The following is a 115,343-nucleotide window of genomic DNA, read 5'->3' as shown; positions in this document are numbered from 1 at the left end:
TTCGACTGTCGGATACTGCTAAGAAGTGCCCCCTGGAAGGGAAGCATCTTGCTAAGGGACGGGCCGGTCCGTTCGGGGACCAGGTGGGGACCACACGTCGCGCGCGTTGGTGAGCGATGGGCGCATAACGGGTTCCCCCGCGATTGAGTTCGGGGCGTGTTGGCTTGGCGGTTCGGCTGGTGGGTGATCAGTGAGCGGCGTCGCGGGCGAGGATGAGTTCGGTGCTGTACTCGCGGCGGGTGGGGCGTTTGGCGGCCCGGTCGGAGATCAGGGCGGCGATGGCCCGCTGGGTCTCGCAGAAGGTCTCGCGGGGTCGGGTGAACCGTCGCAGCGGGGCCCATTGCCGGAGCTCGGCGTTGGTGTGTTCGACGCAGATCCGGGCCGAGGACTGCCGCCTGCGGGCTTCGCGCCAGGCGTACTTGTCGCCGTTACAGGCGTCATCCTTCGGATTCTTCGGTGGGGTGCTGACCTGGTCGGGGAACTCCTTGGCCAGGCCCTGGTAGCCGGAGTCGGCCTTCGCCTTCACGCCGGGACGGGTCCTGAACTGCTCGGCGATGCGCTCGGTGCGGACTGCGGTCTGGTCGTGCATCCGGCCGGGCCGTTCCACTCCGGAATAGAGCAGGCGGCCCTGTCCGTCGCTGAACCTGGTGGTCTTGATGGTGTTCTGCCTGCGCTTTCCCGAGACGAACGCCCGGCGCCCGGGGCGGCCGGCCTTCGGGCGGCGGACCTGGGTCTCCGCACCGTCGAGCCGCAGCTCGACGCCCTCCGCCTCCGCGTAGGCGAACACGTCCTCCAGGGTGCACAGGCGCAGGCCGGGCCGGTCGGGAACAGCGAAACCGCGGGCCGCGAGCAGGGGCCTCACCTCGCCGATCGCCCGCCCGACGGTCGAGGAGCCGACGTCGTAGACCACTGCGAGGGCGTCCTGGGGCAGGCCGGTGCGCAGGTGGACCAGCGTGATCACCAACCGGTCACGGAAGGCGAGTTCGTACTTCGGGCCCGCCCCGGCCCGGCGGCGTCGGCCGTGCCCGCGCCGGTCGTGACGCCCACCCTCGCACCGCGCTTCCCACACCGGTTCGAGTTCGTCGGGCAACTCGCCGAAGTGTTGGCGGCTCACGCCGCAGAAGGCAGGATGAGACAAGGCCGCGCGGGCCCACTTCTTGATCACACTCGAAGAACCCGCGCGGCCATCCTCATGTCACGGCCCCACCCCGATCAATCGCGGGTGAGCTCGTAACTGAACGATTTGCGCGGGGAGTTCGTCCCGACTGCCGGGGAAATGGGGTTCCCCTTCGCGACTGGGGGTCAGGGGGTCGCAGGTTCAAATCCTGTCGTCCCGACGGTGCATGAAGGGCCCGCTGGACTGGCATTTGGCCAGGTCGGCGGGCCCTTCGACATTGTTGGCAACGTTTTCCATGTGATGGGCCGTCAAGGGCCCGGGGACCAACTGGGGACCACGGCCACGGAAAATCCGCAGGTCCGCGACCCCGGCCGCAAGACCCTGTCGGGGATGAGGCGGTCCGCGATGTGGTGGGTGATGCCGGAGACGGCGAGCGCGTGCGCGGCGAAGCCGGCGACCCGACCTGCGGGGGCGGGTGGCAGTCCGGGCAGCGGTGGGGGAGGGCCGGGCGCCTGCGTCCCAGACCGCGCAGGGCGAGGGGGAGGCGATCGTTCAGGCGAACACGGCCAGGGCGACGGCGACTTCACGGCCGGTGGAAGGGGGCGCGGTGCGCACCAACGGCGTGGTGGCCACGCCGTACGCCATCCACATGAGGCAGGCGCCATGGGCCCGGGCGACGGACGCGCGATCGTGAGCCGGTCGTCCGGTCGAAGGTGCGCAGATGTTGTCGCGATGAACGCCGGCCCGGTTTCTGGGGGAGCGATTCTCCGGGAGCCGAGAACCCCTTGCCGGAGGATCTGTCGGAGACCGACAACGCTGATGAGCGGCCCCCTGACTCTGCTGGTGGCCAGCCGGTGGCCGGACGCCTTTGGACGACATGGCGCGGTACGGCGGGCGCCGTCGGGCGAAACGTCCCGCGGTCGCGGTCCGTGGCGGGCGAACCGGCCCGGTGGCACGGGACAACGCCGGCGACGGCGCTCACCGGGGCCCGCGTACGGTTCACGTCACCGCGCCCGCGGCCACCGCCGTCGGGTCGTAGGCCCCCGTCGTCGAGATCTCGCGCAGGCAGGTCACCGCACTGAGGATCTCCGCGTGCGAGGTGTACAGGGCGTTGACGCCGAAGCGCAGGAGATCGGGGGCGCGCATGTCGCCGATGACGCCCCGGGACTCCAGGGCACGGGCCAGCCCGTAGGCGTGCGCGTGCCGAAGGGACACCTGGCTGCCGCGACGCTCCGGGACGGCCGGGGTGACCGGCTCGAAGCCCAGGCCGTCCAGCAACTGGGCGGCGCAGTCCAGGAAGAAGCCGGTCAGGGACAGGCTCTTGGCGCGGACCTGTGCCATGTCGACGTCGTCGAAGACGGTCAGCGCCGCCTCCAGGGCGAGCAGCGACAGGATCGGCGGGGTGCCGATCCGGGCTTTGCCGATCCCCGGCGCCGGCTCGTACGCGTCGTGCAGTCCGAAGGGGTCGGCGTGGCCGTTCCAGCCGGTGACCGGGGGCCGCCAGTCGGCGTGGTGGCGTCGGGCCGCATACAGGAAGGCCGGTGCGCCGGGGCCGCCGGAGAGGAACTTGTAGCCACAGCCGACCGCGAAGTCCACGTCCAGGGAGTCGAGTTGGACGGGCATGGCCCCGGCCGCGTGGCACAGGTCCCAGAGCACCAGCGCGCCCGCCTCGTGCGCCGCCCGCGTGGGCGCGGCCATGTGGTGGAGCTCGCCCGTGCGGTAGTCGACGGGGGAGTGGCACACCACGGCCACCCGGTCGCCTTCCTTATCGAGGAAGTCTTCGAGGTCGGCCGGGCTCACCCGCCGTGCCTCCAGGCCCAGTTGGGCCGCCACCGCGTCGGTGAGGTAACGATCGGTGGGGAAGTCACCGGGATCGGTGACGAGATACGGGCGGTCGGGGCGCAGCGCGGCGGCGGCGCTGAGGGCGTTGTAGAGCTGCACGCTCGTGGAGTCGCCCGCCACGGTCTGGCCCGGCGCCGCGCCGATGAGCCGCCCCACCCGGTCGCCGATCCTTGTCGGCGCCTCCCACCAGCCGTTGCTGTTCCACGAACGGATCAGGTCGGTGCCCCACTGGCGGTGGACGAGATCGTGGAGGGCCGACGGAACGGCGGCCGGGAGCGGACCGAGCGAGTTGCCGTCCAGGTAGACGATTCCCGCGGGGAGCAGGAAACGCTCGCGGACGTGCGCGAGCGGCGCCTCGGCGTCGAGGGCGGCGGCGTGTGCGACGAGGGCGGTGGTCACTGGCGGACCCCTTCGGTTGCGGGCACCAGTGAGGTGCTCCTGGTCGGATGCGGTGAAAGCCGGGGCGACGGCCCCAGGCCGTCGCCCGTTCGGGGTCCGCGCGTCCCCCGACTCCTCCGGAGCTGCCGGGCGGCGACGGACGAACGCCCCGGGGAGCGCCGGCCGGCCACCGCCCGTGCACCCGTTCCTGGACCGGCCGGTCGCCGACGGGCACGAGGAGAGTGGTGACACCGCCCGGGAGCGCTTACCGTCCCGGCACCGACCGGGGACCGGTCGGACACGCGGTGGGCGCCCCGGCCGAAGCCGGCCGCGTGAGTGCCGGGTGCGCTGTCACCCGCACCGCTGCCGGGTTCGACGACCCGGTCCGTGTCCTCGGCGGAGCCCCGAGTCGGCGCACCCGCCGCGGCCGGACCGCCCGCGAGCCCCGTCGGCGCGGCCGGCCCGGCCGGCCCGGCCGGCCCGACCGGCGCGATCGGCGCGGCGGACCGCGAGGCCGCACCTGCCCGCAGCCGCTCGCGCAAGCGCTGCGAAGCCGCCACCAGGAGGCGCGTCATGGGCGCTGGGGCTCCGCGACGGCGACGGCCGCGACCTTCGCCGACTCCGACTCCGACTCCGACTCCGAAGCCTGCGCCGCCTCCGCGACCCCCGCCGCCTCCGCGGCCAAGCGGCGCATGACGTCGGCGACCGCGATCGCACCGGGCGCGTCGGGCTCGATCAGCGTGTAGTGGCCGATGCCGGGCAGGACGACCGTGTCCAGGTCGTCGTCCACCGCCGCGTAGTCCGCGAACTGCGACAGCGGGACCTCCTCGTCGACCGCGCCGTGCAGCAGCACGGTGCGTACGCCTGTCCGCCCCTGCCCCTTCAGCAGCGTCAGTGGATCGACGTACGGCATCCGCTCCTCGAACAGAGCCGGCCCGCCGAGGAGTTGCAGTGCCGCGTCGTCGCTGAGCCGGTCCCGGCGGGTGGCGTCGAGGTCGGTCAGCGGGGCGAGAGCGAGCACGGCGGTCGGCAGCGAGGTGGTGTGCCAGGGCGAGTCGGTGGGCAGCAGCGCGCGGGCGGCGCACCACAGCGCGAGGTGACCGCCGGAGCAGTGGCCGGCCAGGACGTACGGCCGGCCCGCCGGCAGTGTGTCGACGATCCGGGCGATGTCGTCGAAGGTCTCCGGATAGCCGCCGGCGCCCCCGGACCGGCGAAAGCCGGGCAGCAGCACGGAGAAGCCCTGCTTCGCCAGCCAGGACGCGAACGGCGTCAGGTGCATACGGTCGTAGCGCCAGTACCCGCCGTGCAGCAGCAGTACCAGTGGCGCCCCGGGGTCCTCGGCGGGCCAGGAGTCGTAGACCTGGTGCGGGTGGTCCCCGTACCTCCCGTGCGCCGGCGCCAGGACCGGCTTCAGGCTCAGGACGCGCCGCTCCTCCTCGGCCGCGAAGGCCGAGATCTCCCTAGACGTCACCGCGTACCGCCCACAGCTCCGGGAAGACCGGCCGTTTCGCGCGGGCCTCCAGCCAGGCGACGCCGGACGAACCGGCGCTGCCCGTCTTGGTGCCCATGGCCCGCCGTACCACCAGGACGTGGTCGAAGCGCCAGCGCAGCATCCGTTCGGCGATGTCGGTGAGCAACTCGCCGAGTGCGAGCAGCGGATGGTGCTGCGGACCCGCGTAGACGAGCCGCCACGCCGCGACGACACCGGGGTCCGACTCGTAGGGCGCGGTCACGTCGCGCTCCCGCACCGGTTCCGGCACCGGCAGTCCTCGCCGGTGCAGGAAGCGCAGCACCTCGTCGTAGAGCGACGGCTCGTGGTACGCCACGCGCAGCGCCTCGTGGACCGACGGGTCGCCCTGATGGGACCGGAGCAGCGCGGGGGACTTGTCGCCGAGCAGGAATTCCATGTGCCGGTACATCGCCGACTGGAAGCCGGACGCCCTGCCGAACGCCGCCCGGAACCCGTTGAACTGGTGCGGCGTCAGCGCGGCGACCGGTGTCCACGACGCCACCAGCGCCTCGACCGCCCGGCGGCTGCGCACCAGCGCGTCCGTCGCGGCGTCCAGGTCGTCCTTGGCGAAGGCGTCCCGGGCCGCCCGCCACTCGTGCGCGATCAGGGTGAACCACAGCTCCATCACCTGGGTGGTGACGAGGAAGCCCATTTCGTCGGCGGCCTCGGTCAGCGGCTGCTGGAGGGAGTTGAGGACGGAGGCGCGCACGTACTCGTCGTAGGGGCTCGCGCCGTGGAACGGCTGGGTGAGCGGGTCGTCCGGGGACAGATCCGCGAGCGCGGACGGGCTGTCGTTCATCGAGTGCTCCTCGGGACTGCCGTACTCGTGAAGTGGACTGGGGTGTCGCGCGAACGGGCCGGCCTACAGGCCGAGGTGGACGCCGCCGGTCGCGTCGAGCCGCTGGCCCGTCACCCAGCGGGCGTCGTCGCTCGCGACGAAGGCGATCACGTCGGCGATGTCGGCCGGCACGCCGAGCCGGTTGAACACCGAGGCCGCGGAGAGCGCCTGCCGGATCTGCGGGTTCCGCAGGGTCGGGTTGATCTCGGTCTCGGTGAAGCCGGGCGCGACCGTGTTGACCGTGATGTTCCGCGGGGCGAGCTGGAGGGCGAGCGAGAGCGTCAGGTGCTCCAGGGCCGCTTTGGTCATGGAGTACGCGACGATCGCCGGGTACGCGACGCGGGTGGCCGCCGACGAGACGCTGATGATCCGGCCGCCGTCCCGCAGCCGGCCGATGCCCTGCTGGAGGATGAAGAACGGGGCCTTGGTGTTGACGGCGAAGACGTGGTCGTAGTCCTCCTCGGTGACCTGCTCGATCGGCCGGGGCAGGGTGATCCCCGCGTTGTTGACCAGGATGTCCAGGCCCGGTCCGGCGCCCGCGTCGTACGCGGCCAGCTCGCGGTCGAACGCGGCCCAGAGCGTGGCCGCGTCACCGGGGACACCCAGTTCCGCGCGCACCGCGAACGCCCGGCCGCCGTCCGTCTCGATCTCCTTGACCGTGCGTTCCGCCGCCGCGGCGTCGTGCCCGTAGTGGACGGCGACCAGCGCGCCCTCGCGCGCCAGCCGCCGGCTGACGGCCCGCCCGATACCGCGGCTGCCTCCCGTGACCAGCGCGGTCCTGCCCTGCTGTCGCCCGGTGGTGGTCAAGGTCGTCCTCCCCTGCTGAAGGTCCTGCGGGTCTCGCCGGTCGGGTGATCGGTCAGAGGTCGAAGTCGAGAGTGAGGTCGTCGGCGCGTGGCCGGGCCCGGCAGGCGAGGGTGTAGCCCGCCGCGAGATCGCGGGCGTCGAGGGCGTGCTGCCGGCCGAGCGTCACCGAACCCGCCACGACCTTGGCGCGGCAGCTTCCGCACACGCCTTCCCGGCAGGCGTACGGCACCTCCGGCCGGGCCCGCAGCACGGCGTCCAGCACCACACGGTCGCCCGCCGCCATGGTCACGACCGTCGAACGGCCGCCGATCACCGCACGGATGTGCCGCTCGTCGCCGGACGCGGCCACCTCGGTCTCGGGACCGGGCTCGGTACCGGGCTCAACCTCGGGCGGCGTGCCGTCGGCCGAGAACAGCTCCCAGCCCACCAGCTCCGGCCGCGCGCCCCAGGCCGCCAGCGTCGTCCGCGCGGTCTCCACCAGCGCGGCGGGTCCGCACAGGCTGAACGAGGTCGTCCCGTCGGGCCGCGCGTCCAGCAGGGACAGCAGCCGCGTCAGCTTCTCCGCGTCGATCCGCCCGCTGAACAGCCCGCTCTCGCGCCGCTCACGCGACAGGACGTGCAGCACGGTGAAGCGGTCGACGAACTCGTCCTTCAGCTCGGCGAGTTCGTCCGCCAGCAGCGCCGTGCCCGCGGAACGGACCGCGTGGACCAGCGACACCCGGCAGTCCGGCGAACCGCGCAGGGCCGTCGCCGCCATCGCGGCCAGGGGTGTGACCCCGGTACCCCCGGCGAGCAGCACATGGTGTCCGCCCGTGAGGTCCGGCAGTCCGAACCGGCCTGTCGGCGGTGACAGGCCGAGCACGTCGCCGGAGGACAGGGAGTCCACCGCGTAGGCGCCGAACCCGTCGGACGAGTTGCGCTTGATCACCAGGCGCAGGGCACCGGGGTCGCCGGGCGGCGGGCACACCGAGTAGGCGCGGCGCAGTTCCCGCCCGCCGGGGCGCCGGTGGCGCACGACCACATGCTGCCCGGCCCGGGCCGCGAAGGTGCCGGCCAGGTCCGGCGGCACCCGCAGGGTGACGGCCACGGTGTCGTCGGCCAGCGCTTCGAGCCCGGCGACCGTGAGCGGGAACCAGCCGCGGCGCGCGGCGGGCGCCGGGCCGGGAGCGGGCCGCGTCGTGTTCATCGGGGGCCTCACACCGTGGCCAGATACGGGAACGTCTCGTGGCAGGCCGCGCACACCAGGATCGACTGGCAGCGGGTCGGGCCGAAGGAGCTGTGCGGCCGGGTGGCCAGGGAGCCGCAGTGCGGGCAGGGGACGCCGAAGCCGAGCCGCACGGGCCGCGGCGCGGTCGTGGCTCCGGGCGGGGCGATACCGTGCTCCGCGAGCTTGCGGCGGCCGGCCCGCGTGATCCGGTCCGTGCTCCAGGCGGGGGCCGTGACCTGGCGGACGCGGCCGTCGGCGTGACCGCACCGGGTGAGGGTCTCGGCGATGGCCGAGGCGATCGCGGACAGGGCGGGGCAGCCGAGGAAGGTGGGGGTGAAGTCCACCTCCAGTCGGCCGTCGGCCGCCGTGCGCACCTCGCGGATCACACCGAGTTCGCCCAGCGTCACGACCGGCAGCTCGGGGTCCGGGAGGTCGTGCACGCGGGCCCGCACCTCGTCGAGGGGAACGCGCGTCCGGCCGGTCACCAGTTACCTCCGGGGAACTGCCGGTGCACCGACTGCAGTTCGGCGACGAGTGGGCCGAACTCCTCGGAGTGCAGACCGCTCCGGCCGCCGGCCGCCTGCCAGTCGGGCGTGGGAAGGGCCAGCCCGGCTTGCCGTACGACGGCGCCCACGCGCTCCCGCCACTCCCCTTGCGACGCGGCGGGCGGCGCGGCGGTCCCGGCGGCGGCGAGCCGGGCCACCACGTCGTCCGCCGCGAACAACTCCCCGGTGTACGGCCACACACGGTCCAGCCCGGCCTGCATACGGCGGGCGCTCTCCGCGGTCCCCAGGCCCAGTCGCACCGTCCAGCCGTCGGCGTGCCTGCGGTGGTAGTCGACCTCCTTGGCCGCCCGCGCGGCGAAGCCGGCCAGCTCCGCCTCGGCGGCCGTGGCGAGCGCCTCGTAGTACAGGACGGCGTAGTGGCTGTAGACGAGCTGCCGCGCGATCGTCACCGCGAAGTCGCCGCCCGGCAGCTCGGTGAGCAGGCAGTTGCCGAACTCGCGGTCCGAGCGGCCGAAGGCGAAGTCGTCCTCCGAGCGACCGGTGCCGTCCAGGCGCCCGGTGAGGGTCAGCAGGGCGCGCGCGTGCCCGATGAGGTCGAGGGCGATGTTCGACAGCGCGAGGTCCTCCTCGATCGTCGGCGCGCGGGTGATCCACTGGCACAGGCGCTGGCCGAGGACGAGGGCGTCGTCGCCGAGCCGGGAGGCGAGGACGGCCAGGTCGCCCGCGGCGGGTGCCGCGGGCGACCCGGCCGCGGCGCCGGGTCCCTCAGTCGTCACGCTGGTCACCTCCTTCGGCGAGCGGTGCGAAGTGCTCGGGGTAGCGGTACGGCTTGTGGCGGGCGTTCGCGAAGAACGGGTCGCGTTCGGTGGGGGAGGCCGTGTGAACGGCCTCGGAGCGGACCACCCACAGGGACAGGGGGTCACCGCGACGGGTGTACAGGTCGCGGGCGTGCTCCAGCGCCATGTCCGGATCGACCGCCCGGACCGAACCGACGTGCTGGTGGGCGAGCCCCCGGCGCGGCCGCAGAAAGACCTCCCAGGACGCCATCGCTCCCTCGGCCTCCCGGCTCACAGCGCCGCCCTCCCGCCGTCGTCCACGCGTGCCGCGTACGCGGCCGCCGCCTCCCGCACCCACGCCCCGTCCTCGTGCGCGGCGACCCGGTGCGCGACGCGCTGCCGGGCGCAGTGCGTGTCGTCACCGAGCGCCCCCCGGTACAGCTCCCAGTCGATCGGCCCGAAGTCGTAGTGGCCGCGCTCCTCGTTCCAGCGGATCCCCGGGTCCGGCAGGCTCAGCCCGAGGCGTTCGGCCTGCGGGACGCAGTGGTCGACGAAGCGCTGGCGCAGTTCGTCGTTGGTGTGCCGCTTGATGCCCCAGGCGATGGCCTGCCGCGACACGGCCGCGCCCAGCGCCACCGTCCGCTCGTCCGCGCCCGCGGCGACCGTGTCGGGCGGGCCGAACATCAGCGCCACGGCCGGCAGCCACCAGCGGTTCACCGCGTCCTGCGCCATCTCCCGCTGCCCGGGCGTGCCGTCGCACAGGGCACGTATCAGGTCGTACCCCTGGCGGACGTGGAAGGCCTCCTCCTGGCAGACGCGGCGCATGGCCCGGGCGTACGGACCGTACGAGGTGTGGCAGAGCGGTGCCTGGTTGATGACCGCCGCGCCGTCCGTCAGCCAGGCGATCGCCCCGGTGTCGGCCCAGGTGAGCGCCGGGTGGTTGAAGGTGGCGGCATAGCGCTGACGGCCCTGGTGGAGGGCGTCGAGCAGCGCGGCGCGGTCGACACCGAGCGTCTCGGCGGCGGCGTACAGATAGAGGCCGTGGCCGGCCTCGTCCTGGACCTTGGCGATGAGCACCGACTTGCGGTGCAGCGAAGGGGACCGGGTCAGCCAGGCGCCCTCCGGCTGCATGCCGATGATCTCGGAGTGGGCGTGCTGGGCGATCTGGCGTAGCAGCATCCGTCGGTAGCCGTCGGGTATCCAGTCGCGCGGCTCGATGGTCTCGCCGGCGCTCAGCAGCGCCTCGAAGTGTGCGAGGAGCTCCTCCTGCGTGGTCGGCCCGCCGGAGCGGGAGGTCCGCTCCGGCGGGACGTCGGCGCCCCGCGCCGCGGACACCGTCGCGGACGCCGGGCCGGCTGTCCGCGCGCTGTGGTCGAGCACCCGCATCACTTCCTCGCCTGTGACCGCCCGGGGCCTCGACGGCGGCCCGGGGGACGGACTCTCACTAGACACAAGAGGCGGTCGCCGGGGCCCGCTATCCCCGGCCGCTCCCGGTTGCCCGCGTGACACATGTCACTCACGGCGCGGGGATAGCTCCGCCCCCCGCGTGCCTCTTCTCCCGGTGAGATCCGGACGCGTGCGCCTGTCTCATCCGGGCTGCCCACGGGCGCCGGCCGCGGCAGGACGAAAGGGGAAGCCATGAGCACCATCAGGCAGTTGCTGGTCGAACTCACCGGCACGATCGAGTACGCCGAGGCCATCGGCGACGACGAAGCGCTGGCCGGCAGCGGCATCGACTCGGGTGACCTGGTGCGGCTGGTGCTGCTGGTGGAGCAGCGCACCGGGGTGGAGATCACGGCTGCCGACATGGAGCACCTGAACACCATCGACGACTACGAGCGGTTCATCGCCGAGCGTTCCGTCGCCGGTTCCGCGGGCGGCGCGTGATGTGGCTGACCCAACTGCTGGAGCGCAATCGCCAGTGCTTCCCCGACCGGGTCGCCCTCGTCGACGAGCACCGCAGCGTCACCTGGGCGCAATTCCACGACCGGACGGCCGAACTCGCCGGGGGGCTGGCCGATCTCGGCATCGAACGCGGTGACCGGGTGGCCGTCCTCTCCCTGGACCGGATCGAGGTCCTGGAGAGCTACTTCGCGCTGGCCCGCCTGGGCGCCCTGTTCGTGCCGCTGAACCACAGCCTCGCCGCGCCGGAGGTGACGGGGATCATCGAGCGGGTCGGCGCGGTCGCGGTGCTGGGCGAGTCGGAGCTGCTCGACCGGCACACCTCACTGCCGGACCACGTACGTCTGCGCCTGGCGCTCGACAAGCCGGTGTTCACCGCCCTCGGCACGGTCACCGGACCGGTCCCGCAGCCGGAGGTCGCCGACACCGACCCGGTCGCCGTCCTGCACACCTCGGCGACCACCGGCCAGGCCAAGGGCGTCACCGTCGACCCGGCGTCGTTCCGCGCCATCGGTCTGGGCTGGCTGGCCGTCGCCCGCCCCACCGACGACATCGTCATGGTCAACTGCGCCCCCCTCTACCACGGCAGCATGGTCGTCTCCCTCACCTACATGGCCGCCGGGGCCACGATCGTGCTGATGCCCGGCTTCACACCGCAGCGCGCCCTGGCCGCCGTCGAACAGCACCGGGCCACCCACCTGTGGCTCGTCCCGCAGATGCTGCGCTTCATGCTCCAGGCGAAGGCCTCGCACAGCACCGACCTGTCCTCCCTGCGCGAGATCCTCTACGGCGCCGCCCCGATGCCCCTCGACGTCTACGCCGATGCCGTGACCCGGCTCGGCTGCGGTTTCCGCCAGGTGTACGGCATGACCGAGGTCGGCGGTCCGTTCGTGACCCTCGGCCCCGAGGAACACCCCGCGCCCGGTGAGGTCACGGTCCGTATCCCGTGCGGCCGGGTGATCCCGGGCATGTCCGCGCGTGCCGTCGGCGCCGGGGGCGGGGAGCTGCCCAGGGGCGGGATCGGCGAGATCGTCGTGCGGGGGCCCGGGGTCATGCAGGGCTACTGGAACGACCCCGGGGCCACCGAGGAAGTGCTCCTGAACGGCTGGGTCCGCACCGGGGACCTCGGATTCGTCGACGAGGGCGGCCGTATCCACCTCGTGGACCGGACCAAGGACCTGATCATCCGGGCCGGCCAGAACGTGTACCCGTCCGAGATCGAGCGCGTCCTCATGACCCACCCGGCGGTCAGGGACGCGGCCGTCGTCGGCATCCCGGACGAGGACTACGGCGAGATACCTCTGGCGTACGTCGTCGCCGAGGAGGCCACGGACGCCCGGACCCTGCTCGCGCACCTCGCCGGGAACCTCGCCCCCTACAAGCGGCCCCGCCGCGTCGAGTTCATCGAGCAGGTGCCGCGGAACCCCGCCGGGAAGATCATCAAGAAGCAGCTGCGCGGGCGGGTCTGAGGCAGCCCTCCCGCGCGGTGCACGGGCGAGCGGGCTCGCCCCGACGGCGCGCCGACGCCCGCTCTGCGCCCCCGTTCCGGGACCTCTCCCCGCGGAGAGGTCCCGGAACGGCCGGAAGCCGCCGGGCCCCGCCGCCGCGCCGCTACTCGCTCGCGTTCACCAGCACCGCCATGTTCCCGGCCGGGTGCCGATTCTCGTGCAGCAGCTGATGCGCGAGGCCGATCTCCTCGAAGCCGAACGTCCGTGACAGGCACGGGTCGACGGCTCCCTGGTCGATCAGCCGGGTCACCTCGCGCGCCTCGCGCAGCGACGCCACGTGCGAGCCCTGCAACCGCTTCTGCCGCATCCACAGGAACCGCAGGTCGACATCGCCGTTGTAGCCGGTCGTACCGCCGCAGATGACCACCATGCCGGCGTTGTCGCAGAGGTACAGCGACGTCGGAATGGTGTCGGCGCCGGAGTGCTCCAGCACGATCCGCGGCGCCCGCCGCTCGCCGAGCACCTCCCAGAAACGGCGGCCGAACGCCCGCGCCCCGGACAGCCACTTGGCCATGGCCGCCTCGTCCGAGGCGTCCGGCAGGCGGCCCCAGTGGTCGAAGTCCCGCCGGTCGATCCAGCCCTCGGCGCCGAGCCCCACGCAGAACTCGCCGCGCTCCTGGCTGGAGACGACGGCCACGGGTATGCCGCCGACATGCCGGACGAGCTGGATGGCGATGCTGCCGAGGCCGCCCGCGCCGCCCCAGACCAGGACCGGGTCGCCGGGGCGGACGGTGTGCGGCTGCCAGCCGAACAGCTGACGGTAGGCGGTCGCCGCCGTCGCCATGTAGCAGGCCGACGCCGCCCAGGACAGCCGGGCCGGCTTGGGGTGGCACATGTAGTCGTCGACGACCGCGAACTGCGCGAAGGAGCCGTAGTTCTCCTCGTAGCCCCAGACCCGCTGCGAGGTGGAGGTGATCGGCTCGGCGCCGAGCCGGACGTCCTCGGCGGACTCGTCCCAGCGCGCGGCCAGCACGACCACCTCGTCGCCCGGCTTCACCCCGCGCACGTTCTCACCGACGGCCCAGACGACGCCGGAGAGGTCGGAGCCGCCGATGTGGAAGTCCTCCGCGGCGCCCTGCTTCTGCCGGGCGGTGATGACGTCCAGCGGCGAACCCAGCGCGGCCCACACGTTGTTGTAGTTCACGCCGGCCGCCATCACCTTCACCAGGACCTGGCCCGGCCGTACCGGTGGAACGTCCACCACCTCGGTGCGGAAGGCGTCGACGGGCTCGCCGTAGCGCTCGCGGCGGATCACGGAGGCGTACATCCGCTTGGGCACCGCGCCGAGTTCGGGCGCGTCGCCGAGGTCGTAGAGGTCCTTGATCACAGAGTACTCCTGAGCGTTCGGTGGAGGAGGGCCCGATGAGCCGGGGAGCGGGCCGGGTTCAGCCGGAGACGGCGCGCAGGGCCTTGGCCACCACCGCGCCGATCTCGGCCATCGGCCCGGGTTCGGTCATTTCGTAGTGGCCGCAGGGCACGGCGTGATCGGTCAGCGATCCGTCGACGTACGGCCGCCAGGAGTCCGCCTTGCCCGGCGCGAGGGAGAGGTCGGCGCCGTCGGCGCCCGCGTCCTCGGTCGCGCTGAAGAACAGCACGTCGCCGCGGAACACACCGGGGCTGAACTGTGGTGCGATCCGCAGGTTGTTGCGCATCACTTCGGCGATCGCCGCGGCCTCGGCGCGCGTCACCGGAGCCGCGGCGGCGCCGTCCGCCGGGTCCTCGCCGATCCGCGCCAGCACGCCCTCGACGTCCGGGACCGCGCCGTCCGCGGCGGCCGGCAGGCCCGCCACCCGCGTCAGCAGCGCGGCCACCTGCCGTTCGGCCTGTTCCGGGTCGTGGAGCGTACCGTGCGTCTGCGGGGCGTCCAGCAGAGCCAGCAACTCGACCCGCTCACCGCGCTCCTGGAGCGCGCAGGCCATGGCGTGCGCGACGAACCCGCCGTAGGACCAGCCCAGCAGCCGGTAGGGGCCCACGGGCTGTGCCTCGCGGATGAGGTCCACGTACGACGCCACCATGGACGCGGCGTCCGGTGCGGGCGGACGGGTGCCGTCGAGGCCGTACGCCTGGATGCCGAAGACCGGCTGGTCCGGGCCGAGATGCGGCAGCAGACCGGTGTACCGCCAGGAGACGCCCGCTCCGGGATGGAGGCAGAACAGCGGCGTCCCCGCGCCCTCCCGGCGCAGCGGCAGCAGCGGGCGCAGCGTGTCGGAGGACGGGCCCCGGCGGTCTTCGGCCGAGGCCAGCAGCCCGGCCACCGTCGGTTCGGCCAGCAGCGTCGCGGCCGGTACGTCGAGCACGCCCGTCGCGCGCAGCCGGCCCACGAGGAGCACGGCCCGCATCGAGTCGCCGCCGAGGTCGAAGAAGTTGTCGTGGACGCCGATGCCCTCGATGCCCAACTGCTCCTGCCACAGCTCGGTCACCGCCTGCTCCCGGTCCGTGCGCGGCGCCACGTGCTCGGTCGTCAGCAGCGGACGGGACATCCGTCCGCCCCCGGGAGCGACGGCCCGCTCCCGCTCCGCCGCCCCGGAGACGGCGCGCGCGCCCGGGGCGTCGATCCAGTGCCGCCGCCGGTCGAAGGCGTAACCGGGCAGCCGCACCCGGCGCGCGGGCGCGGCGGGGTCCGTGCCGTCGGGCAGCGCCCCCTCGACCCCGGCGGCCCACAGCCGTCCCAGCGCACCGGCGAGGACGAAGCCGTCCGGCCCGCTCGCCTTGGCGTGCCGCATGGTCGCCACGGTCACCGGCTCCTCGCCCGTCAGGCGGGCGCGGGCCAGTTTGGTCATGCTGTCACCGGGCCCGATCTCCACGAGCACCGGTCGAGCGTCCGCCCACAACGCGCCGACCCCGTCGGCGAACCGTACGGTCCGCCGCGTGTGGTCGACCCAGTGCCGTACGTCCGTCGCCTGCGCGTCGGTGATCCAGGTGCCGGTGACATTGGTGACGTACGGGATCCGGGGCGGTCGCAGCCGCAGGGTACGCAACTGCCCGGCGAAGGTGTCCAGGATCGGGTCGAGGACGTGGGAGTGGGCGGCGGCGGGCATGCGCAGCCGGCGGAACGGCACGTCCCGGCGGGTGAGTTCGGCCTCGAACCGGGCCACCGCCTCTGTCTGCCCGGCGACCGTGCAGGCCGCGGGGCCGTTCACGGCGGCGAGCGACAGCTGCGGGCCGAGCAGCGGGGCGACGGCGTCCGCGGAGGCGGCCACGCCGACGGTCGCCCCGCCGCGGGAGGAGATGAGCCGGATCCGCTCGGCGACCACCGGCAGCATCTCGTCGAGATCCATCACGCCGGCCAGGCAGGCCGCCGTGTACTCGCCCAGGGAATGCCCGATCAGCGCGTCGGGGCGCACCCCCTGCTCCATCAGCGTCCTGGCCAGCGCGTACTCGGTGACGACCAGGGCGAGGAAGGCGGTCGTGCTGCCCGGCTCGACCCGCTCGAACAGGGCGGTGCGCAGATCGCCGCCGACGACCGGCCGCAGGACGTGCGCGCAGTGGTCCACCACGTCGCGGTAGACGTCGTTCTCCCGGTACAGCCCGGCGCCCATGCCGACGTACTGGGTGCCGCCGCCCGGCAGCAGGAAAGCCACCCGTGGCGGATCGTCGGGCACGGGACCCACCGGTGGCTGCGGAGCGCGGAGCGCGGCGACCGCCTCGGCGGCCGTGGTGGCGCTGACGGTGAGCCGGTGGCGCAGCGCCGGGCGCTCGGTGCGCAGGGAGTGCGCGACGTCGTCGAGCCGCAGTGCGGGGTGGCGTTCCAGGTGATTGGCCAGGGCGTCGGCCTGGCCGCGCAGGGCGCCCGCGGTACGCGCGGACAGCGGCAGGACATGCCGCCGGGGGGCCGCGGTGGGCCGGGGCGGCTTCGGGGCGGGCGGTGCCTCCTCGATGATGACGTGGGCGTTGGTGCCGCCGACCCCGAAGGCGCTGATCGCCGCCCGGCGCGGACGGCCGCCGTCCGGCCACTCCTCCAGCTCGGTCGGCACCCGGAACGGGCTGGACGCGAAGTCGATCAGCGGATTCGGCGCGTCGAAGTGCAGGCTGGGCGGTATGCGCCGGTGCTCCAGGGCGAGTACGGCCTTCACGAACCCGGCGATTCCGGCCGCCGCGCCGAGATGCCCGATGTTGGTCTTGACCGAGCCCAGCGCGCAGAACCCGCGCCGGTCCGTGCTCGCCCGGAACGCCTCGGTCAGCGCCGCGACCTCGATCGGGTCGCCGATCCGGGTGGCGGTGCCGTGTGCCTCGACCAGCCCGATGGTGTCCGCGTCGATGTCGCCCTGGGCCTGGGCGGCGAGGATCACCTCGGCCTGGCCGGACGCGCTGGGAGCGGTGAACCCGACCTTGCGGCGCCCGTCGTTGTTGATCGCCGAGCCCCGCACCACGGCCCGGATCCGGTCCCCGTCGGCGAGCGCGTCCCCCAGCCGCTTCAGTACGACCACCCCGACCCCGTCGCCCGAGGAGGTGCCGGCCGCGTCCGCCGCGAAGGCCCGGCAGCGCCCGTCGGGCGAGAACGGACCGTCCGGCACGTGCCGGTACCCCAGGAGCGCCGAGGGGTTGAGGGACACCGCCCCGACGAGCGCCAGGTCGCACCGGAAGTCCAGCAGGTCCTGGCACGCGGTGTGCAGCGCGACCAGCGCCGTGGAGCACGCCGTCTGGAGCGACAGACTCGGCCCGGTGAGCCCGAGTTCGTAGGAGATCCGGGTGGCCAGCGTGCCCAGTGAGTTGGCGGTGGCCGCGTGCACCAGAGCCATCGACCCCGGCTGACCGGCGTAGTGGGGATACAGGTGCGCCGGGTAGTAGCGGCTGTCGCCGGCGCCCGCGTACACGCCCGTGGTGATCTCCGACGCCTCGCGCACCTGCCCCGCGTCCTCCAGCGCGCGGTACGCCGTCTCCAGCAGCAGCCGCTGCTGCGGGTCGACGACGGCCGCCTCCGCCGGACTCATCCCGAAGAAGTCCGCGTCGAAGCGGTCGATTCCGCCGACCACGGACGCCATCCGGATCAGGGTCGGGTCGTCGAGGTCCTCCGGGTCGCCGCCCGCCGCGAGGAACTCCTCGTCGGTGATGGGCCGTATCGCGTCGCGGCCCGCGGTGAGGTTCTCCCAGAAGGCGTCGACGTCGTCCGCGCCCGGGAAGCGCGCCGCCATGCCGATCACGGCGACGGCGGGCATCTCCTCTTCCGGCGGGGTGGTGGGCTCAGCCATCGGTCCGGTCCTTCCTGTCCCGTACGGAGCGCCGGGCGCCACGGGCCGCCCGCTGTCGCTGTGCCTGCTGCCTCGCCCGGTCCAGGCCGGAGGGCCGGTCCGGCGCGGGAACCGCCCCGGCATCGGCGGCGGGGCCGACCGCGCGGCCGGCCAGGTGCCGGGCGAGCGCCCGCACCGTCGGATGGGTGAACAGGTCCACCACGTCGAGTTCGCAGCCCAGTTCCTTGTTGATCGCCGTCTGAGCGCCGACCAGGAGCAGCGAATTGCCGCCCAGATCGAAGAAGTTGTCGTCATGGCCGACCCGGTCCCGGCCCAGCACCGCGCACCAGACGGCGGCGAGCCGGGTCTCCAGACGGCGTGCGTCCGCGGCGGACTCGGGGGCCTCGGAGTGTACGGCGGCCGTGCCGGCCGACCGCAGCACCCAGGACTCGCCCGCCGCGCCCCGGGCCGCCGCGCGGTACAGCGAGCCGAGGTCGGTGCCCTCGTCGAGGGTGACCCGCGCGGCGAGCCGCCGCACCTGCCGTACGGGGCCCGCCAGATGGCTGCGGACCCACGGCGCCGTTCGGTCGGTGCCGACCAGGATGTGCGGCTCGTCCAGGGTCCGCGCGAAGTCGAAGGAGCGCAGCGCCGCCGCCGGGTCGAGGACCCGGTAGCCGCGGGCCTCGGTCAGCGAGGTGAGGCCGTAGCCGCGGCTCATGCCGCGCTCGCGCCACATGCTCCACGCGAGACTCTGCCCGGGCAGGCCCAGGTGACGGCGGTGCACGGCCAGGGCGTCCAGGAAGGCGTTGGCGGCCGAGTACGCGGAGTTCATCGCGCCGCCGAAGTAGCCGTTGACGGAGGAGAACATGATGAAAGAGCCGACCGGGTGCTCGGCCGCGACCTCGTGCAGCGCCCAGGCACCCCGCACCTTCGCGTCCAGCGCGGTCCGCCAGCTCTCCGTGTCCAGCTCGCGGGCCGGCCGCTCGTCGAAGGCACCGGCCAGATGCAGCACCGAGGTCAGGGGCACGCCCCACGCCCCGGCCGCCTCCCGCACGGCGGCCCGCACCTGGACGGCGTCGGTGACGTCGGCCCGCGCGTGGCGCACGTCCCCGAGCCGGGCGAGCCGCCGCAATTCGTCGCCGGGCTCACCGCGGCCGAGCAGCAGCAGCCTCGTGCCGGGGGTCTTGAGCAGATGCTCGGCGATCTCCACACCGACCCCGCCCAGACCGCCGCTGATCAGGTGGAAGCCGGCGGCGGGCGGCCGGGCGCGTGTCGGCGGGTCGGGCAGGGGGGCCAGCCGGCGCACGTGGCGCAGCCCGTCACGGTGGGCGACCTCGGCCTCCACCGGCGCGTCCGTCAGCTCGGCGAGCAGCGTGTCCGGGTCCCAGTCCGGCGCCAGGTCGACGTGGACGCCCCGCAGCCAGGGCAACTCCTCGCGCAGGGACGTGAGCAGACCCACCGAGGTGGCGTGGTCGCAGCGCGGCAGGTCCCGGGGCGTCACGGCGTGCGCGCCGGCCGTGACGAACAGCAGCGGCAGCGGGCGCTTGTGATCGTGCCGGCCGGCCAGCGCGTGGACGAAGGCCAGCAGCGACTCGGCGGGATCGCCGTCCTCGGGTGCGCCGAGGACGATCACCGCGTCGAGCTCGCGCCCGTCGGCACCGAGCAGCTCCAGCACGGCGGCGAAGTCGTCGGCCTCCGCGGGTCGTACGCGGTAGGCGGCGGCGTCGATCCGTTCGTAGGCCCGCCCCGGCGCGACCACCGTGCACAGCCCGCCCCCGGCCCGCAGCCGCCCGGCCACCCGGGCGGCCGGCCCGAGGTCGCGGCTGGCCAGTACGAGAACGTGCCGCCCGGCCGCTTCCATCGGCGGACGCAGGGCGTCGGCCCGCAGCCACACCGGCCGCAGGAACCAGTCCGGCAGCGTGGCCGCGCTGCCGAGCAGCAACTGTGTCTCGCGGACGGCCTCGTCGAAGTCGCCCGCCTCGAAGGACTTGCGGAGCTTGGTGCGCTGGATCTTCCCGATCTCGGTCTTCGGGATGTCCCCGGCGTCGACCGGGATCAGGAAGGCGGGGCTCACCCCGATCTCCCGGGTCACCTTGCCGCCGATCTCGCGCAGGGCGTCGGCCGGGTCGTGGCCCGGCGCGAGCTGGAAGAAGAGGGCGAGTTCGTCGGTGGTCGCGGACGGGTCGGAGCGGACCGGGCAGGCGGCCGTGAAACTCCGCACCACACAGGGGAGTTCCTCGACGCAGGACTCGATCTCGTGACTGTAGTGGTTGACACCGTTGACGATGATGAGGTCCTTGGCCCGGCCGGTGATGTACAGCTCACCGTCCCGCAGGAAGGCGAGGTCGCCGGTGTCGAACCAGCCGTCCCCGGTGAACGACTCCGCGTTGGCCTTCGCGTTGTCGTGGTACCCCTGGGTCACCGAGGTCCCGCGCACCTGGAGCAGACCCGCGTCGCCCTCGGCCAGGACGGTGTCGCGGTCGTCGACGATCCGCATGGCGAAGCCGGGATACGGCAGCCCGCAGCTGACGAAGGACTCGTCGCGGTCCGGCGGTTCGGCGGACAGCACGCCGTCGGTGACCACCGAGCAGGTCTCGGACATGCCCCAGCCGGGGTGCATCACGTCCTGCGGCAGCCCGAACGGGCGCAGCGCGCGCAGGAAGCCGCGCGCCGCGGAGGCGACGACGACCTCGCCGGCGTTCATCACCAGCCGCATCGGCGACAGGTCCCAGGCGCGTCCCTCGAAACGGTGCGCCTGCTCGGCGAGGAGCCCGAAGGCGAAGTTGGGCGCCCAGGTGACGCTGACCCGGTGCCGGTCGGCCAGGTCGGCCCAGCGCAGCGGGTCCTGGAGGATCCAGGAGGTCGGCGCGTGGATCTGGCGGCAGCCCAGATACACGTCCCGCAGATGGAACATCACCACGCCGGTCACATGGTCCAGCGGGATCCAGTTGAGGGTGACGTCGTGCTCGCCCAGGCCGTTCATGGCCTCGGTGGCCGCCGCCCGGGTCAGTACGCCCCGGTGGGTGATCCGCACGGCCTTCGGCAGGCCGGTGCTGCCCGACGTCATCAGCAACAGGATCAGGTCGTCCGGTTCCGCCGCGTGCCAGTCGCGGTCCTCGGGCGCCTCGCGCAGCGCGTCGGCGGTCGTCAGCCGCGGCTCCGGCCAGCCGTCCCGGTCGGCCAGTTCGCGCAGCCCGGGCGCGTCCGACGCCGAGGCGACGATCCACGGCCGGTCCAACATCCGCCAGATGCCCTCCAGTTTGCTGAGGGCGGCCGAGGGGGCGGCGTAGGTCAGGGGCACGGTCAGGGGCACGGCCACGAACCCGCCGAGGACACATCCCCACAGCACGGCCACGAAGTCCTCCGTGTCCGAGCACTGGAGGACGACCCGGTCCCCGGGCCGCAGCCCCCTGCGCCGCAGTCCGGCCAGGACGCGGGAGGCGTCCTCGGCGAGTGCGGCGTAGCTGCGGCGGGTCTCGCGGCCGTCCGCCCGTACGTGCACGATCTCGCCGTGCGGCTTGGCCGCGGCGCGGGTGAGGGCTTCCGCCCAGCCCCGGACGGACGGCTCGGGCAGGGGAGGACCCTCGCTGAGGGCCGGGGCGCGGCCGGCCCGGGACCCGGCGTCGGGGAGGGTCTGCGGCCGGCTCTCCGGCCGGGGCGGTCCGGCGTGGATCCGGCCCAGCTCCTCCGGAACGTCCTCCGCTTCGACCCTCGCCTCGCGGACGCCGGTCAGCCGGGCCAGCTCCCGTTCCCAGCGGGTGGCGGCGGTGCGGTCCACGGCGGGCAGCGCGCGCAGGGCGTCGACGTCCAGGGCCCCGCCCGGGGTGCGCGGCAGCCCGGACACCGCGGTGACGCGAGCGGTGGTGTCGAGGACCCGCTCCACCTCGTCGGACACGGCGGCCCGGCCGGGCACCACGTACAGCGACACCGGATCGGCGGCGTCGCGCGACGGCAGGGCGATCGCGTCGCGCACGCCGGCCACCCGCAGAGCCGCGGCGGCCGGGTCACCGGGCAGGGCCCGCGGCCGGGGCCCGCGCGCGGGCAGGTCGCTCACCCGCAGCGCCGGATCCGCGCACACGGCGCCGAGGGCGGCGGACAGCGCCTCGGTGAAGCGGGCGGCGGTCTCCGGGGCGAACAGGTCGGTCGCGTACTCGACATGGAGGTCCAGGCCCTGGGGCGCCCCCCACTTGTCACGCCGTTCCAGGACGTCCACGAAGAGGTCGAACTTGGCGGTGCCGGTGGCCGTGGGCCGCAGCGGGGTGCGCCGGCCGCCGAGCCGGAGCACCGCCGGCTCGTTGTTCTGCAGGGCCAGCATGACCTGGAACAGCGGATGACGGGCCGGGTGCCGGGGCGGGTTGAGGACATCCACGAGCAGGTCGAACGGCAGATCCTGGTGGTCCAGGGCGGCGAGGTCGAACCGGCGGGTCCGCGCGAGCAGTTCACGGAAGTCCGGGTCGTCCGAGACGTCCGTGCGCAGCACGAGGGTGTTGGTGATCAGCCCGATGACGTCGTCCAGCGCGGCCTCGGAGCGTCCGGCCACCGGCGTGCCGATCGCCAGGTCGGTGCCGGAGCCCCAGCGGGACAGCAGGGCGGCCACGGTGGCGTGCAGGACGGTGAACAGACTCGCGTCCTCGGCCTCCGCCAGCCGCGCCAGCCGCTCGTGCAGCGCCGCGTCCACGGTCGCCGACACGCTCCCGCCCGCGCCGGCGGCGACGGCGGGCCGTGCCCGGTCGGCGGGCAGGGTGCTCTCCGCGGGCAGCCCCGCCAGGGCCTCGCGCCAGAAGCCGGTGAGCTGCTCCAGCCGGCCGGGCCCGGCCGGCGCGGGGGCCAGCACGCCGCGCTGCCACAGGGCGTAGTCGGCGTACTGCACCGGCAACGGCTTCCCGTGCGGCGCCCGGCCCTCCCCACGGGCCTCGTAGGCGGCGCTCAGATCCTCCGCCAGGGGCCGCAGCGACCAGCCGTCGGCCGCGCTGTGGTGCAGGACGAGCAGCAGCGTGCGGCGTTCCCCGGCGCCGACCACCGCGGCCCACAGCGCGCTCTCCCGCGTCAGGTCGAAGCGGTGCCGGCCCGCCGCGGCGACCTGCGCGTCCACCTCCTCGGCCGGGCAGTCCACGATCCGCAGCTCCGGGCGCAGCGCCCCGGGCGGCAGGACCCGCTGGTGCGGACCGTCGCCATCGTCCGCGAACACCGTGCGCAGGCTCTCGTGCCGGTCCACGACATCGGCGAGCGCCGCCCGCAGCGCCACCTCGTCGACCTCGGGCTCCAGCGGGACGGCCAGGGGGATGTTGTACGTCGCCGCGGCGCCGCCCAGCCGGTTGAGGAACCACATCCGCTCCTGGGCGAAGGACAGCGGCACCCGCGCGGGACGCGCCGCCGCCTCCAGAGCGGGCAGCCGCAGGGCCGCGGCGGACTCCTCCGTCAGCCGTACCGCCAGGGCGGCCGGCGTGGGCGTGTCGAAGAGCACGGTCATCGCAATGTCCCGGCCGGTCTCGGCGCGCAGCCGGGCCAGCAGCCGCACCGCCAGCAGGGAGTGTCCGCCCAGGTCGAAGAAGTCGGCGGCTACGCCCACGGATCCCTCGGGCAGTCGCAGCACCTCGGCGAACAGCCGGCAGACCAGGGCCTGTTCCGGCGTCGTGGGGCCCGGCCCGGTGGCGGCGCCGGCGAAGTCCGGCTCGGGCAGGGCCCGCACATCGAGCTTGCCGTTCGCGGTCAGCGGCAGCGCGTCGAGCAGCACGCACGCGGCCGGGACCATGTGGCCCGGCAGCCGCTCGGCGACATGGGCGCGCAACTCGGCGGGGAGCGAACGGTCTGCCCCGGCGGGATCTCCCCCGGCGGGATCTCCCCCGACGGGAACGGCGTAGGCGAGGAGCCGCGGTTCGCCGTCCGCGGTCCGGCGTACGACGACCGCCGCCGCGGCGACCCGGGCGTGCTCGGCGAGTACGGCCTGGATCTCGCCGGGTTCGACCCGGAACCCGCGGATCTTCACCTGCTCGTCGCCGCGTCCCCGGTAGTGCAGGACCCCGTCGGCGGTACGCCGGGCGAGGTCTCCGGTGCGGTACATCCGCGTGCCCGGCGCCCCGAACGGGTCCTCCAGGAACCGCTCGGCGGTCAGCTCGGGCCGCCCGAGGTAGCCGGGAACCACCCCCGGGCCCGACACGTACATCTCGCCGGTGACCCCCGGCGGAACCGGCCGCAGCGCCCTGTCGAGCAGGTGGACGCACAGGTCGTCCAGCGGAGCGCCGATCACGCTGGGCCGAAGCGGGTCGTCGAGGTGGGCGCGGGTCAGGCGCTGGAGGGTGACATGGACGGTCGTCTCGGTGATGCCGTACATGTTGATCAGGGCCGGCGCGGTCAGGCCGTACCGGTCCGCCCACGGCCGCAGCCGCTCGGCCCGCAGCGCCTCGCCGCCGAACACGACGTAGCGCAGAGCCGTTCCGGCGCGCTCGCCCTCCAGATCGGCCCGCATCAGCTGCTCGAAGGCGGACGGCGTCTGATTGAGCACGGTGACCCGCTCGTCGCGCAGCAGCCGCAGGAACTCGCGCGGCGAGCGGCTGACGAGGTACGGCACCACGACGAGCCGCCCGCCGTGCAGCAGCGGGCCCCACAGTTCCCACACGGAGAAGTCGAAGGCGTAGGAGTGGAAGAGCGTCCACACGTCGTCCGCGCCGAAGTCGAAGTGCTCGGCGGACGCCTCGAACAGCCGCAGGACGTTGGAGTGCGGGACGGGTACGCCCTTGGGACGGCCGGTGGAACCGGAGGTGTGGATGATGTAGGCGATGTCGTCCGGGCCGGTGGGCCCGGTGCGGTCCGCGTCGGTGAGGTCGCCGTCCGGGTGCGCGGCGAGTTCCTCCGTGGTCACCTGGCCGCCCAGGACCACGGTCGGCGCCGGTATCGCGGGAAGCGCGCCCGCGGTCCCGGCGTCGGTGACGAGCACGGCCGGGGGTACGTCCTCGGCGACCAGCCGCAGCCGCTCCGCCGGGTGGCCGGTGTCCAGCGGCAGATAGGCGGCGCCGGTCTTCAGCACGGCGAGCAGCGACACGACGAGCCGTGTTCCGCGGGGCAGCGCCAGCGCCACCACCTTGCCGGGTCCCGCACCGCGCGCGACGAGCAGCCGCGCCAACCGGTTCGCGTCCGCGTTGAGTTCGGCGTAGGTGAGGTGTTCTCCCCGGTAGGTCACCGCGGTGGCCCCCGGGACGCGGGCCGCCTGTTCCTCGAAGCGCCGAGTGAGGGTGCCGGTGACGGTACGGGCGCGCCGGGGCCGCGTCCGCGGCGCCTCGCCCGGCAGCAGCAGCGAGACGTCGGCGAGAAGCGCGTGCTCGTCACCGGCGGTGAGTTGTCCCAGCAGGAGGAGGAACCGCCGCAGATGGGTGTCCAGTTCGTCCTGCTCGTAGGCGGCCGGATTGGCGTCGAACGCCAGCCACAGCGCGCCGGCCTCGGCTCCCGGGCGCACGCTGATCTGAAGGTCGTCGACCGCGCCCCCGGACAGGTGGTGGGTGGTCGAGGGATGTCCCGCGAAGGTCAGGTCCTCGGAGAACGGCACGATGTTGACCACCGGTCCGTGCGGCCGCCGCCCCGCGCCCAGCAGACCCAGGTCGCGGCGCACGAACTCGCCCCGGTACTGCTGGTGTCGGCCCAGCGACCGGAGTTCACCGGCCACCGACCGGATCAGCTCGGCCACCGGCGCGGTGGGGGAGAGAGTGACGCGCAGCGGCAGGATGTCGGAGGCCGTGCCCGGGGTGCGCAGCACGGCCGAGCCGAGACGGCTCATCGTGGCGAGGCCCAGGACCAGGTCGTCGGCGCCGGTCATCCGGTGCAGATACGCGGCGACGGCCCCCACCAGCAGGTCGGTGCGGGAGACCCCCAGACGGGCGGCCGCCGCGCCGATCGCCGCCGTCTCGTCGGGCGTGAGGTCGTGGGTGCGGCGCAGGAACGGCGCCTCGGGCGGGGCCGTACGGTCGGTGAGACGGACCGGCTCGGGGGCCCCGGTGAGCCGGTCCGCCCAGAACGCGCGGTCCCGGTCGTGGCGCTCGGAGCCGAGATAGGCGGCATCCTCGGCCCGGAGCCGCGCGACCGGCTCGAATCCGGCCGGCCCGGGGTCGCGCCCGGCGGCGAGAGCGGTGTAGGTGTCGGCGAGCCGGCGGGCCACCAGCTTGTAGCTGTAGCCGTCCAGCAGGATGTGATGGGCCCTCAGGAACCAGATGAACCGGTCCTGGCCCAGTGAGATCAGCGCGTGCGAGAACAGCGGCCCCGAGACGAGATCGGTCGCCATCGCCAGGTCCTGGCGGATCCAGTCCTCCGCGGCGCCCCGCGGATCGGGCTCGGCGCTGACATCGACGCGGTGCAGCGGCCAGTCGTCCGGGTCATCGGCAGGCACGCAGCGCGGACCGTCCGGGGTGTCGAAGAAGCGCAGCGCGAAGGTGTCGGCCTCCGCCACGGTCCGGCGTAGCGCTGCCTCGAACAGGGCGGTGTCGACCGGGCCGTGGATCTCCACGTACTCGCCGGTGTTGTAGGCGGCCGTGTGCGCCGCCAGCCGGCCGGCGAACCACAGACCCTCCTGGGCTCCGGAAAGCTGTCGACGTTCGTGCTCGTGGACTGACATGGCACCAACCCTCAATGGCGAGTGGTATTCACACGAATCACTGGACGGTCCCGGCCGGGGCGCCGGACAGACGGAGGGGCCGTATTCGATGCCGCGCCCGCCGGGGCGCCGGAATCGTCCCCGCAAGGCGCTGTCCGAGGGGGAATACGAAGGGAAAATCGAGGGAGCCGGAAGGCGGCGGAATGACGCGGCACGGGAATCGCCTGGGCAGGCGGCGATCATCTTCCGCCGCCTCACTCTGCACGACCGGGAGGCGGCCAGTCAAGGGCGCCCCGGGGCGGCGCGAATTCTCCCGGGAAGGGAAATGATTTGAGACATTCTCGTCGGACGCCCCATTGCCCGCCCCGCGACGGTGTGCCGGAGGCCCGTGAACCGGGTGCGGCCCGGGGCACGGGGGCCGGTCGGCACTCCTGTCTCCCGTGGACGGAAGCGCATGTGGCGGCGGTGGCGGCACCTCGAACACCCGCTTGCACGAGGTGCCGGTTCACGCGGTCCGGCCCCCCGCGCGGTCGGCGAACCCTGTCACGGCGGGCTACGGGCCGACTGCGGACCGGAGGCGCGATTCAGTCAACTGGACTCATACGCAAGCAAGTTGATGGTCCCCGTGTGAAAGCATACGGAGGAGCGGAAGACGGGACGGCCAGACCTCCCGGAAGGTTGGTGTCCCGGAGCGACGGCGCTGCGGGCCCGTCGCCGGTCTCCCGCGGCAACCCCCGGCCGCTCCGGGCCGATCCGCCGGCACACGAACCGGCGTCGGCGCGGACCGTGCGGTACCGGGGACCGAGTAGGCGCGGACGCTTCACCGGCAGGGGGGAGCGGCGGTGCCGAGTCCGTCGATCAAGCGAATCCGGATCGAACCCGAAGGCGGCTCAGGAAAATCGACGAGGTGACCGCCGGCCGGCCGACTTCGTCTGCCACGCATCGATTTTACCGGTGAAAGAGATTCCGGTCGGAACTTCCGGCTGTTCTTCAATCGCTGGACGGCACTGTTCCGCTCGGCGGTGCCTTCCGGCACGGTGATCCGTCCGCGTGTTTCCTGTCCGTTCCCGAAAACTGCTTTCCCTTACTACGTGGGCCGACCGCTCACGCGAAGAATCCGGCAGGTCCGAGCAGAGAAGACGTCAGGCGTGCTCTCCCGCGGAGCGAGGCCGACGCGGAGAAAGGCTGTGTGCATGCGACGCGTGCTGTGCCCCGTGGAAGACCTTTACGTTGCCCAGCGAAGCAGGGCCGTCCTGTCCTGCGACCTGGACGGTCCCGTCGACACGGCGGCGCTGTCCGCGGCGTTCGAGGCGATCACGGCGGAGCAGCCGACACTGCTGACGCGCATCGTCCCGGACGGCGACGGTCACGCCCTCGAAATCCTCCCGGACGCCGAGCGGCCCCGGCTGCGGATCCGTACCGGCGGCGCCGAGGCGTACACGGAGGAGATCAACAGCCCGCTGACGGTGGGGGGTCCGCTGACCCGGGCGGTCCTCGTGGGCGGTCCCGACGGGCACCGGCACACTCTCGTCCTGACCGTCGACCATGTCATCACCGACGGACACAGCGCCATCGCCCTGCTCAACACCCTCTGGGACCGCTACCGGGAGATCACCGGCGGCACGGAGTCCGCGCGTCCGCCCGCCGCCGGACTCCCCGCGCCCATCAGTACGCTGCTGCCCCACTCGGACGCCGCCGAGACGGCCAAGTACCTGGAACAGCGGGTGCGGGAGGCCGGCCGTCACCCGGTCGAACTCGTCCCGTACGACGTCGACGCCACCGGGGAAGCACCGGAGGAGCCCCACCGCATCGAGGTCCAGCGACTGCTGCTCGACGCCGGGCCGACCGCCGGGCTCCGCGCGCGGGCACGCGCGGAGGGCCTGTCCGTGCACGGCCTGATAGGCGCCGCCCTGCTGCTCGCGGCCCGCCGGCGCCTGGACGGCCCGGGCCCTCGCGTCCTGCGCTGCATGTCACCGGTCGATCTGCGCTCGCGTCTGTCGCCTCCGGTGCCCGCCGACGTCATGGTCGCCGCCGTCACCACGCACCTCCAGGCGCTGCCGGTCGACGAGGACACCGACGTACTGGAGCTGGCGCGTGAGGTCGGGGACGGTCTACGGGACTTCCTCGACCGGGGCGACCACTTCCAGGAGATGCGGATCATGCCGTCGGTCCCGCGCCATCCGACCCTTCACCTCGGCACGGTCATCGTCACCAACATGGGCGCCGTGTCCGGGCCGAGCCTCCCGGACGGCCCGCGCATCACCGACGTACGGCTCGTGCCCGCCCGCGAGCACTATTTCCCGCAGGCCGGACGCAGCCCGCTGATGGCCTGCGTCGCGTCGTTCGACGGCCGCCTGGCCATCGAGTTCCCGCACCACACCGCCTGCTTCAGCCCGGCGTTCATGCGCGGACTGCGCGACGAGGTACAGACGGCCCTCCTCGCTCTCGCCGAGTCCGACGAAGAGCGTCACCGGTCCTCCGCCACCGTCTGACACCGCGTCGCCCGAGGAGCACCCCTCCGAGATGAACTCCGAGACCGAATCCCTCACCCCCGTCGCCGTGCTGCTGTCCCGGGCCCAGGCCGGAGACGCGCGGGCGATGAACGACCTGCTCGCCGAGATCACCCCCTACGTCACCCGCATGTGCGTCCCGATAGCCCGCGACAACCGCTCCGACGCCGTCCAGGAGGCCCTCCTGGCGATCTACCGGGGCCTCGGCACCCTGCGCGAACCGGCCGCGTTCTACGGCTGGGTGCGCTCCGTCACCACCCGGGAGGCCGTCCGTACCGTCAAGCGGCTGCGGACGGAGGTCGCCTGCTCCCCGGTGGAGCCGGGACAGCAGACCGGCTCCGTGGACGCCGTGCACATCAACGACGTCCTGGACCGCCTGTCCGAGGCCCACCGCCAGATCCTGGCGCTGCGGTTCTACGGACTCAACGAGGACGAGATAGCGACGACCCTCTCGCTTCCCGTCGGCACGGTCCGGTCCCGTCTCTTCCGCGCCCGGCGCCGCTTCCAGGAGGCGTGGCAGCCGCGCGCGGCCTGAGCGGCCGGCACACAGGCGCTGTGCGCGGGGTCAGCGGGCGCGCGTTGCGGCGGCCCGTCCGGCCGCCGCCGGGACGGCGAGCCGCCCCGGCGGTCGACCTCCTGCCGCCGTTCGCCGTCGGGGCGGTGGCGGTCGGTCGGGACCGCCCACGCGTCCGGCCCGTCCGGCCCGTCCGGCCCGCTCGGCCTGCGCCGCCGGTTCGGCCCGCACGGTCGGTCCGGACCACGCCGCCTCCCCGACCCGTACGGTCTACTCGGGCGAATTCCCAACAGCGTCAGGCGCCGAGGCCGAGCCCAACAGACACCGCGGGTCACAAATCGTGCGCCCCGGATACGACTGCGACTTTCCAGGCAGCACTGCCGCCCCGAATACGGACAGCGAGAGACTGGAGTGCGGTATCGATGTAGACGCTTCCGACGACGATGGGGCGGTTGCAGTTGATCCGAATGGGAGAGCTGTCCGGATCATTCCGGTCGATGATCGTCGTTTTGCCCTTCCCTGTGCACGCCGTGTGAATGGTGTATACGTTCGTCAGCGCTGTGAAGTTGGGAAGATCGGCATCGGCCGTACCGGTGGTCTCAGGAACGAGGACCGTTGCCTTCGCGGGCAGGTGAAGGCCTGTGTCCACGGCGGACCCGGGGCCGTCGGCGCTGGAGTCCGACACGGCTGGGGTGTGGGCCTTCGGGGTGTCGGGGCTGGTGTCGCGGCTGGTCGCGCCGACGGATCGACGGCGGTCAGGCTGCGGTGGAGACGATGCGCCGCAAGCGCAAGGTGCTGGTCCATGCCCTGCACTACGCGATGGGGCGTGGTGAGCTGGGCAGCCACCCGCTGGCGAAGGTCCGCTGGAGGGTGCCCGAGCCGGCGGTGGGGGGTGGATCCGCGGGTGGTGGCCAACCCGAACCAGGCACGGGATCTGCTGGCGGCCGTCTCCTATGTCGGGGGGGTACCGGCGGGCGCGGGGGCGCCGGCTGGTGGGTCTGTTCGCGGGGATGTACTACGCGGGCCTGCGTCCGGAGGAAGCGGTCGCTGTGGCGCTGCCGGACCGCCGCTTGCCCGCAACCGGGTGGGGCAGGCTGATCGCGCACCGTACCCCTGCCGCAGGTGGGCACCGGTGAGGTCGTCGCGGAACCACGTCGCGTCCTCGCTCTCCAGCAGCACCACGCTCATCGCGTGCACCCAGCCGCGTACGCCGGGATCGCGGGCCGCTTCCTGCTGATATGGCCGTAGCCCATCGCAACCCTCCCGATGCGAACGTCGTTCCGACGCAGATCCCACCGGTCCTGCTGGCGGCCGTCTGCCCCCGAAGGGGAACGGTGATCGCTTGGGGGAGGGCGCCTTCCTCGGGTTTTGGAGCAGGTTACCTCTGCCCCCGGCGACGGAAAATCTGTGATGGCCGGAGTAGACATTGGATGGTGGCGTGGGTATGGTTTCTCTTGTAGCCAGAAAGACAGCGGGCCCGGCAGAGACGAACTGCCGGGAAGCAGTACGCACAAGGTGCAGGTCGGTGCGGTGGTGGAGTTCCGAAGCCAGGGATGTTGCCAGACGGGCGATGGGACTGACGACCGGACCGGGTGGCCCGCAGTGATCAGGGGCCGCCGTGAGCAGTACCGGTAAGTGCAGTGTGCAGTAACCAGCAGTGAAGTCAGTGAGCAGTACCTCGGTGAAGGCGTCGGCTGCGGGCGCGCGCACCGGGAGGTTCGGCAGTGGGGTTCCAAGCCAGAGAAAACGCAGGACGGGCGACGGGGCTGGCTGTCGAAGAGTGGTGCTCGTAAAGGCCACGCAGTATGCGTATCACCGGTAGTACAAGAAGTGTGCAGTTCACGTTTGGCAGGCAGTTGATCCAGAGGGAAGAACGGAGGAGTTGAGCGCCATCGGGATCGCCCGGGCGGAGTGTTGAGTCCGGGTACCGCAGGACATCGATAGTGAGGTGGTCTCCGGTCAAGCAACCGCGATCCCCGCACCTGCCGCTCACCTCCTGGTGGCGGTGCGGACACAGTAGGCCGACGCAGTAGCAGGGTCGGCAGATGGTGTAGCAGTTCCTTCGGGGCCCCGGCGCACATGGCGCCGGGGCCCCTCCAGCGTGTTCCACAGAGAGGCGAGATGACAGCAGACGACTCGTTCGGCCGACTCGATGACGACGACTACCCCGCCTACACCATGGGCCGGGCCGCCGAGATACTCGGCACCACTCAGGGCTTCCTCCGCGCGATCGGCGAAGCCCGCCTGATCACCCCGCTGCGCTCCGCGGGCGGCCACCGGCGCTACTCCCGCTACCAGTTGCGCATCGCGGCCCGCGCCCGGGAACTCGTCGACCAGGGGACCCCGGTGGAGGCGGCCTGCCGCATCGTGATCCTCGAAGACCAGCTCGAAGAAGCCCAGCGCATCAACGAACAACTACGCCGTTCCCAACTCGGCGACCGGGCCGACATCTGACCGGTGTCCCTGACGCGAGGGCGTGTCTGCGGCTCGCGGCCCCTGGGAGCATGGGGGCAGGCTGTGTTGCGGTCCAGTGACCATCAGGTGGGTCGGATCAGGCGCGGGATGGTGTCGTGGGGGAGTGGCGGGAGGACGCGGCGACAGTGCGGTCGCGGACCGGGATCAAGGTCCCGTCCACGATCCACAACCGTTCGACATCGGCGACGTCAGGCGGACGTGCGGGTTGATGTCGGGGGCGCGGTCCTCGGCGAGGCGTAGGAGCTCCTCGTGGTGTGTGTGAGTCGCACGGGCGCCTACGGACGCGCGCTTCGCCGAACCAGCCGGTGCCTCCCGGCCGCGACCGTCGGATCGCGGAGGGGTCTGGACCGGGAAGACCGCCGTGTCTACGCTGCGGGGCCGCCGGACAGCGAGCCGACTGAGACGGGCTGGGAGTGGCTCGGCATCAGTCGCAGACGATGTTTTCTGCGTACAGACCCCTTGGGTTCCGCCCGATGTCGAAGTGGACCTTCTGGCCTTCGGTCAGCCCAGGAAGAGCGTCGTTGACGAGATTGGAGTAGTGCGCAAAGACGTCTTCACCGTCGCCCGACTGCTCGATGAACCCAAATCCTTTAGCTGAATTGAACCATTTCACAGTACCTGTGGCCATTCTGTACCTCCTGCTCGCTCGGCGTGCGGCAACAGATTCGTGAACTCCGCATCTATGCGGCAATTTCTTATGCCCCCGCCGACGGCTGGTGGGGCATAGGGCTGAGCGTTCGCCTGCGACATGCAACGTTCGGCGACCGCTCGAATCGGAAGCCCGGCACGGCCGTTGGCCGCGTTGGTGCAGGCCGAGGAGTGATCTCCGCGCTTGGGACGAGGTGGGATCGGGCGCCTGCTGCTCGGAGCCAGGCGCCCGCCGGTGTGCCGCGAGAGCGGGTTCTCCTCGTGGGTCAGGCTGTCACGGGGATGCCGAGCAGTGACTGGGCTGTCCGGAGTGGGCTGGAGGCGGTGGCGGGGACGTGGGTGGCGGTGTTGCGGCAGGTGTAGCCGAGGCTGATGAGGGCGCGGGTCATCTCGGCGGCGCTGAAGTCCCGGCGGTCCTGGCGGGTGATCACTTCTCCCACCTGCTTCACGGGGTAGTGGCGTCGGCCGATGATCACGTACTCGCCCGTGACGACTTCGGGTTTGATGCCCTTCATGGACGCTTGCACGCCGCTCTTGGTGAGGTCGAAGGGGAAGCGGGCGATGATGCAGCGCATGGGACCTCGCGGAGATGAGGGGGATGGGGACAGGAGCCGGTTCGCACTGGTGAGTGCGGTCCGGCGGCGTTCAGGCCGCCGGGCTGAGGGCGGTCCGGCGGCCCGGGGTTCCCGTCGAGGCCGTGGTCGGACGGGTGGAGCGCCGGGCCGCGGCGGGGCGGCTGCGCCTGCCGCGCGCGGAGGCGGCGGACACGCTGCGCCTGGCGCGGTCGGTGACCGGCTCGGTGATGGTGACGGGCACGCCGGAAGGCGTGCGGGCTCCGGTGATGCGGTTCAGCTCGGCTTCCCCGGACCGGATCTGGGTGGTCTGCGGGGTGATGCCGGCGGTGGTCATCAGCCGGGTCATCTCGCGGCGCTGGCTGGGCAGGACCAGGGTGACGACGCGGCCGGACTCACCGGCGCGGGCGGTGCGTCCGCCGCGGTGCAGGTAGTCCTTGTGGTCGGCGGGCGGGTCGACGTTGACCACCAGGTCGAGGTCGTCGACATGGATGCCGCGGGCGGCCACGTTGGTGGCCACCAGCACCGTGACGTGCCCGGTCTTGAACTGCGCGAGGGTACGCGTGCGCTGTGGCTGCGACTTGCCGCCGTGCAGCGCCGCCGCCCGTACACCGCTCTTGAGCAGGTGTTCGGTGAGCTTGTCGACGGCGTGCTTGGTGTCGAGGAACATCAGCACCCGCCCGTCGCGGGCCGCGATCTCCGTCGTCGTGGCGTGCTTGTCCGTGTTCTGCACGTGCAGAACGTGGTGCTCCATGGTGGTGACCGCGCCGGCGGACGGGTCGACGGAGTGGACCACCGGGTCGTTGAGGTAGCGGCGCACCAACAGGTCGATGTTGCGGTCCAGGGTGGCGGAGAACAGCATCCGCTGGCCCTCGGGGCGCACCTGGTCGAGCAGCGCGGTGACCTGCGGCATGAAGCCCATGTCGGCCATCTGGTCCGCTTCGTCCAGGACGGTAACGCCGACCTGGTGCAGGTGGCACGCGCCGCGGTCGATGAGGTCCTTGAGCCGTCCGGGCGTCGCCACGACGACTTCCGCTCCGTCGCGCAGCGCGCTGATCTGCCGGCCGATGGACATGCCGCCGACGACCGTGGTCATCCGCAGCCGCAGGGCGCGGGCGTACGGGGTGAGGGCGTCGGTGACCTGCTGGGCCAGCTCGCGGGTCGGAACCAGCACCAGGGCCAGCGGCTGCCGGGGCTCGGCGCGCTGTCCCGCGGTGCGGGCCAGCAGGGCCAGGCCGAAGGCGAGGGTCTTGCCGGAGCCGGTACGGCCGCGGCCCAGCACGTCGCGTCCCGCGAGGGAGTTGGGCAGTGTGGCGGCCTGGATCGGGAAAGGCACGGCCATTCCCTGCGTGGCCAGCGACGTCAGCAGAGCGGCGGGCAGGTCGAGCTCGGCGAAGGTCTCCACCGGCGGCAGGGCCGGAGTGACGGAGACCGGCAGGGCGAACTCGCCCTGCGGGGCCGAGGGCCGCCGGCCGCCGTAGCTGCCGGAGCGGGACGGGCCGCCGGAACGGCTCGGGGCCTGGCCGCGGTATCCACCACGGCCGGAGCCGGAGCCGGAGCCGGAACCCGGGGAGCGGGTGCGGGAGTAGCGGTCGGTGGAGCGAGCAGTGCGGTTCACGGAGAACCTTCCTCGATGCGGTGCGTCGAGGAATCCCCGGCGGCAGAGGAGCCGCACAAGGAGCACAGGAACGAACCGATGAAAGTGAATGTACGAAGCGGGCCGTCTGGGGCTCTCGACGAGCTGTCCGGTCGTTCCCGTGGACACCAGCGGTACTCACACGCCCGATGGCGGACCGGGGCTGGGCTCCCCGCTGCGGCAGAGGCGCTCCTCCGGGCGGCCGGGAAGGCGCGCGGGCTGCCACGGCGGCCGGGGGCCGCAGGGGAAAGCAGTAGGCCGGGGCCCGCACCCCAAGGTGCGGGCCCCGGCCTACTGCTACGCGTGAGCGTCAGGCGGGAACGATGTTCTCGGCCTGCGGGCCCTTCTGGCCCTGCGTGACGTCGAACGAAACCTTCTGGCCTTCCTGCAGCTCGCGGAAGCCGGAAGCGGCGATGTTCGAGTAGTGAGCGAACACGTCAGCGCCGCCACCGTCCTGCTCGATGAAGCCGAAACCCTTTTCCGCGTTGAACCACTTCACGGTGCCAGTAGCCATGTCATATCTCCTTCGGGGCAGTGCCCGGAGCCCGCACTGTGCGGCCTCCGCGTCGCCGCGAGGTTGCCCCATCCGGAATGCACCGGAAATACAAAAGTGCTTCCACCGCTTACAGCGGCGAAGGCACTTGAAGTCTTTGGGAACCACAACTGCAACTGGGGAAACCATAGCATGCCACCAGCGCTTATGTCGGATCTCTGATTACTGGCCGCTAAGGCACGAAAGGCTACGGTCGGTCTGCTGGTATTTCTGTGCTTGCGGCGTCAGATATTCCACGTCCGCCCGGGCATACTCCGCTCCGAAAGCGGCGCAGGGCCCCGGTGCCGGAGCAGCAGCGCCTCCCACCGCAGCCATGTCCAGTCTGCGGGAGCTACCGCGTTGACGGCTCCTACGGCATCCGGTTCACGGCGCTGCCGCACACCGTCGACTGCAAGGACTGCCGGAGCGAGATCCCGGCTCGGGACCCTGGCCCCGAGGGGCCGACTGAGCGCTCGCAGGCGCTCAGGAGTTGAAGCGGACCCCTGCTTCCTCCCGGCTTTGACGGGTCGGCGGACAGGATGCCGGGCGGGAGGCCGTCACCGTACGGTAGGCATCTCGCGCCGCCTGCACCCCCGGTAACAGTCCGGCGAAGGCCGGGCTCTTGAGAAGCAGTTCGCCGACGAGCTGGGTGAGGTCGGGGCCGTCGGGGACGGTGCCGGCCGGCGCACGCGGGCGGGCGACGCGTATGTGGGCTGGTGATCTCCCCGGTCAGCGGCGGCCGGTGGCCAGGATGACGAGGAACTGGCCGCCGCCCGGCTCGATGTCGGCGGTCACCGGCAGCCCCGGTACCAGCCGGGAGAACCGGTCCACCAGCCAGTCCGCCGCCTGCTGGGCGTCCCGCCGGGTCGGACAACGGCCCACCATCTCGCGACCCCCCTTGCGCTCCAGTCTCCCGGCAACGGTGATCAGCGGCGCGGGTTCGACCACGTACAGGCGGTCCGGCCAGGCGATGACCACCTCGACCGCGCCCTTGCGGGTGTTGCACCCGCGGTGCGCGAGCCGCTCGGCGACCTTGGCCTTCCGGTCGGCGGTCCGGCTGTCCACGCTGGGCCCCCGCGGGTCGTTCACCGACATCTCGGGGTCGACGGGTTCGTCGCACACCCAGCACCGCCAGCCGTCGCGCTCGGCCACATCATCGAGGAGACTCATTCGAGCAAACTACCGCGCCCGGCCGCTACCCCGCACGCCTGTGCCGCGGCGGGCAACGGTCCAGCCGGTCCAGCCGTCGGCCGGGCAAAGCAACTCTCCGTAGTCAGGGGAACGACAAAACCCAACCTGTGATCTCGAATCAGCCGCGATGCCAGGCTGCCAATAGACGACCGCTTCCATACCCCGGTCACACCGAGGACGTGAACAAAACGGGCATAAGGCGGTGCGCGTCATATCGCCGGCCCACCCTTCTCGGGTTGGAATTTCCGGGCGCGGCCGGAGGCGTCATCACGGTTGGCACACCATACGGTTCCTCCGCCTGCCCTTTCTCCACCACCGCAGCCTCGAACCGCTCTCCCGAGACCGTCCCTACCATCCGTCAGCCGGAACATCCGCAGGCCACACCCCTTGCGCCTGCTCAAACGGGTGGCAGAGCACGTGCATTGGCAAGCCCCCGCTGGGCAGCCAACGCGACCTCGACTGTGTCGCGGAGCTGGCTCGGACGGGCTTCACGGGCCCGCTGTACGGCTCGCAGGATCCGTGAGCGCTTCGAGCCGCGGTTCCCCGATGTCGCGCCGCACCGGTGCCGGCACGCCTTCGCCACAGCCACCCTGGAGAAGCTGGTGGAGGGCCATTACCGGCAGGCCGCTCGGCTCGCCGCGGCGCCCGGGGACGCGCCCGGGCTCGCGCTCTACCTGCTGAAGGCCGATCCGCTGCTGATCCTGCGGGACCTGCTGGGGCACTCCAGCGTGGTCACGACGGAGGTCCACCTCAAGCGCCTGGAGGTGCACCGGATCTACCGCGCGGCCCGGGAGAGGACCCACGGAGCCATCGATGCTCAACCAGCGGCTCACCGGCAAACTCGCCCGCACCAACACAGAGTTCACCCTCCTCAAGGAGCGTCACCGGCTACTGCTGTCGGTCCTGGCGGCCAAGGACGACGAACTCGAACGGCTTCGGCGCGCGAGCTGAGTACGTTCGCCGGTACGCATGCCATCCCGGCTCGCAACCACGAGCTGGGGGACGGCGCCACGAGCGTCGTCCCCCTCACTCGCCGCTGATGTCACACCCGGCGTGATCGGGCCTGACCACTCAAGTACATCCCGTTCATCCCCGCTTGAAATCTCGCCCGGACTCGGCCCCGACGCCACGAGCGACACTCTTGTCGGCCCGATCGTCCATTGCGCCCTGACGGGGTCGAGTGTTCACCGCGGTCTGGCGGAAACCTTCGTCGAGGGCCTGCGCAGGCCCCGCTCACATTGAGCGTCCGCTCAGCTGTTCGGCAGCCTGATCAGGCAGGCGCCTCGTCCCTGGGCCAAGGGCTGTCCCGTACGTGACCTTCCAGGTCTCGCAACCTGATCCGGAAGGCCCGTACACGGGAGTTGTGGACACCACCTCCCGTTGATCGGGCTGGGAGAGGACGTTGTGCCTCGCGGGATTTCCGCCGGCGGAGTGCCTGGACGGTGGGCTTCGGAGTCACGGGGTTCGGTTTCGCGCCTCACCGTCCACACCGGATGCATCAGGTGATCAGGCCGGCGCTGATCAGCCAGATGTGTTCGCAGGTCGAAGATGCCTTTTGCAACTCCTCGCGGGACTCCTGCGAGGCGTGGTAGAAAGTCCGCTCGATCATCCAGCACAGGGCGCGTGCCATCGCCGACGCTTGCTCCGGTTCGGTGCCGGCCTCAACGCCGGCTCGTTCCAGGACGGCGGCGATGGCTGCGATGAACAAGTCAGCTGTGCGGCTCCACAGCTCGCCGATCTCCGACACGGTCAACGACAGGTCGATCGCCGTGCGCATGACCAGGCCGTGCTCGTTCCACAGCTCGACCGTGCGCCGCATGGCCGCTGCGATGGCCTGGCGTGGCTCGTCGGTCTGCGCGGTGGCCCGGGACCGCTCCCACAGGTGCTCCACGGTCCGGGCCACGAGCGCCGTGACCACTTCCTGCTTGGAGCCGAAGTAGAAGTACAGGGCGCCACGCGTGATGCCGGCGCCCTGCGCGATGTCGCCAACGGTCATGGCGTCATAGCCCTGTTGCGCCAGCAGAGCTTCGCAGGTGTCGAGGATGGCCCGCTCCCGGACGTCACCCTTGCGTTCGGTGGTGCGTCGGCTCTGCGCGGGGTGGTGGCCGGGCATCAGAGCTGAGCGCCCTCGGCGAAGTCGGTGGTACGGGAGAGCGTCTCCCACGCGCGGATGTCCTCGTCCACGGCCGTGCGCGCGGCGGTGACCAGTCGCAGCGCGTCCGAGCCCAGGACGAGGTGGGCCGGCGGCTGGTCGACCGACGCGATGTGCACGACGGCGTCCCCGGCCTTGGCCGGATTGCCCAGCTGGTTCCCGCTGGCTTTCTGCCGTGCTTCACGGATGGGGGTGAACAGCTCGTCGTAGTCGTCGATGGACTGCGCGGTGCGTGTCATGGACTGTCCGGCCCAGTCGGTGCGGAAGGACCCGGGCTCGATCGCCGTCACGTGGATCCCGAATTGTGCGACCTCCTTGCCCAGTGCCTCAAGGATGCCTTCCAGGGCGAACTTGCTGCCGCAGTAGGCGGACATGCCGGGCACGGCCATCAGCCCGCCCATGGAGGTGACGGCCATCAGGTGTCCGCGTCGGCGCCGGCGCATGTGGGGCAGGGCCGCCCGCAGCGTGGCCACTGTTCCGAATACGTTGACCTCGAACTGCCGCCGCACGTCGGCCAGCGGCGTCTCCTCGAAGGTGCCCTCCAGGCCGTAGCCCGCGTTGGCGACGACGACATCCAGGGGGCCGACGCTCTGCTCCACCTCCGTGATCACACTCGAGACGGCGGCGTCGTCGGTCACATCCAGGATGCGGCCGTGAGCGTACCCGGGTTTGAGCCCTTCGAAGGCCCGCAGGTCCTCCGCGGAGCGGACCGTGCCGACAACGGTGTGCCCGGCGGTCAGGGCGGCTTGGGCGAAGGCACGTCCAAGGCCCGTGCTGACGCCGGTGATGAGCCACTTCTGCTGCTGCACTGCTCCTCCAGAAAGGTCTCGCGAGGAGCTGGGCTGCCCCACACCCAGAAAGTCTACACAACGTCGAGTTTTATCAACGTGATGTTGATTCTGTCACGGTTCCAGACCTGGGACGCCGAGCAGTGGCTCGGCCTGCGGTCCCCGGTCGCGCCGCCCGCTTCAGCTCGTGCCCGAAAGGGGGTGGAGTGCCCGGCCGTCAGCCTTCGTCGTCTTCGACGGCGTCCGTGTCCCGGCCGGGGCCGCCGGCCCTGATGTTGAACAGATAACGGCCCAGGAACTCGCATTCTTGCCAGGGCGAGCGTTCCTCGGGCAACGCCCCCGGAATCCGGCTCGGGAGGTGTCTCGTTCGAGGTCAGCCAGGGCTCGCAGAATAGGATTGCAGATGTCCGGAATGCTACCCACCACGAAAGATCGTCGACCGGTCAGACGCCGTCTGGAACCTTCCGGCCCCGCCTTACGACGCGGCCGGAAGATAAAGAACAAGCTTGGTGCCTGTTTGCAAAGCTGCTGTGAGTGTTCTGCCAGCTCAGGATTCGAACAGGGCCGATGCTTGAGTTTGACCGCCGGCGGACCGCGGGCTTTCCGAGGCAGTGTTGGGAAGTATCCGAGCGTGGGGCCCGTCTCCATCTCGCGGCGGCTATGGTTCCTGGCCCTCGCGGGCCGGGCCAGGCGGAGCCGGCCGCGGGGTGTGCGGACGCGTAGGTGGATCCCTGCCTGAGCAGGCGGGCGGGCACCCTCCACCGGGTGGTGGCGGGTGCCCGCGCGGTCACTTGTGTGCAGGTCGTGTCACGTAGAGCGGCAGTAGCCCGTCCCGTGGCACGGCTTCGGCTTGGGATTGCAGTGCTTGCCGTAGGTGTCGTGGCAGGGCTTGGGCGTCGGCTTCGGTTTGGGGTCGCAGTGCTTGCCGTACGTGTCGTGGCACGGCTTCGGGTTCTTCTCGATGGTGATGGTGGCCTGGTCCTGGTTGGACCGGACGCTGCCGCCTTCAGCGGTGGCGACCGCGGTGTTGGTGACGCTGCCGCGTTCTGCGTCGGCCTGGGTGACGGTGTACGTGCCGGTGCAGGTGGTGCTGTCACCGGGCTGTCCGGCCGGGGCGAGGGTGGTCGCAGCGCAGGTCACCCCGGTCACCCGGTTGTCGGTGACGCCGACGCCGGTCAGTGTCGTGTCACCGGTGTTCGTGAGGGTGTAGGTGTATGCCACCTGGTCGCCGACGGCGTAGGTGCGGGAGTTGTCCACTGTCTTCGTCAGCTGCAACCCCGGCTCTCCCCTGGTCTGCAGGGTGACGCTGTCGGGTTCCGAGACCACCTGTGTGGTGCCGGACTGCCCCTGCGCGGCGGCGATGTTGACGACTGTTCCGCGTTCTGCGTCGGCCTGGGTGACGGTGTAGGTGCCGGTGCAGTTGGTGGTCGCGCCCGGGGCCAGCGTGGTGGCCTGGCAGGTCACGTTCGGCACGAGGTCGTCGGTGACGCCGACGCCGGTCAGTGTCGTGTCGCCGGTGTTGGTGACGGTGTAGGTGTACGTCACGATGTCGCCGGCCTGGTAGGTCCGGGTGGTGTCGGCTGATTTCTGCAGCTGCAGCCCTGGCACGGAGGCGACCGCCACGGTTGCCTCGTCGGGTGGCGAGGTGACCGGGGTGGTTCCGGCCTGTCCTTGGGCGGTGGCGGTGTTGGTGATCGAGCCGGCCGTTGCGTCCGCCGCGGTGACGGTGTAGCTGCCGGTGCAGGTGGTGCTGTCACCGGGCTGTCCGGCCGGGGCGAGGGTGGTCGCCTGGCAGGTCACCCCGGTCACCCGGTTGTCGGTGACGGTGACGTCCGTCAGTTGCTGGGGGCCGGTGTTGGTGACGGTGTACGTGTACGGCACTGTTTCGCCGACCTCGTACGCGCGGGTCTCGTCCGCCGACTTCTCGATCCGGATGCCGGGCCCGGCCTGGACGGGGAGGGTGACATCGTCGGGCGGCGAGGTAACCGGGGTGGTTCCGGCCTGGCCGTGCGCGGTAGCGGTGTTGGTGAGCGAACCGGCCACTCCATCCGCCGCGGTGACGGTGTAGCTGCCGGTGCAGGTGATCGTCTCACCGACCGCGAGGGTCGTCTGCGGGCAGGTGATGCCGGTGACCTTGTCGTCGGTCACGGCCACGCCCGTCACCGGGACCATGCCGGTGTTGGTCACCACGTACTGGTAGGGAACTTGCGTGCCCGGCGTCAGCGGGGTTTCCAGTGGCGGGTCCTGGGAGACCTGCTTGACCAGGTTGAGCTGGGGCAGTGCGGCAGCCGGGTGAACGGTGACGTTCCGGATGAGGTGGACGTCGGTGAACAGCCCGGTCGACGCGGCGAAGCCGAACTTGTACGTGCTGGGAACCGGCTGGGGCGCCGGAGTGGACAGCACCTGCTGGCTGCCGTTGCCGTCGTGGAAGTCGATGGCGACCGTGAGTACCGGGTTGGGCGACGGGGAGATCTCGATGGTCACCGTGCGGCGTGAGGGCTCCAGCAGTGCTTCGGCCTCCTCGGGTGTGGAGTCCGGCGGCAGCGTGGTGGTCGGCCCCTGCAGTTGTCCCGGCAGCGTCGAGGGCCAGGGTGGCGTCGTGGAGAAGTTGCTGGTCGTCGCGTCGAGGAAGCAGTAGCCCTCGGTACCGTTGCCCGGCCCGCGCACGGTCACCATGTTCGCGCCCGGTGCCGGGATCCGGAACTGCGTACCGGCCGGCGAGCGGGTGGCGCAGCCGTTGCCGCGGTGTTCCCAGTCACCGAAGTAGTTGCCGAGCACATCCAGGCCGACACCCACGTAGCCGTGGTTGACGCCCGGCAGGAACGTCTCGTTCGGGTCGTCGTTGGGAAGCTTCTGCGCGTAGCCGAGGCTGCCGCCGAAGGCCCCGGGCGCGGTCAGCGACGCGGCGCCGTCGATGAGGAAGAACGAGATGCCGTCGGCCGGAGGGTTGGTCGTTCCTCCGTACTGCCACTGGTCGAAGGAGGTGACCAGGCCCTGGTTCGCCGGGAGGGCATGGTTGTAGAGGACCGCGGCGGACTGGTCGTTGGACGCGTCGGTCAGCCGCAGGTAGCCGTTCGGTGCGGCGTTGTTCGGCGGCACGGGACCGGTCCCGCCTGCCGGGCAGCCGGTCAGCGGGTGGGTACCAGGACCGGGCGCCGGAGCCTCGGGCGCACCCGTCAGGCAGGCGGGCCCGAACGCCTCGAACCCCGCCATGGCACTGGCCCCGGTGAACGTCTCGTTCACCAGGGGCACGCCCACGGGCTGCGCGGCGGCCATCTGGCCCGGCATCCCCACCGAGGCCGCCACCAGCCCCAGCACACCCAGCCCTCCGGCGGCCCACCGCCCGAGCCGGCTCTGCCCGTGCCTCACCGCCGGGGAACGCAGGTGTTTGGAAGTCATATCGCGAAAGGTAGAGACTCGCCCCGGCACCGCGGCAGGACACGCCCCATGGCCGCGGCTCCCCCCCTGTCGGCGTACGCGGCCGGATGAGGGGTCGACCCTGAAGATGCCTGTTCTGAGCCGGCCATGGCGTGATAGCCAGTGGGGTCTCGGTATTTGGCCAGCTCAGAATCCGAACGGCAGGGTGCGAGCGGTGAGGTCGGCTGGTCGACGGTTGAGGGGCGGCCCCGCGCTGTCGCGGATTTGCCCGATGGAGCCGTCATGGTGGTGCGACAATCAGGCCGGTGCGGGGGCTCGGTGACCTCTCGGTGAGACTGACCCCGGCCGGGGCCGAGATGATCAGTCTCGTTGGGCCTCGCGGGAGGCGGTCTGTCCGCTCCTGCGGGAGCTTCGGCGGGTGATCCGCCTGGTCATGAGTGTCATGAGTGTGATGGCTGCCCAGGTGATGAGCGATTCGGAGTGCTGGATGAGGCGTTCGTAGTCGCGTGCGTCAGCCACATGGTCGATCCCCTCAGGTGGAGTCCGGCTTCGTAGCTCTCGGGTGCCTTGTCGTAGCGGGTGGCCGGGCCACGAGCTACCCGCCCGGCACGCTTCCGGCGGAGCGCGCGGGCCGCCCGGCGTGCCGCTGATGTCGATGCGTGTCGGCGAGGACCTGTCCACCGGCGAAGCCGCGTCGAACGCCGGGCGCAGCCGCTGGTCGATCGCTCCCATGGGGAGAATCCGGGCGGTCGGCGTTTGATACGGCCTGGACGGCGAGGGCGGCGAGAGCGCGATGGAGATCCGGCATCCGTCTCGTATGGATGATCAGGTCCATGCTCATGAGCCGAGGCAGTTTCGATGATGTTCCGCTGGCCGCACTGTTCCCACAGCTGACACACGCCGACATGGAGGCCATGCGTGTCGTGGCCGGCGCCGTCGATGCGGCTCGCGTCAAAGGGGAGGCACCGCAGTGGGAATGGGCACCGGGGCATGCCCGGTTTCCTGGTCCGCAGCCCGGTGTGGCCGTGGTCCTCATGGCCGACGTCATCGTGCATGCGGACGGAGGCGACCGGCTTGAGTTCTGGCTGCAGGTGTTCTGGACGGATCAAGGGCGGCTCGCTGTGAACGCGGCGGTGAACGTGGCTTGCTGGTGCGAGACCGACCACGCCACCCATGACATCGACGAACTCACGCTGGTTGTTGACGAGGGGAGGTCACTGGCCCATGCGTTTGCGGCAGGCTCTGAGCGACTGGTCGGCCGGCTGATGGATCCGCATGACGCGGACTACTGGCGGGACCGAGCGGCTCTGCCGCCCCGCTGGACGCGTTAGGGACCCGGCGGGTTCAGGGCAGGCTCGATGAGGAAGTCCCGGTCGTGCAGGCTGCGTTGGTGTCACGCTCGATGGCGGCAAGTCGGTCAAGGTCTTCACCGGCAACGTCGAAACGCTCCGCAACGAGCAGCGGCGCCGGGCCGGAGCAGCGCCATCAGCGGGAATCGCGCAGGTGCCAGACGCGGTGTTGACTGGTGGAGTGTCTGGAAGGCGGCTACGCCCGGGACTTCAGCAGGCTCAGGGCCTTGCCCACCTTGTCGACTGCTTCGCAGACCTCCGCGGGCTGGCGGGCGGTGTAGCAGAGGCGGAAGAAGCCGGGGGCGGGGCTGTGCATCACACCGCCGGGGAGCAGCGACACCTCGGTGGGCGCCGCGCGGAGGTAGTCGAAGAGGCACTGCTCCCGCGGGTCGAGGTCGGCGGCGTTGAGCGGGAGGGGCGTGGCATTGCCCGTGGGCGGTACGCACAGGTCGAGGTAGTCCCTGAGGTCGAGCCAGAAGAACTGGGCCGCATTGTCGCCGTCGCGGTGGGTGTATGTGATGCCGTTGTGCTTCAGACGGTCCTTGACCTTGTCGAAACTGGTGCTGAGGAGATCGCGGTAGGTCCGCATGGCGTAGGCGGTGTAGAGCTCGGATCCGGGGCCGTTGACGGCGGCGGACAGGACGGCGCCGACGACGTAGTGCTTGAGCGAGTCGAAGGGGGTGAACCAGGACATGGGGTGCCGCTTTTCCGCGCCGGGGTCTGTGCTGCCCAGCATGGCGTTGTGGACCGCGGTGTTCTGGGAGACGACGAATCCGGTGCGGAGGCCCGAGAGCCCGAAGTCCTTGGCGAAGCCCCAGACGACGTGGATGCGGCTGGGGTGCTCGGTGTAGGCGTCCAGGGCGACGGCGCTGGTGAACGGCGTTGCGGTGTCCCGGAGTTGGGAGTGGCAGTAGATCTCGTCGGAGATGATGTGCAGGTCGGTGTCGCTGAGCGCCCAGGTGTAGATGTCCTCCAGCAGCGTCTTGGAGTAGTTGACGCCCAGCGGGTTGTGCGGGTTGGTGAGGACGAGCAGCCTGGGCGCCTTGCCGGTCTGCTTCCTGTGCTCCTCGTACTGCTTCTTGATGAGGTCGAGTGTGAGGTGGAAGGCCGCAGGGCCCTCGGTGGGCAGATTCACCGGGACGCAGGTCAGCTTGGGCCGCTGTTCGAACGACCAGTTGAAACCCTGCCAGTACGGCGCCGGAATCAGCACCGCGTCGCCGTCCACCAGCGGCGGCGGCCCGCCGGGCACACTGTCCTTGAGCGCGAACGCCAGGCACTCCAGCGCGGAGGCGACACCCGCCGTGCCGAAGACGTTTTCCGCTTCCACGCTGCGGCCGAACGCCTCGGTCAGCAGGGCGGCCACCTGCTGACGCAGTACCGGGGTGCCGTACGGGGGGAAGTAGTGGATGTACTGCTCGGGCAGCAGGCCGGTGTCGGCGAACACCATCTTCTGCATCGAGTCGTCGTAGACGAGGACGTTCTCCGCCACGGACAGGTCGACCGCGGTGTCCGGTGCCAGATGCTGGTGGTAGAAGGCGAGCGCCTGCTCCAGGTCGGGCATCCGCGCGAGGAGGGCGGCGGCCTCCTCGGGTGAGGTGGACGCGTTCTGGCCGGTGGAGACAGCGTTGGTCGTCGTCATGTGCTGATGTTCCTTGTCCCGGCAGCGGGGCAGCGGGCCGCACGGCGAACCTTCAAGCGGTTTGTACCCGCATGGCCCAGCCGACCGCCCGTCGCCGAACGCTGCCGGTGGTCGGTGGCCGTCGGGAAATGTCGGCCCACGCACTGACGCTCGGGTGTCGGGCCCGGGCCGGACCATGGGCGGGGCGGCCCCGTAGGTTTGGGGCGGGCCGCCAGGTGTCTCTTGCGGGTGAATGCCGCTGAGGAAGCGGACGGGTGGCCCAGGCCAAGTTGGCCACTGGTCGTTGCTCTGCACGCCGGGCTTGAGGATCTGTCCGCCGAGAGAGGCAAGCCGGGCGTCGTGGGCGTCCATGATGCGCCAGGGACCTTCGGCGGCGTGCATCGGCACCGGGAAGAAGACCCATTTCCCCGACGGACAGGTCCACCTCCCCTCCGCCACCGAGGTCCGCGGCCACCTTGTCCGCGCCCGCCGCACCGGTCGGCTTCCCCGCTCAGTCGAGGACGGGCCGGTCCAGGGCCACAATGAACATGCCCAAGTCGCGGCGCCGTGACCCGGCCGGCCAGACCGCCCAGGTGCGCCGGGTGATCGGATGACCGGCCAGGGGTGACCAGGCGATCGCGGGCGGCAGTGTTCGCGCCCACTCGTTCGGCGCCAGGGCGAAGGCCCGGCGGGTGCCCACAGCGGCCAGTTTGACCTCCAAGGTCAGATCGTGTCCGTCCGGCGGCTGTGCGCCGATAGCGAGGCCGTGGCTGCGGAGGATCGAGGTGAGCTCGTCGTACCAGGCGGGACTGCCCGAGCGGGGAAACCCCACCCACTCCAGCCGGTCAAGCGCCTCCAGCGGGATGCCGTCCGGGCCGCTCAGCTCGACGGCGCAGTCGGCGGGCAGTATCACCCCCAGGTGCTCCTTGACCACGAGCATGGTGTCGAGCTCCTGGCCGGTGGGCCGCTCCCGCAGCAGGCCGAGGTCAAGCTCGCCGGCCCGCAGAGCGGCGAGCTGGCCGGCGGTGGACAGGTGACGCGCCTGCACCCTGGTGTCCGGGCATTGCTCGGCGAACCGGGCCAGCGCGGAAACCAGCAGATCGGACGGCAGCTCCAGCGGGATCCCCACCCGCAGCACACCGCTGCCGACGTTCATGAACTCCGCCATCACCCGTACGGCCTGGTCGTACCGGGCCAGCACCGCCCGTGCCTCACCCAGAAACGTCTGCCCCGCCTCCGTTGCCTGTACCCCCCGGCTGCTGCGCACCAGGAGCTTGACCCCGAACTCGCGCTCCAGTCCGTTCATCGCCTTGGACAGCCCAGGCTGGCTGACGTGCAGCCGGCGGGCCGCCGGCGACATCCCGCCCTCCTCGACCACCGCTACGAACGCCCTCAGCTCGCGCAACTCCATGGCACCATCGCATCACACCGGGCCGCGGCATGCCACGGAGCCCAGGTTCGCAGGTCGCGGCCGTCCGGACCACGGGCTCCGGAGTGGGGGCACGGTCAGCCGCGGGACCTCAGCACCGTCTCCTGCCCGGCGTCAGGGCGGCGGCGGCGCGTCGCTCGGCCCGGTGCAGCAGGGCGATGGCGACACCGGTGGCCGCGCTGAGCGCGATCATCGCCCACAGCACTACGTGGAAGGCGTCGGCGTAGGCGCCGGCGTGCCCGGTGGCTCCGGCGGCGACCCTGTCCGCGATGCCGGGGGTGGCTACGGATCCCCTGATCAGCCAGGCCAGCACGCCGGAGTAGGCGCCGATGACCACGGCTTCACTGCCCAGTCGCATGAAGTTCAGCACCCCGGCGGCGGTTCCGCTGCTGCGCGCAGGCACTGAACCGATGGCCTCGCCGTCCACCAGCCCGAGCGGCAGCCCGAAGGAGAAGCCGAGCAGGATCATCGGCACGATGATCAGGCCGAGTGGTGTGTGGGAGTTGAGCAGGAACATCCCGAGGTCGCCGACCACCAGGAGGACCAGCGAGACGTAGACCACCGCCATCGCGGTGAGCCGGGGGAAGCGCGCCATCAACCGACTGCTGGTGATCGGCCCCAGCAGGACGGGCACCGTCATCGGCAGCATGAACAGGCCGGCGGCCCCGGCGCTCATGTCGCGTACGGCGCTGAGCGCCACCGGCAGATAGGTCAGCAGCGTCACGAACCCGAACGCCGCCGCCACCGGCACCAGGCTCATCGCCAGGAAACGCCGGTTGCGCAACAGCGAGAAGTCGATCAGTCTGCGACCGGGGTCACGCTCGTGCCGGACGTCCGGGATGATCCAGCTGAGCAGAAGAGCCACCGCCGCGAAGATCCCGAAGACGACGAAGATTGACCGCCAACCCGTCCAGGCCACGATCAGCCCTGAGACGGTCGGGCCCAGCGCCACGCCGAGCCCCAGAACACCCCCGAACAGCGCGAAGTTACGGGCTCTGGCCTGCGGACCGTAAGCGTTGGACAGGATGGCAGCTGAGCCGGTGAAGATGGCCGCGCCGGCCACGCCCGCCAGCAGCCGGGCAATGTCCAGCATCACCAGGCCGGCGGCCACGGTGCTCACTACGGAGGCGGCCACCAAGAGTGCGGCGCCGATCACGAAGGTCGGTTTGTAACCCACCCGGTCCGAGAGCACACCCCAGATCAGGGTGAAGATCGCGAACGCGGTGTTGAACCCGTTGATGGCCCACTGGAGCAGCGCGGGGCTGGAGCCGAGGTCGTCGGCGATGCGCGGCAGGGCGACGGCGGTGCCTGTGATGCCCATCGGTACCACGAACACGGCCAGCAGGATGGCGGGGAGCGCGAGCTTGGAAGGGGCGTGCCGCGAGGTCGCCGGGCCGTTGCCCAGTGAGGTTTCCGACAGCTCTGCCGCCATGATTGATCTCTCGATTCTGTCGCTGTGGATCGCTTGTCACGACCGGTCCCGGGATCGTGGCTCCGGCCGTTCGCCTCCCCCTCAGCGGTGACACCCGCGTCAGACTTCCGGTCCGCCTATACCCGCCGGCGATAGCAGCCATAAGCGACGCGGCCCCGGCCCGCAGGGGCCGCGTCGTCGGCGAAGGGATAAGACGGTTCCCTCTGGCGGATCCCGGCACCGCCCCACCGCGGGCGCGGGTGCCTCTATCACGCACCCCCTTGTCCGGCCTCGGGGATCAATCGGGCAGCGGCCAAGGCTTGTCCCGTAACTGATCTTGAGGTCGATGGGCGCGGTCAGGGGGGATGAGATCCGCTCTCCCCTGTCCGGTGAGGGTGAGGTTGGGCAGGCGGGCGATTCCGAGCATGGCGTGGTGTTCTCCGTCGCCCTGGAGGCGGCGGTCGCGGAGGATTTTCCAGGTCTTCATGCGGGCGTAGACGTGCTCGACGCGGTCGTCAAGCGAGGCTCCACGGGCAGCCTGTCCGGCCCCCGTCGACGCCCTCACGGCGTAGGGCGGCCGCCAGCCAGGCAAAGCAGCGCGGGTTCAGTCCGGTGAACGGTGAACGGTGAAATCCAGGACGGCTCCGACGCCGTGATCACAGCAGGGGAGCCCGGTCGCTGACGCCGACGGGGAGATCGAAATCGTCCCTCGCTCCTTGATCCGCCAGGAGCGTCCCGACGACGCGTTCACCGGTGAGGAGTTCGGCGGCGTCCAGGCTGATCAGCCGCTCCGGCGCCGGCAGTCCGGCGCTGGGCGAGGACTACCGGGACGCCCCACCCGTGGACGGGTCGGCAACCAGGCGGAAGAGGTCGTGCGTCGGGTGCACGTCGACCGGGATGCCCGTCCCGACTTCGATGATCTCCTCCCCGGCGACGAGGTGGCTCGTGGTGAACGGCGGCCGGCCCGGTACGGTGACCAGCATCCGGACCCTGGTGCAGCGGTCGTCCTCGCCGCACCACACGCGCTGTACGGACGTGACCTTGCCCGTGACGCGCACGCCGGCCGTGTCCAGGTCGCGCCACACGCGCAGGTCCCGTGCGGTGCCGACGATGGCCAGGACCAGGACGACCACGGTGAAAGGGGTCCAGACGAGGCCGGTCACAACGATGCCCAGCCTGTCGTCGTCGGGGACGTACCCGCCGATACCGGCCAGCAGGATCAGGGGACCGGCACACACGACCAGAAGCCCGAGCCCGGTCCAGATCGGCTGCTCGAAAAAGCCCGTCGGACGATTCACCGGACCTTCGGCCTCGGTTGTTCCACCGCTCGTCACAGCGTGGCCCGCCCACCGCCGGGAAGGGAGTCCGAGGTATCTCGCAAGCGTCCTGACACAGGCGGATTCTAACGGACCTGATCCAGTCGCCACGGGGGAACTGAGCGTCGTACGGGCCGATCGCGGTGGTGACCAACCGAACCGCCGGCGTCCGGCAACGCGTCCGGCCGGATCTCTACATTCCCACCGGCAAGCGCCAAGGGAAGCCCCGGACCTGGCCAGCATCCCGGTGTACGTGGGGGATGAAGCCGTCGCCAGGACGAGATCAGTGTCGGCGCCACTCGGGTCAGCCACCTGCCGCCACCTCGAACCACCTCCGTCGGGCCATGCAGCTGATGCCGCATACCCGACTGCGTGCCGGTTCTCGCATGGTGAGAGTCGGGCCTCACCGGCGATCAGATCGGGGCGTCGTCGGCCGGCGAGGGCACCGGGCGCTGACGCAGGACCATGAGCGAACTTTCCAAGTCCAAGGTCGCCACCATGGCGAAGGGGAACCGGTCGAGCTCAAGACAGAGTGCGACGTCATCGGGATGGACTCCTTGACGCACACCCTCCGCCAGTTCGGTGGCGGCGCGCGACGCGGCAGCACGGTGGAGGAACTCGGCAGCATCCGTACCGGCCCCGGAAGCGCGCCCAGCGATGTATTGAGCGCACGCCACGTCTTCATCGGCCTGTCCGTCCTCGCCGGTGACCACGAACGTGACGCTGTCGCTCTCGCGCGTCCGCAAGAGCCGGGCCGTTGCCTCCGCCACTACGAAGCTCGCGCACAGCACCAGCGACGCTTCCTTGACCGCAAGGGCGCCGACCGTCCCTGCCGTGGTTTTCTGCACAACGGTCCGTCCGCCAAGGTCAACAGACCGCAGCAGGCCCGGTGAGTTGACGGCGTCGAATCCGGGCGCGGGCGGACCGTCTTTGAGCGTCACCCAGTCCGGGTGGCGAGCCTTGAGGGCCAGGGCCTCGTCCAGCGACTCGGCGAGAACGATCTTTTCGGCCCCCCGGGCAAAGGCCCAGGCAGCCACGGTGAAAGCACGCATGACGTCGACCACGACCGCCACGGACGGGGCTTCGACCAGATCGGCGATGCCAAGGAAACGAGCGTCCATCCCGGTCATGATCGCGCATGCCGACCCGCGACACCATAGGTCATACACACCTCACATCGACGGTCTCGGAATGCGACACCTCCGGCTGCCCGCGTCGCGAAAATCCCGGTGAACGGGGCTGTTCAGGACGGCCCCGACGCCGTGATCACACCAGCCGTACCAAGACCAACTGTCCCGCGACCAGCGGTTGCGGGACAACCTCCAACGCCGCCCCCGAGGCCGAGCCGCGATGCCATGCGATGGGTGAACCGAGCCCCCGCAAGGGTCAGCGGCGGATGAGGCCCTGGGCGGCCGCGGTGGCGACGGCGGAGGTGCGGGAGTCGGCGCCGAGCTTGGTGTAGATGTGGGCCAGATGGGATTTGACGGTGGCCTGGCTGAGGAAGAGCTGTCTGCTGATGGCGGCGTTGGACAGGCCGTCGGCCACCAGCTGGAGGATCTCGGTTTCGCGCGGGGTCAGTGTGGTGGCGGGCTCGCGCATACGGTCCATCAGCCGCAGAGCGACGGCCGGAGCGAGGGCGGATTTCCCGGCCGCCGCGGTGCGTACGGCGGCGGCGAGTTCCTCGGGCGGGGCGTCCTTGAGGAGATAGCCGGCGGCTCCGGCTTCGATGCCGGCGAGGATGTCGGCGTCGGTGTCGTAGGTGGTCAGGATCAGCACACGCGGCGCGCCGTCGCGGGCGGTGATCGCGGCCGTCGCCCGGGAGCCGAGCATCTGCCCGCCGAACCGGAGGTCCATCAGCACCACGTCGACGGCGAGGCCGGGGTCCGCGGCCAGGGTGACGGCCTCTTCGGCGGTCGGCACATCGGCCACGACGGTGAAGCCGGGTTCGGTCTCCAGCACGGCGCGCAGTCCGGCCCGTACCACGGGGTGGTCGTCGGCGAGCAGCAGCCGGACGGGGGAGGCGGTCATGCGTCGGTTCCTTCGCGGGCGGGCAGCGGGAGGGTGACGGCCAGCGCGGTGCCCTGGCCGGGGGCGGTTTCCAGGGTGAGGGCGCCGTGCAGGGCCTGGGCGCGGGCGCGCATGGCGGCCAGCCCGAAGCCGGAGCCGGACTCGTTCGACCCCGGTACAGGGAGAGTGCCGGGGTCGAAGCCGCGTCCGTCGTCGACGACGTCCAGGGCGATCTCGGTGTCCATGTAGCTCAGGGTCGTCTCGACATGGCCGGCGTGCGCGTGCTGGACCGTGTTGGCCAGCGCGGACTGGGCCACCCGCAGCAGCGCGACCTCGTACGGGGTGGGCAGGTCGACGGGGGTGCCGGAGATCCGGCAGCGGACGGTCAGGGAAGAGGTACGGGCGAGGGTGGCGCACAGCCGCTCCAGCGCGGCGGGCAGGCTTCCGGCCTCCAGACCGGGCGGGCTCAGGGCCCGCACGAACCGCCTGGCCTCGGCGAGGTTGTCGACGGCGGCCTGACGGGCCTGGCGGACATGGCCCAGCGCCCTCTCGGGCCGGCCGGACAACTGGGCGCGTTCGGCGGCCCGCAGCAGCAGCTGGATGGAGGACAGGCCCTGGGCGAGGGTGTCGTGGATCTCGCGTGCGAGGCGTTCGCGCTCGGCCAGGACCCCGGCGGCGTGCTCGGCCGCGGCCAGCTCGCCGCGTGTCGCGGTCAGCTCCTCGATGAGACGCCGGCGCTGCTCGCTCTCCCGGTACAGGGCCTGGTAGCCGAACACCACCGCGACGGCGACAGCGGCGCCCAGCGCGGGGCCCACCACGGCGCCGACGTCGAAGGTGCGGGTGTGCCCGCCGAACCCGGCGATCGCCAGCGCGGTGGTGACCGCGACGGCGGCCAGGGCCCAGCGCCGCGGCAGCAGGTGCAGTTGGACGAAGAACAGCGGGAAGGCCAGCCAGACGCCGTCAGAGGTGAGCGCGAGCAGCACCGCCCAGGTGGCCGTGACGGCCGCCAGCCACCAGGCCGCGGCCGCCGCCCGGGGCCGTACGGGCCACAGCAGGGGTCCGATGCCGTAGACCACCGCGAGCGCGCAGGCCGCGGCGACCACCCCCGGGGCGTTCGCGGCGCCGCCGACGACCGCCCGCACAGCTGCCAGGGCCAGCAGGCCGGCGACCATCAGGTGCAGGCAGATCCGCAGCACGCGCAACGCCGGGGTCGGGGTCGGGGTCGGGTTCGGGGTCGGGGTCGGGGTCGGGGAAGGATCGCCCACCACGTCTCTCATCGGCTGCTCACCATCCGTCCACGGCGCACTTCCCCCGGGCCAGCGTAAGCAGGCCCCGCGGCGGCGGCATCGATCAAAAGGTGTAGGCGGGAGTGAACCCTTGGGCCGTCATCGGGCAGTCCTCGGCCCGATGCCGCGGCCGGGTCCGGCAGGCGACGGTGGAGACTGCCGCCGGGCACCGGGTCCGGCCTCCGCACCGCACCGAAAGAGGCAGGGCCGTGTTCGTCGCCTGGAGAGACCTCCGATTCGCCAAGGGCCGCTTCGCCCTCATGGGCACCGTGATCGTGATGATCACGCTGCTGGTGGGGCTGCTGTCCGGGCTCACGGCCGGGCTGGGCCGGGAGAACACCTCCGCCATCACCGGCCTGCCCGCCGACCACCTGGCCTTCTCCGCCCCCGCGAGTGGCCAGGGCACCTCCTTCACCGACTCCCGGATCGACCGGAAAACCTGGGAGCAGTGGGCCGGGGTGCCCGGCGTGGAATCCGCGCAGCCGCTGGGCATCGCGATGACCAGGGCCCAGGCCGGCGCCACCACCGCCTCCCTGTCCGCCTTCGGTGTCCCCACGGGCTCCGACCTGGCCCCCGACTCCGGCGACCTCGGCGACGGTACCGTGGTGATGTCCGCCAAGGCGGCCGGCGACCTGGGTGTGCGGGCCGGGGACACCCTCACCCTGAGCGGGCACCGGGTCACCGTCGCCGCCGTCGGCGGAGAGGCGATGTACAGCCACACCCCCGTGGTGTGGACCTCCCTCGGCGACTGGCAGCGGCTCGGCGCCGTCGGCGGCAGCGGCGAACAGGCCACCGTCGTGGCCCTGTCCACCACCTCCGGAGCCGATCTCCCGGCGGCCGACCGGAAGCTGAACACCAAGACCGTCAGCAGCGGCGACGCGCTGGGGGCGATCGGCTCCTTCACCGCGGAGAACGGGTCCCTGCGGCTGATGCGCGGCTTCCTGTTCGCCATCTCGGCCCTGGTCATCGGCGCGTTCTTCACCGTCTGGACCATTCAGCGCAGCGGCGACGTCGCCGTCCTCAAGGCGCTGGGCGCCTCCACCGGATATCTCCTCAAGGACGCCCTGGGCCAAGCGGTGATCCTCCTCGTGCTCGGCACCGGGATCGGCACCGTCCTGGCGGCAGGCATCGGAGCCGCCGTCGGCGGCGGCTCGGTCCCCTTCGTCCTGGACGCCGCCACCGTCCTGGTCCCGATGGCCGTCATGATCGCCCTCGGCGCGCTCGGGGCGGCCCTGTCCATCAGGCGCATCACCTCCGTCGACCCCCTCACCGCCCTGGGAAGTGCCCGATGACCAGCGCAACCGCCACCACCGGTCTGCGGCTGACCGACATCACCCTCACCTACCCCGACGGCGCCGGCCGGCTGACCGCCCTCGACCGGGTGAGCCTGAGCGTGCCCGCCGGGACGATCACCGCGGTGGTCGGCCCCTCCGGCTCCGGCAAGTCCAGCCTCCTCGCGGTGGCCGCCACGCTCATCACCCCCGACACAGGGCGGGTGAGCGTCGCCGGCACCGACACTCACGGGCTGGGCCGCAACGAGTTGACCACCCTGCGCCGCACCACCATGGGCATCGTCTTCCAGCAGCCCAACCTGCTGCCCTCCCTCACCGCCGCCGAACAGCTCCAGGTCATCGCGCACATCGACGGCCGCAGCCCCGGGAAGGCCCGCCGCCGCGCTCTGGACATGCTCGACGCGGTCGGCCTCGCCGACCAGGCCGACCGCCGGCCCCACCAGCTCTCCGGCGGCCAGCGCCAGCGCGTCAATATCGCCCGCGCCTTCATGAACGACCCCGCCGTCCTCCTGGTCGACGAGCCCACCAGCGCCCTCGACCACGAACGCGGCGCCGCTGTCCTCGACTTGATCACCACTCTGACCCACCGGAGGGCCACCGCGACCGTCCTGGTCACCCACGACCCCTCCCTGCTCACCGCCGTCGACGCGGTCGCCGAAGTCCACGACGGCCGCCTCACCACCCCCGCCCGCACCTGACCCCTTCTTCATGTCTTCTTCGAGCAGTGCCCAGACCTCGATCAGCCGCTCTTGCTCGTCGTGCCAGGCGGCTTCGAACGCCCGCCGGATCAGCGGCTCCGCCTTGTTCAGGTCGCCGGTCCCGAGGTGCCCGATGCCGCCGCGCATGCCGCGTGTGAAGCCCTCCTCCAGCTCGACCGTGTCCGGGTCGAGGGTGAGGCAGACCAGGGTCACCCCGTGCGAGGGACGGACGAGGACCGAGGCACGGTTCACCATCCGCCGGTAGGCGAGGTAGTGACGCAGCCCCGGGCCACCTCCACCTCGCCCTACGCGGTCAACGCCTCGTCCAGTTCGCCGTACAGATCCCGCAGACCTTCGGGAGCCGCCCCGCCGGAATGACGAGGGGCGGCTTCTGCGGTGGTGACGGTCAGGCTTCGGCGAGGTGGTTGGACAGGTCGAGGGCGGTGGGCCGGCAGGCGAGCAGGACGCGTCCAGGGTGGGGTGCACGGTGGTGATGGCCTGTCGTCCGGTCTCTGTGAGGGTGACGGTGACACCGCCGGTGCGTTCGCGGGTGACGAGTCCGCGCTTGCCCATGCGGGTGAGCTGGTGGGAGACGCGTGCGCGGTGCCAACCGAGCAACGCGGCAAGCTCGCTCCGGCGTGGGGCGCCTCGGCGTCGGGCGTGCGAAAGGCCCCGCCGACCGGCGGGGCCCAAGGGCGTTGCGGGTCAGTGAAGCTCGATGTCCGGCGGGTCCTGATCGGAGGGCATCACAAGCACGGTCGGTCCGTACCGGGCGTAGGCAGCCACGCGGCCGGCCCGGAGCCGTTCGTCCAGGGCCGCCCGGTCCTCGGGGGACATCGCCCGGAGAGCCGCGAGCCGCTCACCATCGGCCATCGCCAGGAGGGCATCAGGGTCGGTAGCCATCCGTCACTGCTCCCGTATCAGGCCCAATCTCAGTGGCCCGGGCCGCAGTCACGATCGGCGTAGAAGCGGAAGAGGCCGCCGGGCTGGACGAACCGCTCGCCTTCGGACCGGGACCGTCCTCCGCCGTACCGCCTCCGTCCGGGCCGCAGGCCGTCAGCCCCCATGCGGCGGTCAATGCGACGGCGGTCGCGACGGCGACGCGAGCCGGCGCGCGCGGACTGGTCGCCATCGGGGCGTGGTTGACGGGCCTCGACCAGGGTTGACGGGCCGGACCCGGCTGGAAGTCCCTGAGAAGTCCCAGGGACGCGAACCGGGCCCGGAAGCCCCACAAAACCGCAGGTCAAAGCCACTCTGGCGCAACGGCGGAGGAATCCCCGGCGTGCGGCCCGACTCGTCCGGCGCTGCCCGCGGATTCGCCCGCGACGGGGCCGCTGACCGCTGTCGTGCGACAAAGGCAGGCAAGGGCAAAGGCTCAGCCCAGGGCGTCGCTGAAACTGTTGGCCCCCATGGCGGCCACGACGTCCGTGCGCGCCTGCGGGCACGTCTGCTGGGAAGCGTCATCAAGATCCGACGCCGTCCGCGGCTTTTGCGGCTGGTCCTCGATCCAGCTCGCGAACTCGATCGCGAAGTCGGCCTCCGCGCCGGCGGAGGACCCGTCCGACTTGAGCCGGGGCGCCATCTTCGCGAGGAAGGCGCAGAACGCCGCGCTGTCGACCGGATTCCCCGCCGCGGCCGAGGCATGGGTGGCTGAGGCCGTCGGAGAGCTGACCGGCGGTGAGGACGTCACGGACGAGTTGGCGGCGTGAGGGCTCTTTCCGCCCCCGCACGCGGTCAGGACCAGCAACATCAGGGCACAAGCCGGGACATACTTCATGGTTCGGTTCCCCCTTGAGAACGACTCGGCGCAGCCGCCGATGACATTGCTCGGCGACTGCGTCTCGGTGGCGCATACCTTCGATATTGGTACTGGAGCGGACTCTGTGCTCCATTCACTACGGCAGTTGTGACGGCTTCGGGACGATCGACCGTACGGTCGCTGTCCCCGTCATGCGGTCGAAGGGGGTGTCGGGGTCGGACAGCCCCTCCTTGGCAACGGTGACTGGTCACTACCGGCGGGCGCGGGCCGGCCGGGGCCGCCTCGCCGGGGCCAGGCCCAAGGACACCCCGATGCGCCCGCGGTACGTCGCAGCCGCCGTCGACCGGTCGGCCGCGAGGGGCGCGGTTTCGCCGCCGATGTCGGCGTCCCGAGTCGTCCCCGTCCCCGTCCCCGGAGCCGTCGCCGTCGCCGTCCCTGTCCCCGGCGCCGGCGCCTGCGCCGGTGCGGATCAGCGGGCCGTCGGCGGAGGACCCAGCAGTTCGACGCCGTGGAGCGCGGAGGCGTGGCCGAGTGCGGCCGGGTCGACCGGCCCCCCGTCGGGCAGTCGACGCTCATGGGCGGGCTCGCCCACCGCAGCCGCGAACTGCTCGAAGCCCGACGGGGTGGTGATCTGCAGGGTCCGCAGCGGACGGTCCGGGCCGACCACGAAGGTGTGCGCCAGCCCTGCCGGAAGCAGGACGAAGTCGCCCGGCCCCGCGGTGAGTACCGCGCCGTCGCAGAGGAACTCGGCGGTGCCGTCGAGGACGTAGAACATCTCGTCCTCTTTCAGGTGCCGGTGCACCGGCGGCGCGAAGCCGGGCGGGTTGAGGAACTCGACGACCGTGACGCCGCCGTGGGTGTCGGCGCCGGTCGCCTTCACCGTCACGAGGTTGCCGAGGAACCAGAGGGCGTCGCCCTCCTCGGGGCGTCTGACGAACGGTCGGGTGGTGTGGTCCATGGCGGTATCGGCATCCCCGTTTCAAATTCGATGACCAGCGTCCATTCAATACACGGCCAGTATGCCGATGTCACGGCGGACGTCAAGGGGAGCACCCCATGACGCCGCTTCCGTTCACGGCCCGGACGTCGATATCGGTTGGGGAGACGGCTGGTTGAGCCCCAGCCGTGCTCGGGCCGGCCGACGGCTTGGCGGCGGTGGCGCTGTTCTCGTCGGCGTACCGCCGGGCGGTGGCCTCGGAACGGTGATCTGGCCAGGCGCTGTGGTGGACGAGCCGTACCGCGATGCGGGCGCGGGAGCGGCGTTCAGCCGGTCGGCGGCAGAAGCGCGTTGCGCGTCTGCTCCGACAGCCAGGTGCGGTAGGCGTCCTGGGGCCAGTGACAGTGGTGTACGAGGTGGTCGTACATCGCGGGGTCGTTGAAGATCCAGAGCACGTCGACGGCCCGGTCGGCGTTCAGGTCCGCGCGCAGGCTGCCGAGGGTGAGGAGATGGTCGACCACCATGCGGGCGCCGGCGCGCCGGTTGCGTTGGACGGTGTCCCAGAGGGCGGCGACCTCGGGGCCGCCGTCCGCCGCGCGCCGTACGGTCTCGAAGACCTTCGCGGCGCGGTGCGCGATGAGCGTGCACACCCCGGCGTAGGCGTCCAGGACACCGGCCGGGTCGCCCGCCCGCCACACGGGCTCGAACCAGGGGCGTTTGGCGACCGGGACGGGCTCGTCGTCGCCTGCCAGCGCCACGTCGAGGACCTGGCGCAGCACCGCGGCCTTGGAGCCGAAGGCGGCGGACACCGTGGGACGGGCGACGCCGGCCGCTGCCGCCACGTCGGCCAGCGATGTGGCGGCGTACCCGCGCGTCGTGAACAGGTCGGCGGCGGCGGCGAGTACGGCCTGCCGGGTGCGCCGGGCGCCGTCCTGCCGCGCGGGTGAGTGGTAGGAGCGCCGGGCGCTCTTCTTGACGTCTGCCATGGCATCGCCATAGTAGGCGCATATTGGATAGGCGTCGGCCATCGAAATGAGGAGGCCGATACCGCCGTGGACCACACACCGACCGTTCGTCAGACGCTCCGAGGAGGGCGACGCCCTCTGGTTCCTCTGGGACCACACGGCGTGCGTGGACTTGAACGAGCCAGGTGTGGCGGCCCCTACGCTGACGGTGCGTCAATTTGTCGCGCAGTACGGCCGTGGTCCGTCCGCCGGGTGGCCCCGTGGGCAGCCGGGCGTGGGCTGTGGGCGGGTTGTCGACTCCTCCACCGGAGCCGGGTGACACGGCCGCCCTCAGTCGCAGCAGCCGCCCGCCGAATCGTCCCGGAGCGTGGTGTCCGTCGGGGCGGCGGCGCCGATCTGCACCAGCACGGGGGCACAGCAGCCGCGTTCGTCGGCCTGTCCGGCGGCCGGGTCGTCGAAGAGTCCCGCGCCGCCGCACACCCCGGTCTCGGGCAGGGCGAGTTCGACACGGTCGGCGGACTCGATGTCGCCGGCGATGGCGGCGGCCACCGAGCGGACCTGCTCGTAGCCGGTCATGGCCAGGAAGGTGGGGGCGCGGCCGTAGGACTTCATCCCCACCAGGTAGACGCCCGCTTCGGGGTGGGTCAGTTCGCGGTGGCCGTGGGGGTGGACGGTGCCGCAGGAGTGCTGGTTGGGGTCGATCAACGGGGCCAGGGCGACCGGCGCCTGGAGGCGTTCGTCCAGGCCGAGGCGGATCTCGGACAGGAAGGACAGGTCGGGGCGGAAGCCGGTCACGACGATGACTTCGTCCACCGCGTCCAGGCGCCGACCGTCCTCACCGACCAGGACCAGGCGGTCGTCGGTGTCGCGTTCGATCGCCCCGGTGCGGAAGCCGGTGACGGCGTCGGCGTGCCCTTGCTCGACGGCGGCCTTCGCCGCCAGCCCCGGGGCGCCGCGAGCGGGGAGTCGGTCGGCCTCGCCGCCGCCGAAGGTGGCGCCGGAGATCCCGCGCCGCAGGATCCACACGGCGTGGGTCCCGGTGCCGTCGGCGGCCTTGGCCAGGTCGGCGAGAGAAGCGAGGGCGGTGAATGCGGAGGCGCCGGAGCCGATGACCGCGGTGCGCTTGCCCGGGTACCGGGCTCGCACTGCCGGATCGTTGAGGTCGGGGACGCCGTAGGTGACGCGGTCGGCTGCCGCGCCCTCGCCGACGGCGATTGCGGAGCTGCCGCCGCCGACCGCGAGCGCGTCGACCAGCGTCACGACGAAGGGGGGCAAGGGGTGAGGCGTCCACGGCGTCAGATCACGACGCGGACTCCGCCGTTTCCGGCGCGTGCGGTGTGAGGCTGCTGAACCCGCGGCGCCAGGCCAGGGATACGTACACCAGGCCGATGAGCACCGGCACTTCGATCAACGGGCCGACGACTCCGGCCAGAGCCTGGCCGGAGGTGACGCCGAACGTCGCGACCGCGACGGCGATCGCCAGCTCGAAGTTGTTGCCGGCGGCGGTGAACGCGAGGGTCGCGGTGCGGTCGTACGGCAGGCCGATACCCCTGCCGAGGGCGAAGGCGCCGAACCACATGACCGCGAAGTAGACCAGCAGCGGCAGAGCGATACGGGCGACATCGCCGGGCTGGTGGGTGATCGTCCTCCCCTGAAGGGCGAAGAGGATCACGATGGTGAACAGCAGCCCGTACAGCGCCCACGGGCCGATCCTGGGCAGCACCTCGGCCTCGTAGCACTCGCGGCCCCTCTTCCGCTCGCCGAGGCGCCGGGTGAGGAAGCCGGCGATGAGGGGGACGCCGAGGAAGACGACGACGTTCAGGGCGATCTTCCCCAGGGAGATGTCCAGGTGCTGACCGTTGCCGAGGTGCAGCCAGTGGGGGAGCAGATCGAGGTAGAGCCAGCCGAGCAGGCCGAAGGCGAGGACCTGGAAGACGGAGTTGAGCGCGACCAGGACGGCCGCGGCCTCGCGGTCGCCGCAGGCCAGATCGTTCCAGATGATGACCATGGCGATACAGCGGGCGAGGCCGACGACGATCAGGCCGGTGCGGTACTCCGGCAGGTCGGACAGGAAGATCCAGGCCAGCGCGAACATGACCGCCGGTCCGACGATCCAGTTGACGACCAGCGATGAGGCCATGAGCCTGCGGTCGCGGGTGACGGTGTCGAGTCTGTCGTAGCGGACCTTGGCGAGCACCGGGTACATCATGATCAGCAGGCCGACGGCGATCGGCAGGGAGACCCCGCCGATCTCGACCTTCGCCAGCGCGCCGTCGAGACCGGGGATCGCGCGGCCCAGGCCGATGCCGACGGCCATGGCGGCCAGGATCCACACCGCCAGGAAACGGTCCAGGGCGGAGAGCTTCGCGACGATCGAGGTCCCCCGGGGGTCCACGCCGGCCGCGGGCGGTTCGGCGCGGGTCACGGGCAGGCCCTTTTCGTGTCGGCGGCGGCAGTCGCGCGGGCGGCCGCGGCGAGGTCGGCGAACCGGCCGGCCAGGGTCTCGATGACGTCCGGTCGGAGCTTGTAGTACGTATAGCGTCCGCACGGCTCGGTCTCGACCACGGCGGCGTCCCGCAGCACCTTGAGGTGGTTGGAAAGGTTGGTCTGGCGGGCGCCGGTTTCCTCGACCAGGTGTGTGGTGCACAGCGTTTCTCGGGAAAGCAGGGTCACGATCCGCAGCCTGAGCGGGTCCGCGAGAATCCTGATCAGATCAGTGTCGACTGATGTCATCATGGACTGATACTCTCACATCAGTGATGGCTGACGTCATTAGACCCTGGCGCCATCAGACCCTGATGTCAACCGACCCTGATGTCAACTGGGCCTGATATGTCGTTCGATGGAGAGATCCCGAAGATGTCCGACAAACCGTCCGTACTGTTCGTCTGCGTCCACAACGCCGGTCGCTCGCAGATGGCCGCGGCCTGGCTGACCCACCTTGCCGGAGACCGAGTCGAGGTCCGCTCGGCCGGCTCGCAGCCCGGCGACGCCGTCAACCCGGCCGCCGTTGAGGCCATGAGGGAGGTCGGCATCGACATTTCCGCCGAGATCCCGAAGGTCCTCACCGTCGACGCGGTCCGCGAGTCCGACGTGTGCGTCACCATGGGCTGTGGTGACACCTGCCCGGCCTTTCCCGGTAAGCGCTACCTGGACTGGAAGCTCGACGACCCGGCCGGACAGGGTGTGGAGGCCGTGCGGCCGATCCGCGAACAGATCAAGATCCTGGTCGAGGGCTTGATCGCCGAGATCGCTCCGGAGTCCGCCGCATGAGCCGGGCCGTGACGGCCGAGCGGGCTGCGAGGACCGGCCGTCGACTCCCTGTCCGCAAACGCGCGTGGGAAAGGCCGCGCTGGGAGCGAACGGCATGGCGCGGGTAACGTATCACTCCATGGTGACCTCAGCTGATAGTGATGTCCTGCGGGTTCTCGCTGATCCGCTCCGCAGTCGGATCGTGGCGCTGCTCGCCGAAGAGGCCCTGTGCGTCTGTCACTTGGTCGAGGAGACGGGAGCGAAGCAGACCAACCTCTCGAACCATCTGAAGGCTCTGCGCGAGGTCGGGCTCGTCGAGACCGAACCCTGCGGCCGCTTTGTGTACTACAAACTCCTGCCGGCCGCCATTGAAGCCCTTGCGGATCGGATGGCCCGGATCGCGGAGTCGGGCCGTAAGACGGCCGAGAGCGGTCGGCGGCGACCCTGCCCCTGAACGGAGTCCGCGGGTTCAGCAGCCGATGAGCAGGCGGCTCATGGTCGTGAGCACGTCGGGTGCCACCTTGTAGTAGACCCAGCTGGCCCGTCGCTCCGAGGTCAGCAGGCCCGCTTCCCGCAACTTCCTGAGGTGGTGGCTGACGGTCGGCTGCGAGACGCCCACGTCCTGAATGTCGCACACGCACGCCTCGCCGCCGGGGTGCGCGGCGATCCGGGAGAACAGGCGCAGCCGAACGGGGTCCGCGAGCGCCTTGAACATCACGGCCACGGACTCGGCGTCCTGCTGCGACAGTGCCGCCGAGGTCAGTGGCGGGCAGCAGGCGACGTCCCGACCCCCGGGCGGGGCCGGCTGCTCGTGGACGACCTCAGGATTCGACATACCTCTATGTTGACTCTTGTCGAAGCAGATGCCAAGCTCCGCCCTGGACAGGTGTCGAATCCAAGGTCCGCGTCGTCCGCTGCGGCCCGGCACCGCTGAGGTCGAGGCCGTCACCGTCCGGCTGAGCGCGCCGGACCGCGCCTGCGGAAGAACGGGACCATCCGGAACCTCGGCAACGGCATCAGCGACCGGCACGACGCCCGGCGCGGCCGGAACTGCCGAGGCGCCGGGCGGGAGCCCCGGAAGTCGGCATGACCGAACCCGCCCGCCATGTCCCCTACTGACTACGGTCAGGCGGCTGCCGGCCGGCACATGCTCTCCGGTTTGGGCGGGCTCCCAGGGTTCTCCCTAGTCTTCGTCCGGACGGGCCGCCCGTGCCGGGGGCGGGTGCTCTCATGTGTTCCACCCGCAGGAACGGGTGGAACACCATATGGGGGGCGCAATGATCGACCGTCATGACCGTGGCCGGCCGGGAACCGGCCTGCCGCGCGGCGGGAGACGTACGGGTCTGAGGCTGCTCGCGCCGGTCGTCTCGGTGGCCCTGGCGGTGACCGCCGCCGTGGCTGTCGTGCCGTCGACCGCGCAGGCCGCCGTCGCCACTGACTCGGCCGCGCTGGCCTGGGGCTCCAACGGGAACGGGCAGTTGGGCGACGGCACCGTCACCAGCCGTAGCGCACCGGTGCCGGTGACGTCCGGAGGCGGCGTGGTGCAGGTGGCCGCGGGCGAGGCTCACAGCCTCGCGCTGTTGTGGAACGGCCAGGTCCGGGCCTGGGGCTTCAACGGGGACGGCGAGTTGGGCGACGCGACCACGACCAGCCGTTCCACTCCGGTGGCGGTGGCCGGGCTGTCCGGGATCGTGCAGGTCGCCGCGGGCGCCTACCAGAGCGCGGCCGTACGGTCGGACGGCACCGTATGGGAGTGGGGACCCAACAGGCACGGGCAACTGGGCGACGGCACCACCACCGACCGCAGCACACCGGTGCAGGTGCTCAACCTGGCCCAGGTGACACAGGTGTCCGTGGCCGACGGGCACAGCGTGGCCCTGCGGTCGGACGGCACCGTATGGGGGTGGGGAGTCAACAAGTACGGGCAGGTGGGCGACGGCACGACCACGACCCGCACCACGCCGGTGCAGGTGACCGGACTCACGGGCGTGGTCCAGGTGTCGGCGGGCAACGGCTTCACGCTCGCCCTGCGGTCGGACGGCACCGTGTGGGGGTGGGGGTACAACGACCACTCGGAACTGGGTGACGGCACCACCACCGACCGCAGCACGCCCGTGCGGACGGCCGGGCTGACCAAAGCGGTGCAGGTCTCCGCCGGCACCTACCACAGCGCGGCCGTGCGGTCGGACGGCACCGTCCGGGCCTGGGGATACAACGGGTACGGGCAACTGGGCGACGGCACGGACACGAACCGCAGCACACCGGTACGGGTGGCCGGACTGACCGCGGCGGTGCAGGTCTCCGCCGGCTACTTGTACAGCGTGGCCGTGCGGTCGGACGGCACCGCCCGGGCCTGGGGGTACGACGGATACGGGCAGTTGGGCGACGGCACCACGAACTCCTCCTACACCTCCGTGCTCGTCGCAGGTGGCGGGATCACCCAGGTGGTCGCCAGCACGTTCCACACCCTGGCGGTCCAGGCCCTGAAGCCGGTCAACCAGGCGCTGCCCGCCGTCACCGGCAGTGCGGCCGACGGCCGCCTGCTGACCGCCACCCGCGGCGCCTGGACCGGCACCGGGCCGATCAGCTACGCCTTCCAGTGGCAGCGCTGCAATGCCGACACCACCTCGTGCGTGAACCTCACCGGCGCGACCTCGGCGACCTACCGCCTCACGCACAAGGACATCGGCAGCCGTATCCGCGTCCGGGTCTACGCCGACAACCTCGGCGGCACCACCGGACCGGTCGCCTCCAAGGTCACCGCCACCGTCAAAAAGGCACCACCGGTGAACACCAAAGTCCCGACCGTCACCGGCACCAAGACCCGGGGCAAGCTGCTCACCGCCCACCCCGGCACCTGGACCGGCGCCGCCCCGATCCGCTACGCGTACCAGTGGCAGCGCTGCATGCCCAAGGGAACCGGCTGCACCTCGATATCCAAGGCCTCCAAAACCACCTACCGCCTCGCGACGGCCGACGCCGGCAAACGCCTGCGCCTCAACATCACCGCCACCAACGCGGACGGACACGCCACCGCCCACTCCGCGGTGACCGCGACCGTCAGGAAATAGCCGGTCGGTGGCGGTCGGCGTCCAGCGGGTGGACCCGCCCGGCCGGCCGCCCGGCCGGGCGGCGGGTGCCTACAGCACGGCACGGCGCGGACCCGGCGCCACGGCCGGGCGGCGGGTCAGACGGCCCGCCGGTCCACCAGAACGGGGCGTTCGGGCAACGTCAGCGTGACCGAGGAGCCCACGGGCAGGCCGGCCGTCTCGGTGGGCAGGTCGGCCTTGACCTCGGTGCCGTCCGCCAGGCGCACGGTGAACCGGGTGATCGCGCCGAGGAAGGCGGCGGCCACCACCGTGGCGCCGCCCAGCGGATCGGCGGTGACCCGGACGGCCTCGGGCCGTACCAGAACGTCCAGTTCGCCGTCGGCGGGCAGGAGCCCGTCCACGGGCAGCCGGGCCCCCATCACCTCGATCTGCGGGCCGTTCCCGGTCCTGACGGCCGGGATACGGCTCATGGTGCCGACGAACTCGGCGACGAAGGCGGTGGCCGGCCGCGCGTACAACTCCGCCGGGGCGGCGACCTGTTCCAGCCGTCCGGCGCGCAGGACCGCCACCCGGTCGGCCATCGACAGCGCTTCCTCCTGGTCGTGGGTCACGAACAGGGTGGTGATCCCCAGGTCCTGCTGGAGCCGGCGGATCTCCTCGCGCAGGGTGAGCCGGACCTTGGCGTCCAGGGCGGACAGCGGTTCGTCCAGCAACAGCACACGGGGCCGGAGCGCCAGCGCGCGGGCCAGCGCGACCCGCTGCTGCTGGCCGCCGGACATCTGGTGGGGGTAGCGGTCGGCCAGTTGGGACAGACCCACCAGTTCCAGCAGCTCCCCTGCCCGGCCGTGCCGTTCGGCCCTGCCGGCGCCACGCATCCGCAGGCCGAAGGCGACGTTCTCCGCGGCGGTCAGATGCGGGAAGAGGCTGTAGGACTGGAAGACCATTCCCGCGCCGCGACGGTGGGCGGGTACCGACGTGACGTCCTCGCCGTCGACCAGCACCCCGCCCGCGTCGGGGGACTCGAAGCCGGCCAGCACCCGCAACGCGGTGGTCTTGCCGCAGCCGGACGGCCCGAGCAGCGCCAGCAGTTCACCCGGGTGGGCGGTCAGGTCCAGGCCGTCCAGCGCGACGGTGGCGCCGAACCTCCTGTGCAGCCCGCGGAATTCCACCCTGGCCCCGCCGGTCTCGCGGGCGGACACGGACGTATCTACGGCGGTGGCGGTCATGAGGTCTCCTGGACTGTGTGCGGCGCGGTCGCGGCGCTATCGCGGGTTCTACGTGCGGGACGGGCCGAGCGCCCGCGTCCGGCCGTGGCGAGCAGCACCAGCAGAGCCCAGGTGAGAACCAGGCTGAGCACCGAGACCGAGACCGACATCTGCGCGTCGCTGCCGCCGATGGAGACGATCCACACCGCGAACGGGCGGTAACCGAGGATCGAGGCGACGGTGTACTCCCCGAGCACCAGGGCGAGGGTGAGGAACGCGGTGTTGAGCAGGGCGCCGCGCAGATTGGGCAGGATGACCTGGACCACGGTCCGCGGCCAGTTCGCCCCGCAGTTGCGGGCGGCCTCCACCAGCGTCGTGAGGTCGAGGGCGCGCAGCCCCGCGTCCAGCGTCCGGTACGCCAGCGGCAGGGCCATCAGTACGTACGCCAGCAGCAGGACCACCGGGAAGCCGGGGTTCTGGGCGGAGTTGAAGATCTCGAAGAGCGGGGTGTCCGCGAAGTCGTCCGGACCCCACTGGAGCACCGAGCTGATACCCGCGGTCAGTGCCACCGCGGGCACCACCAGCGGCAGCGAGCAGAGCACCTCCACCAGCACCCGCAGCCGGGGCGCGCTCAGGCGTACCGCGATCAGCGCGGGCACCAGCAGCAGCATGGTCACCGCGATGGTGGCGGCGGCGAGTTCGAGGGTCAGCCGGAGGCTGCTCCCGAAGCCCTCGGCGCCGAAAATGCCCCGGTAGGAACTCAGCGTCAGCCCCTCACCGGGGACGTTGACGGTGAAGAGCACCGAGAAGGCCATCGGGCCGAGGAAGTACACCGCCGCCACGATCCCGACGATCCCGCGCCACACCCGCGGCCGCCGGCGCCCGGCGGGCTTCGGCGGCCGCCCGGCGGCGGTGGGGGAGGTCAGTGCAGCCATCGTGCGCTCCTGCGCTGAAGGGGTATGTACAGGGCCATCACGACACCCGCGATCACGATCATGTCCAGGCTCAGCGCCAGGGCCACATTGCCCTGCCCGACCAGGACATTGCCGGACAGCGCGTTGGCGATCTGGAGGGTGATCAGCGGTACCGAACTGCCGACGATCGCGGCCGCGGTGGCGTACGCGGCGAAGGCGCTGCCGAAGAGCAGCACGAAGCCGCCCAGCAGCGAGGGGGCCAGGACGGGCAGCGCGACATGCAGCCAGTACTGGAGGGTGGTCGCGCCGTTGTTCTGCGCCGCCTCGCGCCACTGCGTCCGCAGGCCGTCCAGCGCGGGAGTGATGGCCAGCACCATCAGCGGCACCAGGAAGTACAGGTACACGAGGGTCAGCCCGGTGAAGGAGTACAGGCTCCAGCCGTGCGCGCCCAGGTTCAGCAGGCGGGTCAGTTCGCCCGAGTTGCCGAGGGTGGCGACGAAGGCGAAAGCGAGGGGCACGCCGCCGAAGTTGGCCAGCACACCGGAGGCGGCCAGCACCCCTTCGCGCAGCGCCCGGAAGCGCGAGGTCACCACGGCGTGGGCGAGCGGCAGCCCGAGCAGCACGCCGAGCGCCGCGGTGAGGGCGGACAGTTTGACACTGCCCCACAGCGCGGTGAGATAGGCGCCGTGCACCGACTGGCTGAGGTTGTCCGTGGTCCAGCGCTGCCCGCCCGGATCACCCGCCGAGGTCTTGAAGGCGTTGGTGAGGATCGCGAAGGCGGGCAGCCCGAAGACGACCAGGACGAAGACGATCAAAGGCAGGACGGCGAGCCATCCGGCGGCGCGCGGCCGGCGGCGGGACGCGCCCCCGCGCGGATCGGGGGCGGCAGCGGTGCCGCCGACGGCCACCTGCGAGGAGGGGCCGGCGGCGGGGGACGGTGTCGCGGCGGGAGCCGTGGTCATGTCGCCGGTCAGCTGACGGCCTTGGACCAGCCGGCGAGCACGGTCTTCTGTGCCGCGCTGACCTGGTCGGGGGTCGGGAACTCGGGGCTGCCGGTGACGGCCGGGAGGTTCCCCGCGGCCGCCTTGTCCACGGTGCCGTTCTGCGTCATGGCGGGCAGCTGCACCGGACGGGAGAAGCCCTGGAGCCACAGGTTCTGGCCCTCGGCGCTGTAGAGGAACTCCTCCCACAGACGGGCGGCGGCCGGATGCGGCGCGTACTTGTTGATCGCCTGGCTGTAGTACGACGCGTACTGGCCGTCGGCGGGGACGGCGACCTTCCAGTCCACGCCCTTGCTCGCGAACTCCTTGGCGTAGCCCGCGTTGAGGTAGTCCCAGTCGATGCTGATCGGCGTCTCGCCCTTCTCGACGGTCGCCGGGGTGGACTCCACGGGGTTGAAGTTGCCGTTCGCCTTCAGCTTGTGGAAGAAGTCCAGACCGGCCTGGATGTCGTCCAGCGAACCGCCGTTGGCCAGCGCGGCGGCGTACACGCCGCCGAACGCCGAACCGGCCTTGGTCGGGTCACCGTTCAGCGCGACCTTGCCCTTGTACTGGGGCTTGAGCAGGTCGGCGAAGGTGGTCGGGCACTCCTTGACGGCCTTGGCGTCGCACCCGATCGAGACGTAGCCGCCGTAGTCGTCGTAGCGCAGCCCGTTCGCATCCTTCTGCGCCGCCGGAATGTCGTCCCACGAGGCCACCTTGTAGGGGGCGAGGATGCCCTGCGAGGCGGCGCTCAGCGCGAAGGAGTTGCCCAGGTCGACCACGTCGGGGGCGCGGTTCTGACCCTTGCGGGAGGTGATCGCGGTGATCTCGTCCTGGCTGGAGCCGTCCGGGTTCTCGACGGCGACCTTGATCCCGTACTTCTTCTCGAAGGCGGCGATGATGGCACCGTAGTTGGCCCAGTCCGGGGGGAGCGCGATGGCGTTGAGCTTTCCCTCCTTCTTGGCGGCGGCGATCAGGGCGTCCATGCCGCCGAAGTCCGCGGCGGAGGTGGCCGTCGCCGCGTTCTTGCCGTCGCCCTTGGCGGACGACGGACTGTCGGCGGAGGAGGAGCCGCCGCAGGCGGTCAGGGCGAGCGCGACGGTGGTGAGCCCTGCGGCCAGGACGGCGGCTTTGGCACGGGGGACTGTCAAGGGAAATCTCCTGGAGAAGCGGCGTGCGGGCGGCGGACCGCCGGACGACCGCGGACAAAGTGCCGGGGTTGGCCATACGGCTTTTCAGTAGTACGCCCCACCCCTGCGTCCAGCAGGTGAACAATCGGGCGACTTCAGGGTGATGGCGGTGGAATGTCAGAATTTGACAGAGACCTGGCCGTCGGACGTCGGATGGCGGTGGCCGTGCGGCGCCCGCCCGCGGTGTACGTGGGGCGGCCGGGTACGGAGCGGGTACGGAGGCGTCCGCGGCGGGGCGTCGGGTCACCTCCTGGTCACGGTTGGGGTCCGCACCGGGTCGGCGATCACGCACGGATGTCATGCTGCGCGGCATGTCCGACGAATCGCCTGTCACCCCCGATGTTCCGCCCATGCCCGATATGTCACCGTCCACCGCGCCGCAGCCCGTACGGAAAGCGGCGCGGAGGCGCCTGTTGCTCGCTGTCGTTGTCGGTTTTGCGGTAGGTGCCGGCTCTGTGGGCCTGGCGTGGGGTCTGATCGGATCGACCGGCGGTTCGTCGTCGAAGGCTGATGCGAAACCGTCGCCGACAGTGACCGCGGCGGCGACGGCCGATCCGGTGGCATCCCCGTCGGTGACAACCGTCGAGGTGGATTTCACGCCCGCCGAGATGCAGAAGACGTGGACCCCGATCCTCACCCAGCTGTCCGACACGATGGGCCCGATCACCGCGTCGCGCTGCTTGCCGCCGAACGCCATGTCGGATTGCGAGACGGTGAGCGCGACGCTGGAGAGCGCGGCGGACAGACTGACCGAGCAGATCGACGATCGCCCGGAGTTCGACGAGCTGACGGGATACATAGCCAAGGTGAAGGCCGCCAGACTGGCGTTCACGAGCTACGGGTGCGCGACGGCCCCCTCGGATCGGTCGGAATGCCTGACGGCCGAGCGCGCACTGGCTTGGGGTCCGCAGAGCCTGTTGACGGGCGTGAACGCGGCGGCGGCTGACTCGGCCGGCTGACACGGCTGACACGGCTGACACGGCTGACACGGCCGGTCGGCCGTGTCCTGGGCGCGGCCGAGACCTGCGCTCGGATCGTGGCGGGGGGCACGGGTGGCACGACAGGAGCGACTGGCCGCCGAGTGAGCGGAGCGCGGGGGCGCCCGCCCTCATCCGTGCCCGCGCATTCGAACGGGCCGGAGCGCCGCTGACACACTGACCGCATGATCCCTGACGCCCCGCTGCCCGGTCTCGCCACGGACGAGGAACTTGCGGCGGGGCGTCGTGTCGTCCGCTGCGGGATGTGCGGGCGGCCCCTCACCGGCCGGGACGCACGTCTTCGAGGGCTCGGGGACGGGTGCAGACACAAGCTCGGCGGGGATGCGGCCGTGCGTCGGCCCGGGCGGTTCGAGGTCGAGCAGGACGGGTTGCCGGGAGTGTGACGGCCCGACGGCCGGACCCGTCCGGCGGACAAGCGCCGCCCCGCAGGAGCCGTGCCCCTCGGCAAGCGCAACCCGACCTGCGGCGTCGTCCTGCTGAAGTGGTCGGTGACGACCGCTGTGCCTGGCGTGGAGGTGGTCGCGTCCGCCCCCGTGGCGCAGGTGCCCGACGGGTGGGGCGGGCGGGGCCGGACCGGGTGATCCGGCCCCGCGTGGCCCGGTGGACAGCCGGGCGCGGGGAGCGGGTCGGGCCCGCTCCGCCTGCCACAGCACCCTCGGCCGGACCTCACCGACGCCGGTCCGGCACGGCGGTATCAGCCGACCAGCAGGACGAGCTTCCCGCGCACATGGCCGTCCTCGCTCACGCGGTGCGCCTGCGCGATCTCGGCGAGCGGGAAGGTCCGCGCGACCGGGAGCGAGAAGCGTCCGGCCTCGATCAGCCCGCCGATGTCGGCGAGCGCGTGGACGGCGCGGCCGGTGTCCCCGCGGCTGAACGTCACGCCGTGCTGCCGCGCGCCGGCGAAGTCGGCGATCGTCACGACGTTCTCCGGGGCGCCCGCGAGCGCGATGAGCTCGGGCAGGACGCCGCTGCCGGCGACGTCCAGCGCCCAGTCGACGCCGTCGGGTGCGAGCGCGCGGACCCGCTCGACAAGGCCCTCGCCGTAGGCGACGGGCTCGGCGCCCAGTGAGCGCAGGTACTCGTGGTTCGCCGGACCGGCGGTGCCGATCACGCGCGCGCCGCGCACCACGGCGAGCTGCACCGCGGCGCTGCCGACGCTGCCGGAGGCGCCGTTGATGAGCACCGTGCCGCTGCTCCCGACGCCGAGCCGGTCGAGCGCTCGCGTGGCCGTCTCGACGGCGGCCGGCAGCGCGGCGGCTCCGGGGAAGTCGAGGGACGGCGGGATCGGCGCGTAGTGGTCGAGCACCGCCAGTTCGGCCTGGGCCGCTCCCGCGGCGGAGGCGCCGAACACACGGTCGCCGACGGCCACGTCCGCGACTCCCTCGCCGAGTTCGTCGACGACGCCCGCTGCCTCGTGGCCCAGGGTCTGCGGAAGTTCCTCGTCCATCTGGCCCTTGCGCTTCTTCCAGTCGCTCGGGTTGAGGCCGGCCGCGCGCACCGCGATACGGACCTGGCCGGGACCCGGGTGCGGATCGGGGAGATCCACGATCTCAAGAACCTCCGGACCCCCGAACCGGGTGAAACGGACTGCCTTCATCATTCGCTCCGATCTGACCGGGGGCCGTGGGGGCCGTGCTTGCCGTGCGCTGCACAGGGAACGCCGCGCTGCCCCGTTCGATACGAACACCGTACGTCGCGGACGACGTTGCCCCTGGCAGCTCCGTTGGTGGGAAGGCGAACGCGTCCAGGGAGATCACCGGTGGGTACCGCGCGGTCAGCCCCGCGGTGACCGCCGCAGCCGCTGCCGGACGAGGTGGCACTCGACGGTGTCGACGAGTTCCTGTCCACCTGCTGCGCGGGAACGGGTGCCTGGCCGCACGAGCCCGCTGTCGTCGACTGCCACGCCGGCGAGGGCCGCTCCTGGCGCCTCCGGCTTTCCGCCGACGGCACGCGGACCACCCGCCTCCCCACGCCCGGCACGACGCCCGCCACCGCTGTCGGCGAGGACGCGGCCGACGCCTCCCTCCGGGGTACGGCCGGTGAGCTGGTCCTGGCCCGGTACGGCCGTATCCCGGTGGACTCCCTGAAGGTCGACGGCGACCGACGTCTCTTCGACCTGCTCCTGGAATGGAACCCGGACGCGTAGGACGTGACGAGGTGCCGCCTCGCGCCGCTTCGGACCTCCGGGGCGAGCGGCAGGTTAGGGTAACCTAAGTTCATGCTGGCTACAGTCCCGGGCTGCGAGCGCGGCGAGGCACCCCCGGCGGCCGCCCTCCGATGGGCCGAGCCGTCGGAGGGCGGCGTCGAAGTGCCGGCCCCCTATCTGCTCACCACCGCTGTCCTCGACGGATCCCCGCCGGCGGCAGTCGGCGGTGTGCACACCCACTCCGACGGGCTCCTGGTCTGGCCGCACCACGGTTCGCTGACGCTGCACACCCGTAACACCGTGCGCCGGCTCGTACCCGGTCAGGGGATCTGGCTGCCGCCCGGCACCCCGCACGACTCCTCGTTCGATCCGGGCGGCGTGAGCTGCTACACCTACGTGACCCGGGCGGCGATTCCGCCGCACTGGTCCGCTCTGCGCCCGCTGCGGGTGCGGCGCGCCCTCCAGGAGATGCTGCTCCACCTCGACGCCACCTCGATGCCCGACGATCTCCGGCTGCGGACCCAGCGCGTCGTCATCGATCTGCTGGAGGACGACCCGCATCCCGCCATCGACGTCCCCATCCCCGAGGACGGGCGGATCCGCGCCCTGGCCGACGACGTCATGCGCGATCCGGAGAGCGACCTCTCACTGGAGGCGTGGGCGGCACGGCACGCGCTGAGCGTACGTACCGTCACCCGGGCGTTCGGCCGCGATGTCGGCATGTCCTTCGCGCGGTGGCGTTCACTGGTACGGATGTCCGCGGCGACGACGCTGCTGGCGCAGGGCCGTCCGGTCAGCCTGGTCGCGCACCGCTGCGGCTACTCCACGACGAGCGCCTTCTCCGCCGCCTTCCGCCGGGTGACCGGAGCCAGCCCGACCGAGTATCTGCGCGAGCAGACGGTGCCGGTGCAAGCCGATCGCTGAGCGCGCCCCCGGCACGCGAAGGGCCCCTCGAATCCTTGGGTTCATGGGGTCGTCGCAACACCGCCTGGTTTCAGGTGGTGAGTAGATCACGTAGGCGCTCGGCTGGGGTATCCCAGTCGAGTGTCTTGCGTGGGCGGCCGTTGAGTTCCTGGGCGACGTGTTCGAGGTCTTCGGGGCTGTGGATGCTGAGGTCGGTTCCCTTCGGGAAGTACTGGCGGAGCAGGCCGTTGGTGTTTTCGTTGGAGCCGCGTTGCCAGGGTGAGGCGGGGTCGCAGAAGTAGACGGGCATGCCTGTGGCCATGGTGAACTGCTGGTGGCGTGCCATCTCGCTGCCCTGGTCCCAGGTGAGGGAGCCGCGCAGGTGGGCGGGCAGGGTCTGGATCGTGGCGACGAGGCCGTCGCGGACGGTTTCGGCGTCGTGGGCTGCGCCGGGCAGGTGGACCAGCATGGTGTAGCGGGTGGTCCGCTCGACCAGGGTGGCGATCGCGGAGCGCCCGCCCGCGCCGATGATCAGATCGCCTTCCCAGTGGCCGGGCACCGCCCGGTCCTCGATATCGGCGGGGCGGTCGCTGATCATCACCATCGGGTCGGTGAACCGTGGTGTGCGCCGCTGCGGGTCGCGGCGTGGTTTGCGGCGGGTCCGGCCGGAACGGACGGCGGCCTGCACTTCCCGCCTCAGGCCGCCACGGGCCTGGAAGTACAGTGCCTGGTAGATCGTTTCCACGCTCACCCGCATGCTCCGGTCGTCGGGATGCTCCTTGAACAGAGCGTGGCAGATCTGCTCCGGTGACCACCGCCTGCGCAGTCCGTCCTGGACGAAGCGGCGCAGCCGTCCCTCGCGCAGTAGTTTGCGGTCCTTGGGCCGGGGCCTGCGCGCGGCAGCGGCGCGGTGGGCGGCGTAGGGCTGGTAGCCCCCGGTGCCGGAGTTCGTGTCGATCTCCCGCTTGACCGTGCTCGCCGGCCGCCCCAGGGCACGCCCGATCGCCCGCAGCGACCAGCCCAGCGCACGCAGATCGCGGATCTGTTCGCGCTCGGCCAGTGTCAGAAATCGCGGATGCAGTTGCTTTTCCAGGGCTGGCAGGCCCACCGGTACTGTGGTCACACCGCCCATCGTGACGGTCCCGGTGGTGTAGTCGACACGGCGGCCGTCGGCATAGGTGCGTGTGGTGCCGCTCTTCTTGACGCCCCAGTCCCAGTCCTTGGCCGTGCGCTCGTTCACACCGACCTGCCGGGCCGCCACCCGGCGTGCGACACCGGCGGCCCGAAGCCGCTCGTACTCATCCCGCCCGGGATGCCGCCGCGGCAGGCGCACCGAGCCCTGTCCGGCCTTCCGGGCCCAGCCGAAAGCAGTGTTCCGGTTCACCCCCAGCTCACGGGCCACCACCGTCACGTTCCCCACAGCATCCAGCCGCGCAAGGAAACGCTCCCGCAACCCCACACGATCCCCACGCTCAACGCCCACAGTCCCCGCAACTCCCACAGATCGCAGGTGTTGCGAGGACCGTTAGAACCCAAGATCCGCCGCGTTCGAGGGGCCCTTCGTGTGCCGGAAGCACGTCGCCCGGCATGCCGCCGATCCGATACGTGGCCGAATCTCGACACACCATGGCCAGTCCGCGTCCCCTGCCGGCGGGTCGGCTCCCTAGCGTTCACTTAGGTAAGGGTTACCTCAGTTGAAGCGTGGGTTCGGACGCAAGCGTGTCGCCCCGCTGCGGTCGCCTCCCCCCTACATCCGCCGTCGCGTCACCGCGGCGTGCACAGATCCGAGGAGAAGCATGTCCATATCCATCGCGGCAGGACGCGGACCGGGCGCCGTGGCGCGCCTCATGGCGCTGGTGATCGCGGCCGTCGTCGTGCTGGCGGGCTGCGGCAGCGGCGGGTCGGAGCCGGACACCGCGAAGGCGAAGGCCGGGGCCGTTGCGGACGGATTCCCCGTGACCATCAAGCACGGCCACGGGACCACGACGATCAAGAAGAAGCCCAAGCGTGTCGTGGCGGTCAGCTGGATGTCGCTGGACGTGGTCGCTGCGCTGGGCACGGTCCCGGTCGGCGTCGACAAGCAGTGGGGCGGCGACAAGCAGGGGTACACCCCGTGGTTCCGCGGCGCGGTCGAGAAGCTGGGCGGGCCGCTGCCCGAGACGCTGAACTACGGTGACGCGGGCGAGATCGACTTCGAGCAGATCCTCTCGCTGAAGCCGGACCTCATCGTCGGCCTGTACTCCGGCATCACCGATGTCGACTACAAGCGCCTTTCCCAGATCGCGCCCACCATCCCGTACCTGAACAAGCCCTGGGACGGCGGGACCTGGCAGGAGATGACCCGGACGATCGCCAAGGCGCTGGGCGAGACGAAGAAGGCCGAGAGCCTTGTCGGCGACGTCGAGGGCCGGTTGGCCACGGTGACCGACGAACATCCGGAGTTCAAGGACAAGACCTTCACCTACGGAGTCGCCCTCACCCCCGGGTCGACGGACGTCGGTCTGTATCTCGACTACGACGCCCGTGTCCGGCTGCTGACCGAGATGGGCTTCAAGAACACCCCGTCGATGGACGCGATCGCTTCCACCGTGAAGGGCACCAACTGGTACGGCGGAGTCAGCCTGGAGAAGCTCGACACGATCAAGGCGGACATCTTCGTCGCCTGGGCCAACGGCCCCGACGAGGTCCCCTACACCCTCAAGGACCCGCTGTTCTCGCGCTGGAAGCCGATCGCCGCGAAGCACTACGCGTTCGTACAGGACCCGGCGCTGGGCATGGCCACCAGCGGACCGTCGGTGCTCTCCATCCCCTGGGCGATGAAGCGCTACGTCCCGATGCTCGCCGACGCCGTCGCGGGCAGGGGCAACACCGGCGCGGACTCCTGACCGCCGTCCGCCGTTTCCGCAGGTGACGCTCTCCCCAAGGACAACCATGACGACCGCCTCACCCACGGGTGACCTCACCACCGGTACGGAACGCGATGTGCCGGTCCCGCGCCACGGCGTGGGCCCGGCCCGGCGCAACCGGTCCCGCCCGCTGATCCTGCTGACCGCGATCGGGCTGCTGTTCGTCGTCGCCGTGCTCAGCGTGATGGTCGGCGCCCGACCCATCGCTCCCGGCACGGTGTGGGACGCGCTGTTCCACTTCGAGAACTCCGACGAGCAGGTGATCGTGCGCGAACTGCGCGTGCCGCGCACCGTGATCGGGCTGGTCGTCGGCGCGGCCCTCGGCCTCAGCGGCGCGCTGATCCAGGCGTTCACCCGCAACCCCCTGGCCGATCCCGGCATCCTCGGGGTGAACGCGGGCGCGAGCCTCGCGGTGACGTTCGCCGTCGCCGTACTCGGGTACACCAGTGCCGGCCAGTTCATCTGGTTCGCGCTGGCGGGGGCCTTCGGGCTCACCGTGCTCGTCTACACGCTCGGCTCGATCGGCGGCGACCGGGGCAGCCCGGTGAAACTCACCCTCGCGGGCGTCGCGTTCACCGCCGTGTGCGGCGGCTTCACCTCCGCCATGGCGCTCAAGAACACGACCACGTTCGACGTCATGCGGTTCTGGGGCGTCGGCTCCATCGGCGGCCGGTCGCTGGACATCCTCCCCGTCGCCCTGCCGCTGATCGGCGCCGGGCTCGTACTCGGGCTGTGCAGCGCGGGCTCGCTCAACGCCCTGGCGCTGGGCGACGACCTCGCCCGGTCGCTGGGCACCCGTCTCGCCCTGACCCGGGCGGTCCTGGTCCTCGCCGTCACCCTGCTGGCCGGGACCTCCGTCGCCGTCGCCGGTCCGATCTCGTTCGTCGGGCTGATGGTGCCCCACATCGTGCGCTGGTTCGTGGGACCCGACCAGCGCTGGATCCTGCCCGTCACGATCATCGCCGCGCCCGCCTTCCTGCTGGCCGCCGACATCATCGGACGCGTGGTCCTGCCCTCCGGGGAGATGCGGGTCGGGCTCGTCACCGCGCTCGTCGGCGCACCCGTCCTCGTGGTCCTCGTCCGACGCCGGAAGGTGAGCACCCTGTGACCACCGGAACCACGGGAACCATGGGACGGACCGCACCGGACCGGGTCGACTTCGGACGGACCGTCTGGACCTGGCGGCGGACCGGAATGGCCCTGCGTATCGAGCGGCGGTCCGTCCTCGTCTGCGCCGCCCTGGCAGTCGTCGTGGCCGCCCTCGGCGTCCTCACCCTCGGCACCGGGTCCATCGCGTTCACCCCGGCGCAGGTGCTGTCCGCCCTGTTCGACCCGGACGCCGACTCCCGTGCGCGGCTGGTGGTCGTGACCTGGCGGCTGCCCCGGCTGCTGTTCGCGATCCTCTGCGGCGCGGCGCTCGCCATCAGCGGCGCGCTCTTCCAGTCGCTCACCAAGAACCCGCTGGGCTCGCCCGACGTGATCGGCTTCGCCTCCGGCTCGTACGCGGGCGCGAGCGTCGTGATGGTTCTGCTCGGCACCGCCGACTACCTCGCGGTGGCCTCGGGTTCACTGATCGGCGGGGCGCTGACCGCGCTCCTGGTGTATCTGCTGGCGTACCGCAACGGGCTGGCCCCCTTTCGTCTCATCATCGTCGGGATCGCCGTCGGCGCGTTCCTCAGCTCCCTGACCTCGATGCTGCTCCTCTCCGTCAACCCGCAGCAGGCGATGATGGCGGCGACCTGGGGAGCGGGTTCCCTCAGCGGACTCGGCTTCGAGCAACTGCGGTCGGCGGCGGCCGTCTTCGTCGTCCTGCTGATCTGCTCGGCGGCCGTGGTGCGGCCCCTGATCCATCTGGAGCTGGGCGACGACGCGGCCGTGGCCCTCGGGGTCAACGTGCGGCGCGCACGGCTCGCGGCCACCTTCGTCGGGGTCGCGCTCACCGCGCTCGTGACCGCGGCCGTCGGCCCGATCTCGTTCATCGCGCTCGCCGCGCCGCAGATCGCCCAGCGGCTGACGCGCGGCTCCACCACGGTGCGGATCGTCCCGGCGGCGCTGACCGGCGCCGCGGTCCTGGTGGGCGCCGACTTCATCGCCCAGCGCGTCGACCTGCCCGTGGGCGTCGTCACGGTGTGCGTCGGCGGGGCCTATCTGGCCTGGCTGCTCGCCCGCCAGTACGCGGGGCGGCGCGGATGACCGTACCGGCCCCGCCGCCCCCGCCGGCCCCGTCGCCCCAGGCCCGCCCGGTGGCCCCCACCGCTCCGGCCGCCCATCCGCGAGGAGTACCCGTGACCATCACGACGCAGCGCACCCGGACCCCGGTCCCGGCACGTCTTGAGGTGCTCGACGCGTCCATCGGCTACGGTCGGCGGCCCGTCTCGGAGCACCTGGACGTGCGCATCCCGGACCGGTCGTTCACCGTCGTCATCGGCCCCAACGCCTGCGGCAAGTCGACCCTGTTGCGCGCCGTGTCCCGGCTGCTGAAGCCCAGCGCCGGAAAGGTCGTCCTGGACGGCCGGTCCATAGCGGAGTACGGCTCCAGGGAGGTGGCACGGACGCTCGGACTGCTGCCGCAGACCTCGCTGGCGCCCGACGGGATCACCGTCGCCGATCTGATCGCCCGGGGACGCCACCCGCACCAGAAGCTGATGCGCCAGTGGACCGGGCAGGACGAGGAGGCCGTACTGGCCGCCATGGCGGCCACCTCCGTCACGGAGCTGTCCGGCAGGCAGGTGGACGAACTCTCCGGCGGCCAGCGCCAACGCGTCTGGGTGGCCATGGTCCTCGCCCAGCAGACCCCGATCCTGCTGCTGGACGAACCGACCACGTTCCTCGACATCGCCCACCAGATCGACCTGCTGGAGCTGTTCACCGATCTGCACCGCGCCGGGCACACTCTCGTCGCCGTACTCCACGACCTGAACCACGCGGCCCGCTACGCGACCCATCTCATCGCCATGCGCGACGGCCGGGTGGTCGCCGAGGGCACCCCGCGGGAGGTCGTGACCGCCGCCCTCGTGAAGGAAGTGTTCGATCTGCCCTGCCAGGTCGTCTCCGACCCGGTCACCGGCACGCCCATGGTCATCCCCCTGGCCCGGAATCGGGACGCCCGGTGAAGCGGACCGGTATCGGCCGGACCGGCGTCGACCGCACCGGCGGGCGCGGTCCGCACAGCGGTGTCCACGGGCCGAACTCCGTCCCGGCACTGTTCCGGGTCGCGCTCCTGTGCGACGGGCGCGGCCGCCGGCTCACCCTCATCACCCTCGCGTTCATGGTCCATCAGCTGTGCGAGGCGCTGGTGCCGATCCTGATCGGCGTTGTCATCGACCGGGCACTGACTCCCTCGGACCGCTCCGCCCTGTTCTGGTGGCTCGGCGTGCTCGGGGCGGTCTTCGTCGTCCTGTCCCTGTCCTACCAGCGGGCGTCGACGGCCATGGTGGGCCTCTACGGCTACGGCGAGCACGAACTGCGGCAGCGCGTGATGGCCCGGCTGCTGGACCCGCGCTCCCTGCGCCGCCGGCCCGGCCCGGGAGAAGCGCTCTCCCTGGTCTCGTCCGACACGTACCGGGTCGCCGGGGTCTCCTGGAGCGTCGTGCAGCAGGCCGCGACCGTCACCGCGATCCTCACGGCGTCGACGGCGCTGCTCGTGATCTCCGTGCCCCTGGGCCTGGGCGTCATCGCCGGCACGGTCCTGGTGCTCGTCGTGATGCGCCGGGTCTCGATGCCGCTGGAGGCACGGGGACTGGCCGAGCAGAGTGCGGCGGCACGGGCCGGCGAGGTGGCCACCGACATGATCACCGGACTCCGGGTGGTCATCGGCATGAACGCCCGGTCGGAGGCCGCCCGCCGCTACCGCGCCGCGAGTGAGGAATCGCGGCGCGGCGCCGTGGCCACCTCGCGCTCGGTCCTGGCGTACGGCAGTCTCAGCCTGCTGCTGTCGGGGGTGTTCCTCGCCGTGCTCTCGACGGCGTCGGGGTATCTCGCCCTCGACGGCAGCATCACCGTCGGCCAGCTCGTCACCGTCCTCGGACTCGCCCAGTTCCTCCAGGGCTCGCTGGCCCATGTCGGTACGTTCGCCGCCAACTGGATCCACAAGCGTGCCTCCGCCCGGCGGCTGGGCGACCTGCTGGACGAACCGCCGCTGATCGGCCCCGCCGAGACCGCAGCCGAAGCCACCGCCGCCTGCGCCACCGCCACCGCCACCTGCGCCTCCGCCCCCGCGGTGCGGTGGCATCCGCCCGAGCACGGCGAGCCCCTCGATCTGCGGCCCGGCGAACTCCTCGGCGTCGTCCCCCGCCATCCCGGGCACGCGAGGGAGCTGAGCGACCGGCTCGGCTACCGCGTCCCGCTCCGCCGCGGCGAACTCCTGGTCGGCGGTGTCGACGCCGTCGACCTCGGCCCCGATCCGGTGCGCGCCCGGATCGCGGCCCCGCCCCACCACGGCGCGGTGTTCTCCGGCACCCTGCGCTCCAATCTCACCCCCGCAGGGCGCGAGAGCGACCCGGCCGTGCTCAGAGCCGCGATGCTCGACGACGTACTCGAACTGGTCGGGGGCGACCAGGCCGAGGTCGGCGAGCACGGCCGCAGGCTCTCCGGCGGCCAGCGTCAGCGCCTGCTGCTCGCCCGCGCGCTGCACACCGACGCCGACCTCGTCGTCCTCGACGAACCCACCACCGCGGTCGACCCGGTGACCGAACAGCGCATCGCCGAAGGGCTGCGCGGCCTGCCCGCCACGACGCTCCTGATCACCACCAGCCGGATCCTTCTCTCCGCCTGCGACCGGGTCGTCGACCTCGGCGGCGCCCACCCCGAACCGAACGGAACCACCAGGTGACCCCCGCGCAAGGCACCCTGCCCATCGCCGGTCCCCGCCGCACCCGCGAGGAACTGGTCCGCCGGCTCGGCGCGCACCGCGGCCGACTCGCCGTTTCGCTGCTCACCCTGCTCGGCGGTACGGCCGTCACCCTCACCACCCCCGCGGTCCTCGGCGGCATGGTGGACGCCGTCGCGGACAGGGGCGGGCAGGGCCGCATCACGGCGCTCGGCGTCGTCCTCGTGCTCGTCGCCGTCACCGGAGCCGCACTCGCCTACGCAGGCGGCCGGATGCTGGTCGTCCTCGTCCAGGGCGTACTCGCCGCCCTGCGCGAGGACGTGTTCGAGACCGCGGTCCACCTCCCGGCCAGCACGCGGGAGTCCTCGGACAGTTCCGATGTCGTCTCCCGTGTGACACGCGATGTCGAAGCGATCTCCGAAGCGGCCTCCGACGTGCTTCCCGACGTCACCAACGCGAGCTTCACCATCGGCCTGAGCCTGGTGGGCCTCGCGGCCCTCGACTTCCGACTGGCACTCGCCGGCCTGATCTGCCTGCCCGTCCACATATTCGCCACCCGCCAGTTCCTGGCCCGCTCGCACCTCGTGTACGGGGACATCCGCCGGTTGGAGTCCGCACGCGGCCAGTCCGTCATCGAGGCGGTGCACGGCGCCGAGACGATCCGCACGTACCGGACCCAGGGCCGGCACCTCGGCGAGCTGGCCGAACACAGCGAACTGGCCATCGCACGGCAGCGCGACGGTGTACGGCTGCGCAACCGGTTCACGGGCCTGCTCAACGCGGCGGAGTTCTTCGGCCTCGCCGCCCTGCTCGTCACGGGCTTCGCGCTCCTCGGCTCCGGGGCCGTCTCGGTGGGCGCAGCCACGGCGGCGGCCCTCTACTTCCACCGACTCTTCGGCCCTGTCGGGGCGCTGCTGGGGAGCCTGGACGACATCCAGCGGGCGACGGCCGGGCTGTCACGGCTCGTCGGTATCACCGACCTGGGCGTCACCGGCCTGGGCCGCGACGGCGGCAACAGCACCGGCGGCGGCCGTCAGCGGTCCGCCGCGGCGGGTACGCGCCACCGCCCGGCGATCGACGTGAAGGGCGTCTCGTTCTCGTACGACGGCACACGCCACGCCCTGCGCGATGTCTCGCTCCACGTACCCCCCGGTACGAGCCTCGCGCTCGTCGGCGCCAGCGGCTCCGGCAAGAGCACGCTGGCCCATCTGATCGCGGGCCTGGGCGAACCGGACCGCGGAGAGATCACCATCGGAGAAGGGGAGGCGGCCCGGACCCCGTCCCGGTATCTGGTCACCCAGGAGATCCATCTGTTCGGCGGCACCCTGGCGGACAACCTGAGGATCGCCCGGCCCACCGCCACCGACGACGAACTCCGCCGCGCCCTGCACGAGACCGGAGCCGGCTGGGCGCTGGGGCCGGAGTGCGGGCTCGACACCGTCCTCGGCGCCGGCGGCACCCCTCTCGACGACGGATCGGTCCAGCACCTCGCGCTGGCCCGCGTGCTGATCGCCGACCCGGACGTCGTCGTCCTCGACGAGGCCACCGCACAGTCCGGTCCGCAGACCCGCGTGCTGCTCCGGACGGCTCTCGAACGCGTCATCCGCGGACGCACCAGCGTGATCGTGGCGCACCGCCTGGAACAGGCGCGCGACGCGGACCGCATCCTCATCCTCCGGCGTGGCGAGGTCGCCGAGCAGGGCACACACGGCGAACTGCTGGCCTCCGCGGGGGAGTACGCCGCCCTCTGGCACGCGTACACCGGCGCCGCCGCCGGTACCGGCGGCGCCCGGCAGCCGTGACGACCACCACCGACCCGTTGCCGCACACGAACCCGCACACGAACCCGAACCCGCACCCGCACCTGTACCCGCACCCGCACACGAACCCGCACCCGTGCCCGTACCCGAAGGAGCAGCACCCATGACCATCCACCGCGCCGTGGTGGCCCGCGTCCGGCCGCTCACCACGACCATGGTCCGCGTCACGTTCCACGGCGAGGGCCTCGCCGCGTTCACGTCCACGGGCGTCGGCGACGAGTACGTCCGACTGTTCTTCCCCCACGGCCCCGACCGCACCGATGTCTCCCTGCCCGACCCGACGGACAACGGCGGCTGGCGGACCCCTGAAGGGCGGCCGACAGCCCCCGTACGCACGTACACCATCCGGTCCGCCCGCCCGGAGGCCGGCGAGATCGACGTCGACTTCGTGCTGCACGGCCACGGGACGGCGTCCGGCTGGGCCGCCGCCGCCCGCCCCGGCGACGTGATCGGCCTCAACTCTCCCACTGGCCTCTACAGTCCCCCGGCCGACCTCGCCTGGCAGGTCCTGGTCTCCGACCTGAGCGGTCTGCCCGCCGTCGGACGCCTCATCGAGAACAGTCCGGACCGCGTCACGACCCGGGCCGTCCTCGAAGTCCCCGACCCTTCCTGCGTCCAGCCGCTCCCGGACCGGCACGGCGTCCGGGCGACCTGGACCTACGGCGGCAACGGCCACGGCCCCAGCCGCCTGGCCGAACTGGTCGGCGCCGCGATCCCGCCCGGCACGGACCTGACCGGCGGCTACGTATGGGTCGCCGGTCAGACCGACGCCCTGCGCGCCGTACGCCGCTATCTGCGCAAGGAGTTGCGGCTTCCCGCCGAGCGCTTCAAGGTCGTCGGCTACTGGATGCCGGACGGCGACTCCTGGACCCGACGCTACGAAGCACTGCCCGCCGCCGTACGGTCCGAACTGGACAGCATGTGGCACAACCCGGCCGACGAGCCCGAGGACCTCACCATCCAGTACGAGGACCGCCTCAGCAAGCTCGGCCTGTGACCACTGGAGGGGCCTGACACGCCGTGCGGTTGGCCCGCCTTTCGACCCGCGCCCGGCCCCCGGCGGCACCTCGATCGTGTGCACCCGCGAAGCGCTGAAGCCGCCGGACCTGAAGGCGAGGGGTGCCCTACCGCAGCGCCGCGAGGGCCGCACGCGCTCGGGGTGCTTGCAGCGGGCTGAAGTGGGGGTTGATCGCGAGGGCCCGGGTCAGGTCGGTACGGGCCGCGGAGGTGTCGCCGAGGGCTTGGTGGATCATCGCCCGGTGGTAGTGGAAGAGGGCGTTGCGGGTGCCCTGGGCGAGGGCCTGGTCGGATTCCGCCAGGGCCTCCTGGTCCTGGCCGTTGGCATGGAGTGCCCAGGCCAGTGCGTCGTGGGTGTCCATGAAGGGGCGGGTGGCGAGGCCCTTGCGGGCGATGGCCAGGGCCTGCTGGACGTTGCCGTGGTCGGTTTCGAAGAGTGCGGCGTCCGAGTCCAGGGCGACACCGTTGGCGGCGAAGAGCCGCTGTTCGGCGCGGAAGACCTGGTACTGCTGGTCGGCTTCCTTGGTGCGGCCGAGCGACTGGTACAACTCGCCGAGCTGGAGGACGTATTCGGGCTGGGGGACGCGCCGGACGGCCCGGGTGAGGTCGGCGACGGCGGCGTCGGTCTTCCCGAGGGCGGCTTCCGCGTGCGCTCTGGCCTGGAGCAGGGCGGTGTAGGTGGGGGCGGCCCGGAGGCCGGCGTCCGCCTCGGTCAGTTCGGTGGCGGGGTCGCCGTTGTTGAAGGCGAGTTCACCGAGGTAGTAGTAGGCGAACGCCTGGTCGGCGGGGCCGGCCGCGTCGTTGAGCGCGCGCCGCATGTCGGTGCGGGCGGTGGAGATGTCGCCGCGCAGTTCCGCCACGTAGGAGGCGCGGGACAGCGACGGCGAGCCGGGGCGCAGGTCCACCATGTGCTGGACGGCCTCCGCGGCTTCCGGGTAGCGGCCGAGCTGGGTGCGGGCGTCGGCGAGGGTGCCGTAGAGGGACGCGTTGTAGGGGTTGGCGGCGATGGCGCGTTGCGCCCAGGTCAGCGCCTGGGCGAAGTGGTGGCGACCGGCTTCGAGTGCGGCCATGCCGCCCATCGCGGTGAAGTTGCCCGCCGGTTGGAGGGCCAGGGAGCGGGTGAGTACGCCTTCGGCCTTGGGGTAGTACGTCGGGTCCGCGGTGGCCTTGGCCTGCTGGACGTAGTCCAGGCCGAGGGTGCCGAGGGCGACGGCGTCGCCGGGGGTCTGCCGCAGGTGGGCCTGTACAGCCCTGATGTCCGCGGCCAGCGGGTCCGCCGCAGCGGCCGGGGCGCCGCCTTCGGTGCCCGCGGCGGCACCGGTGCCGGTCGGTGCGGCCGGCCAGGATGCCAGGCCGAGACCGCCGGCGAGGAAGAGCCCGACGCCCAGGACCGTGGAGGCGCCGGCGGACAGCAGGGTGCGTCGACGCGAGTGGCGTCGGCGGTGATGCAGGGTCAATTTCCGCTCCGGGTGGGCACGGTCGGGGGGTGTGGCGAGGCGAGGGTGGCGTAGACGACGAGGTTGTCGCGGTAACCGCCGTGCTCGCGGTCGTAGGGGCCCCCGCAGGTGATCAGGCGCAGGGAGGGCGGGCCGGTCGCCGCGTACACCTCGTTGTCGGGGAAGGCGTCCTTGTCGTACTGGCGCAGTGCTCTGACGGTGAAGGTGACGCGGGAACGGTCGGCGCGGTCGATGGTTATCCCGTCACCGGGGCGCAGTGACGAGACGTTGTAGAAGGCGGCGGGACCGGTCACAGAGTCGACGTGGCCGACGACTATCGCCGCGCCCCGGTCTCCCGGCCGGGGGCCGTCGCTCCACCAGCCGACCTGGTCGGGGTCCTGCGGGGCGGCGAGGTGGCCGTCCTGCTGCACATCGAGCCCGACGAGCGGGTCGCTGAGGGCGATCCGCGCGATGCGTATCCGGGTCGGCGGGGGCGCGGCGGGAGCGGGGGCGGGCACGGACCCGGTGGGCCGGGCGACGGGCAGCGTCCCTATGTCCGCCTCGGCGGGGGGCTCGGGCCGGACGACGAGCGCGCAGCTCCCGGCCGCCGTCAGCGCCATGCCCAGGGCCACGGCCGCCGAGGCGACCGGTCGCCTCGGCGGCCGCCGGGGTGACCCCGGCTGTCCGCCCCCCGGTGCGGAGGGCGGACAGCCGGGGTCTGCCGGGACGGTCACACCCGGCTCACGCGACGCCGGCGCAGGGCCATGACGCCCGCGCAGGCCAGCAGTGCGCCGCCACCGGCCGCGACCGCGGGCACGACGGGGAAGCCGTCCTTGAACGCGGTGCCGCCGAAGCCGGCTCCGACGCCGCCGCCGGGCTGGAGGGAGTCGGCCTGGTTGACCGCGGCGGTGTTGGGCAGCGCCACGTACGGGAAGGTCGCGCCGGGCCGGCGGTACGGGGTGTTGACGCCGTCGCCCGCGGCGAGCGCGGGCACGATCGTGCCGGTCTGGGCAGCGCCTTCGAGGGCCTGGAGTTCGATGTCGACGACATCGTCGTCGAGGCGGCGGCCGTTGGGGAAGCCCTGGAGGTCGCCGCCGAGCACACCGAGCCGGTTGGGGTTCGCGGTGGGCGCGACACCCATGTTGAGCCGCAGTTCCTCGGACGCGGTGAAGCCGTTCTTGTTCACGTCGGCGTTGAGCAGTTGCGAGTTGAGGTCGGCGTCGATGGGTCCGCAGGCCTTGCAGATGCCGGTGAGGAAGATCTCCACCAGGTCGTTGCGGGGGGTCGCGGGCGCGGGGATCCCGTAGATGCTCTGGATCAGCTTCGGCACGATCGGGTCCTTGACCGCGTTCACGACCGGGGTGACGGTGTGGTCCACGTCGGGGCTGATCGAGTTGAAGGCGTCCTTGTAGTTCAGCGGCACGACAACCTCGTTGACCAGCGGATTGCCGAGCCGGGAGACCTGGTGCCACCCGCTCTGTCCGTCCTTGCCCGGGGCCTGCGCGGTGTCCTTGCCCTGCGTGTCACCGCTGCTGGCGTGTGAGGCCGTCCCGCCCTCGGAGCCCTTGCTCACGGTTCCGGTGACCGCGGCGCCCTGGCGGTCGGTGGTGGACCAGATCCCGACGACGGGGTTGCGGGTGGCGTCACCGTTCAGGGCGAGGTCCTTCTTGGGGACCTGGAGGACGATGGTGTTGACGTTGTAGCCGGCGAGTGTGTTGTGGCCGGTCTCCTTGAGGTTGCCGCCGTAGAGCAGGTCGAAGATCCGCAGGTCGGCGAAGAACGGGTCGGAGGTCTGCCCCGCGAGGGTCTGGCCGCCGCCCGGCAGCGGTGTGATGGCCTGCTTGCGCAGCGAGGCGTAGTCGGGCATCGACGCCTTGCCGACGTTCGAGGGAGCGGCGGCCGCGTTGTCGAGCAGCGTCGTGACGTCGCCGCGGGCGTCGGTCCGGGTGAGGGTGTAGGTCTGGCGGAAGTTCAGGGTCGGGTCGTTCAGGTTGTTGACGACGCCGGTGTTGTAGAGGAACTGGTTCTGGCCGTCGCGCAGATGGTCGGTGAACGACCAGGTGTAGGTCGTGTCGGCCCTGCCGTCGCCGTTGCTGTCGATCTTGATGTTGTAGTGGGCGTCGTTGGCGAACGGGTAGAAGTTCGGGCCGCCGTTGGGCTCCTCGAACGGAATCCAGTCGGCCACCATCGTCACGGTGTCCGGGTTGTCCGGGCTGGTGAAGGCGTAGACATCGGTGTTGTCGGCCTTCGGGTCACCCGCGATCAGCGGCGCCTCGCGGTGGCTGGAGGCGGAGCTGACACCGGGCGCGAGACCGGTCAGGGCGGCGGCGCCCAGCAGCGCGAGAGTGCCGGCGCCGGCGAGTGTGCGCTCGGCCGAGCGGAGCGAGGGCTTGCGGAGCGAGGGCTTTCGGCGTGACAGGCGGAAGGGTCGCATGGGCCATCCGTTTCCGGGATGAGCCGCCACCCTCATGAAGGTGACGGCCGCTGGCGGTGGACGCTCGAAGCCCCATACGAACCGGTGGGCGCGCCCGTCGTCGGCGCCGCCATCCCGAACCGCGTGTCCATAATGTGACCTAAGCTACGAACAAGTCACCATGACCGCTTTCCGCCTGCAACGCGGCTGCGCCGAAAGGGCCCTTCCGCGCCCGAAGGCGGGGCCGAAGGGGTGGCGGCGCCCGGGCCGGCCAGGACCATCGGCGCGACCTCGGTGGCCGTGTCGAAGCCGGGGCCGAGGAGAAGGCCGACGGGACACATCCGCCAGGGCTTGTCGATCGACCGCATGACCCGCCGCCGCAGCAGGCGGTTCAACAGGCCCCGCCGGTCGAGCCGCTCCTGAGGCGCCTGCTCGTCGAACTGTCCGGCGCGCATCGTGCGCGGCACCTTCAAGATGCCCGCCAGTACGGCGGGATTCACCATGGCGATAGCGCAGGGCGCGGGGGCGGGCCGCGTATGCCGGGGCAGCCGTACACCCCCTGTTTCGGCCACTGGGCGGGAATTTGCTGGGCCACCCGGGTGGAGTCGACCCGCCCGGCCAGTCCGGCGGCCCTCCGGGGACGAACTCGCAGGAACGTGTGATGCGCCCCCTGGGCCGCGTCCTCCACCCCAGAGAAAGCCCCTCCATGACCCTTCGCAGAAAACCGGCCGCCATCGGCCGGTGGAAGTCGGCCGCCCTCCTGCTCGCGCTGAGCACCGCCGTCGCGGGCGCGGCGCTGGCCGGTCCCGGCGCCGGCGTCGGCCAGGCGTCCAGCCACCGCGAGGCACCGCTGATCGCCTCGGACCCGCAGGTCGACAACACCGACCTGTACGCGTTCTCCAGCCCCGACAAGTCCGACACGGTGACGCTGGTCGCGAACTGGTACCCGTTCCAGGAGCCGAACGGCGGGCCGAACTTCTACCCGTTCGCCACGGACGCCCACTACGACATCAACATCGACAGCCAGGGCACCGGCAAGCCGGACCTGACCTACCGGTGGACGTTCCGCAACGAGGACCGGCGGGACGACAAGACATTCCTGTACAACAACGGGGTCGTCAACAACCTCACCGATCCCACCCTGCTCTTCCGCCAGCACTACACGCTCCAGGAGATCCGGGCCGGCCACCGCCCCGTGACGCTGGTCGAGGACGCCATCGCCGCCCCGTCCAATGTCGGCAAGGCGTCCATGCCCGACTACGGGCGGCTGCGCAGCCAGGCGACCCGCCAGCTGCCGGGCGGCGGTCGGACGGTCGCGAGCCAGGCGGCCGACCCGTTCTTCCTCGACCTGCGGATCTTCGACCTGCTCTACGGCGGGAACCTGAGCGAGACCGGCCACAACACGCTCAACGGCTACAACGTCAACACCGTGGCCATCCAGGTGCCCAAGTCCGCGCTGGCCTACCGCGGCAACGCCGGCCGCAACCCGGTGATCGGCGTGTGGAGTTCGACCGAGCGGCGCACCATGCGGCTCAGCCCCGGCAAGTCGACCGCGACCGGCCCGTACGTGCAGGTCTCCCGACTGGGCAACCCGCTCGTCAACGAGGCGATCGTGCCGGCGGGCCTGAAGAACGCCTTCAACGCCCTGCCGCCGTCGGCGGACCACGACCAGCCCAAGCTCGTCGCGAAGGTTCTCGACCCCGAGGTGCCCAAGCTCATCCAGTCGATCTACGGCATCCCCGCCCCCGCCACCCCGCGCAAGGACCTTCAGGAGATCTTCCTGACCGGCATCGCGAAGGCGGCGGGCGGCCCGCTGGCGGTCGACCTCAACTCGCAGCTGCTGAACAAGGACATCGACAAGCGGCGCTTCGTCCCCGCGGAGGAACTGCGGCTGAACATGTCGACCCCGGTGACGGCGAGCCCGAACCGGCTCGGCGTGCTCAGCGGCGACTTCCAGGGATTCCCCAACGGGCGGCGACTGGGTGACGACGTGGTGGACATCGCCATCCAGGTCCTCGAAGGCGCCACTCCCGGACACCTCGTCCAGGCCCTGGCCGCCGGTGACGGCGTGAACGGACCGGGCCGCCCCTTCACGGGCGGCTTCCCGTACATCGCCCTGCCCTTCACCAACGCGGTGAACCAGGCCGGATGAACCCGGGGTGCCCGTACGGACCTGCCGGCCGTACGGGCACCCCGCTCCCACCACCTTCGAGCCCGAGGACACGACCTCCATGCGCCGCCTCGCACTGATCGTCACCGCCGCCGCGCTGTGTGCCGGCCTGACCGGCTTCGCGGTGCTGGAGCATACGGCGGACCCGCCAGGACCGCCGGCCCCACTGGCCGCGCCGGGCAGCGGCGACAGCGGCTCCGGCGCCCGGGGCGGGGCGCGGACCATCGACGCGGTGGTCGCCGAGCTCCAGGCGGGGCTGCGCCGACAGCCGGTCGACGCGCCCGGCTGGGCCCAGCTCGGCTCGGCCTACGTCGAACAGGCCCGGCTCGCCGTCGATCCGACGCTCTACCCCAAGTCCGAGTCGGCGCTGCGCCGTTCCCTCGCACTTCAACCCCAGCACAACACCGCGGCGCTCACCGGCATGGCCGGACTCGCCAACGCCCGGCACCGGTTCGCCCAGGCGCGCACCTGGGCCGACAAGGCCGTCGCCGACGACCCGTACGCCTGGCAGCCCTACGGCGCCCTCAACGACGCGCTGACCCAGCTCGGCGACGACCGGGCCGCGCAGGACGCCGTCCAGCACATGCTCGACCTTCACCCTTCCACCGAGTCCTTCACCCGCGCCTCCTACACCCTGGAGCTGCACGGCCGCACCACCGAGGCCGCCCAAGCCCTCCAGCGCGCACTGGACGACGCCTCCTCGCCCGCCGACGTGGCCTTCTGCCAGCACTACCTGGGGGAACTGGCCTTCAACACCGGCCATCCGCAACAGGCGCTCGACCACTACCGGCGGGCACTCGCCGCCGACCCGACGTACACCGCCTCGCTCGCCGGGTCGGCGCGCGCGGAGGCCGCGCTCGGACGGACCGACCGTGCCGTCACCGACTACCGCACCGCCATCGCGCGGGTGCCGCAGCCGCAGTACGTCCTGGAGTACGGCGAGTTGCTCCAGTCCCTCGGCAGGGTCGGCGAGGCCCGTACGGAGTACGGCGTGCTCCAGGCCGAGCAGAAGCTCTTCGCCGCCAACGGCGTCGTGGACGACCTCAATCTCGGCCAGTACCAGGCCGACCACGGCGACCCGAAGCTCGCCGTCACCCTCCTGACCGCCGAATGGAACAGGCGGCACAGCGTCCTGGTCGCCGACGCTCTGGGCTGGGCACTGCACCGGGCCGGGCGGGACGCCGAAGCACTGCCGCTGGCCCGGCAGGCCGACCGGCTCGGCTGGCGCGACGCCCTGCTGCGCTACCACCGCGGTGTCATCGAGCAGTCCCTCGGTGACACCGCTTCGGCCCGTACCGACCTCGCGGGCGCGCTCGCCGCCAACCCGTACTTCTCCCCGCTCCGCGCGCCCGACGCCCGTACGCGTCTGGCCCGTCTCCAAGGACAGCGATGACCGTCCCCACGGGAGCCCCGATCCGCCGACTCCACCGCGCCGCCCTGCTGCTGGCCGCCGTCCCCACGCTGCTGTGGGCGGCGTGCGTCCCGGCGGCCGCCCACCCGCTCGGCAACTTCACCGTCAACCGCTATGACGGCCTCACCCTGCACCCGGACCGGGTCGACGACCTCGCGGTCGTCGACACCGCCGAGATCCCCACCCTCCAGGCCATGCCCGCCATGGACACCGACCACGACGGCACCCTCAGCCCGGCGGAAGCCGCCGCCGAGGCCCGGCGCGCCTGCTCGGCCCTGGCCGAACACGTCCGCGCCACCGCCTCGGCGGCGCAGGGGGACCCCGCGCGGCGGACACTCGCGTTCCGCCTCACGACCGGTTCCTATCGCCTCGTACGCGGCCAGGCCGGGCTGGACACCGGGCGGCTGGAGTGCCGGCTGACCGCCCCCGCCGGCCTCGGCGGCGGCGACCGCGTGCGGTTCACCTCCGGTGTCGACGACTCCCGTATCGGCTGGCACGAGATCACCGCACGCGGCGACGGCGTCCGGATCGGTACCTCGGACGTACCCGCGCGATCCGTGTCGCACGAACTGCACGCCTATCCCGCGGACCTGCTGTCCAGCCCGCTCGACAGGCGTGCCGCCGACATCGCGCTGGGCGCCGGCGGCGGCGCCGCCACCGCCGCGGGCACACCGGGCGCCGGGTGGGCGGCGGACTGGTACGCGGCACTCGACCGGCACCTCGGCGCCCTGACGGACCAACGCAGGCTCACCCTGCCCGTGGGCCTGCTCGCGGTCCTCATGTCGCTGGTGCTCGGGGCCGGCCACGCCGCGCTTCCCGGCCACGGCAAGACCATCATGGCCGCCTACCTGGCCGGCCGTCACGGCCGCCCGCGTGACGCGGTCACCGTCGCCGGCACGGTCACGCTCACCCACACCGCCTCGGTACTCGCCCTCGGGGTCGCGCTCAGTGTCTCCTCGGCGCTGGTCGGCGAGGACGTCCTGGCCTGGCTGGGTACGGTCAGCGGTCTCGTCATCACCGCGGCCGGGCTGTGGCTGCTGCCGGCCGCGCTGCGCGCCTTCCGTACGGCGGAACCGGCGCCGGAGCACGGGCACTCCGCTCACCACCACGAGCACCACGACCGCGATCACGATCATGATCACGGCCCGGCGCCGCACGTCCACGACCGGCCGCACCGGTCCGCGGCGGTAGCGGTGTCGGCGACGGCGACGGCGGTCCTGGACGACGAGGCGCCGGCGAGCGGGCGCGGGCATGAGCACGGGCATGGGCATGAACACGGGCGCGGGCATGGGGCTGAGCACGAACACGGGCACAGCCATGGGCATGGGCACGAGCACCGGCACGAGCACGGACATGAGCACAGCCACGGGCACGGGTGGCTCGGGCAGCACCGTCACAGCCACGGCCCCCGTCGGGGGAGGGGCGGGCTGGTCGGCATCGGTATCGCGGGGGGCCTGGTTCCCAGCCCGTCCGCCCTCGTGGTGCTGCTCGGCTCCATCGCGCTGGGCCGCACCGGCTTCGGTGTGCTGCTCGTCGTCTGCTACGGCCTCGGCATGGCCGCCACGCTCGCCGCCGCGGGACTCGTCCTGCTCAAGCTCCGCGACCGGCTTCCGGCACTCGAAGGGGGCCGCTGGCACGCACTGGCCGGCTGGGGCACGAGGCTCACCCCACTGGGCACCGCGCTGCTCATCCTGGCCGTCGGAATCGGCACCGCACTGCGGGCCGTGCCGATGTGACGGCGCCGGCGCCCACGCGTAACCATCTGTTCCCCGAGGAGGCCACCATGTCGTCCCCGTCCCGCCCCGCCCGCACCGCGGCCCTGCTGCTGCTCGCCGTCGCGCTGACGGCCTGCGGTGCCTCGGGCCCCCGCACCGGCGCCCTCGACCAGGGCTCACCCGACGCCCACCCCACGTGCCGGGTGCACCAGCACGTACTGCCCGGTTCCGACTACACCGGCGGCAAGGACAGCTCCCCACGGGCCGTCCTCGACATGCTCCGCTACTACACGTCCCAGCGCGCCCTGCCCTTCTGCGACCACAAGCCGCCCACCGCCCAGGACTCCGCCTGGACCGGCCTCTACGACCGCCTCACCCGGCGCTGATCCCTGGCCGTCCGGCCTCGGCGTTGACCCGCTGCCGGTGACGCACACCTGTGACCCCGTGGCGGAGGGCGCCGACCTTGGGGCGGAAAACGCCGGGGATTACCCGCTGCCGCTTCGAGTCGGGCCGGGACGCGGGCGGCGTGGGGCTCGCGCGGGTTCGGGGCGAACGGATAATCGGTTGCCCGTTGGCGTCGTGGTGGATGCAATGTCCGGCATGGTCACCCGGGTGCGCCCGCCACGGCGAGATGAGACGCACGCGTACCACCGGGCCTTGCCGCTTTGCGATCCGGGCGGACCGCGACCGCATCGTCACACGGGAGACGCCAACACATGAGTACGCCACCATCGCCGCCTGAAGCGGCGCGGACTGACGGACCGTCCGTCCGGATCGGCGCTCTCGTTCCGCTGACTCGGCCCGGCTGGGTCGAGGCGGGCCGGCACTTGCTCGCCGGACTCGAACTGGCCGTCGGCGAAGTCAACGACGCCGGCGGGATCGGCGGAAGACCGTTGGAGCTGGTGGTCCGGGACACCGCGGCTGATCCGCGGAGGGCCGCGGCGGCCGTGGACGAATTGGCCCGCCTGGGCGTGGCCGCCGTGGCGGGGGAGTACCACAGTGTCGTCGCTCGCGCCGCTGCCGCCAGGGCCGATGCCCTCGGCCTGCCGTTCCTCTGCTCGTCGGTGGTGCTCGACGCGCTCACCGAACAGCCGACGGAATGGGTCGCGCGCCTCGCCCCGGCGCAGTCCCGCGGCTGGCGGATCTACGCGGACTTCCTCGTCGGCGCGGGCCACAGCCGTATCGCCGTAGCAGCCGAGCCGAGTGTCTACTGGGCGTCCGGGGCCCGCGTTCTACGGGACCACCTCGCTCCACGCGGCGGCACCGTCATCGAACTCGACACGCGCGCGCTCACCCCCACGGCCTTGTGCGACGAACTCGTCGACAACCGTGCGACAGCCCTCCTTCTTCTGGTCGGCAACCCGGAGCCGGCCGTGCCGATCGTCAAGTCCGTCCGCCGCGACCCGCGCCTCGCCGAGATCACGATCGGTGCTCCGGCCGGGCAACCGGAGTTCGCCGAATGGGTGACGCTGCTGGGCGACGACGGCGCCGCGATCCCGTTCCTGCGCTACCTGCCCGAGCACCTCGGCCCACTCGGGGCACGAGTCGGGACGGCCCTGCGCGAGCGGCTGGCCGAAGCGCCCTCCTTCGTGGCCTTCGAGGGCTACGACGCGGTCGCCGTCCTCGCCGATGTGCTGCGTTCTCACGGCACCGACCGGGCGCGCATCGCCGAATCCTGGCCGCGCGTCGCAGTCGAAGGCACCCGCGGGCAGATCCGGTTCTCCCGCACGCCGGGCATCAGCGTGTGGCAATGGGCGTGGCCGCCGATCCAGGTCGTCGACCGGGATCCGGCGGAACCCGACCGCTTCCGGATCCTCCACACCGGCTGAGAGAGCACGGGGCTCGCGCCGGCGAGGTGTTGCCCGCCGCGCCTCCGCTGCGGCCGCTTGGCGAGATCGCGCCTGGGCCGATCCGAGCCGTTCGCAGGGTTCGGTCCGACTACGGTGGCCGGACCTGAACGGATGCTCCGCACCCGTCACTTGATGGCACCTCGGTCGGCGTGGGGGGCCCGACGACGTGGGTGGGCGTATTCAACAGCCCCGACCGACCCCACGGGTGAGCTGTTTGACGGCGATCAACCGCGTGAGCGGTTCGGTGCGGCGGTCAGAGCGGCGGCAGGTCTGGAGGGGTAGTGGTTGTACCCCGAAGACAAGTCGTTCTCCGATGGGTTCGGCGAATGACCACGTCGATTTGCTCGGCGCGGACCGCCCCCCGCCCTGCGTCGGAAGAACATGAGCGGTTTGCTGTCCTGGGCGGTGGAAAGTCCCCCGGCGCTCCCTCGGGCAGAGTCGAAAGCACCTGAAAAGTCCTGGGGCCGATGGGTCGCATGAGGCTGTTGGGACCGGTGGGCGCCCGGTGGCCGCACACGCGGGTGGCCTGCGGCGGTGCTGCCATGGCTCATTGCCGTGCGGGCCGAAATGTCGATGTGTTGTCGACTTCCGACAAGGCGCCCGATCCTCACGTCCCGCCCGGTGCGCGGCGACGGAGCACGCCGACCCGCACGGTGCTGACCGCCCGGGAGGGTCGAAGTGCTCAGGCATTACGAATGCCATTCGAAACTTTCGGGGTCGAATCAGATGACCGCTTCGAGCGTTACGCCCGCACACCTGCCGGTGGCAAGGTCTTCCGGTGCAACGAACCGGCATTTCCCCGTGCCTTGAGGGTATTGACACTTTGTGGGAATCCCCATAAGTTGCCGCTCGCTGTCGGAATTATTCCGAAAGTTTCGGCTGGCTGGATACCCCGGCTTGCCGAGTCTTGAGCATGTGCACCTCCACGCATCTCGCGCACGGCCGTACGCACCCCCCACGCTGCCCGACCGCACGCAAGGGACTTCACCGTGTTATTTAGGTTGCGCATCCCACCCGCACTCGCCGGAACGGTCGCCCTGGTGCGGTTGCTTCCGCGGATCAGCCGAGTCAGGACCGCCTGGGGCCTGGCCGGTCTGGTGATCGTCTCGACCCTTCCCACCGCCGTCGCGGTGGCGACCGGCCTGCTCATCGGGGCGGTGCCGGATGCGCTGCGGGACGGACTGTCCTCGCCCGCAGGCGGGCACCTGTTCACCCTGCTCGGCTTCACCGGCGCGCTCGTGGTGCTCCAGCAGAGCGTGCCCCCGCTGGTCAGCACCCTGGCGGACACTCTCGGCCGCGACACCGACCGCTTCCTCCAGCAGGAGGCGCTGGCGGCCGTCGGCCGTCCGGACCGGGTGGACCATCTCTCGGACCCCGACGTACTCGCGGCCCTGCGGGTCGTGCGCGGGCTCGGCGTCTCCGACAGCGGACGGCCCGGCCAGGCCGTCTCCGCCCTCGCCTATGTGCTGCCCGCGTGGCTGCGGGCGCTCATGGGCGCCGCCGTCCTGCTCACCTTCCACTGGTGGCTCGGCCTGTTGTGGCTCATCGCCTGGCCGCTCGCGGTGCACTTCATGCAGCGCGAGTACTTCCGGGTCGGTGAGCTCGCGTTCGGCCAGAGCAAGGCGCTTCAGGAGGCCGAATACCTCCGCGACCTCGCGGTCACCTCAGGACCCGCGAAGGAGCTGCGGCTCTGGGGCATGCTCGACTGGCTGACGTCCCGGTTCGAGAGCACCTGGCGGGCCGCCATGGAACCGGTGTGGCGCAAACGCCGGCCGCGCGCACGGCTCATCGCCGCCACCACCGGCATGCTCGGCGCCGTCAACCTGCTCTCGTACGGGATGCTCGCGTGGGCCGCCGCACACCATCACCTCGGCCTGGCGGCCATCGCCGTCTACACCCAGGCCCTCGCGCTCGCCAACAACTACACCGCCTTCGACGACCAGAACGCCCAGCTCGCGTTCGCGTCAGCCGCGGTCCCCCATGTCCTGGCGCTCGGCGAGCGCACCTCGGACAGCCCGCGGTCGGCAGCCGGACCGGCGCCCGAGGCGGGGGGAACGACGGACGCCCTGCCCGCCGAGGCCATCCGCTACCGCGCGGTCGCCCTGCGGTATCCGGGCACCGAACGGAACGCCCTGCGACGCGTCGACCTCACCATCCCCGTCGGCCGGTCGCTGGCGATCGTCGGCGACAACGGCGCCGGCAAGAGTTCCCTCGTGAAGCTGCTGTGCGGGCTGCACGCCCCGACCGCCGGCCGGATCGAGGTGGACGGCCGGGACCTGGGCGACCTGGACCCGCCGGCCTGGCGCCGCCGGATCAGCGTGCTGTTCCAGGACTTCGCCCGGTACCACCTCAGCGTCGCGGACAACATCACGCTCGGCGCGCCCCACCGCGCCGACGACCGGGAGCTGATGCGGACGGCCGCCGAACGCGCCGGGATCCTCCCGCTCATCGAGTCGTTCCCCCACGGCTGGGACACCGTGCTGTCCCCCGAGTACACCGGCGGCACCGACCTGTCCGGCGGACAGTGGCAGCGCATCGCCCTTGCCCGCGCCCTGTTCGCGGTCCAGGCGGGGGCCCAGGTCCTCGTACTGGACGAACCGACCGCCGCCCTGGACATCCGGGCCGAGGCCGAGATCTACGACCGCTTCCTCGAACTCACCGCCGGTCTGACCACCGTGCTGATCTCGCACCGGTTCTCCACCGTGCGCCGGGTGGACCGGATCGTGGTGCTGGACCACGGTGAGGTCGTCGAAGAGGGAAGCCATGACGAACTCATGCTGCTCGGCGGCAGGTACGCCCGGATGTTCAGCATCCAGGCGGAACGGTTCGCCGACGGCGGCGGACTCGACGGCACCCCGTTGACGGTGCCGGACGCCGTGGACGCGACGGACGCCGTGGACGCGACGGACGCGATGAACACCGTGGACGCGATAAGCACGGCGGACGCGAGGAACACGGCGGACGCGAGGAACACGGCGGACGCGAGGAACACGGCGGACGCGATGAACACCGTGGACTCGATGGACGCGGAGGCCCGACGTGCGTGACTCCCTGCGGTCCTACGGCGCGCTCATGGGGATCGGCTTCCGCGCCGCACCCTGGCACGCGACCTGCCAACTCCTCACCGGCATCGTGACCGCGGTGTCGTTCCCGATCGGCGCGCTCGGTGCCAAGATCATCGTCGACGCGTCACGCTCCGGTGACCTGCACGGCGCCCTGATCGCCGCGCTGCTGCTCGGCGCCACCTGCGCCGGCGCGCTCGCCTCCGTCTTCTACTACGTGCACTGCCTGTTCACCGTGCAGGAGCGCGCCGGAGCCGTCGCCACCCGCGAACTCATGGGTCTCGTCGGCGGAACCCCCGGCCTCGCCCACCACGAGAACCCCGACTACCTCGACCAGGTCCAGCGCATCCGCGAGGAGCAGGGCCAGCTGTCCGGCATGGTGAACGCGACCGCGGGCCTGCTCCGGGTGGGCGTCACCCTCGCCATGACCGCCGTCCTGCTCGTCGGCATCGATCCCTGGCTGCTGTTCCTCCCCCTGCTCGCGCTGCCCTCGCTCTGGCTCGGCAAGGTCCGCCGCGACCTGCGCAGACGGGCGGACGAGGCGACGAGTGAGTCCGAGCGCCTGAGAAGACACCTGTTCGAGCTGGGAACCTCACCCGCCTACGGGGCGGAGCTGCGCGTCTTCGGCCTCACCGACGTGCTCGGGAAACGGCACCACGCGGTCGCCTCGGAGGTCGCCGAGCGGCGCAACCGGGCCGACTGGCGGGCCTCGGGACTCGCCGCGCTCGACGGCGGCATCAACGCGCTCGGCTACATCGGCGCGATCACGCTCGTGCTGCTGATGGTCGTCCGCAAGGAGGCGACCGCGGGGGACGTCGTACTCGTCGTCGGCCTCGCCGGACAGATGAGCGCCACCGTGGGCACCGCCGTCGGCTACGGCACGTACTTCCTCCAAGTCATCACCGTCGGACGCCGGTTCACCTGGCTGCGCCGGTACGCCGCCGACGAGCGGCGGGCGACCGCGACCGCACGGGCGAACGCCGCCCGGCCCGGCGGCGGGGGAGCGCCGGCCGAGGTGCCCGCGCGGCTGCGCGACGGCATCGAACTGCGTGACGTGCACTTCCGCTACACCGGCGGCGGCCGGACCCGCGAGGTGCTGCGCGGTGTGAGCCTGCGCCTGCCCCCCGGCTCCGTGGTCGCCCTCGTCGGTGACAACGGCGCCGGGAAGTCGACGCTGGTCAAGATGTTGTGCGGGTTCTACCGGCCCGACTCTGGGGCGATCCTGGTCGACGGGGTCGACCTGGCCGCGTTTCCCCCGGCGGCCTGGCGCGGCCGGTGCGCGGGCGCGTTCCAGGACTACGCCCGGCTGGAGTTCACCGTGCGGGAGAACGTCGGCGTGGGCGATCTGCCCATGATCGACGACCGCGCCGCCGTGGGCGCGGCACTCGAGCGCGGCGGCGCGGCCGGCGCGGTCGCCGCCCTTCCCGACGGACAGGACACCCGGCTCGGCACGCGGTGGCCGAACGGCGTGGAGCTGTCCGGAGGACAGTGGCAGAAGCTCGCGCTCGCCCGCGGTCTCATGCGCGACACGCCCCTGCTCCGCGTGTTCGACGAACCCACCGCGGCACTCGACGCGCACACCGAGCACGCCCTGTTCGAAGGGTTCGCGGCCGCCGCCCGCGAGGCACGCGACTCGGGCGGCATCACCGTTCTGGTGTCCCACCGGTTCTCCACCGTCAGCATGGCCGACCTGATCGTCGTCCTCGACGGCGGACAGGTCACCGAGACCGGCACCCACCGCGAGCTCGTGGCACTGGGGGGAACCTACGCCGAGCTGTATGGACTCCAGTCCAGGGGCTACCGGTGAGCGCGGACCGGTCCTCCGTACGGACCGAGATCCCGCACTCGCTGACGGCCCGCCGGCTGGCCGAGCTACGGTACCTGCGCGGCTGGACACAGGAGCAGCTCGCCGAGCACTCCGGGCTGAGCGTCCGCACCATCCGCAACCTCGAACTCGGCCGGGTCCTCAACCCCCGCCGCTCGTCGATGGACCTGCTGGCGCAGGCCCTGGACCTCGACAGCGCCCAGGAACCGCCGGAGGGCGACACGCCCGACGCGGGTGTGCCCTGGCACGGTCCCCGCCCTCCGGGCGGCACCGTCGTGGGCGACCGCGCGGAGCGCGAGCGACTCGCGCACGCGGTGCGGATCGACCGGCTCACGACCTTTCTGGGCCCCGGCGGGGTGGGCAAGACCAGGCTCGCGCTCGACACCACCGCCCGCGTGTCCAGGCACTTCCCCGACGGGGTCGTGGTCGTCGAACTCGGCGACCTGCCGCCGGAACGGGTACCGCACGGCGACCAGACCGCCGTCGTCCTGCGGCGGGTGCTGCGGCACCTGGACAGGGGCGGCACGAAGGGCGCGCACAGTGCCCACGGTGCCGGGCCCGATGGCGGATACGGCCGGGACCTCCGCGTCCTGGTGGTCCTCGACAACGCCGAACACGTGCCGGAGACCACCGTCAGGGCCTCCCGTTACCTCCTTGCCGCCCACCCCGGAATGCACATCGTGATCACCGCGCGCAGACGGCTCACCGAACGGCTCGGCATCAACCACGAGATCAAGCCGCTGTCGGTGGACGACGACGGCCCGGACACGCCGGCGCCGGCGGTGGAACTGCTGCTGCGGCACGTCGGGGCGCACGCCGAGACGGACCACGACCTCGCCTCGGTCACCGAGTTATGCCGCCGGCTCGGCGGCCTGCCGCGCTATCTGGAGTTCGCGGCGGAGCGGCTGCGCACCATCCCGGTGCGCGTGCTCCTCGCCGACGGCCCGAGCGTGGACCTCCTGCGGTCCAACGACCACGCGCTGCTGCGCCATCAGAGGTCGGTGGCAGAAGGCATCCGGTGGACCCTGGACCTCCTGACCGAGGACCACCGTTCGGTGCTGACGTGGATCGCCGCGGCCGTGGCACGGCGCTGGTTCACTCTCGACGACGTGGCGGCGCACGGCGAGGCCGGGTTCCCCTCGGCGGTGAACCCGCTGCTGCCGTTCCCCGACCTGCTGGAGACCTCGCTGGTGGTCTCCGATCCCCACCACCGGTACCGGTACCGGCTGGCGCCGTATGTGGCCGACGTCCTGCGGGAGGCCGCGGGCGCCCACTGAGCGGTCCCGCGCGGGGCGGCACCCGGCCGCCCTCGCGCGGACGTCAGCCGAGCGCGGGCCAGTCGGCCGGGGTGTCGCCGTGCGCCCGCACCAGCGCGAGGACGACGCGTTCCAGGCCGAAGGCCGCGCAACTGCTGTGCGCCCACCCGCCCTCCGGCGAGCCGATGCGGAAGCGCTGTCCCAGGTGGTCCCTGTGCAGATTGACCGAGGCGATCGCCGTGCCCGGGTCCCCGGGGTACACCGGGGCCACGAACTCGTACTTCAGGTTCTGCTGCAACTGGCTGGAGCGCATGAAGCGGGCGCCGGGTCCGAAGAACGGGTCGCTCGCCGTCTGCACCTCGACCGCGACCCCGAGGCCGGCGAACAGGGCGCGGCAGCGGTCGAGCCAGTCCTCCTGCCAGGCGAGCGCGGTGTCCTCGGCGCCCACGGCGACGAACTCGCGCATACGGAACGAGCGGAACCGGCCGACCTCGCTGGTCGCCTCGTGCCGGTAGCAGGATCCGGCGACATCGAAGTACCGGGCCCCGCTCAGCGTGTTGTCGGCGAGGGCGGGATAGACGCTGTAGCACGCGGCCGGGGCGAGCACGGTGTCGGTGGGCACCCGCGCGTCCTCGCCGAGCCCGGCGTCCTCGGCGGTGCCCTGGTCCAGGGCGTGGACGGAGCCGAGGAGATGGGGGAAGGATTCGCTGTACTCGGCGCGCTCGATCTGGCCGCGCGGGACCACGGGGGCGTGCCAGGACGGCCCTGGTGTGCCGTCCGGATGCGCACGGGTGAGGGCCCGGTGCACGGTGGCCAGCGCCGACTCGAACCGCGCGGTGAAGCCGAGCACCCCGGCGACGCCGGTGGGCAGCAGCCAGCCGGTGGAGACGAGCCGGTCGAGGGACCGGTCGGTGCCGGGCCCGCCGCCGGTTCCGGGACCCGCGTCGCCGGTCGGCGCGTTCGCCGTGGTGTGCACGGTCACAACTCATCAGCTCCTTCAACAGGCCGTCGCGGCGCGGCGCGCCCGGCCGTCGGGTGGGTGGGGGAGTCCGCGGCGCCTCACCGGGCCGCGGCCGGCGCGAGGTCGCCCAGCCTGCCCGGCAGAGTGCCCTCGGCCGCCGCGGTGAGCAGGCCGAGATAGCGTTCTGCGACGGCGCGGGCCGCGCCGGCGGTGAACAGCGAGGTGTTGTACTTCAGGACGACGGCGGTCTCCGCTCCGCGCCGGGACAGCTGGAGCGTCAGGTCGAACTGCCCCTGCTGCTGCGGCAGCGGATACACGTGGAAGCGGTGGTCCGGCGGCAGGACACTCAGGTCGGCCACCTGCGACGGGTCCTCCTCGGTCACCACGAAGAGCACCCCGACCAGGCCCGCCCGGTCCGCCGTACGGGGCCGGTCGGCCAGCCGCGACATCAGCGCGAACGGGTACGCGCGGTGGACGAGCCCGGACCACAGTTCGGCGGCGGTCCGCCGCAGCAGGCCGGCGAACGAATCGTCGGGTTCGACGTGCGCAGGGAACGGCAGCGTGTTGACGTAGTAGCCGGTCGCCGACCGGAACCGGGCACCGGGACGTACCGCCGCGGGATAGCCCACCAGCCGCAGCCGCTCCCCGGTCAGGCTGTACAGGAGCAGCTGGAACACGGCGAACAGGACGGCGAACGGGGTCGTGTTCGCCTCGGCCGCCAGCTCCGCGGTGCGGGCGGTGAGACCGGCCGGGACCAGGAGTTCGGTCTGGTCGCCGGTGAACTCGTAGACGCCCGGCCTCGGCAGGTCGCCGACGAGCAACGGGTCGCGGGGGACGGCCTGGAGGACACGCTGCCAGTGCCGGCGCGCCGACTCGCCGCGCGGTGAGGCCAGGAAGTCCTGCTCCCGCCGCACGAAGGCGGGATAGTCGGCGCCCGGGTCCGGCCCGTCGGCGGCCGTGCCCCCGGGGCCGCCGGAGTCCGTGTCACCGTCCGCCGTGTCACCGTCCGCCGGGTCGCCGTCCCGCTCCGGTCGGGTCCGCGCGGTGCCACCGACGACGCGCCCGTAGGCCGTCAGGAGGTCGGAGAACAGCCTGAGGTGCGAGACGTTGTCCAGCGCGATGTGGTGGGCGGTGACCACGAGCACGTCACCGCCGGTGTCCGGACGCAGCAGTGAGACCCGCACGGGCGCCTCGCGGTCCAGCCGGAACGGGCGCCGGGACGCCTCCACCGCCGCCGCGTACAGCGGGTCCCCGGCGGTGGGGCCGTCGACGCGGCGCACCTCGAACACCGACGGGTAGGGGGCGGCGGCGTCCGGGAGCCGGAGAGGACCCGTGCGCGTCGACCGGAACAGGCAGTTGAGCATGCTGTTGCCGGCGACGGTGGCGAGGACGGCCGACCTGAGCGCCGCGACGTCCACGTCGAAGTCCAGCGTCATGGCCGCGGCGGTGTTGTAGGCGCTGCTGTCGGGTGCCAGGGCGTGCAGGAACCACAGCGCCTCCTGCCCGATGCTCAGGGCGCAGCCGACTCCGGTCGGCACCGTGCTGCTGGCCATCAGGGACATGCGCTCCCGATCCTGGAACTTGCGCGCCTCGGCGGATTTCTCCGCCCCAGTAGGGCACGGCGGTGCCGGGCGGGCCAGGCAGCGCGGCGGCAACTCGGCTGCCTGCTTTCTGCCGCTTCAAGGCCGGTCCCGGGGCAGTTGCCGAGTCCGGCGCGGGGCCGCAAACTGCCGCCGATTTGCCTGTTGCGGCGGTCCGGTGCTGCTTACGCTCTGTACTCGTCGGCCGCCGAGGCGCCTCAGCCCGTGGAGGCACGGATGGGGTTGCACTGGCACTCACCTGGGGTTGCGACGGTGATATTCGAGCACGCCTACGAAATGGTTCTGGACAATGTCTTCCTCCACCTGGGGGACACCGTCGAGAACGTCGATGTCTATCTCAAGATGGAGGGGCTCAACCCCGCGGGCTCGGTCAAGCTCAAGACGGCCGTCGCCATGGTCGAGGACGCCGAGCAACGAGGTCTGCTGCACAAGGGAAGCCGTCTGATCGAGTCCTCGTCCGGCAGCCTCGGCATCGCGCTGGCGATGGTGGCGGCGGCGAAGGGCTACCTCTTCACGTGCGTCACCGATCCCAACATCTCGCCGCACAGCCTGGACGTGATGCGGGCGCTGGGCGCCGAGACGGTACGGGTCGATCAGCGGGACGCCAGCGGCGGCTTCCTCGGCAGCCGCATCTCGTACATCGAGGAGCGCGTCGCCGCCGATCCGGACCTGGTGTGGCTCAACCAGTACGCCAATCCCGCGAACCGCAACGTGCACGACCGGTGCACCGCGGCCGCGATCACCGCGGAGGTGCCGGCCGCCGACTACCTGTTCGTCGGCATCGGTTCGGCGGGAACGATCATGGGCTGCGTCAGCCACTTCCGCCGGATGTCGCCCGCGACCCGGATCGTCGCGGTCGACTCGGTCGGCTCGGTCAGCTTCGGGACGTCGGCCGGTCCGCGGTTCATCCCCGGGATCGGCGCCAGCCGACGGCCCGAACTGTTTCTGCCCGAACTGGTCGACGAGATGGTGCAGGTCGCGGAGGCTGACGCGGTACGCACCTGCCGGTGGATGGCCCGCACCCGCGGCCTGTTCGCCGGCGGGTCGACCGGTGCGGTGATGGCCGCGGTGATCCAGCGGGCACCGGCCCTGCCCGCGGGCTCGCGGATCGTGGCGATCTCACCGGATCTCGGCGACCGCTACGCGAGGACGGTCTACGAGGACGCCTGGGTCGCGCAGACCTTCGGGCCGCAGACGCTGACCGCCGAGGCCGCCGGCACACCCGGCCTGACCACGACAAGGAGGTGACACATGCTGCCCTTCCACGTCATGGGCGGAAAGGCAGTGCGCGCGGTCGTCGAGCGGTCACGGACCCGGATCCACGCCCGGATCGACGACGCCTACCGCGCACACCACCGGGGTGACACCGTCAACCCGGACAGCTACTTCCTGCGTTTCCCGGACAAGCCGGAGGCACGCATCATCGCCCTGCCCGCCCTGCTGCGCGGCACACCACCGGTCGCGGGGCTGAAGTGGATCGGCAGCTTCCCGGGCAATCTGGCGCGCAACCTCCCGCGTGCCTCGGCGGTGCTGATCCTCAACGACTTCGACACCGGGTACCCCTTCGCCTGTCTGGAGGCCTCGCAGATCAGCGCGGCCCGGACGGCGGCCTCCGCGGCACTCGGCGCCGAACACCTGCACGGGTCGCGCCGGGCCGACCGGGTGACGGTGGTCGGGGCCGGCGTCATCTCGCGCAACGTACTGGAGTTCCTGCACGACCTCGACTGGACGGTCGGTGAAGTGGTCGTGCACGACACCGTCCCCGAATACGCGGAGAAGTCCGCGCGGTACGCGCGTTCGCTGGGGTTCTCCGCCCGTACCGGGGCCACGCTGCGCGCATCGGTCACGGACGCCGACGTGGTCGTCCTGGCCACCACGGCGCCGGCGCCGTACATCACGGAGCCGGGGTTCTTCGCGGCCGGCCAGACGGTGCTGAACATCTCGCTGCGGGACATCGGACCGGAGCTGGTGGCGGACGCGCACAACGTCCTCGACGACATCGAGCACTGTCTGCACGCGGGCACCTCCCCGCATCTGGCGGTGGAGAAGTTCGGCACCCGTGAGTTCATCGACGGCACGATCGCCGGCCTGGTGCTGGGCGAGTTCACGGTCACCCGCGACAAGCCGCTGATCTTCTCCCCCTTCGGACTGGGGGTGCTCGACATCGCGGTCGGTGTGGAGGTGCTGGCGGCGGGCCGCGCGGACGGCACGGCCCACGCGTTCGAGGAGTTCTTCGCCGAGGAGTCACGGTGGTGAGGCAGGCGCGGCATCTCATCTCGCTGTCCGACCTGCCGGACGACGCGCTGCGCGGTGTGGTGGCCCGGGCCGCCGACCACGCGCGGCGCGCGGCCGCAGGCCGGCCGGCCGACCCCACCCTGGCCGGGGCCGTGGTCGGCGTGTACTTCCGGCGGACGTCGACCCGTACCCGCACCGCGTTCTCCGCCGGCGCCCTCAGGCTCGGCGCCGGCGTCGTCGCGTACGGTCCGGGGGATCTGCAGACCAACACCGGGGAGACCAGCGAGGACACCGGCCGGGTGATGGCCGGCATGCTCGACGTCCTCGTCGCACGGACCGCCGACGATCCCGCGGAGATGCGGGCATGGGCGTCCGGGCAGCGGCGGATGGCCGTGGTCAACGCGATGAGCGCGGACGAACACCCGACGCAGGCGCTCGCCGACCTCACCACGCTCGCCCTGCACTTCGGCGAGGTGGAGGGGCTGCGCGTCCTGTACGTCGGCGAGGGCAACAACACCGCGGTGGCGCTCGCGCTCGGCCTGAGCCGCTTCCGCGGGGTGCTGCTCGACCTGCGCACCCCGCCCGGCTACGGGCTCGATCCCCGGGTACGTGCCCAGGCCCTGGCGCAGGCGGAGTCGGCCGGCGCGCTGGTGACCGAACGGCACGACCTCGCGGGCCTGCCCGCCGACCTGGACGCCGTCTACACCACGCGCTGGGAGACGACCGGGACGACCAAGCCGGACCCCGACTGGCGTGCCGTGTTCGCCCCCTTCCACGTCGGGCCGGAGCTGATGGCCCGCGCCCCCAAGGCGGTGTTCCTGCACGACCTGCCGGCGCACCGCGGCACGGAGGTCGCCGCCCAGGTGCTGGACGGACCGGACAGCCTCGCCTTCACCCAGGCGGAGAACAAGCTGTACAGCGCCATGGCCGTCCTGGAGTGGTGTCATGGCCTCGGCTGAGCCCACCGCGGCCCGGACTCGGCGGCCGTCCGCGGGTGTTCCGGACGGCCGGCGCGGGCTGCGGTTGCAACGGATCGCGCCGTACGTGCCCTCCACCACGGTGGCCATCGCCGACCTTCAGGAACGCATCGGTCTCTCGCGGGCCGAGGTCCGGCTGTACACGTCCTTCCTCGGCCTCGAACGGGTGCCGAGAGTCGAGGACATGACGGCCCTGGAGATGATGCTGACGGTCGGTGAGACCGTGCTCGACGGGGTCGACCGGACGCGCGTGCGCCATCTGGTGCATCCGCACACCGTGCTGCACGTCGCGCCCGCCACGCACCGCCTGATGACCACGCTGCGGGACAAGCTGCGACTGCCCGAGGCGTCGGGATTCGAACTCACCCACCAGCACTGCACCAGCGGCCTGTTCGCACTCCGCGTCATCGAGGCGCTGCTGCGCACGGAACGGCCGGGCGCGCAGGCGCTCGTCCTGGTCACCGACAGGATCACCACGTCGCTGGTGCAGCGACTGCCCGGGACCACGGTCTTCGGCGAGGCCGCCGTGGCGGTGCTGGCCGGTCTCGACGGGCCGGGCGACGAAGTCCTCGGCCAGGCCCACCGCACCCTGGGCGAGTACCACCTGTCCCTGGACATGCCGCCCGACGTGCAACGGCGGTACAAGCTCGCCTACATGCCGACGATGCTGGAGGTGCTGCACGAGGCCGTCGCGGACGCCGGGCTGACCCTCGACGACGTGGACCGCATCCTCCCGCACAACGTCAACATGCACTCCTGGGTCATGGCCGCGAAGACCCTGGGCGTCCCGGTCGAGCGGTTCTACCTGGAGAACGTGCCGAAGACGGGGCACTGCTTCTGCGCGGACCCGTTCGTCAATCTGCACACCGCCAGGGCCGAGTCCGCGGTCGCTCCCGGCGATGTCGTCGCCATGCTGTCCGCCGGGTCAAGCGGCACGTTCTCCGCGGTCCTGGTGCGGGTCGACGACCTGCCCGGCGCCCCGGACCCCGGAGGCGACTCATGACGGCCGGCGCCCGTACCCCGGCGGGCACCGACGCGGCCGGTGGCCCGGACCGGCCCGGCTTCATCCGCCGGCTCAAGGCCGCGGTGACCGGCGACCCCGGCGCCCGTCTCGTCCACCTCAACAACTTCGAGGTCGAGCGGGTGTGGGGCCGCGGCGAGCCGGGACTTCCCGGCGCCGGACTGTCCTTCAACGCGGCGACGGTGAACCGGATGGAGGAGGTCGGAGTCCTGCTGGTCGACGAGGGCGACACACTCGTCCTCAAGGCCCCGGTGGACCCGGCCTACGAGACGTACCTGCGCGGACTCGGCCTCGCCGCAGGACAGGTGCTCACGGTCGACCGCGACGAGCCCGAGCACGCGGTCACCGTCGACGCCCTCGCCTCCCCGCGGCTGATCGCCGAACTCGCCGCCCTCGCCGACGGGCGCACCTATCTGATGCCGCTGGGCACGTCCGACGACGAGGAACGGCTCTCGGCGGCCACCGGACTGCCGCTGGCCGGCCCGGACGCCCGCACCTGCAAACGGGTCAACGGCAAGATCTTCAGCCGGGAGCTCGTGGACCGCTCGGGGCTGACCCCGGTCCCCGGCGCGCAGTGCCGCACCGTCGGCGAACTGGCCGCCGCGCTCAAGGAACACCTCGCAGGCGGCGCGGGCCCGGTCGTGGTCAAGGAGTCGCTCGGCGTCTCCGGCCGGGGCCTGGTCGTCCTGGACAGCGCGCGCCGCGGTGAGCAGCTGGTACGGATGGCGGCGCGCCGGGGTGAGCGCGTCGAGGTCGTCGTCGAGCGCTGGATCGACAAGCAGTGCGACCTGAACTACCAGTTCATCGTGGGCCGGGACGGCGCCGTGGAGTTCGAGACGGTCAAGGCCGCGTTCACCGAGAACGGCGTCCACCGCGGCCACCTGTTCCCGCCGGCGCTCGCCGCCGGGCACACCGCGGAACTCAAGGCGGCGGCGCAGGTGCTGGGCAAGGGGCTCGCGGAGGCGGGGTACTTCGGGGTGGCCGGGGTCGACGCGATGCTCGGCCGCGACGGCACCCTGTATCCGTGCCTGGAGATCAACGCCCGGTTCAACATGGCGACCTTCCAGAACCGCGTGGCCGAACGGCTTCTGGGGCCGGGGCGGTCCGCTCTGGCCACGGTCTTCGATCTGGAACCGCGCCGGGCGCACGGCTTCGACGAGATCCGGACCGCACTCGGCGACCTGCTGCTGACGGCCGGGCCGGACCGGGACGCCACCACGGCGGCCCGCGGAGTCCTGGTGACCAACCTGGCCACGCTGCGGGCCGGCGCCCCCGACCGCCGCTCGAAGGGCCGGCTGTACGCGATCTGTGTCGGCGACAGCCCCGACGACGTCAACGCCTTGCGGTCCCGGGCCGCCCGGGCCCTGGAGAAGATGGTGGAGGGGCCATGAGCGCACCCGCTCGGACCTGGCACGAAGCGGCCTCCGCGCCGGCGGACCTCAGCGGTCCCGACGGCTGGCGGGACCTCGCCGAGCGGTTCGGTACCCCGGCATACGTCTACGACGGCGACTGGCTCGACGACAACCTCCGGACACTGCGCGGCGCGCTGCATCCGGCACTTGAGGTGTTCTTCTCGCTCAAGTCCAACCCGAACCGCGCCGTGTACGACGTGCTGCGCGCGGCCGGCGCGCGCGCCGAGGTCTCCTCGCTCGCCGAGCTGCGCACGGTGCTCGACGCCGGTACCGAACCCGCCGACGTGGTCTTCCTCGGCCCGGGCAAGAGCGAGGCCGAGATCGAGGCGTGTGTACGGGCGGGCCTGTACGCCGTCGTCTGCGAGTCGCTGGCCGAACTCACACTGCTCGACGAGACGGCCGCACGCCTCGGAGTGCGGCAGCGGGTGCTGCTGCGCGTCAACCCGGCCTACTCGGTGGCCGGTTCCCGGCTGACCATGGGCGGCAAGCCCCGCCAGTTCGGCATCGACGAGGCGGTGGTGCTGGCCGCAGGCGAACCGATCGGGAAGCACCGGCACGCCGTGGTCGCGGGCATCCAGGTGTACATGGGCACCCGCATCCTCGACCCCGAGGTGGTGTGCAAGAACACGGCGTACGTCCTGGACCTCGCCGAGCGCGCGGCCGAGGCCACCGGGATGGCCCTGGACGCGGTCGACGTCGGCGGCGGTCTCGGCGTCGCCTACTTCGACGGCGAGCGGGACCTCGACCTCTCCGCACTCGCCGACGGACTCAACCCGTTGATCGAGGACTTCGCCCGCAGGCATCCGGGCACACGGCTCCTCATGGAGTCCGGCCGCTATCTGACCGCGCCGGGCGGCACCTACCTCATGGGGGTGCGGTACATCAAGGAGTCCATGGGCGACCGGTTCGCCGTCGCCGACGGCGGCACCCATCACCACATGGCGGCGGTCGGCATCGGCTCCTTCGTCAAGCGGAACTTCCCCGTCGACCTGCTGTCCCGGCCGACCCCGCCGGACGCCCCGACGGGACCCTGGACCATCGCCGGCCCGCTGTGCACACCGAACGACACCGTCGCCAAGGCGATACGGCTGCCGGACCTCCGGGTGGGCGACCTGCTCGGCGTCCGGCGCTCCGGCGCCTATGGACCGTCGGCCTCACCGGCCTACTTCCTCAGCCACGGATACCCGGCAGAAGTGCTGGTCCGCAGGGGGACGGCGTACCTGGTGCGGCGCCGCGACACCGTCGACGACCTGCTGTCGCGCCAGGCCACCCACCCGGACCTGACCGCGACCCCGGTCCACTGAACCCTCCCACCGTCAAGGAGAGTCCGATGCCCAGCACCGACAGCGGCGCGATCCGCACCGCCCTGCAGGAAAGCCTCGCCGAGGTCCTCCGCAAGGAGGTTCCCGAACTCGACGACGGGATGCGCCTGTTCGGCGACCTCGCGCTGGACTCCACCGGGGTGATCGAGCTGCTGATGGAGCTTGAGGACTCGCTGGGCCTCCAGGTGGATCCGGAGGAACTCACCCCCGAGGTGTTCGAGACGGTCGGCGCCCTCATCGGATACATCAGCGCATGCCTGGAAGGCGTGCAGGATTCGGTGGGCTGAGCCGTGCCCTTCCCCGCACCGATCGGTGCCGACGGCGCGCTGCGTGTGAGCCGGCCGGTGGTACGCACGTTCGCGCCGCGCCCGCAGCAGTACAGCAGCAAGTCGGCCACCTGCATGACCGACTTCCTCGACCACTTCGGGCTTCCGCGCGACGAGGGCCTGCTCGCAGAAGGGGGCGGCAACTCGTTCAGCGACATGGGCGCGGAACTGCTGCGCGCGCTCGACCCGCCGCTGTCCGGGGTCGACGTGCTGGCACTCGCCTTCCACATCCCGGACCTCGACTTCGTCAACGTCGCCGGATGCGCGCTCACCGAGCACTTCGACGGCAGACCGGACGTCTTCTCCGTCTCCGGCCAGGGCGTCGGCGCCCCCTTCAGCGCGCTGCGGACCCTGGCGGCGCTGTACGCGGCCGGACACAGCGAGCGCGGCGCGCTGTTCGTCTTCGACCAGACCACGCTGCCGTACCACGAACCGGACGTGCACGGCGTCGAGCGGGACGACTGCGGGGTGCTGCTGCACACCGATCCGCGGCGCGACAGCCAGTCGGCCCGGCTGGTCTTCACCGACGAGCGTCCCGTCGTCGGCGCTCGGCAGGTCCGCGCGGCACTGGGGGAGGCGTGGCGGGACGTGTCGGGGGACGCCGCGGCGCCCGGCACCGGCCCGGCGCGCGCGGACCGTCCCCCGCGGTTCGTCCTCGGCAGCACTCTGGCCGGGCACCTCGCCGGTGGCTCCGACGAACACGACTTGGACCGAGCCGCCGATCCAGGCGCCGACGTGGACGGGGAGGTCGTCGAGGGCTCCGGGCGGCACCTGTGCACCAGCGCGTGGGCCGCGCTCGCCCGGTCCTGGCCGGCCGGCGGACTGCCCGGCGACCGGCTGACCGTGGTCGCCGACTACGATCCGCACGCCGGGCGGCTGTTCCAGGCCGGGCTGCTGCCCGGGGACGCCGGATGACGGGCCCCCAAAACACCACCGCCTCCCCGTCCACGCCGACTGCTCCCGCGGGGTCGGCCGCTTCTGATGGGTCGGCTGTTCCTGCTTCCGCCGGGCCCGCCGGGTCGGCCGTTCTTGTCGGTCCGGCCGCTTCCGCAGGGGCGGCCGTGGCCGCTCGGGCGGCGGCGGGTGGTGGCGCCGATTGCGCCCCGCCGGAGGCCGACGCGGAGGAGCTGCGGCGCCTCGGCCGGGACCGCGGCCTGGCCGCCGGGCTTACGGCCGTTCTCGCCGGACTCGATCCCCGCGCCGTCGCCCCGGGTGGACGCGCGGTGCTCCCGCTGTCCGCCGTGCCCGACGACGCCCGGGTCGTCCCGCATGTCTTCGCCGACCGGGAAGGGCTCGCCCTGGTCCGGTGGGGCGCGGCCGGCCCCGGCCGCGGACTGCCGCCCGAGCGGGCGGCCGCACTGGCCGCGGTGCGCTGCGGCGTACTCGAAGGGCTGCTCGACACGGCCGTCAACCGCATGGCGGCACGCAGTTTCGCCGGCGTCCCGCTCACCGAACTGCAACTCGTCCAGGGCGCGACGGCGGACGTCGTCACCGTCCTGCACACGGCCGCCGCCGCCCGGCCGGACACGGCACCCGAGGCCGTCGCCGCCCTGCACGAGCAGCTCACCGACGCCGGGTGGACGGTGGCCCGGTTCTTCGGGGCGGAGGGCTACCTCGCGACCCATCCGGCGCGCGCACTGCACCTGTCCGCGCTCACGGCCGACGTGTGGGTGCCGCGGACCACCTCCCGGGAGGGACGCGGATGACCGTGTTCGCACCGTTTCCACTCGACGAGCGCCTTGGCCTGCTGCGCGCCGCGGCGGCCGACACCGGGGCGGAGTTGAGGTCGCACGCCCTCGCCCTGGACGCCGACCCGCACGACATGCGGCCCCACCTCGGGGTGGCCGGGTACGACCTGATCCGGCGCTGTACGACGCCCCCGCGGTACGGCGCCGGACCCCTGCGGCTCGGGCGGTACGCGTACGCGGCCGGAAGCTGCCTGGACCAGGTGGTGCTGGTGGCGGAGCTGGCCCGCGGCGACGCCGGCATGGTCCTCGCGTGCCCGGCGCCGAGCCTGTCGGGCGTGCTCGTCGACCAGATGGGCGACGCGGCGCAGCGGGAACACTTCCACCGGTCCCTCGCCGACGGCGCCACCTGGCCCTTCTTCGCCGTGACGGAACCGGCCCGGGGCAGCGACGCGAGCGCGATGGAGACCCGGCTCACGCCCACCGCCCCGGACGGCACCGGGCCGGGCGACTACCGGCTGACCGGCGTCAAGCGCTACATCGGGAACGGCGCACGCGGGGCCCTCGGTGTGGTCTTCGCCCGCACCGGACGGGGGCCGCTGTCCATCCGGGCCGTCCTGCTGGACGCCGCGTCGCCCGGATTCGACGCCTCCCCGCTGGACATGGCCGGGCTGCGCGGCACGTGCCTCGGCGAGATGCGGTTCGACGCGGTCCCCGTGCCGCGCGAACGCCTGCTGGGGCGTCATCTGTCCCCGGCCCGGCAGGGCATGTGGGCGGCCATCAGGGTCTTCAACCAGATGCGTGCCCAGGTCGGCGCACTCGCCGTGGGCACCGCCACCGCGCTGCTGGAACTCGTACGCGAGGAACGCCCGGACGCCCCCGGGGCCGGCATCCACGCCGCGCGCATCGAGGCGTGCCGGAGCCTGGTGTACGCCGCCGGCGCCGCCGTGGACGCCGACCGGGACGCGAGCCATCCGTCGAGCCTGGCCAAGTACGCCGCGACCACGCTCGCCCGCGACACCGCCCGCTGGGCCGTCCGGTCCCTCGGCCAGGAAGCCCTGATCGACCTGCCGCTGCTGGAGAAGTGGACCCGCGACGTGGGCGCCTTCGAGTTCATGGAAGGCACCGCGGACATCCAGCGGCAGCACATCGCGAAGGCGTACCTCAAGGGCCGGTACGCGCTGCGGCGCACCCCGCCGGAGGCGCGGACCCCCGGTCCCGGCCCGCTCGCGGAGGCCGACCGGTGAGGCTCGGTGTGGACCTGCTCGACATCGCGCGGTTCGCCCGGATCGCGGACCGTCCGCGCGGGCTCCGCCTGGTCTTCACGGCCGCGGAACTCGCCGAGGCCGAGGGCCTGGGCGACGAGCGGCGCGCGGAGTTCCTGGCCGGGCGGTTCTGCGCCAAGGAGGCCACCGCGAAGGCGCTCGGCCGCGGCCTCGGGCAAGGACTGACGTGGCGGGACATCGAGGTGCTCCGGGACGACTTCGGCGCACCCCGCGTCGTACTGGGCGGCGGAGCGCGGTCCGTCGCCGAGCAGTACGACGTGGGCGAGGTCGCGGTGTCCCTGAGCCATCAGGGCGGCTGGGTGGTCGCGGTGGCGCTCGCCCTGCCCGCGAGCGGCGCCGGCTGATCCCGTACCCCGTGAAGGCCCCGGCCCGCGCCCTCCCCACCCGTTCGCACCTCCGGAAGGTCCGCCATGGACATGAGCCTGTTCTTCTTCGCCAGCAGCCCGGCCGAGCCCGCCGGGCAAGCGGGCGACTGCTACCGGTTGCTTCTGGAGAGCGCCGCGTTCGCTGACCGCAACGGCTTCGCCGCCGTGTGGACCCCCGAGCGCCACTTCCACGCGTTCGGCGGCCAGTACCCCAACCCCTCGGTGGTCGGCGCCGCGCTGGCCGTGACGACCCGCCGGATCGCGATCCGCGCCGGGAGCGTGGTCGCGCCGCTGCACCACGCGGTACGGATCGCCGAGGAGTGGTCCGTGGTCGACAACCTGTCCCACGGACGGGCCGGGGTGTCCTTCGCCTCCGGGTGGCACCCGGACGACTTCACGCTGCGGCCGGACGCCTACCGGGACCGCAAGAAGCTGATGGCCGAGGCGGTGGAGACGGTGCGCGCCCTGTGGCGCGGTGAGGCCGTCGCCCTGCCCGGCCCGGACGGCGACGCGCGCGAGGTACGGGTCTTTCCGCGGCCGGTGCAGTCCGAGCTGCCGTTGTGGATCACGGCGGCCGGCTCCCCGGACACGTTCCGCCTGGCCGGGCGGCTCGGAGCGGGCCTGCTCACCCATATGCTCAGCCAGGACCACGCGGCGCTCGCGCGCGGTATCGCCGCCTACCGCGAGGAACTGACCGCCTGTCACGGCAGCGGAGCGCGGGGCCATGTGTCCGTCATGGTGCACACGCTGCTGGGGCCGTCGCGCGAGTCCGTACGGTCCCTCGTGCGCACACCGCTGCGGGAGTACCTGCGCAGCTCCCTCGATCTGATCCTGCGCTCCTCGGGCGTCCCGGCGGCGGCCGGCGGAGCACCGCTCAAGCTGTCCGCGCAGGACGAGGAATTCCTGCTGGACCGCGCCTGCGACCGCTACTTCGACACCGTCGGCCTGTTCGGGACGGTCGCCGACGGGGTGGCCGCCGCACGCGCGCTGGAAGAGGCCGGCGCGGACGAGGTCGCCTGCCTCATCGACTTCGGGGTGCCCGAGGACGACATCCTCGCCGCGCTGCCCGCGCTCGCCGAGGTCCGCGGCCGACTCGCCGCCGCCTCCGAACCCGTACCGCGCTGACGACGCGACCGTGCGGGTCTCCCGGGGCCGCCATCCGGCCCCGGGAGACCGGTCTCAGCCGGCGCCGCCGTCGCGGAACC

92 protein-coding genes and 5 pseudogenes (1 of these 97 cut by a window edge) are annotated in these 115,343 nt (G+C 72.1%); 45 read left to right on the top strand and 52 right to left on the bottom strand.

The features are described 5' to 3' along the window. Window positions 1-187 precede the first annotated feature (187 nt). The 10 genes from OHA30_RS04010 to paaA all read right to left on the bottom strand — a co-directional run bounded on the left by OHA30_RS04010 (window position 188) and on the right by paaA (window position 10,367). The gene (locus OHA30_RS04010; protein ID WP_328912398.1) at window positions 188-1,114 is read right to left on the bottom strand and encodes a transposase family protein; all 927 of its coding nucleotides are present in this window, start codon (window positions 1,112-1,114) and stop codon (window positions 188-190) included. Window positions 1,115-2,116: 1,002 nt separating this feature from the next. Next, window positions 2,117-3,358 carry a kynureninase gene (gene kynU, locus OHA30_RS04005; RefSeq protein ID WP_328912397.1) on the bottom strand — a complete coding sequence of 414 codons (1,242 nt, stop codon included), beginning with the start codon at window positions 3,356-3,358 and terminating at the stop codon, window positions 2,117-2,119. Between the two features lie 550 nt (window positions 3,359-3,908). Continuing rightward, a complete protein-coding gene (locus OHA30_RS04000) occupies window positions 3,909-4,808 on the bottom strand; it encodes an alpha/beta hydrolase family protein (protein WP_328912396.1) in 900 nt (299 codons plus the stop codon). Continuing rightward, window positions 4,798-5,646, bottom strand: coding sequence for a tryptophan 2,3-dioxygenase (locus OHA30_RS03995; RefSeq protein WP_328912395.1), 849 nt, complete (start codon window positions 5,644-5,646; stop codon window positions 4,798-4,800). The genes OHA30_RS04000 and OHA30_RS03995 overlap by 11 nt, the downstream gene beginning before the upstream one ends. Before the next feature lie 63 nt (window positions 5,647-5,709). Further along, window positions 5,710-6,492, bottom strand: a complete 783-nt coding sequence (locus tag OHA30_RS03990; protein WP_328912394.1) for an SDR family oxidoreductase — start codon at window positions 6,490-6,492, stop codon at window positions 5,710-5,712. Window positions 6,493-6,544: 52 nt separating this feature from the next. After that, window positions 6,545-7,678: a 2Fe-2S iron-sulfur cluster-binding protein gene (locus OHA30_RS03985; protein WP_328912393.1), complete on the bottom strand. Its 1,134-nt coding sequence runs from the start codon at window positions 7,676-7,678 to the stop codon at window positions 6,545-6,547. Window positions 7,679-7,686: 8 nt separating this feature from the next. Beyond that, window positions 7,687-8,184 (bottom strand): 1,2-phenylacetyl-CoA epoxidase subunit PaaD, encoded by a 498-nt coding sequence (gene paaD / locus OHA30_RS03980; protein ID WP_328912392.1) that lies wholly within the window; start codon window positions 8,182-8,184, stop codon window positions 7,687-7,689. Continuing rightward, window positions 8,181-8,981 (bottom strand): 1,2-phenylacetyl-CoA epoxidase subunit PaaC, encoded by an 801-nt coding sequence (gene paaC / locus OHA30_RS03975; RefSeq protein ID WP_405785813.1) that lies wholly within the window; start codon window positions 8,979-8,981, stop codon window positions 8,181-8,183. Before paaC ends, paaD begins: the two co-directional genes overlap by 4 nt. Beyond that, window positions 8,971-9,276 carry a 1,2-phenylacetyl-CoA epoxidase subunit PaaB gene (gene paaB, locus OHA30_RS03970; RefSeq protein ID WP_328912391.1) on the bottom strand — a complete coding sequence of 102 codons (306 nt, stop codon included), beginning with the start codon at window positions 9,274-9,276 and terminating at the stop codon, window positions 8,971-8,973. Before paaB ends, paaC begins: the two co-directional genes overlap by 11 nt. Beyond that, window positions 9,273-10,367, bottom strand: coding sequence for a 1,2-phenylacetyl-CoA epoxidase subunit PaaA (gene paaA / locus OHA30_RS03965; protein ID WP_405785816.1), 1,095 nt, complete (start codon window positions 10,365-10,367; stop codon window positions 9,273-9,275). Before paaA ends, paaB begins: the two co-directional genes overlap by 4 nt. Before the next feature lie 252 nt (window positions 10,368-10,619). Between paaA and OHA30_RS03960 the strand changes: the two genes are divergently transcribed. Continuing rightward, the gene (locus tag OHA30_RS03960; RefSeq protein ID WP_328912390.1) at window positions 10,620-10,868 is read left to right on the top strand and encodes an acyl carrier protein; all 249 of its coding nucleotides are present in this window, start codon (window positions 10,620-10,622) and stop codon (window positions 10,866-10,868) included. After that, complete coding sequence (locus OHA30_RS03955; protein ID WP_328912389.1) at window positions 10,868-12,352, top strand: class I adenylate-forming enzyme family protein; 1,485 nt, start codon at window positions 10,868-10,870, stop codon at window positions 12,350-12,352. Before OHA30_RS03960 ends, OHA30_RS03955 begins: the two co-directional genes overlap by 1 nt. Before the next feature lie 142 nt (window positions 12,353-12,494). Here OHA30_RS03955 and ccrA read toward each other — a convergent pair whose 3' ends face one another. Genes ccrA through OHA30_RS03940 form a run of 3 tightly spaced genes read right to left on the bottom strand, consistent with a single transcriptional unit; the run spans window position 12,495 to window position 26,158 of the window. Beyond that, window positions 12,495-13,718, bottom strand: a complete 1,224-nt coding sequence (gene ccrA / locus OHA30_RS03950; protein ID WP_328912388.1) for a crotonyl-CoA carboxylase/reductase — start codon at window positions 13,716-13,718, stop codon at window positions 12,495-12,497. Between the two features lie 58 nt (window positions 13,719-13,776). Then, a complete protein-coding gene (locus tag OHA30_RS03945; protein WP_328912387.1) occupies window positions 13,777-17,580 on the bottom strand; it encodes a type I polyketide synthase in 3,804 nt (1,267 codons plus the stop codon). Further along, on the bottom strand, window positions 17,573-26,158 hold the full coding sequence (locus OHA30_RS03940; protein ID WP_328912386.1) for a non-ribosomal peptide synthetase: 8,586 nt from the start codon (window positions 26,156-26,158) through the stop codon (window positions 17,573-17,575). The genes OHA30_RS03945 and OHA30_RS03940 overlap by 8 nt, the downstream gene beginning before the upstream one ends. A gap of 1,193 nt (window positions 26,159-27,351) precedes the next feature. On the opposite strand from OHA30_RS03940, the gene OHA30_RS03935 reads away from it, so the two are divergent. Then, complete coding sequence (locus OHA30_RS03935) at window positions 27,352-28,629, top strand: phthiocerol/phthiodiolone dimycocerosyl transferase family protein (protein WP_405785819.1); 1,278 nt, start codon at window positions 27,352-27,354, stop codon at window positions 28,627-28,629. Window positions 28,630-28,660: 31 nt separating this feature from the next. Further along, complete coding sequence (locus OHA30_RS03930; protein WP_328912384.1) at window positions 28,661-29,182, top strand: RNA polymerase sigma factor; 522 nt, start codon at window positions 28,661-28,663, stop codon at window positions 29,180-29,182. 310 nt (window positions 29,183-29,492) lie between these two features. Here the strand turns inward: OHA30_RS03930 and OHA30_RS03925 are convergent, their stop codons facing one another. Further along, on the bottom strand, window positions 29,493-29,846 hold the full coding sequence (locus tag OHA30_RS03925) for a hypothetical protein (RefSeq protein ID WP_328912383.1): 354 nt from the start codon (window positions 29,844-29,846) through the stop codon (window positions 29,493-29,495). Window positions 29,847-31,282: 1,436 nt separating this feature from the next. On the opposite strand from OHA30_RS03925, the gene OHA30_RS03920 reads away from it, so the two are divergent. Further along, window positions 31,283-31,615, top strand: coding sequence for a MerR family transcriptional regulator (locus OHA30_RS03920; RefSeq protein WP_328912382.1), 333 nt, complete (start codon window positions 31,283-31,285; stop codon window positions 31,613-31,615). A 124-nt stretch (window positions 31,616-31,739) separates the two neighbouring features. Here OHA30_RS03920 and OHA30_RS33890 read toward each other — a convergent pair. From OHA30_RS33890 to OHA30_RS03890, 7 genes and pseudogenes are all read right to left on the bottom strand, one after another. Continuing rightward, window positions 31,740-31,844: pseudogene (locus OHA30_RS33890) on the bottom strand (IS5/IS1182 family transposase); the annotation flags it as partial. Window positions 31,845-32,060: 216 nt separating this feature from the next. After that, window positions 32,061-32,264 carry a cold-shock protein gene (locus OHA30_RS03915; protein ID WP_328912381.1) on the bottom strand — a complete coding sequence of 68 codons (204 nt, stop codon included), beginning with the start codon at window positions 32,262-32,264 and terminating at the stop codon, window positions 32,061-32,063. Window positions 32,265-32,550: 286 nt separating this feature from the next. After that, window positions 32,551-32,859 (bottom strand): SCO5918 family protein, encoded by a 309-nt coding sequence (locus tag OHA30_RS03910; protein WP_328912380.1) that lies wholly within the window; start codon window positions 32,857-32,859, stop codon window positions 32,551-32,553. Window positions 32,860-32,929: 70 nt separating this feature from the next. Then, window positions 32,930-34,474, bottom strand: coding sequence for a DEAD/DEAH box helicase (locus OHA30_RS03905; RefSeq protein WP_328912379.1), 1,545 nt, complete (start codon window positions 34,472-34,474; stop codon window positions 32,930-32,932). A gap of 328 nt (window positions 34,475-34,802) precedes the next feature. Further along, window positions 34,803-35,006: a cold-shock protein gene (locus tag OHA30_RS03900; RefSeq protein WP_033176667.1), complete on the bottom strand. Its 204-nt coding sequence runs from the start codon at window positions 35,004-35,006 to the stop codon at window positions 34,803-34,805. Window positions 35,007-35,623: 617 nt separating this feature from the next. Beyond that, a pseudogene (locus OHA30_RS03895) lies at window positions 35,624-35,726 on the bottom strand (transcriptional regulator); the annotation flags it as partial. Between the two features lie 27 nt (window positions 35,727-35,753). Then, window positions 35,754-36,194: a hypothetical protein gene (locus OHA30_RS03890; protein WP_328912378.1), complete on the bottom strand. Its 441-nt coding sequence runs from the start codon at window positions 36,192-36,194 to the stop codon at window positions 35,754-35,756. Window positions 36,195-37,028: 834 nt separating this feature from the next. On the opposite strand from OHA30_RS03890, the gene OHA30_RS03885 reads away from it, so the two are divergent. After that, complete coding sequence (locus OHA30_RS03885) at window positions 37,029-37,166, top strand: hypothetical protein (protein WP_328912377.1); 138 nt, start codon at window positions 37,029-37,031, stop codon at window positions 37,164-37,166. A gap of 547 nt (window positions 37,167-37,713) precedes the next feature. Here OHA30_RS03885 and OHA30_RS03880 read toward each other — a convergent pair. The 3 genes from OHA30_RS03880 to OHA30_RS03870 all read right to left on the bottom strand — a co-directional run bounded on the left by OHA30_RS03880 (window position 37,714) and on the right by OHA30_RS03870 (window position 42,554). Then, complete coding sequence (locus tag OHA30_RS03880) at window positions 37,714-38,328, bottom strand: TetR/AcrR family transcriptional regulator (RefSeq protein ID WP_328912376.1); 615 nt, start codon at window positions 38,326-38,328, stop codon at window positions 37,714-37,716. After that, window positions 38,328-39,176 (bottom strand): oxidoreductase, encoded by an 849-nt coding sequence (locus OHA30_RS03875; protein ID WP_328912375.1) that lies wholly within the window; start codon window positions 39,174-39,176, stop codon window positions 38,328-38,330. The genes OHA30_RS03880 and OHA30_RS03875 overlap by 1 nt, the downstream gene beginning before the upstream one ends. Before the next feature lie 786 nt (window positions 39,177-39,962). Beyond that, the gene (locus OHA30_RS03870; protein WP_328912374.1) at window positions 39,963-42,554 is read right to left on the bottom strand and encodes a DUF7507 domain-containing protein; all 2,592 of its coding nucleotides are present in this window, start codon (window positions 42,552-42,554) and stop codon (window positions 39,963-39,965) included. An 812-nt stretch (window positions 42,555-43,366) separates the two neighbouring features. Here OHA30_RS03870 and OHA30_RS03865 point away from each other — a divergent pair. Beyond that, the gene (locus OHA30_RS03865) at window positions 43,367-43,864 is read left to right on the top strand and encodes a hypothetical protein (protein WP_328912373.1); all 498 of its coding nucleotides are present in this window, start codon (window positions 43,367-43,369) and stop codon (window positions 43,862-43,864) included. Between the two features lie 214 nt (window positions 43,865-44,078). On the opposite strand, the gene OHA30_RS03860 is transcribed toward OHA30_RS03865, so the two are convergent. The 8 genes and pseudogenes from OHA30_RS03860 to OHA30_RS03825 all read right to left on the bottom strand — a co-directional run bounded on the left by OHA30_RS03860 (window position 44,079) and on the right by OHA30_RS03825 (window position 52,940). After that, the gene (locus OHA30_RS03860) at window positions 44,079-45,521 is read right to left on the bottom strand and encodes a pyridoxal phosphate-dependent aminotransferase (protein ID WP_328912372.1); all 1,443 of its coding nucleotides are present in this window, start codon (window positions 45,519-45,521) and stop codon (window positions 44,079-44,081) included. 490 nt (window positions 45,522-46,011) lie between these two features. Further along, complete coding sequence (locus OHA30_RS03855; RefSeq protein ID WP_328912371.1) at window positions 46,012-46,911, bottom strand: LysR substrate-binding domain-containing protein; 900 nt, start codon at window positions 46,909-46,911, stop codon at window positions 46,012-46,014. Between the two features lie 109 nt (window positions 46,912-47,020). Further along, window positions 47,021-48,361: an MFS transporter gene (locus OHA30_RS03850; protein ID WP_328912370.1), complete on the bottom strand. Its 1,341-nt coding sequence runs from the start codon at window positions 48,359-48,361 to the stop codon at window positions 47,021-47,023. Window positions 48,362-48,638: 277 nt separating this feature from the next. Further along, window positions 48,639-48,851 (bottom strand): annotated as a pseudogene (locus OHA30_RS03845) (hypothetical protein); the annotation flags it as partial. A gap of 310 nt (window positions 48,852-49,161) precedes the next feature. Continuing rightward, the gene (locus tag OHA30_RS03840; protein ID WP_328912369.1) at window positions 49,162-49,638 is read right to left on the bottom strand and encodes a hypothetical protein; all 477 of its coding nucleotides are present in this window, start codon (window positions 49,636-49,638) and stop codon (window positions 49,162-49,164) included. A gap of 431 nt (window positions 49,639-50,069) precedes the next feature. Next, on the bottom strand, window positions 50,070-50,777 hold the full coding sequence (locus OHA30_RS03835; RefSeq protein WP_328912368.1) for a 2-phosphosulfolactate phosphatase: 708 nt from the start codon (window positions 50,775-50,777) through the stop codon (window positions 50,070-50,072). A gap of 265 nt (window positions 50,778-51,042) precedes the next feature. After that, window positions 51,043-51,684 (bottom strand): response regulator transcription factor, encoded by a 642-nt coding sequence (locus tag OHA30_RS03830; protein WP_328912367.1) that lies wholly within the window; start codon window positions 51,682-51,684, stop codon window positions 51,043-51,045. Continuing rightward, on the bottom strand, window positions 51,681-52,940 hold the full coding sequence (locus OHA30_RS03825; protein ID WP_328912366.1) for a sensor histidine kinase: 1,260 nt from the start codon (window positions 52,938-52,940) through the stop codon (window positions 51,681-51,683). The genes OHA30_RS03830 and OHA30_RS03825 overlap by 4 nt, the downstream gene beginning before the upstream one ends. Window positions 52,941-53,158: 218 nt before the next feature. On the opposite strand from OHA30_RS03825, the gene OHA30_RS03820 reads away from it, so the two are divergent. Both OHA30_RS03820 and OHA30_RS03815 read left to right on the top strand, forming a co-directional pair. Continuing rightward, window positions 53,159-54,241, top strand: coding sequence for an ABC transporter permease (locus OHA30_RS03820; RefSeq protein ID WP_328912365.1), 1,083 nt, complete (start codon window positions 53,159-53,161; stop codon window positions 54,239-54,241). Further along, entirely contained in the window at window positions 54,238-54,939 is a 702-nt protein-coding gene (locus OHA30_RS03815; RefSeq protein ID WP_328912364.1) for an ABC transporter ATP-binding protein, read from the top strand. The genes OHA30_RS03820 and OHA30_RS03815 overlap by 4 nt, the downstream gene beginning before the upstream one ends. Before the next feature lie 705 nt (window positions 54,940-55,644). Here the strand turns inward: OHA30_RS03815 and OHA30_RS03810 are convergent. After that, on the bottom strand, window positions 55,645-55,842 hold the full coding sequence (locus OHA30_RS03810) for a hypothetical protein (RefSeq protein WP_328912363.1): 198 nt from the start codon (window positions 55,840-55,842) through the stop codon (window positions 55,645-55,647). Window positions 55,843-56,348: 506 nt separating this feature from the next. On the opposite strand from OHA30_RS03810, the gene OHA30_RS03805 reads away from it, so the two are divergent. Next, window positions 56,349-56,648, top strand: a complete 300-nt coding sequence (locus tag OHA30_RS03805) for a hypothetical protein (RefSeq protein ID WP_328912362.1) — start codon at window positions 56,349-56,351, stop codon at window positions 56,646-56,648. Between the two features lie 519 nt (window positions 56,649-57,167). On the opposite strand, the gene OHA30_RS03800 is transcribed toward OHA30_RS03805, so the two are convergent. The 5 genes and pseudogenes from OHA30_RS03800 to OHA30_RS03780 form a co-directional block, all read right to left on the bottom strand. Continuing rightward, entirely contained in the window at window positions 57,168-57,656 is a 489-nt protein-coding gene (locus tag OHA30_RS03800; protein ID WP_328912361.1) for a cupin domain-containing protein, read from the bottom strand. A 305-nt stretch (window positions 57,657-57,961) separates the two neighbouring features. After that, complete coding sequence (locus OHA30_RS03795; protein WP_328912360.1) at window positions 57,962-58,621, bottom strand: TetR/AcrR family transcriptional regulator; 660 nt, start codon at window positions 58,619-58,621, stop codon at window positions 57,962-57,964. A 309-nt stretch (window positions 58,622-58,930) separates the two neighbouring features. Next, window positions 58,931-59,830: pseudogene (locus tag OHA30_RS03790) on the bottom strand (flavoprotein); the annotation flags it as partial. 70 nt (window positions 59,831-59,900) lie between these two features. Continuing rightward, window positions 59,901-61,025 carry an ACR3 family arsenite efflux transporter gene (arsB, locus tag OHA30_RS03785; RefSeq protein ID WP_328912359.1) on the bottom strand — a complete coding sequence of 375 codons (1,125 nt, stop codon included), beginning with the start codon at window positions 61,023-61,025 and terminating at the stop codon, window positions 59,901-59,903. After that, window positions 61,022-61,336, bottom strand: coding sequence for an ArsR/SmtB family transcription factor (locus OHA30_RS03780; RefSeq protein WP_328912358.1), 315 nt, complete (start codon window positions 61,334-61,336; stop codon window positions 61,022-61,024). The genes arsB and OHA30_RS03780 overlap by 4 nt, the downstream gene beginning before the upstream one ends. Before the next feature lie 123 nt (window positions 61,337-61,459). Here OHA30_RS03780 and OHA30_RS03775 point away from each other — a divergent pair, with 123 nt between their 5' ends. Together OHA30_RS03775 and OHA30_RS03770 are read left to right on the top strand one after the other, a co-directional pair. Next, window positions 61,460-61,873 carry an arsenate reductase ArsC gene (locus OHA30_RS03775; RefSeq protein ID WP_328912357.1) on the top strand — a complete coding sequence of 138 codons (414 nt, stop codon included), beginning with the start codon at window positions 61,460-61,462 and terminating at the stop codon, window positions 61,871-61,873. Window positions 61,874-61,991: 118 nt separating this feature from the next. Further along, complete coding sequence (locus OHA30_RS03770) at window positions 61,992-62,306, top strand: ArsR/SmtB family transcription factor (protein WP_328912356.1); 315 nt, start codon at window positions 61,992-61,994, stop codon at window positions 62,304-62,306. 15 nt (window positions 62,307-62,321) lie between these two features. Here OHA30_RS03770 and OHA30_RS03765 read toward each other — a convergent pair whose 3' ends face one another. Further along, window positions 62,322-62,687 (bottom strand): ArsR/SmtB family transcription factor, encoded by a 366-nt coding sequence (locus tag OHA30_RS03765; protein WP_328912355.1) that lies wholly within the window; start codon window positions 62,685-62,687, stop codon window positions 62,322-62,324. A gap of 442 nt (window positions 62,688-63,129) precedes the next feature. Here OHA30_RS03765 and OHA30_RS03760 point away from each other — a divergent pair, with 442 nt between their 5' ends. Next, window positions 63,130-64,923 carry an RCC1 domain-containing protein gene (locus OHA30_RS03760; RefSeq protein WP_328912354.1) on the top strand — a complete coding sequence of 598 codons (1,794 nt, stop codon included), beginning with the start codon at window positions 63,130-63,132 and terminating at the stop codon, window positions 64,921-64,923. A gap of 116 nt (window positions 64,924-65,039) precedes the next feature. Here the strand turns inward: OHA30_RS03760 and OHA30_RS03755 are convergent, their stop codons facing one another. The 4 genes from OHA30_RS03755 to OHA30_RS03740 are packed head-to-tail and all read right to left on the bottom strand — an operon-like array spanning window position 65,040 to window position 69,152. Next, window positions 65,040-66,128, bottom strand: coding sequence for an ABC transporter ATP-binding protein (locus OHA30_RS03755; RefSeq protein ID WP_328912353.1), 1,089 nt, complete (start codon window positions 66,126-66,128; stop codon window positions 65,040-65,042). Then, window positions 66,125-67,042 carry an ABC transporter permease gene (locus OHA30_RS03750; protein ID WP_328912352.1) on the bottom strand — a complete coding sequence of 306 codons (918 nt, stop codon included), beginning with the start codon at window positions 67,040-67,042 and terminating at the stop codon, window positions 66,125-66,127. Before OHA30_RS03750 ends, OHA30_RS03755 begins: the two co-directional genes overlap by 4 nt. Beyond that, a complete protein-coding gene (locus OHA30_RS03745; protein ID WP_328912351.1) occupies window positions 67,030-67,983 on the bottom strand; it encodes an ABC transporter permease in 954 nt (317 codons plus the stop codon). Before OHA30_RS03745 ends, OHA30_RS03750 begins: the two co-directional genes overlap by 13 nt. An 8-nt stretch (window positions 67,984-67,991) precedes the next feature. Beyond that, window positions 67,992-69,152, bottom strand: coding sequence for an ABC transporter substrate-binding protein (locus OHA30_RS03740; RefSeq protein ID WP_328912350.1), 1,161 nt, complete (start codon window positions 69,150-69,152; stop codon window positions 67,992-67,994). A gap of 350 nt (window positions 69,153-69,502) precedes the next feature. Between OHA30_RS03740 and OHA30_RS03735 the strand changes: the two genes are divergently transcribed. The 3 genes from OHA30_RS03735 (at window position 69,503) to OHA30_RS03725 (ending at window position 70,770) form a co-directional block, all read left to right on the top strand. Then, the gene (locus tag OHA30_RS03735) at window positions 69,503-70,150 is read left to right on the top strand and encodes a hypothetical protein (RefSeq protein WP_328912349.1); all 648 of its coding nucleotides are present in this window, start codon (window positions 69,503-69,505) and stop codon (window positions 70,148-70,150) included. 203 nt (window positions 70,151-70,353) lie between these two features. Continuing rightward, on the top strand, window positions 70,354-70,572 hold the full coding sequence (locus tag OHA30_RS03730; protein ID WP_328912348.1) for a DUF6011 domain-containing protein: 219 nt from the start codon (window positions 70,354-70,356) through the stop codon (window positions 70,570-70,572). Between the two features lie 51 nt (window positions 70,573-70,623). Next, window positions 70,624-70,770, top strand: coding sequence for a hypothetical protein (locus OHA30_RS03725; protein ID WP_328912347.1), 147 nt, complete (start codon window positions 70,624-70,626; stop codon window positions 70,768-70,770). Window positions 70,771-70,883: 113 nt separating this feature from the next. Here the strand turns inward: OHA30_RS03725 and OHA30_RS03720 are convergent, their stop codons facing one another. Then, window positions 70,884-71,786 carry an NADP-dependent oxidoreductase gene (locus tag OHA30_RS03720; protein WP_328917713.1) on the bottom strand — a complete coding sequence of 301 codons (903 nt, stop codon included), beginning with the start codon at window positions 71,784-71,786 and terminating at the stop codon, window positions 70,884-70,886. Between the two features lie 195 nt (window positions 71,787-71,981). Here OHA30_RS03720 and OHA30_RS03715 point away from each other — a divergent pair. Both OHA30_RS03715 and OHA30_RS03710 read left to right on the top strand, forming a co-directional pair. Beyond that, window positions 71,982-72,335 (top strand): annotated as a pseudogene (locus OHA30_RS03715) (hypothetical protein); the annotation flags it as partial. A gap of 72 nt (window positions 72,336-72,407) precedes the next feature. Next, complete coding sequence (locus OHA30_RS03710; RefSeq protein WP_328912346.1) at window positions 72,408-73,259, top strand: helix-turn-helix domain-containing protein; 852 nt, start codon at window positions 72,408-72,410, stop codon at window positions 73,257-73,259. Between the two features lie 70 nt (window positions 73,260-73,329). Here the strand turns inward: OHA30_RS03710 and OHA30_RS03705 are convergent, their stop codons facing one another. Further along, window positions 73,330-74,565, bottom strand: a complete 1,236-nt coding sequence (locus OHA30_RS03705) for an IS30 family transposase (protein WP_443045123.1) — start codon at window positions 74,563-74,565, stop codon at window positions 73,330-73,332. Between the two features lie 469 nt (window positions 74,566-75,034). On the opposite strand from OHA30_RS03705, the gene OHA30_RS03700 reads away from it, so the two are divergent. From OHA30_RS03700 to OHA30_RS03670, 7 genes are all read left to right on the top strand, one after another. Then, a complete protein-coding gene (locus OHA30_RS03700; protein ID WP_328912345.1) occupies window positions 75,035-76,123 on the top strand; it encodes an iron-siderophore ABC transporter substrate-binding protein in 1,089 nt (362 codons plus the stop codon). A 46-nt stretch (window positions 76,124-76,169) separates the two neighbouring features. Continuing rightward, window positions 76,170-77,252 carry a FecCD family ABC transporter permease gene (locus OHA30_RS03695; protein WP_328912344.1) on the top strand — a complete coding sequence of 361 codons (1,083 nt, stop codon included), beginning with the start codon at window positions 76,170-76,172 and terminating at the stop codon, window positions 77,250-77,252. Window positions 77,253-77,272: 20 nt separating this feature from the next. Further along, the gene (locus OHA30_RS03690; protein WP_405786160.1) at window positions 77,273-78,337 is read left to right on the top strand and encodes a FecCD family ABC transporter permease; all 1,065 of its coding nucleotides are present in this window, start codon (window positions 77,273-77,275) and stop codon (window positions 78,335-78,337) included. A gap of 92 nt (window positions 78,338-78,429) precedes the next feature. Next, a complete protein-coding gene (locus OHA30_RS03685; RefSeq protein ID WP_405785834.1) occupies window positions 78,430-79,257 on the top strand; it encodes an ABC transporter ATP-binding protein in 828 nt (275 codons plus the stop codon). Next, entirely contained in the window at window positions 79,254-80,975 is a 1,722-nt protein-coding gene (locus OHA30_RS03680; protein WP_328912343.1) for an ABC transporter ATP-binding protein, read from the top strand. The genes OHA30_RS03685 and OHA30_RS03680 overlap by 4 nt, the downstream gene beginning before the upstream one ends. Next, a complete protein-coding gene (locus OHA30_RS03675; protein ID WP_328912342.1) occupies window positions 80,972-82,774 on the top strand; it encodes an ABC transporter ATP-binding protein in 1,803 nt (600 codons plus the stop codon). The genes OHA30_RS03680 and OHA30_RS03675 overlap by 4 nt, the downstream gene beginning before the upstream one ends. 121 nt (window positions 82,775-82,895) lie before the next feature. Further along, complete coding sequence (locus OHA30_RS03670) at window positions 82,896-83,789, top strand: siderophore-interacting protein (RefSeq protein WP_328912341.1); 894 nt, start codon at window positions 82,896-82,898, stop codon at window positions 83,787-83,789. A 127-nt stretch (window positions 83,790-83,916) separates the two neighbouring features. On the opposite strand, the gene OHA30_RS03665 is transcribed toward OHA30_RS03670, so the two are convergent. The 4 genes from OHA30_RS03665 to OHA30_RS03650 all read right to left on the bottom strand — a co-directional run bounded on the left by OHA30_RS03665 (window position 83,917) and on the right by OHA30_RS03650 (window position 88,161). Beyond that, window positions 83,917-85,266 carry a tetratricopeptide repeat protein gene (locus tag OHA30_RS03665; RefSeq protein WP_328912340.1) on the bottom strand — a complete coding sequence of 450 codons (1,350 nt, stop codon included), beginning with the start codon at window positions 85,264-85,266 and terminating at the stop codon, window positions 83,917-83,919. Continuing rightward, a complete protein-coding gene (locus OHA30_RS03660) occupies window positions 85,263-85,877 on the bottom strand; it encodes a class F sortase (RefSeq protein ID WP_328912339.1) in 615 nt (204 codons plus the stop codon). The genes OHA30_RS03665 and OHA30_RS03660 overlap by 4 nt, the downstream gene beginning before the upstream one ends. A 98-nt stretch (window positions 85,878-85,975) precedes the next feature. After that, entirely contained in the window at window positions 85,976-87,679 is a 1,704-nt protein-coding gene (locus tag OHA30_RS03655; RefSeq protein ID WP_328912338.1) for a DUF4331 domain-containing protein, read from the bottom strand. A 155-nt stretch (window positions 87,680-87,834) separates the two neighbouring features. After that, complete coding sequence (locus OHA30_RS03650) at window positions 87,835-88,161, bottom strand: HoxN/HupN/NixA family nickel/cobalt transporter (protein ID WP_328912337.1); 327 nt, start codon at window positions 88,159-88,161, stop codon at window positions 87,835-87,837. 203 nt (window positions 88,162-88,364) lie between these two features. Between OHA30_RS03650 and OHA30_RS03645 the strand changes: the two genes are divergently transcribed. The 8 genes from OHA30_RS03645 (at window position 88,365) to OHA30_RS03610 (ending at window position 100,968) form a co-directional block, all read left to right on the top strand. Beyond that, a complete protein-coding gene (locus OHA30_RS03645) occupies window positions 88,365-89,810 on the top strand; it encodes a DUF4331 domain-containing protein (protein ID WP_328912336.1) in 1,446 nt (481 codons plus the stop codon). A gap of 7 nt (window positions 89,811-89,817) precedes the next feature. After that, window positions 89,818-91,221 carry a tetratricopeptide repeat protein gene (locus OHA30_RS03640; protein WP_328912335.1) on the top strand — a complete coding sequence of 468 codons (1,404 nt, stop codon included), beginning with the start codon at window positions 89,818-89,820 and terminating at the stop codon, window positions 91,219-91,221. Continuing rightward, a complete protein-coding gene (locus OHA30_RS03635) occupies window positions 91,218-92,975 on the top strand; it encodes a nickel/cobalt transporter (protein WP_328912334.1) in 1,758 nt (585 codons plus the stop codon). The genes OHA30_RS03640 and OHA30_RS03635 overlap by 4 nt, the downstream gene beginning before the upstream one ends. 47 nt (window positions 92,976-93,022) lie before the next feature. After that, the gene (locus tag OHA30_RS03630; protein WP_328912333.1) at window positions 93,023-93,340 is read left to right on the top strand and encodes a hypothetical protein; all 318 of its coding nucleotides are present in this window, start codon (window positions 93,023-93,025) and stop codon (window positions 93,338-93,340) included. A gap of 330 nt (window positions 93,341-93,670) precedes the next feature. Further along, window positions 93,671-94,783 (top strand): ABC transporter substrate-binding protein, encoded by a 1,113-nt coding sequence (locus tag OHA30_RS03625; protein WP_405785839.1) that lies wholly within the window; start codon window positions 93,671-93,673, stop codon window positions 94,781-94,783. 1,022 nt (window positions 94,784-95,805) lie between these two features. After that, window positions 95,806-97,851, top strand: coding sequence for an ABC transporter ATP-binding protein (locus OHA30_RS03620; protein WP_328912332.1), 2,046 nt, complete (start codon window positions 95,806-95,808; stop codon window positions 97,849-97,851). Continuing rightward, window positions 97,844-99,673 carry an ABC transporter ATP-binding protein gene (locus OHA30_RS03615; protein WP_328912331.1) on the top strand — a complete coding sequence of 610 codons (1,830 nt, stop codon included), beginning with the start codon at window positions 97,844-97,846 and terminating at the stop codon, window positions 99,671-99,673. The genes OHA30_RS03620 and OHA30_RS03615 overlap by 8 nt, the downstream gene beginning before the upstream one ends. After that, window positions 99,670-100,968, top strand: a complete 1,299-nt coding sequence (locus tag OHA30_RS03610; RefSeq protein ID WP_328912330.1) for a helix-turn-helix domain-containing protein — start codon at window positions 99,670-99,672, stop codon at window positions 100,966-100,968. The genes OHA30_RS03615 and OHA30_RS03610 overlap by 4 nt, the downstream gene beginning before the upstream one ends. A 43-nt stretch (window positions 100,969-101,011) precedes the next feature. Here the strand turns inward: OHA30_RS03610 and OHA30_RS03605 are convergent, their stop codons facing one another. Beyond that, complete coding sequence (locus tag OHA30_RS03605; RefSeq protein WP_328912329.1) at window positions 101,012-101,929, bottom strand: hypothetical protein; 918 nt, start codon at window positions 101,927-101,929, stop codon at window positions 101,012-101,014. Between the two features lie 77 nt (window positions 101,930-102,006). Next, window positions 102,007-103,470 carry a condensation domain-containing protein gene (locus tag OHA30_RS03600; RefSeq protein ID WP_328912328.1) on the bottom strand — a complete coding sequence of 488 codons (1,464 nt, stop codon included), beginning with the start codon at window positions 103,468-103,470 and terminating at the stop codon, window positions 102,007-102,009. Between the two features lie 291 nt (window positions 103,471-103,761). On the opposite strand from OHA30_RS03600, the gene sbnA reads away from it, so the two are divergent. From sbnA to OHA30_RS03540, 12 genes are all read left to right on the top strand, one after another. Further along, the gene (gene sbnA, locus OHA30_RS03595) at window positions 103,762-104,757 is read left to right on the top strand and encodes a 2,3-diaminopropionate biosynthesis protein SbnA (RefSeq protein ID WP_328912327.1); all 996 of its coding nucleotides are present in this window, start codon (window positions 103,762-103,764) and stop codon (window positions 104,755-104,757) included. 3 nt (window positions 104,758-104,760) lie between these two features. Next, on the top strand, window positions 104,761-105,765 hold the full coding sequence (gene sbnB / locus OHA30_RS03590; RefSeq protein ID WP_328912326.1) for a 2,3-diaminopropionate biosynthesis protein SbnB: 1,005 nt from the start codon (window positions 104,761-104,763) through the stop codon (window positions 105,763-105,765). Beyond that, window positions 105,762-106,703 carry an ornithine carbamoyltransferase gene (locus OHA30_RS03585; protein WP_328917709.1) on the top strand — a complete coding sequence of 314 codons (942 nt, stop codon included), beginning with the start codon at window positions 105,762-105,764 and terminating at the stop codon, window positions 106,701-106,703. Before sbnB ends, OHA30_RS03585 begins: the two co-directional genes overlap by 4 nt. Before the next feature lie 85 nt (window positions 106,704-106,788). Then, entirely contained in the window at window positions 106,789-107,724 is a 936-nt protein-coding gene (locus OHA30_RS03580) for a 3-oxoacyl-[acyl-carrier-protein] synthase III C-terminal domain-containing protein (protein WP_328912325.1), read from the top strand. Beyond that, window positions 107,721-109,133, top strand: a complete 1,413-nt coding sequence (locus tag OHA30_RS03575) for an ATP-grasp domain-containing protein (RefSeq protein ID WP_328912324.1) — start codon at window positions 107,721-107,723, stop codon at window positions 109,131-109,133. The genes OHA30_RS03580 and OHA30_RS03575 overlap by 4 nt, the downstream gene beginning before the upstream one ends. Further along, the gene (locus OHA30_RS03570) at window positions 109,130-110,458 is read left to right on the top strand and encodes a type III PLP-dependent enzyme (RefSeq protein WP_328912323.1); all 1,329 of its coding nucleotides are present in this window, start codon (window positions 109,130-109,132) and stop codon (window positions 110,456-110,458) included. The genes OHA30_RS03575 and OHA30_RS03570 overlap by 4 nt, the downstream gene beginning before the upstream one ends. Before the next feature lie 26 nt (window positions 110,459-110,484). Next, window positions 110,485-110,763, top strand: a complete 279-nt coding sequence (locus tag OHA30_RS03565; RefSeq protein ID WP_328912322.1) for an acyl carrier protein — start codon at window positions 110,485-110,487, stop codon at window positions 110,761-110,763. 3 nt (window positions 110,764-110,766) lie between these two features. Further along, window positions 110,767-111,717, top strand: coding sequence for a hypothetical protein (locus OHA30_RS03560; protein ID WP_328912321.1), 951 nt, complete (start codon window positions 110,767-110,769; stop codon window positions 111,715-111,717). Window positions 111,718-111,863: 146 nt separating this feature from the next. Then, the gene (locus tag OHA30_RS03555; RefSeq protein WP_328912320.1) at window positions 111,864-112,508 is read left to right on the top strand and encodes a hypothetical protein; all 645 of its coding nucleotides are present in this window, start codon (window positions 111,864-111,866) and stop codon (window positions 112,506-112,508) included. Beyond that, on the top strand, window positions 112,505-113,734 hold the full coding sequence (locus tag OHA30_RS03550; RefSeq protein ID WP_328912319.1) for an acyl-CoA dehydrogenase family protein: 1,230 nt from the start codon (window positions 112,505-112,507) through the stop codon (window positions 113,732-113,734). Before OHA30_RS03555 ends, OHA30_RS03550 begins: the two co-directional genes overlap by 4 nt. Beyond that, on the top strand, window positions 113,731-114,117 hold the full coding sequence (gene acpS, locus OHA30_RS03545; protein ID WP_328912318.1) for a holo-ACP synthase: 387 nt from the start codon (window positions 113,731-113,733) through the stop codon (window positions 114,115-114,117). Before OHA30_RS03550 ends, acpS begins: the two co-directional genes overlap by 4 nt. 66 nt (window positions 114,118-114,183) lie before the next feature. Continuing rightward, on the top strand, window positions 114,184-115,263 hold the full coding sequence (locus tag OHA30_RS03540) for a MupA/Atu3671 family FMN-dependent luciferase-like monooxygenase (RefSeq protein ID WP_328912317.1): 1,080 nt from the start codon (window positions 114,184-114,186) through the stop codon (window positions 115,261-115,263). A gap of 54 nt (window positions 115,264-115,317) precedes the next feature. Here the strand turns inward: OHA30_RS03540 and OHA30_RS03535 are convergent, their stop codons facing one another. Then, on the bottom strand, window positions 115,318-115,343 hold the 3' portion of the coding sequence (locus OHA30_RS03535) for a condensation domain-containing protein (RefSeq protein ID WP_328912316.1). The gene runs 4,057 nt beyond the window's last position; 26 of the gene's 4,083 nt are visible here — the last part of the coding sequence; its start codon lies beyond the right edge, outside the window; it ends in the stop codon at window positions 115,318-115,320.

This window comes from Streptomyces sp. NBC_00223 (assembly GCF_036199905.1).
Taxonomy (GTDB): domain Bacteria; phylum Actinomycetota; class Actinomycetes; order Streptomycetales; family Streptomycetaceae; genus Actinacidiphila.
This window is presented reverse-complemented; position numbering and strand designations above follow the sequence as displayed.

Bases quoted from the DNA above. Each gene is read 5' to 3' on its own strand.
- OHA30_RS03745 (WP_328912351.1), bottom strand. From the start codon at position 67,983: ATGACCACGGCTCCCGCCGCGACACCGTCCCCCGCCGCCGGCCCCTCC.
- sbnB (WP_328912326.1), top strand. From the start codon at position 104,761: ATGCTGCCCTTCCACGTCATGGGCGGAAAGGCAGTGCGCGCGGTCGTC.
- OHA30_RS03565 (WP_328912322.1), top strand. From the start codon at position 110,485: ATGCCCAGCACCGACAGCGGCGCGATCCGCACCGCCCTGCAGGAAAGC.
- OHA30_RS03835 (WP_328912368.1), bottom strand. From the start codon at position 50,777: ATGGACGCTCGTTTCCTTGGCATCGCCGATCTGGTCGAAGCCCCGTCC.
- OHA30_RS03700 (WP_328912345.1), top strand. From the start codon at position 75,035: ATGTCCATATCCATCGCGGCAGGACGCGGACCGGGCGCCGTGGCGCGC.
- OHA30_RS03985 (WP_328912393.1), bottom strand. From the start codon at position 7,678: ATGAACACGACGCGGCCCGCTCCCGGCCCGGCGCCCGCCGCGCGCCGC.
- OHA30_RS03730 (WP_328912348.1), top strand. From the start codon at position 70,354: ATGATCCCTGACGCCCCGCTGCCCGGTCTCGCCACGGACGAGGAACTT.
- OHA30_RS03830 (WP_328912367.1), bottom strand. From the start codon at position 51,684: ATGACCGCCTCCCCCGTCCGGCTGCTGCTCGCCGACGACCACCCCGTG.
- OHA30_RS03860 (WP_328912372.1), bottom strand. From the start codon at position 45,521: ATGACGACGACCAACGCTGTCTCCACCGGCCAGAACGCGTCCACCTCA.
- OHA30_RS03635 (WP_328912334.1), top strand. From the start codon at position 91,218: ATGACCGTCCCCACGGGAGCCCCGATCCGCCGACTCCACCGCGCCGCC.
- OHA30_RS03575 (WP_328912324.1), top strand. From the start codon at position 107,721: ATGACGGCCGGCGCCCGTACCCCGGCGGGCACCGACGCGGCCGGTGGC.
- OHA30_RS03865 (WP_328912373.1), top strand. From the start codon at position 43,367: ATGCTCATGAGCCGAGGCAGTTTCGATGATGTTCCGCTGGCCGCACTG.
- OHA30_RS03960 (WP_328912390.1), top strand. From the start codon at position 10,620: ATGAGCACCATCAGGCAGTTGCTGGTCGAACTCACCGGCACGATCGAG.
- OHA30_RS03570 (WP_328912323.1), top strand. From the start codon at position 109,130: ATGAGCGCACCCGCTCGGACCTGGCACGAAGCGGCCTCCGCGCCGGCG.
- OHA30_RS03670 (WP_328912341.1), top strand. From the start codon at position 82,896: ATGACCATCCACCGCGCCGTGGTGGCCCGCGTCCGGCCGCTCACCACG.
- OHA30_RS03915 (WP_328912381.1), bottom strand. From the start codon at position 32,264: ATGGCCACAGGTACTGTGAAATGGTTCAATTCAGCTAAAGGATTTGGG.
- OHA30_RS03850 (WP_328912370.1), bottom strand. From the start codon at position 48,361: ATGGCGGCAGAGCTGTCGGAAACCTCACTGGGCAACGGCCCGGCGACC.
- OHA30_RS03750 (WP_328912352.1), bottom strand. From the start codon at position 67,042: ATGGCTGCACTGACCTCCCCCACCGCCGCCGGGCGGCCGCCGAAGCCC.
- OHA30_RS03770 (WP_328912356.1), top strand. From the start codon at position 61,992: ATGGTGACCTCAGCTGATAGTGATGTCCTGCGGGTTCTCGCTGATCCG.
- OHA30_RS03890 (WP_328912378.1), bottom strand. From the start codon at position 36,194: ATGAGTCTCCTCGATGATGTGGCCGAGCGCGACGGCTGGCGGTGCTGG.
- OHA30_RS03920 (WP_328912382.1), top strand. From the start codon at position 31,283: ATGACAGCAGACGACTCGTTCGGCCGACTCGATGACGACGACTACCCC.
- OHA30_RS03910 (WP_328912380.1), bottom strand. From the start codon at position 32,859: ATGCGCTGCATCATCGCCCGCTTCCCCTTCGACCTCACCAAGAGCGGC.
- OHA30_RS03780 (WP_328912358.1), bottom strand. From the start codon at position 61,336: ATGATGACATCAGTCGACACTGATCTGATCAGGATTCTCGCGGACCCG.
- OHA30_RS03630 (WP_328912333.1), top strand. From the start codon at position 93,023: ATGTCGTCCCCGTCCCGCCCCGCCCGCACCGCGGCCCTGCTGCTGCTC.
- paaA (WP_405785816.1), bottom strand. From the start codon at position 10,367: ATGCGGGTGCTCGACCACAGCGCGCGGACAGCCGGCCCGGCGTCCGCG.
- OHA30_RS03995 (WP_328912395.1), bottom strand. From the start codon at position 5,646: ATGAACGACAGCCCGTCCGCGCTCGCGGATCTGTCCCCGGACGACCCG.
- OHA30_RS03760 (WP_328912354.1), top strand. From the start codon at position 63,130: ATGATCGACCGTCATGACCGTGGCCGGCCGGGAACCGGCCTGCCGCGC.
- OHA30_RS03755 (WP_328912353.1), bottom strand. From the start codon at position 66,128: ATGACCGCCACCGCCGTAGATACGTCCGTGTCCGCCCGCGAGACCGGC.
- OHA30_RS03855 (WP_328912371.1), bottom strand. From the start codon at position 46,911: ATGGAGTTGCGCGAGCTGAGGGCGTTCGTAGCGGTGGTCGAGGAGGGC.
- OHA30_RS03900 (WP_033176667.1), bottom strand. From the start codon at position 35,006: ATGGCTACTGGCACCGTGAAGTGGTTCAACGCGGAAAAGGGTTTCGGC.
- OHA30_RS03795 (WP_328912360.1), bottom strand. From the start codon at position 58,621: ATGGCAGACGTCAAGAAGAGCGCCCGGCGCTCCTACCACTCACCCGCG.
- OHA30_RS03880 (WP_328912376.1), bottom strand. From the start codon at position 38,328: ATGCCCGGCCACCACCCCGCGCAGAGCCGACGCACCACCGAACGCAAG.
- OHA30_RS03550 (WP_328912319.1), top strand. From the start codon at position 112,505: ATGACCGTGTTCGCACCGTTTCCACTCGACGAGCGCCTTGGCCTGCTG.
- OHA30_RS03940 (WP_328912386.1), bottom strand. From the start codon at position 26,158: ATGTCAGTCCACGAGCACGAACGTCGACAGCTTTCCGGAGCCCAGGAG.
- OHA30_RS03945 (WP_328912387.1), bottom strand. From the start codon at position 17,580: ATGGCTGAGCCCACCACCCCGCCGGAAGAGGAGATGCCCGCCGTCGCC.
- OHA30_RS03690 (WP_405786160.1), top strand. From the start codon at position 77,273: ATGGGACGGACCGCACCGGACCGGGTCGACTTCGGACGGACCGTCTGG.
- OHA30_RS03800 (WP_328912361.1), bottom strand. From the start codon at position 57,656: ATGGACCACACCACCCGACCGTTCGTCAGACGCCCCGAGGAGGGCGAC.
- OHA30_RS03805 (WP_328912362.1), top strand. From the start codon at position 56,349: ATGGCGGCCACGACGTCCGTGCGCGCCTGCGGGCACGTCTGCTGGGAA.
- OHA30_RS03930 (WP_328912384.1), top strand. From the start codon at position 28,661: ATGAACTCCGAGACCGAATCCCTCACCCCCGTCGCCGTGCTGCTGTCC.
- OHA30_RS03645 (WP_328912336.1), top strand. From the start codon at position 88,365: ATGACCCTTCGCAGAAAACCGGCCGCCATCGGCCGGTGGAAGTCGGCC.
- OHA30_RS03735 (WP_328912349.1), top strand. From the start codon at position 69,503: ATGTCCGACGAATCGCCTGTCACCCCCGATGTTCCGCCCATGCCCGAT.
- OHA30_RS03825 (WP_328912366.1), bottom strand. From the start codon at position 52,940: ATGAGAGACGTGGTGGGCGATCCTTCCCCGACCCCGACCCCGACCCCG.
- OHA30_RS03650 (WP_328912337.1), bottom strand. From the start codon at position 88,161: ATGGTGAATCCCGCCGTACTGGCGGGCATCTTGAAGGTGCCGCGCACG.
- OHA30_RS03540 (WP_328912317.1), top strand. From the start codon at position 114,184: ATGGACATGAGCCTGTTCTTCTTCGCCAGCAGCCCGGCCGAGCCCGCC.
- OHA30_RS03955 (WP_328912389.1), top strand. From the start codon at position 10,868: ATGTGGCTGACCCAACTGCTGGAGCGCAATCGCCAGTGCTTCCCCGAC.
- OHA30_RS03710 (WP_328912346.1), top strand. From the start codon at position 72,408: ATGCTGGCTACAGTCCCGGGCTGCGAGCGCGGCGAGGCACCCCCGGCG.
- OHA30_RS03655 (WP_328912338.1), bottom strand. From the start codon at position 87,679: ATGCGACCCTTCCGCCTGTCACGCCGAAAGCCCTCGCTCCGCAAGCCC.
- OHA30_RS03775 (WP_328912357.1), top strand. From the start codon at position 61,460: ATGTCCGACAAACCGTCCGTACTGTTCGTCTGCGTCCACAACGCCGGT.
- OHA30_RS03720 (WP_328917713.1), bottom strand. From the start codon at position 71,786: ATGAAGGCAGTCCGTTTCACCCGGTTCGGGGGTCCGGAGGTTCTTGAG.
- OHA30_RS03870 (WP_328912374.1), bottom strand. From the start codon at position 42,554: ATGACTTCCAAACACCTGCGTTCCCCGGCGGTGAGGCACGGGCAGAGC.
- OHA30_RS03885 (WP_328912377.1), top strand. From the start codon at position 37,029: ATGCTCAACCAGCGGCTCACCGGCAAACTCGCCCGCACCAACACAGAG.
- OHA30_RS03810 (WP_328912363.1), bottom strand. From the start codon at position 55,842: ATGGCTACCGACCCTGATGCCCTCCTGGCGATGGCCGATGGTGAGCGG.
- OHA30_RS03625 (WP_405785839.1), top strand. From the start codon at position 93,671: ATGAGTACGCCACCATCGCCGCCTGAAGCGGCGCGGACTGACGGACCG.
- OHA30_RS03695 (WP_328912344.1), top strand. From the start codon at position 76,170: ATGACGACCGCCTCACCCACGGGTGACCTCACCACCGGTACGGAACGC.
- OHA30_RS03600 (WP_328912328.1), bottom strand. From the start codon at position 103,470: ATGTCCCTGATGGCCAGCAGCACGGTGCCGACCGGAGTCGGCTGCGCC.
- OHA30_RS03765 (WP_328912355.1), bottom strand. From the start codon at position 62,687: ATGTCGAATCCTGAGGTCGTCCACGAGCAGCCGGCCCCGCCCGGGGGT.
- OHA30_RS03815 (WP_328912364.1), top strand. From the start codon at position 54,238: ATGACCAGCGCAACCGCCACCACCGGTCTGCGGCTGACCGACATCACC.